General features: G+C 68.0%; 99 protein-coding genes and 5 pseudogenes (2 of these 104 only partly in view). 47 read left to right on the forward strand and 57 right to left on the reverse strand.

The annotated features are described in order from the left end of the window. The 7 genes and pseudogenes from CSEG_RS18790 to CSEG_RS18820 all read right to left on the reverse strand — a co-directional run. Positions 1 to 681: the 5' portion of a protein-glutamate methylesterase/protein-glutamine glutaminase gene (locus CSEG_RS18790; RefSeq protein WP_013080813.1), read on the reverse strand. Its footprint begins 348 nt before the window's first position; the window shows 681 of its 1029 coding nt (coding positions 1-681); the start codon lies at positions 679 to 681; the stop codon falls past the left edge of the window. After that, complete coding sequence (locus tag CSEG_RS18795; protein ID WP_013080814.1) at positions 681 to 1553, reverse strand: CheR family methyltransferase; 873 nt, start codon at positions 1551 to 1553, stop codon at positions 681 to 683. Before CSEG_RS18795 ends, CSEG_RS18790 begins: the two co-directional genes overlap by 1 nt. Further along, positions 1553 to 2020, reverse strand: a complete 468-nt coding sequence (locus CSEG_RS18800) for a chemotaxis protein CheW (RefSeq protein WP_013080815.1) — start codon at positions 2018 to 2020, stop codon at positions 1553 to 1555. Before CSEG_RS18800 ends, CSEG_RS18795 begins: the two co-directional genes overlap by 1 nt. 3 nt (positions 2021 to 2023) lie before the next feature. After that, a complete protein-coding gene (locus CSEG_RS18805; RefSeq protein ID WP_013080816.1) occupies positions 2024 to 4342 on the reverse strand; it encodes a chemotaxis protein CheA in 2319 nt (772 codons plus the stop codon). 66 nt (positions 4343 to 4408) lie between these two features. Further along, positions 4409 to 4774 (reverse strand): response regulator, encoded by a 366-nt coding sequence (locus tag CSEG_RS18810; RefSeq protein WP_013080817.1) that lies wholly within the window; start codon positions 4772 to 4774, stop codon positions 4409 to 4411. Further along, entirely contained in the window at positions 4771 to 5055 is a 285-nt protein-coding gene (locus CSEG_RS18815) for an STAS domain-containing protein (RefSeq protein WP_013080818.1), read from the reverse strand. Before CSEG_RS18815 ends, CSEG_RS18810 begins: the two co-directional genes overlap by 4 nt. Continuing rightward, a pseudogene (locus CSEG_RS18820) lies at positions 5055 to 7072 on the reverse strand (methyl-accepting chemotaxis protein). Before CSEG_RS18820 ends, CSEG_RS18815 begins: the two are co-directional and overlap by 1 nt. A 300-nt stretch (positions 7073 to 7372) precedes the next feature. Between CSEG_RS18820 and CSEG_RS18825 the strand changes: the two are divergent. Continuing rightward, complete coding sequence (locus tag CSEG_RS18825) at positions 7373 to 7684, forward strand: hypothetical protein (RefSeq protein ID WP_013080820.1); 312 nt, start codon at positions 7373 to 7375, stop codon at positions 7682 to 7684. Positions 7685 to 7808: 124 nt separating this feature from the next. On the opposite strand, the gene CSEG_RS18830 is transcribed toward CSEG_RS18825, so the two are convergent. The 5 genes from CSEG_RS18830 to CSEG_RS22930 all read right to left on the reverse strand — a co-directional run bounded on the left by CSEG_RS18830 (position 7809) and on the right by CSEG_RS22930 (position 13674). Continuing rightward, entirely contained in the window at positions 7809 to 9422 is a 1614-nt protein-coding gene (locus CSEG_RS18830) for a globin-coupled sensor protein (RefSeq protein ID WP_013080821.1), read from the reverse strand. Positions 9423 to 9668: 246 nt separating this feature from the next. Then, positions 9669 to 10817 (reverse strand): acyl-CoA dehydrogenase family protein, encoded by a 1149-nt coding sequence (locus tag CSEG_RS18835; protein WP_013080822.1) that lies wholly within the window; start codon positions 10815 to 10817, stop codon positions 9669 to 9671. A 104-nt stretch (positions 10818 to 10921) separates the two neighbouring features. Beyond that, complete coding sequence (locus CSEG_RS18840; protein ID WP_013080823.1) at positions 10922 to 12352, reverse strand: amino acid permease; 1431 nt, start codon at positions 12350 to 12352, stop codon at positions 10922 to 10924. A 66-nt stretch (positions 12353 to 12418) separates the two neighbouring features. Continuing rightward, positions 12419 to 13420: a putative sulfate exporter family transporter gene (locus CSEG_RS18845; RefSeq protein WP_013080824.1), complete on the reverse strand. Its 1002-nt coding sequence runs from the start codon at positions 13418 to 13420 to the stop codon at positions 12419 to 12421. Next, complete coding sequence (locus CSEG_RS22930) at positions 13417 to 13674, reverse strand: DUF6356 family protein (RefSeq protein ID WP_013080825.1); 258 nt, start codon at positions 13672 to 13674, stop codon at positions 13417 to 13419. Before CSEG_RS22930 ends, CSEG_RS18845 begins: the two co-directional genes overlap by 4 nt. 122 nt (positions 13675 to 13796) lie before the next feature. On the opposite strand from CSEG_RS22930, the gene CSEG_RS18855 reads away from it, so the two are divergent. The 3 genes from CSEG_RS18855 (at position 13797) to CSEG_RS18865 (ending at position 16503) form a co-directional block, all read left to right on the forward strand. Next, the gene (locus tag CSEG_RS18855) at positions 13797 to 14264 is read left to right on the forward strand and encodes an Lrp/AsnC family transcriptional regulator (protein WP_013080826.1); all 468 of its coding nucleotides are present in this window, start codon (positions 13797 to 13799) and stop codon (positions 14262 to 14264) included. A 63-nt stretch (positions 14265 to 14327) separates the two neighbouring features. Continuing rightward, a complete protein-coding gene (locus CSEG_RS18860) occupies positions 14328 to 15428 on the forward strand; it encodes a pyridoxal phosphate-dependent aminotransferase (RefSeq protein ID WP_013080827.1) in 1101 nt (366 codons plus the stop codon). Positions 15429 to 15489: 61 nt separating this feature from the next. Next, complete coding sequence (locus CSEG_RS18865) at positions 15490 to 16503, forward strand: cupin-like domain-containing protein (RefSeq protein WP_013080828.1); 1014 nt, start codon at positions 15490 to 15492, stop codon at positions 16501 to 16503. 39 nt (positions 16504 to 16542) lie between these two features. On the opposite strand, the pseudogene CSEG_RS18870 reads toward CSEG_RS18865, so the two are convergent. Further along, positions 16543 to 17174, reverse strand: a pseudogene (locus CSEG_RS18870) (TetR/AcrR family transcriptional regulator). Positions 17175 to 17449: 275 nt separating this feature from the next. On the opposite strand from CSEG_RS18870, the gene CSEG_RS18875 reads away from it, so the two are divergent. Further along, positions 17450 to 18280, forward strand: a complete 831-nt coding sequence (locus CSEG_RS18875; RefSeq protein ID WP_013080830.1) for a UDP-2,3-diacylglucosamine diphosphatase — start codon at positions 17450 to 17452, stop codon at positions 18278 to 18280. Then, positions 18280 to 19371, forward strand: coding sequence for a glycosyltransferase family 4 protein (locus CSEG_RS18880; protein WP_013080831.1), 1092 nt, complete (start codon positions 18280 to 18282; stop codon positions 19369 to 19371). The genes CSEG_RS18875 and CSEG_RS18880 overlap by 1 nt, the downstream gene beginning before the upstream one ends. A 471-nt stretch (positions 19372 to 19842) precedes the next feature. On the opposite strand, the gene CSEG_RS18885 is transcribed toward CSEG_RS18880, so the two are convergent. Then, positions 19843 to 21027: an MFS transporter gene (locus CSEG_RS18885; protein WP_013080832.1), complete on the reverse strand. Its 1185-nt coding sequence runs from the start codon at positions 21025 to 21027 to the stop codon at positions 19843 to 19845. A gap of 136 nt (positions 21028 to 21163) precedes the next feature. On the opposite strand from CSEG_RS18885, the gene CSEG_RS18890 reads away from it, so the two are divergent. Next, positions 21164 to 22078 carry a LysR substrate-binding domain-containing protein gene (locus CSEG_RS18890; protein WP_013080833.1) on the forward strand — a complete coding sequence of 305 codons (915 nt, stop codon included), beginning with the start codon at positions 21164 to 21166 and terminating at the stop codon, positions 22076 to 22078. A gap of 36 nt (positions 22079 to 22114) precedes the next feature. Here CSEG_RS18890 and CSEG_RS18895 read toward each other — a convergent pair whose 3' ends face one another. From CSEG_RS18895 to phnC, 6 genes are all read right to left on the reverse strand, one after another. Further along, complete coding sequence (locus CSEG_RS18895) at positions 22115 to 23428, reverse strand: hemolysin family protein (RefSeq protein ID WP_013080834.1); 1314 nt, start codon at positions 23426 to 23428, stop codon at positions 22115 to 22117. A gap of 234 nt (positions 23429 to 23662) precedes the next feature. Then, positions 23663 to 24706, reverse strand: a complete 1044-nt coding sequence (locus CSEG_RS18900) for a substrate-binding domain-containing protein (protein ID WP_013080835.1) — start codon at positions 24704 to 24706, stop codon at positions 23663 to 23665. 67 nt (positions 24707 to 24773) lie between these two features. After that, on the reverse strand, positions 24774 to 26024 hold the full coding sequence (locus CSEG_RS18905) for an OprO/OprP family phosphate-selective porin (RefSeq protein ID WP_013080836.1): 1251 nt from the start codon (positions 26022 to 26024) through the stop codon (positions 24774 to 24776). Positions 26025 to 26289: 265 nt separating this feature from the next. Beyond that, the gene (gene phnE / locus CSEG_RS18910) at positions 26290 to 27108 is read right to left on the reverse strand and encodes a phosphonate ABC transporter, permease protein PhnE (protein ID WP_013080837.1); all 819 of its coding nucleotides are present in this window, start codon (positions 27106 to 27108) and stop codon (positions 26290 to 26292) included. Between the two features lie 8 nt (positions 27109 to 27116). Further along, on the reverse strand, positions 27117 to 28142 hold the full coding sequence (gene phnD / locus CSEG_RS18915; protein WP_013080838.1) for a phosphate/phosphite/phosphonate ABC transporter substrate-binding protein: 1026 nt from the start codon (positions 28140 to 28142) through the stop codon (positions 27117 to 27119). Continuing rightward, positions 28139 to 28948 carry a phosphonate ABC transporter ATP-binding protein gene (phnC, locus tag CSEG_RS18920; protein ID WP_013080839.1) on the reverse strand — a complete coding sequence of 270 codons (810 nt, stop codon included), beginning with the start codon at positions 28946 to 28948 and terminating at the stop codon, positions 28139 to 28141. Before phnC ends, phnD begins: the two co-directional genes overlap by 4 nt. A gap of 340 nt (positions 28949 to 29288) precedes the next feature. Between phnC and CSEG_RS18925 the strand changes: the two genes are divergently transcribed. The 8 genes from CSEG_RS18925 (at position 29289) to CSEG_RS18960 (ending at position 38169) form a co-directional block, all read left to right on the forward strand. Beyond that, positions 29289 to 30548 carry a type III PLP-dependent enzyme gene (locus CSEG_RS18925; protein ID WP_013080840.1) on the forward strand — a complete coding sequence of 420 codons (1260 nt, stop codon included), beginning with the start codon at positions 29289 to 29291 and terminating at the stop codon, positions 30546 to 30548. 107 nt (positions 30549 to 30655) lie between these two features. Next, a complete protein-coding gene (locus CSEG_RS18930; protein ID WP_013080841.1) occupies positions 30656 to 32389 on the forward strand; it encodes a hypothetical protein in 1734 nt (577 codons plus the stop codon). Positions 32390 to 32494: 105 nt separating this feature from the next. Further along, positions 32495 to 34246, forward strand: a complete 1752-nt coding sequence (locus CSEG_RS18935; protein WP_013080842.1) for a glycosyltransferase family protein — start codon at positions 32495 to 32497, stop codon at positions 34244 to 34246. A gap of 118 nt (positions 34247 to 34364) precedes the next feature. Further along, positions 34365 to 35414 carry a 1,9-bis(guanidino)-5-aza-nonane synthase gene (locus tag CSEG_RS18940; protein WP_013080843.1) on the forward strand — a complete coding sequence of 350 codons (1050 nt, stop codon included), beginning with the start codon at positions 34365 to 34367 and terminating at the stop codon, positions 35412 to 35414. 75 nt (positions 35415 to 35489) lie between these two features. After that, positions 35490 to 36269 carry an acid phosphatase gene (locus CSEG_RS18945; RefSeq protein WP_013080844.1) on the forward strand — a complete coding sequence of 260 codons (780 nt, stop codon included), beginning with the start codon at positions 35490 to 35492 and terminating at the stop codon, positions 36267 to 36269. Positions 36270 to 36323: 54 nt separating this feature from the next. Continuing rightward, a complete protein-coding gene (locus tag CSEG_RS18950) occupies positions 36324 to 36812 on the forward strand; it encodes a Fur family transcriptional regulator (RefSeq protein ID WP_013080845.1) in 489 nt (162 codons plus the stop codon). A 53-nt stretch (positions 36813 to 36865) separates the two neighbouring features. Then, the gene (locus CSEG_RS18955) at positions 36866 to 37066 is read left to right on the forward strand and encodes a hypothetical protein (RefSeq protein WP_013080846.1); all 201 of its coding nucleotides are present in this window, start codon (positions 36866 to 36868) and stop codon (positions 37064 to 37066) included. 155 nt (positions 37067 to 37221) lie between these two features. Further along, positions 37222 to 38169: a thioesterase family protein gene (locus CSEG_RS18960; RefSeq protein ID WP_013080847.1), complete on the forward strand. Its 948-nt coding sequence runs from the start codon at positions 37222 to 37224 to the stop codon at positions 38167 to 38169. 136 nt (positions 38170 to 38305) lie between these two features. On the opposite strand, the gene CSEG_RS18965 is transcribed toward CSEG_RS18960, so the two are convergent. Then, positions 38306 to 39196, reverse strand: a complete 891-nt coding sequence (locus CSEG_RS18965; RefSeq protein WP_013080848.1) for an alpha/beta fold hydrolase — start codon at positions 39194 to 39196, stop codon at positions 38306 to 38308. A 72-nt stretch (positions 39197 to 39268) separates the two neighbouring features. Here CSEG_RS18965 and CSEG_RS18970 point away from each other — a divergent pair, with 72 nt between their 5' ends. Next, positions 39269 to 39703 carry a DUF488 domain-containing protein gene (locus CSEG_RS18970; protein ID WP_013080849.1) on the forward strand — a complete coding sequence of 145 codons (435 nt, stop codon included), beginning with the start codon at positions 39269 to 39271 and terminating at the stop codon, positions 39701 to 39703. Here the strand turns inward: CSEG_RS18970 and CSEG_RS18975 are convergent. After that, on the reverse strand, positions 39700 to 40491 hold the full coding sequence (locus CSEG_RS18975) for an SH3 domain-containing protein (RefSeq protein ID WP_013080850.1): 792 nt from the start codon (positions 40489 to 40491) through the stop codon (positions 39700 to 39702). The two genes, CSEG_RS18970 and CSEG_RS18975, sit on opposite strands and share 4 nt — an antisense overlap. Positions 40492 to 40573: 82 nt before the next feature. Between CSEG_RS18975 and CSEG_RS18980 the strand changes: the two genes are divergently transcribed. Further along, the gene (locus CSEG_RS18980; RefSeq protein ID WP_013080851.1) at positions 40574 to 41434 is read left to right on the forward strand and encodes a crotonase/enoyl-CoA hydratase family protein; all 861 of its coding nucleotides are present in this window, start codon (positions 40574 to 40576) and stop codon (positions 41432 to 41434) included. Between the two features lie 415 nt (positions 41435 to 41849). After that, positions 41850 to 42503 (forward strand): DUF3885 domain-containing protein, encoded by a 654-nt coding sequence (locus CSEG_RS18985; protein WP_013080852.1) that lies wholly within the window; start codon positions 41850 to 41852, stop codon positions 42501 to 42503. 125 nt (positions 42504 to 42628) lie between these two features. Here CSEG_RS18985 and CSEG_RS18990 read toward each other — a convergent pair whose 3' ends face one another. The 5 genes from CSEG_RS18990 to CSEG_RS19010 form a co-directional block, all read right to left on the reverse strand. After that, a complete protein-coding gene (locus CSEG_RS18990; RefSeq protein ID WP_013080853.1) occupies positions 42629 to 44056 on the reverse strand; it encodes an alpha/beta hydrolase in 1428 nt (475 codons plus the stop codon). Positions 44057 to 44185: 129 nt separating this feature from the next. Continuing rightward, positions 44186 to 44941, reverse strand: coding sequence for a MipA/OmpV family protein (locus CSEG_RS18995; protein WP_041538756.1), 756 nt, complete (start codon positions 44939 to 44941; stop codon positions 44186 to 44188). Between the two features lie 113 nt (positions 44942 to 45054). After that, on the reverse strand, positions 45055 to 46287 hold the full coding sequence (locus CSEG_RS19000; protein WP_013080855.1) for a pentapeptide repeat-containing protein: 1233 nt from the start codon (positions 46285 to 46287) through the stop codon (positions 45055 to 45057). A 100-nt stretch (positions 46288 to 46387) separates the two neighbouring features. Continuing rightward, positions 46388 to 47347 (reverse strand): magnesium transporter CorA family protein, encoded by a 960-nt coding sequence (locus CSEG_RS19005; protein ID WP_013080856.1) that lies wholly within the window; start codon positions 47345 to 47347, stop codon positions 46388 to 46390. Positions 47348 to 47474: 127 nt separating this feature from the next. Then, on the reverse strand, positions 47475 to 48179 hold the full coding sequence (locus CSEG_RS19010; RefSeq protein WP_013080857.1) for a CHAP domain-containing protein: 705 nt from the start codon (positions 48177 to 48179) through the stop codon (positions 47475 to 47477). Positions 48180 to 48333: 154 nt separating this feature from the next. Between CSEG_RS19010 and CSEG_RS19015 the strand changes: the two genes are divergently transcribed. Then, complete coding sequence (locus CSEG_RS19015) at positions 48334 to 48705, forward strand: hypothetical protein (RefSeq protein WP_041538376.1); 372 nt, start codon at positions 48334 to 48336, stop codon at positions 48703 to 48705. A gap of 56 nt (positions 48706 to 48761) precedes the next feature. Then, positions 48762 to 49550: a TerC family protein gene (locus CSEG_RS19020; protein ID WP_013080858.1), complete on the forward strand. Its 789-nt coding sequence runs from the start codon at positions 48762 to 48764 to the stop codon at positions 49548 to 49550. Between the two features lie 85 nt (positions 49551 to 49635). On the opposite strand, the gene pstS is transcribed toward CSEG_RS19020, so the two are convergent. Both pstS and CSEG_RS19030 read right to left on the reverse strand, forming a co-directional pair. Further along, positions 49636 to 50655, reverse strand: coding sequence for a phosphate ABC transporter substrate-binding protein PstS (gene pstS / locus CSEG_RS19025; RefSeq protein WP_013080859.1), 1020 nt, complete (start codon positions 50653 to 50655; stop codon positions 49636 to 49638). A 135-nt stretch (positions 50656 to 50790) separates the two neighbouring features. Further along, positions 50791 to 52950 carry a primosomal protein N' gene (locus tag CSEG_RS19030; RefSeq protein WP_013080860.1) on the reverse strand — a complete coding sequence of 720 codons (2160 nt, stop codon included), beginning with the start codon at positions 52948 to 52950 and terminating at the stop codon, positions 50791 to 50793. Between the two features lie 122 nt (positions 52951 to 53072). On the opposite strand from CSEG_RS19030, the gene CSEG_RS19035 reads away from it, so the two are divergent. From CSEG_RS19035 to CSEG_RS19045, 3 genes are all read left to right on the forward strand, one after another. After that, positions 53073 to 53753, forward strand: a complete 681-nt coding sequence (locus CSEG_RS19035) for a DUF484 family protein (RefSeq protein ID WP_013080861.1) — start codon at positions 53073 to 53075, stop codon at positions 53751 to 53753. Further along, positions 53750 to 54679 carry a tyrosine recombinase XerC gene (locus CSEG_RS19040; RefSeq protein WP_013080862.1) on the forward strand — a complete coding sequence of 310 codons (930 nt, stop codon included), beginning with the start codon at positions 53750 to 53752 and terminating at the stop codon, positions 54677 to 54679. Before CSEG_RS19035 ends, CSEG_RS19040 begins: the two co-directional genes overlap by 4 nt. Positions 54680 to 54816: 137 nt before the next feature. Beyond that, on the forward strand, positions 54817 to 56829 hold the full coding sequence (locus CSEG_RS19045) for a methyl-accepting chemotaxis protein (RefSeq protein ID WP_013080863.1): 2013 nt from the start codon (positions 54817 to 54819) through the stop codon (positions 56827 to 56829). 95 nt (positions 56830 to 56924) lie between these two features. Here CSEG_RS19045 and CSEG_RS19050 read toward each other — a convergent pair whose 3' ends face one another. Together CSEG_RS19050 and lpdA are read right to left on the reverse strand one after the other, a co-directional pair. Then, a complete protein-coding gene (locus CSEG_RS19050) occupies positions 56925 to 57224 on the reverse strand; it encodes a hypothetical protein (RefSeq protein WP_013080864.1) in 300 nt (99 codons plus the stop codon). Positions 57225 to 57311: 87 nt separating this feature from the next. After that, positions 57312 to 58712, reverse strand: coding sequence for a dihydrolipoyl dehydrogenase (gene lpdA / locus CSEG_RS19055; protein WP_013080865.1), 1401 nt, complete (start codon positions 58710 to 58712; stop codon positions 57312 to 57314). Between the two features lie 230 nt (positions 58713 to 58942). Between lpdA and CSEG_RS19060 the strand changes: the two genes are divergently transcribed. Further along, positions 58943 to 59647 (forward strand): AcvB/VirJ family lysyl-phosphatidylglycerol hydrolase, encoded by a 705-nt coding sequence (locus CSEG_RS19060; protein ID WP_013080866.1) that lies wholly within the window; start codon positions 58943 to 58945, stop codon positions 59645 to 59647. Here the strand turns inward: CSEG_RS19060 and CSEG_RS19065 are convergent. The 12 genes and pseudogenes from CSEG_RS19065 to CSEG_RS19120 all read right to left on the reverse strand — a co-directional run bounded on the left by CSEG_RS19065 (position 59644) and on the right by CSEG_RS19120 (position 77603). After that, on the reverse strand, positions 59644 to 59988 hold the full coding sequence (locus CSEG_RS19065; protein WP_013080867.1) for a DUF3088 family protein: 345 nt from the start codon (positions 59986 to 59988) through the stop codon (positions 59644 to 59646). The genes CSEG_RS19060 and CSEG_RS19065 overlap by 4 nt on opposite strands. Before the next feature lie 87 nt (positions 59989 to 60075). After that, positions 60076 to 61308 carry a 2-oxoglutarate dehydrogenase complex dihydrolipoyllysine-residue succinyltransferase gene (gene odhB, locus CSEG_RS19070; RefSeq protein ID WP_013080868.1) on the reverse strand — a complete coding sequence of 411 codons (1233 nt, stop codon included), beginning with the start codon at positions 61306 to 61308 and terminating at the stop codon, positions 60076 to 60078. 60 nt (positions 61309 to 61368) lie between these two features. Then, positions 61369 to 64332 carry a 2-oxoglutarate dehydrogenase E1 component gene (locus CSEG_RS19075; protein ID WP_013080869.1) on the reverse strand — a complete coding sequence of 988 codons (2964 nt, stop codon included), beginning with the start codon at positions 64330 to 64332 and terminating at the stop codon, positions 61369 to 61371. 174 nt (positions 64333 to 64506) lie between these two features. After that, positions 64507 to 65391, reverse strand: a complete 885-nt coding sequence (gene sucD, locus CSEG_RS19080) for a succinate--CoA ligase subunit alpha (protein WP_013080870.1) — start codon at positions 65389 to 65391, stop codon at positions 64507 to 64509. After that, positions 65392 to 66591 carry an ADP-forming succinate--CoA ligase subunit beta gene (gene sucC, locus CSEG_RS19085; protein WP_013080871.1) on the reverse strand — a complete coding sequence of 400 codons (1200 nt, stop codon included), beginning with the start codon at positions 66589 to 66591 and terminating at the stop codon, positions 65392 to 65394. It abuts the gene before it with no gap. A gap of 240 nt (positions 66592 to 66831) precedes the next feature. Continuing rightward, positions 66832 to 70194: a glycosyltransferase gene (locus tag CSEG_RS19090; RefSeq protein WP_013080872.1), complete on the reverse strand. Its 3363-nt coding sequence runs from the start codon at positions 70192 to 70194 to the stop codon at positions 66832 to 66834. Between the two features lie 87 nt (positions 70195 to 70281). Continuing rightward, positions 70282 to 71606 (reverse strand): annotated as a pseudogene (locus CSEG_RS19095) (spinster family MFS transporter). Positions 71607 to 71689: 83 nt separating this feature from the next. Then, positions 71690 to 73930 (reverse strand): TonB-dependent receptor, encoded by a 2241-nt coding sequence (locus tag CSEG_RS19100; protein ID WP_013080873.1) that lies wholly within the window; start codon positions 73928 to 73930, stop codon positions 71690 to 71692. Positions 73931 to 74203: 273 nt separating this feature from the next. Then, a complete protein-coding gene (locus CSEG_RS19105; RefSeq protein ID WP_013080874.1) occupies positions 74204 to 74899 on the reverse strand; it encodes a TetR/AcrR family transcriptional regulator in 696 nt (231 codons plus the stop codon). 183 nt (positions 74900 to 75082) lie between these two features. Then, positions 75083 to 76549 (reverse strand): carotenoid oxygenase family protein, encoded by a 1467-nt coding sequence (locus CSEG_RS19110; protein ID WP_013080875.1) that lies wholly within the window; start codon positions 76547 to 76549, stop codon positions 75083 to 75085. A gap of 11 nt (positions 76550 to 76560) precedes the next feature. Then, entirely contained in the window at positions 76561 to 77001 is a 441-nt protein-coding gene (locus tag CSEG_RS19115) for a DUF2141 domain-containing protein (RefSeq protein ID WP_013080876.1), read from the reverse strand. A 41-nt stretch (positions 77002 to 77042) separates the two neighbouring features. After that, on the reverse strand, positions 77043 to 77603 hold the full coding sequence (locus tag CSEG_RS19120; protein WP_013080877.1) for a DUF2306 domain-containing protein: 561 nt from the start codon (positions 77601 to 77603) through the stop codon (positions 77043 to 77045). A gap of 62 nt (positions 77604 to 77665) precedes the next feature. On the opposite strand from CSEG_RS19120, the gene CSEG_RS19125 reads away from it, so the two are divergent. Beyond that, complete coding sequence (locus tag CSEG_RS19125) at positions 77666 to 78493, forward strand: LytTR family DNA-binding domain-containing protein (protein WP_167535142.1); 828 nt, start codon at positions 77666 to 77668, stop codon at positions 78491 to 78493. On the opposite strand, the gene CSEG_RS19130 is transcribed toward CSEG_RS19125, so the two are convergent. The 3 genes from CSEG_RS19130 to CSEG_RS19140 form a co-directional block, all read right to left on the reverse strand. Then, positions 78494 to 79903, reverse strand: a complete 1410-nt coding sequence (locus CSEG_RS19130; RefSeq protein ID WP_013080879.1) for an efflux transporter outer membrane subunit — start codon at positions 79901 to 79903, stop codon at positions 78494 to 78496. Continuing rightward, a complete protein-coding gene (locus CSEG_RS19135) occupies positions 79903 to 83079 on the reverse strand; it encodes an efflux RND transporter permease subunit (RefSeq protein WP_013080880.1) in 3177 nt (1058 codons plus the stop codon). Before CSEG_RS19135 ends, CSEG_RS19130 begins: the two co-directional genes overlap by 1 nt. A 172-nt stretch (positions 83080 to 83251) precedes the next feature. Then, positions 83252 to 84415: an efflux RND transporter periplasmic adaptor subunit gene (locus tag CSEG_RS19140; protein ID WP_013080881.1), complete on the reverse strand. Its 1164-nt coding sequence runs from the start codon at positions 84413 to 84415 to the stop codon at positions 83252 to 83254. A gap of 369 nt (positions 84416 to 84784) precedes the next feature. Between CSEG_RS19140 and CSEG_RS19145 the strand changes: the two genes are divergently transcribed. Continuing rightward, complete coding sequence (locus tag CSEG_RS19145) at positions 84785 to 85417, forward strand: TetR/AcrR family transcriptional regulator (RefSeq protein WP_013080883.1); 633 nt, start codon at positions 84785 to 84787, stop codon at positions 85415 to 85417. Positions 85418 to 85421: 4 nt separating this feature from the next. Here the strand turns inward: CSEG_RS19145 and CSEG_RS19150 are convergent, their stop codons facing one another. Beyond that, positions 85422 to 86171, reverse strand: coding sequence for a helix-turn-helix transcriptional regulator (locus CSEG_RS19150; protein WP_013080884.1), 750 nt, complete (start codon positions 86169 to 86171; stop codon positions 85422 to 85424). Positions 86172 to 86268: 97 nt separating this feature from the next. On the opposite strand from CSEG_RS19150, the gene CSEG_RS19155 reads away from it, so the two are divergent. Together CSEG_RS19155 and CSEG_RS19160 are read left to right on the forward strand one after the other, a co-directional pair. After that, positions 86269 to 87453: an acyl-CoA dehydrogenase family protein gene (locus tag CSEG_RS19155; RefSeq protein ID WP_013080885.1), complete on the forward strand. Its 1185-nt coding sequence runs from the start codon at positions 86269 to 86271 to the stop codon at positions 87451 to 87453. 107 nt (positions 87454 to 87560) lie between these two features. Then, complete coding sequence (locus tag CSEG_RS19160) at positions 87561 to 90032, forward strand: TonB-dependent receptor (protein ID WP_013080886.1); 2472 nt, start codon at positions 87561 to 87563, stop codon at positions 90030 to 90032. Positions 90033 to 90141: 109 nt separating this feature from the next. Here CSEG_RS19160 and modB read toward each other — a convergent pair whose 3' ends face one another. The 3 genes from modB to CSEG_RS19175 all read right to left on the reverse strand — a co-directional run bounded on the left by modB (position 90142) and on the right by CSEG_RS19175 (position 92090). Then, positions 90142 to 90819 carry a molybdate ABC transporter permease subunit gene (gene modB, locus CSEG_RS19165; protein WP_013080887.1) on the reverse strand — a complete coding sequence of 226 codons (678 nt, stop codon included), beginning with the start codon at positions 90817 to 90819 and terminating at the stop codon, positions 90142 to 90144. Positions 90820 to 90821: 2 nt separating this feature from the next. Then, positions 90822 to 91580, reverse strand: a complete 759-nt coding sequence (gene modA, locus CSEG_RS19170; protein WP_013080888.1) for a molybdate ABC transporter substrate-binding protein — start codon at positions 91578 to 91580, stop codon at positions 90822 to 90824. Positions 91581 to 91646: 66 nt separating this feature from the next. After that, on the reverse strand, positions 91647 to 92090 hold the full coding sequence (locus CSEG_RS19175) for a MarR family winged helix-turn-helix transcriptional regulator (RefSeq protein WP_013080889.1): 444 nt from the start codon (positions 92088 to 92090) through the stop codon (positions 91647 to 91649). A 65-nt stretch (positions 92091 to 92155) separates the two neighbouring features. Between CSEG_RS19175 and CSEG_RS19180 the strand changes: the two genes are divergently transcribed. From CSEG_RS19180 to CSEG_RS19190, 3 genes are all read left to right on the forward strand, one after another. Further along, positions 92156 to 92893 carry a DUF899 domain-containing protein gene (locus CSEG_RS19180; RefSeq protein ID WP_013080890.1) on the forward strand — a complete coding sequence of 246 codons (738 nt, stop codon included), beginning with the start codon at positions 92156 to 92158 and terminating at the stop codon, positions 92891 to 92893. Positions 92894 to 92988: 95 nt separating this feature from the next. Further along, the gene (locus CSEG_RS19185) at positions 92989 to 93735 is read left to right on the forward strand and encodes a VOC family protein (RefSeq protein ID WP_013080891.1); all 747 of its coding nucleotides are present in this window, start codon (positions 92989 to 92991) and stop codon (positions 93733 to 93735) included. A 10-nt stretch (positions 93736 to 93745) separates the two neighbouring features. After that, the gene (locus CSEG_RS19190) at positions 93746 to 94378 is read left to right on the forward strand and encodes a glutathione S-transferase family protein (protein WP_013080892.1); all 633 of its coding nucleotides are present in this window, start codon (positions 93746 to 93748) and stop codon (positions 94376 to 94378) included. Here CSEG_RS19190 and mtgA read toward each other — a convergent pair. Next, entirely contained in the window at positions 94375 to 95070 is a 696-nt protein-coding gene (gene mtgA / locus CSEG_RS19195) for a monofunctional biosynthetic peptidoglycan transglycosylase (RefSeq protein ID WP_041538378.1), read from the reverse strand. The genes CSEG_RS19190 and mtgA overlap by 4 nt on opposite strands. Before the next feature lie 93 nt (positions 95071 to 95163). Here mtgA and CSEG_RS19200 point away from each other — a divergent pair, with 93 nt between their 5' ends. Then, entirely contained in the window at positions 95164 to 95826 is a 663-nt protein-coding gene (locus CSEG_RS19200; protein WP_013080894.1) for a nitroreductase, read from the forward strand. Here the strand turns inward: CSEG_RS19200 and CSEG_RS19205 are convergent. Beyond that, a complete protein-coding gene (locus tag CSEG_RS19205) occupies positions 95823 to 96854 on the reverse strand; it encodes a WD40 repeat domain-containing protein (RefSeq protein WP_013080895.1) in 1032 nt (343 codons plus the stop codon). The genes CSEG_RS19200 and CSEG_RS19205 overlap by 4 nt on opposite strands. A gap of 238 nt (positions 96855 to 97092) precedes the next feature. Here CSEG_RS19205 and CSEG_RS19210 point away from each other — a divergent pair, with 238 nt between their 5' ends. Together CSEG_RS19210 and CSEG_RS19215 are read left to right on the forward strand one after the other, a co-directional pair. Beyond that, positions 97093 to 97542, forward strand: a complete 450-nt coding sequence (locus CSEG_RS19210; protein ID WP_013080896.1) for a biopolymer transporter ExbD — start codon at positions 97093 to 97095, stop codon at positions 97540 to 97542. 149 nt (positions 97543 to 97691) lie between these two features. Then, the gene (locus CSEG_RS19215; RefSeq protein ID WP_013080897.1) at positions 97692 to 98552 is read left to right on the forward strand and encodes an EF-hand domain-containing protein; all 861 of its coding nucleotides are present in this window, start codon (positions 97692 to 97694) and stop codon (positions 98550 to 98552) included. A 58-nt stretch (positions 98553 to 98610) separates the two neighbouring features. On the opposite strand, the gene CSEG_RS19220 is transcribed toward CSEG_RS19215, so the two are convergent. Both CSEG_RS19220 and CSEG_RS19225 read right to left on the reverse strand, forming a co-directional pair. Next, positions 98611 to 99714 (reverse strand): CobW family GTP-binding protein, encoded by a 1104-nt coding sequence (locus CSEG_RS19220; RefSeq protein WP_013080898.1) that lies wholly within the window; start codon positions 99712 to 99714, stop codon positions 98611 to 98613. 48 nt (positions 99715 to 99762) lie between these two features. Beyond that, positions 99763 to 100392 (reverse strand): hypothetical protein, encoded by a 630-nt coding sequence (locus CSEG_RS19225; RefSeq protein WP_013080899.1) that lies wholly within the window; start codon positions 100390 to 100392, stop codon positions 99763 to 99765. A gap of 204 nt (positions 100393 to 100596) precedes the next feature. Between CSEG_RS19225 and rplU the strand changes: the two genes are divergently transcribed. The 3 genes from rplU (at position 100597) to CSEG_RS19240 (ending at position 102199) form a co-directional block, all read left to right on the forward strand. Then, positions 100597 to 101172 (forward strand): 50S ribosomal protein L21, encoded by a 576-nt coding sequence (rplU, locus tag CSEG_RS19230; RefSeq protein ID WP_013080900.1) that lies wholly within the window; start codon positions 100597 to 100599, stop codon positions 101170 to 101172. Positions 101173 to 101203: 31 nt separating this feature from the next. Continuing rightward, complete coding sequence (gene rpmA / locus CSEG_RS19235; protein ID WP_010918207.1) at positions 101204 to 101473, forward strand: 50S ribosomal protein L27; 270 nt, start codon at positions 101204 to 101206, stop codon at positions 101471 to 101473. Positions 101474 to 101665: 192 nt separating this feature from the next. After that, on the forward strand, positions 101666 to 102199 hold the full coding sequence (locus CSEG_RS19240; protein WP_013080901.1) for a GNAT family N-acetyltransferase: 534 nt from the start codon (positions 101666 to 101668) through the stop codon (positions 102197 to 102199). Between the two features lie 9 nt (positions 102200 to 102208). Here CSEG_RS19240 and CSEG_RS19245 read toward each other — a convergent pair whose 3' ends face one another. Continuing rightward, the gene (locus tag CSEG_RS19245) at positions 102209 to 103168 is read right to left on the reverse strand and encodes a hypothetical protein (protein WP_013080902.1); all 960 of its coding nucleotides are present in this window, start codon (positions 103166 to 103168) and stop codon (positions 102209 to 102211) included. Between the two features lie 198 nt (positions 103169 to 103366). Here CSEG_RS19245 and obgE point away from each other — a divergent pair, with 198 nt between their 5' ends. From obgE to CSEG_RS19290, 10 genes and pseudogenes are all read left to right on the forward strand, one after another. Continuing rightward, the gene (gene obgE / locus CSEG_RS19250) at positions 103367 to 104431 is read left to right on the forward strand and encodes a GTPase ObgE (RefSeq protein WP_013080903.1); all 1065 of its coding nucleotides are present in this window, start codon (positions 103367 to 103369) and stop codon (positions 104429 to 104431) included. Continuing rightward, entirely contained in the window at positions 104428 to 105558 is a 1131-nt protein-coding gene (proB, locus tag CSEG_RS19255; protein WP_013080904.1) for a glutamate 5-kinase, read from the forward strand. The genes obgE and proB overlap by 4 nt, the downstream gene beginning before the upstream one ends. Positions 105559 to 105582: 24 nt before the next feature. Further along, a complete protein-coding gene (locus CSEG_RS19260; RefSeq protein ID WP_013080905.1) occupies positions 105583 to 107112 on the forward strand; it encodes a UbiD family decarboxylase in 1530 nt (509 codons plus the stop codon). Positions 107113 to 107140: 28 nt separating this feature from the next. After that, the gene (locus CSEG_RS19265; protein WP_013080906.1) at positions 107141 to 107752 is read left to right on the forward strand and encodes a hypothetical protein; all 612 of its coding nucleotides are present in this window, start codon (positions 107141 to 107143) and stop codon (positions 107750 to 107752) included. Positions 107753 to 107792: 40 nt separating this feature from the next. After that, positions 107793 to 109622, forward strand: coding sequence for a M14 family metallopeptidase (locus CSEG_RS19270; protein ID WP_013080907.1), 1830 nt, complete (start codon positions 107793 to 107795; stop codon positions 109620 to 109622). Positions 109623 to 109703: 81 nt separating this feature from the next. Then, the gene (locus CSEG_RS19275) at positions 109704 to 110105 is read left to right on the forward strand and encodes an MAPEG family protein (protein ID WP_013080908.1); all 402 of its coding nucleotides are present in this window, start codon (positions 109704 to 109706) and stop codon (positions 110103 to 110105) included. 79 nt (positions 110106 to 110184) lie between these two features. Further along, positions 110185 to 110271, forward strand: a pseudogene (locus CSEG_RS23820) (hypothetical protein); the annotation flags it as partial. 6 nt (positions 110272 to 110277) lie between these two features. Then, positions 110278 to 111609: a TldD/PmbA family protein gene (locus tag CSEG_RS19280; RefSeq protein ID WP_013080909.1), complete on the forward strand. Its 1332-nt coding sequence runs from the start codon at positions 110278 to 110280 to the stop codon at positions 111607 to 111609. Then, entirely contained in the window at positions 111606 to 112385 is a 780-nt protein-coding gene (locus tag CSEG_RS19285) for a 3'(2'),5'-bisphosphate nucleotidase CysQ (protein WP_013080910.1), read from the forward strand. Before CSEG_RS19280 ends, CSEG_RS19285 begins: the two co-directional genes overlap by 4 nt. Positions 112386 to 112405: 20 nt before the next feature. Then, positions 112406 to 112642, forward strand: a complete 237-nt coding sequence (locus CSEG_RS19290) for a DUF4170 domain-containing protein (RefSeq protein WP_167535143.1) — start codon at positions 112406 to 112408, stop codon at positions 112640 to 112642. A gap of 8 nt (positions 112643 to 112650) precedes the next feature. Here CSEG_RS19290 and CSEG_RS23460 read toward each other — a convergent pair. Beyond that, positions 112651 to 112764, reverse strand: a pseudogene (locus CSEG_RS23460) (hypothetical protein); the annotation flags it as partial. 4 nt (positions 112765 to 112768) lie between these two features. Beyond that, on the reverse strand, positions 112769 to 113002 hold the 3' end of the coding sequence (locus tag CSEG_RS19295) for a tyrosine-protein phosphatase (protein ID WP_013080912.1). The gene runs 432 nt beyond the window's last position; the window shows 234 of its 666 coding nt (coding positions 433-666); its start codon lies off the right edge, out of view; its stop codon occupies positions 112769 to 112771.

Below are 113002 nucleotides of genomic sequence, written 5' to 3' on the forward strand. Positions count from 1 at the left end.
GCCGGGGGCGACATAGACCTTGCCGGGCTCGAGCACCGCGCCGTCGGTCGCTTCGGTCACCTTGGCGCCGCTAGAGCGATCAAGGCGGGCGGCGAAGCTGGCGGTGAAGGTCGCCGGCATGTGCTGGGTGATCACCGTCGGCGGGCAGGTCTCGGGGAACTGCTGCAGGATCGACAGCAGCGCCTCGACCCCGCCGGTCGAAGAACCGATGGCCACCAGGTCGCCCGAAGGCATATAGTCCTTGCGCGGCGCGCGGGCCGGCGCGGCGTCGGCCTTGGTGCGCACCGAGGCGCGCGCCGCGGTCTTCACCTTGGTGACGATCTCGGCCAGCGCCTCCTGGGTGCCGGTCGCATCGGCCGGCTTGCCCACGCAGTCCACCGCGCCCAGTTCCAGGGCCCGCAGCGTCATTTCCGCGCCAGCCTGGGTCAGGGTCGAGACCATGACCACCGGCATCGGCCGCAGGCGCATGATCTTTTCGAGGAACTCGATGCCGTTCATGTTCGGCATCTCGATGTCGAGCGTGACGACGTCCGGGTTGAGCGTCTTGATCATCCCCCGGGCTTCGAAGGGGTCGCCAGCGCCGCCGACGACCTCGATCTCGGGATCACGGTTCAGGGCCGCCGAAATCAGGCTCCGCATCGTTGCGGAGTCATCGACGACGAGTACGCGAATCTTAGCCATTAGCGGCCCACCTTTCTGTAGGCGGTTAGACCGCAGCTTTCGAACGCGGTCACGGAAGCGCCAACGCGCTCGGAGTGGCCGACATAGAGCCGGCCGCCAGGGGCGACGAGCGGCGCGAAGCGGCTCCAGACGCGTTCCTGGGTGGGTTCATCGAAGTAGATCACGACATTCCGACAGAAGATGGCGTCGAACGGACCCTTCATAGGCCACGACGGACCGTTGAGATTTAGTTCCCGGAACGCCACGAGGCTGCGAGCGGCCTCGCAGACGCGCCAGGCGCGGCGATCGCTGGCGTCGCGCTCGAAGAACTGGCTGCGCGTCGCGGCGGGGATGCCTTCCAGCAGGCTCTCGTCGTAGACGGCGGCCCGACCCGTCGCCAGGACGTTGGTGTCGATGTCCGTACCCAGGATCCGGATGTCCAGGTCCGCGGCGTTCGGCCACACCGACAGCACGGTGAAGGCCATCGAGTAGGGCTCCTGGCCCGACGACGAGGCGGCGGACCACAGGCGCAGGCGACGACCGGCGCGCACCTGGTCGGCGATCGGCTCCAGCACGTTGACGCGCAGGTCCTCGAAGTGGTGCGGCTCGCGGAAGAAGCGCGTGACGTTGGTGGTCAGCGCCCGGAGCATCTCCTGGCTCTCGTCGCCGCCCTTATCGCTGGCCACGAAGGCGCAGTAGTCGGCGAACGAACGAAGACCCAGGGCGCGAAGGCGCTTGGCCAGGCGGGAATAGACCAGCGTCGCCTTGCTGTCGGGCAGGCTGATGCCGGCCAGATCATACAGCAGCGCGGCGATGCGCTTGAAATCCTGGTTGGTGAAGGCGAACTCGCCATCGACGATGGCGTCTCGCTCGGAGAGGGCTGCGGCGGTCATCAGGCGGCCATCGCCTCCCGTTCCGGCAGGATCCGATCGAGCGAGATTTCGCTGATCATCCGGCCCTCGATGGAAATAATGCCGCGCACGAAGCTGCGAACCGCGTCGCAGGCGACGTCCGGCGTCGGCTGGATCATGTCGTCGTTGACCGACAGGATGTCGGACACCGCGTCGACCAGCAGGCCGACGGTGCGGTCGCCCGCCTTCACCACGATGAACACGCTGCGGACGGTCGGCTCCAGCACCGGCATGCCCAGGCGGGAGGCCAGGTCCATGATCGGCAGGACCGCGCCGCGCAGATTGATCACGCCGCGCATGTAGCCGGGCGATTGCGGAAGGGTCGTCGCCGGGCTCCAGCCGCGGATTTCGCGGACGGCCATGATGTCGACGCAGTACTCCTGATCGCCCACACGGAAGGAGATGAGTTCTCGGCGGTCAGCGCCGATTGCGGTGGCATGTTCTTCCATGACTTACTCCGCGGCGATGAGGGTGGGTTCGGTGGGACGAGGCGCGCCGCCTTCGCGGCGACGCAGGTTGATCGTCGCGTCGACATCGAGGATCAGGGCCACGCGGCCATCGCCCAGGATCGTCGCGGCGGCGACGCCCTCGACCTGCTGGTAGTTCTGTTCCAGCGACTTGATGACCACCTGGCGCTGGCCGTGGATGGCGTCGGCGACCAGGGCGGCGCGCGAGCCGTCCTCGCCCTCGACCAGCAGCACCACGCCGTCGGTCGGCGGCGGGCTCTGGTCGCGGTAGCCAAGCGTCAGGCCGACGTCGATCAGCGGCACGAAGCTGTCGCGAACGGCCAGCACCGAGCCGACGGGGCCCAGCGGACGGATCTCTTCCGGCTTCGGGCGCAGGCTTTCGACGATGGCGGCCAGCGGCACGACCAGGGTCTCGCCGGCGACGTCGACCACCATGCCGTCCAGGACGGCCAGGGTCAGCGGCAGGCTGAGCGTGAAGGTCGAGCCGTGGCCCGGACGCGAGGTGATCGAGATCCGGCCGCCTAGGGCCTGGACCGAGCGCTTGACCACGTCCATGCCGACGCCACGGCCGGACACGTCGGAGATCTTGTCGGCGGTCGAGAAGCCCGGGAGGAAGATCAGGTTGTCGATTTCCTCGTCGGTCAGCTGCAGGTCGGGCGCGATCAGGCCCTTCTTGACGGCGATCGAGAAGACGCGCTCGCGGTTGATGCCCTTGCCGTCGTCGGAGACCTCGATGACGATCCGGCCGCTGCGGTGCAGCGCGGCCAGGCGAACCATGCCTTCGGGGTTCTTGCCGGCGGCCTTGCGCTCATCGGGGCTTTCCAGCCCGTGGTCGATGGCGTTGCGCAGCATGTGGGTGATCGGTTCGGCCAGACGCTCGATGACCGTCTTGTCGACCTCGGTGTTCTCGCCGTCCATCACCAGGCGAGCCTGCTTGCCCGTCATGTTGGCGACTTCGCGGACCAGGCGCGGCATGCGCTGGAACACCGACTTCACCGGCTGGGCGCGGATGGCCATGACGCTGTCCTGGATCTCGCGCGTCAGCTGTTCCAGCTCGTCGAGGCCCATGGCCAGGTTGGAGGACGGGGCGATGCCATATTCGCCGACGCGCTGCGCCAGCATGGCCTGGTTGATGACCAGCTCGCCGACGAGGTCGATCAGACGGTCGATCCGCTCGGGATCGACACGAATGACGGACTGGCCGGGACCCGGCACTTCGACTTGAGCGGCCTTGGCCGGCGCGGCGGCGGGCGCGGCCGGGGCGGCGGCGGGCGCCGCGGGCTTCGGAGCTTCCGCGACCGGCGCGGGCGCCGGAGGCGGAGCCTCGACGGCGGGTTTGATTTCGACCGGCGCCGGCGCGGGCTCTTCAGCCACGACAGGCTCGGGTTCCGCGGGCGTCTGGACCTCGGCGGCGGAGATTTCGCCCCCGCTGACCAGGGCCGCCAGCTGCTCGACCGTGGCTTCGCCGCGGATGATGTCGAGGTCGCAGTCGCCGTCGACGAATTCGAAGACTTCGCGGATGGCGGTCTCGTCCTCGTCGGTTTCGACGCGGACGTTCCAGGTGACGTAGGCCGCTTCCGGATCCAGGTCGTCCAGGTCCGGCAGGTGACGGTCGTCGAGGGTGGCCTTGATCGGCCCGAGGCGGCTCAGCTCACGCAGCAGCAGGGCCGTCTCGTTGGCCTTGCGATAAAGGTCCGACTTCGGACGGATCGACACCGTCCAGATGTTCTCCGGCGCCAGCTCGGCGTCGGCCGCCTGGGCTTCCACCGTGATGGTCTGGGGCACGAACACGAAGCCGAGGTCGTCGTCTTCCATCGCGTCGTCGTCCGCGGGCGCGGCGGCGGCGGGGGCCGCGGCGGCCTCGACAGGCGCTTCGCCGGCGGGAGCTTCGGCGACCGGGGCCGGCGCGGGGCTGGCGTTCGGGTCGGTCCAATGTTCCAGCTCGGTCGCCATGGCGGCCGAGGCGGCCATGTCGACATCGCCAAGACCGCGAGCGGCGCTGACGTGGTCGGCCAGGATGTCGGACGCGCGCAGCAGGACGGCCGCCAGTTCGATCGTGCTGGGCACGGCGCCCGAGCGCACGGCGTCCAGCAGGGTCTCGAACACGTGGGCGAAGCGCACCAGCGGCTCGAGGCCGAAGGCGCCGGCGCCGCCCTTGATCGAGTGGACGGCGCGGAACACGGCGTTGACCGTCTCGAGGTCGCCGGACCCTTCCTGCATAGCCAGGAGACCGCCTTCGAGGTCGGCGAGAAGCTCCTCGCATTCCTGGAAGAAAGTGACCTTGATGGCCTCTAGCTCGTCCATTTCCCGTACGTCCTAATTCGCGTCTAGCAACGGGTATTCACAATAAGCGGCGGAGTACTCGCCGGATCAGGCGGCGACGCGGCGGATGGCGTCGACCAGCTTTTCCGGATTGAAGGGCTTCACGATCCAGCCCGTCGCGCCGGCCTCGCGGGCCCGCTGCTTCTTGGCCGGGTCGCTTTCGGTGGTCAGGACCAGGATCGGGATGGCGCGGTAGTCGTCATCGACCCGCACCGCCTCGATGAAGCCGAAGCCGTCCAGCTTGGGCATGTTGATGTCGGTGATGATGACATCCGGACGGTGGGCCGAGAGGACCTCGAGCCCATGCTCGCCGTCGACGGCCTCGACCACGTTGAAGCCGGCGCCGGCCAGGGCCATGCGCAGCATGTCCCTCATGGTGCGGGAGTCATCGACCGTAAGAACCGTCTGCGTCACGATTCAGCTCCTTGGAATTCCGCCGACAGGAGCGCCTTTTCAGCGCCGAACAGACGGGTGGTTTCTACGAAGGCCTCGGAAGGCCCCTTGATGGAAAAGGATTGACCGTCATGGTCCCAGGCCTTGCGGGCCGCCAGGAGGACCTGCAGGCACAGACCGCCGAAGCGGCGCACCTGGTCTGCCTCGATCTCGATCGGCGCGCCCCGGCGAGCCAGGAGCGCGGCCTTCAGAGGGACCGCGGCCTTCAGGTCCAGATTTTCAGGCAGCGCAATGGCGGCCATTAGAATTCCTCCCAACCTTCCGTGACGGGGGCTTGAGCGACCGCCGCCGAACCGCTGCTCCGGCCCGGACGGGCGAAGCTGTTCAGACGGGCCTGCTGCTCGGCCACCGGATTGCGCGCCGGAGCGTGCTGCGTCGCGTCGGCCACGGCCGGGCGCGAATAGGACGAGGCGGCCGTACCCACTTGGAAGCGGGCCATCAGGCGAACCAGTTCGGCGGTCTCGCCCTTCAGCGAGTGCGTCGCGGCGGTCGACTGCTCGACCATGGCGGCGTTCTGCTGAGTGACTTGGTCCATCTGGTTCACGGCCGTATTCACTTCGTTCAGACCGGTCGCCTGCTCCGCGGCGGAGGCCGCGATCTCGGTGACCAGGGCGTCGATCTCACCGACCTTCGTGACGATCCGCTGCAGCGCTTCGCCGGTCTGGCCGACCAGGCTGACGCCTTGGCTGACTTGCTGGGTCGACGAGGAAATCAGGGTCTTGATCTCCTTGGCGGCCTCGGCCGAACGTTGCGCCAGGGCGCGGACTTCCTGAGCCACGACAGCGAAGCCGCGACCCGCCTCGCCCGCCCGCGCCGCTTCGACGCCGGCGTTCAGGGCCAGAAGGTTGGTCTGGAAGGCGATCTCGTCGATCACGCCGATGATCTGGCTGATCTGGCCCGAGCTCTTCTCGATCTCCCCCATGGCGGAGACTGCCTGATGCACAACCTGGCCGGAATGCGTCGCTTCGCCACGGGTGGTGGAGACAACGTCAGAAGCCTGGCGGGCGCCCGAGGCCGTGCGACGAACAGTCGCGGTCAGTTGGTCGAGGGCGGCGGCGGTTTCTTCCAGGCTGGCGGCCTGCTGTTCGGTGCGGCGCGACAGGTCGTCGGAGGCGTGGGCGATCTCGTCGGCGCCGGTGCGCAGGCCGTCGGTCGAGGCGGCGATGACCTTCATCGTCTCCTGCAGCGAGCCCATGGCGGCGTTGAAGTCGTCCTTCAGCTTGCGGTAGTCGCCCGGGAAGTCGGCGCTGACGCGGAAGGTCAGGTCGCCCGAGGCCAGCTTCTCCAGGCCCTCGGCCAGGCTGGTGACCACGAGGGCGCTTTCCTGGGCGGCGGCCGTTGCGGCGGCTTCCTTGGCGCGGCGCTCGTCCGCGGTCAGGGCGGCCGACTTCTCCTGTTCGGCGCGCAGCTGCTCAAGGTGCAGCTGGTTGTCGCGGAAGACCTTCAGGGCCGAAACGATGGCGCCGAGTTCGTCGCCGCGCGTCAGCTTCTCAAGGTCGATCTTGTTGTCGCCCTTGGAGAGCTTGTCGGTGGCGCCGGCGATGTCGTTGATCGACTTGCGGGTCGTCATGACGGTCAGGAAGGCCAGGGCGCCGACGGCGGCCAGGGTGACCAGCGACAGGATGATCGTGATGCTCATCGCGGCGGTGGCTTCGGCCTGACGCTTGGCCGTCTCCTTGGCCACGCGCGCGTTGGCGGCGGCGACCACCTGGTCGAGCACGCCCGTCATCTTGGCGTATTGTTCTTCGAACGGGGCGATGAAACCGGCGGCCATGCCGAAGTCGACGCCGATCATACCGCTGACGGTGTCGATGGCGCTGCGGCATTCCTCGAGCGACTTGATCAGCTCGTTGATCTTGGGCTGCTCGTCGGCCGGCAGTTTGCTCTTCAGCGCGATCAAGTCCTTCTTGACCGCGTCGGTCTCGGCCAGGACGGCGGACATCCGAGCGTCGTTCTTGTCGACGTCGATATTGCCGGCCTTGTGGGTCATGACGACGAAGAGTTCGCCGTTGATGTTCGAGATGCGCTTGGAGATCTTCTGGATCTCCATGTTCTGGCGCATGTCGTTTTCGACGACCTGCTTCAGCGCAGCCGACTGGCTCTTCTGAACAATGATGGCTCCGCCGGCCATCAGGGCCAGCATGAGCAGCGCGAAAGCCGGCGCGAAGCCGATCTTGATGATCAACGGCAGATCGACGAGACGAAGTCGTTTCATCGTAGGTCCCCTCCAACCAGCGGCCCGTGCCCACGGGTCGCCAAACTGAGAGGAGATAATCCAGATAGAGTCCTAACAGACTCTGACTTGGTTAAAAGGAATTCGAGATAAATGCGCCTGAAAGCCTCGAAATGGGCGTTTGGTCGCAGCGTCCGCGAGCGCGATTCTAAGGAGTATCGCAACTAGCAAAGGCTCTTGGCCTGATCGCGGCCATGGTTACCTGGAAGTAAATCCCGAATATTCTTACGAGACTTAGAATATATTAACTGCCCTCTGAGAGTCTGCTCCTGCGTCCAGTTGGCGCATCGTCCATGGGACGTGGAAACACTACTAGGAGCAGCGGGATGAAATATCCGATCGCTATTGCCGCGGGAATCGCCGGCAGCTTTTTCGTCGCCCAAGCCGCCACGGCCGCCGGTGGTTTCGAAGACCAAATGGGCCGTTGCCTGCAGCAGTTCGCCAACACTCGCGACGCCGCCCAGGTGATGCTGGAGTGCAACGCCGCTGACGGCAAGCTGTCCGACTGCAAGGTCGTCGATAACAGCGCCGCGGGCAAAGGTTTCGACAAGGCCGCCATGTGCATCGCTGAAAAGCTGCCGATGGGCGCCAAGACCGGCACCGTGAAGGTTCCCTTCCGCTTCCCGGGCGGCGCGTAAGCCTCGCTCACCAAGCTGGAAAAGAAGAACGCCCTCGCCGATTGCTCGGCGAGGGCGTCTTATTGTGCGCTGACTTGAGCGCGAAACGAGCCTGGGCCCATTCCGCGCCAAGCCCTCACTCCCTCTAGAATTCTTCCCACTCTTCCTTCACGGCCACGGCCGCGCCGCCTCGCGATGTCGGCGCGGCGCCGGGACGGCTTGCCGGACGCGGCGCCGCGGCGGCGCGCGGCGCGGGCGCCCGCGGGGCCGGGGACTGGACGACCGGAGCGGCCGAGGCGGCCGAACGGCCCGAGATCGAGAAGGTCGCGACCTGGTTGGCCAGTTCCGCGGTCTGGCTTTTGAGCGAGTGGGTCGCCGCCGTCGTCTGCTCCACCATGGCGGCGTTCTGCTGGGTCACCTGGTCCATCTGGTTGACGGCCGTGTTGACCTCCGAAAGGCCGCGGGCCTGATCGTGGGACGAGGCGGAGATCTGGACGATCAGCTGATCGATCTCGGCGACCTTGCCGACAATGCCCTGCAAGGCCTCGCCGGTCTGTCCCACCAGTCCCACCCCCGCTTCCACCTGCTTGGTGGAGGCGCCGATCAGGGCCTTGATCTCCTTGGCCGCTTCGGCCGAGCGTTGAGCCAGCGCCCGGACTTCCTGGGCGACGACCGCGAAGCCCTTGCCGGCCTCGCCCGCGCGCGCGGCCTCGACGCCGGCGTTCAGCGCCAGCAGGTTGGTCTGGAAGGCGATCTCATCGATCACGCCGATGATATTTCCGATCTCGCGCGAGCTGGTCTCGATCTCGCCCATGGCGGCCACGGCCTGGTCGACGACGGCGCCGGAACGCTCGGCCTCGGCCTTGGCGCCGGCGACCACCTCCTGCGCCTGGTTGGCGCCGTCGGCGGCCCGTCGAACGGTCTGGGTGATCTCGTCCAGCGCCGCGGCGGTCTGCTCCAGGCTGGCGGCCTGCTGCTCGGTGCGCCGCGCGAGATCATCGGCGGCGATGCTGATCTCTTCGGTTCCGGAGCGGATGCCGTCGGTGGCGGCGCTGACACCGCCCATGGCCTGGTCCAGCAGCTCGACCGCGTTGTTGAAGTCGTCCTTCAGCTTCTGGAATTCGGCGGCGGCGTTGATATCGAGCCGAGCCATCAAATCGCCCTTGGCGAGACGATCCAGCGCTTCTCCGAGCGCGGAGACCATCTGCGCCTGGCAGGCCTGGGTCTTTTGCTGCTCGGCTTCAAGTCGCCGGCGCTCGTTGTCGATGGTCTCGAGATAGATCGAGATGGCGAAGTCCATGTCCAGCAGGACGGCCTTCATCAGGGCGCTGAGCGCTTCGCCGGCCTCGGCCACGCCGCCCTTGCTGATAAAGCCCTTGGGCCAGACAGACTCCATGACCGAGCGGATCAGGTGGTCGCTGACCACCGCGTAGCCGCCGATATACCAGCGCGGCTCCAGACCGATGCGGGCGTGGGTCTCGCCGATGGCGCGCACGGCGCGGACATAGTCCTCGCTGAACTCGGCCTGGACGATCCCGTCCCAATGCGCCTGCTGGCGACCGCTGGCGGCCGCCATGTGCTGGTCGTCCTTGAAGAACTTCCGGGTCTCGGGCGTGGCGGAAACCTTAGCGTAGAAGCTCGTCAGCGCAGGCCCGATGGCCTTGCCGATGACCGGCCTCAGAGACCGCAAGGCCGCGCGGGCCTTGTCGTCGATCCCCATAAACGCCACTCGCTCATTAATCGCATGATCGTGGCTCATGGCCGGTATCCATCTGCTGGGTGCAGCGGAAAGGCTCGCGTCGTCGTGCTTAATGAGAGCTTAAGCATACCCGCTGGACGTGCGTCAGCTTGCCACGCTCGCCCCAATCAAACACCCAACGCCATGAGCGGGATGGACCTGCTCGAGGCCAAGGCTGACAGGGCTTTCACCCTCCGCCATGCGGTGTGATGCCGCAGACGAAAGCGCCGCGGGCCTGCGGCAAACCGCCACGCATCCAAAAACGGCTCAGCCGCCCTGCTTGAGCGTTTCCCGCGCCACGATCAGTTGCTGGATCTGGGTCGTGCCCTCGTAGATTCGGAAGATTCGCACGTCGCGATACAGACGCTCGATTCCATAGTCGGCGACATACCCGGCGCCGCCGAAGATCTGCACCGCGCGGTCGGCGACCTTGCCGACCATTTCCGAGGCGAACAGCTTGCTGGCGGCGGCCTCCAGCGTGACCCCAACACCCGCGTCGCGCTTTCGGGCGGTCTCCAGCACGAGAGCCCGCGCGGCCAGGGCCTCGGTCTTGCTGTCGGCGATCATCGCCTGAATGAGCTGGAAGTTGGCGATCGGCTGTCCGAATTGCTTGCGCTCGCTGGCATAGGCCACGCAATCGGCGATCAGGCGCTCGGCCACGCCCACGCAGACCGCGGCGATGTGCAGACGACCCCGATCGAGCACCTGCATGGCGACCTTGAAGCCCTCGCCTTCCGCGCCCAGCCGGTTCTCGACCGGCACGCGGACATTGTCGAAGGTCACGTCGTGGATGTGAGCGCCCTGTTGGCCCATCTTCTTCTCGGGCTTGCTGACCGAGAGACCTGGAAGATCACGGGGCACCAGGAAGGCGGATACGCCGCCTCCGCCCTTCACGTCGGGATTGGTCCGGGCCATCACCGTGAACAGCGAGGCCTTGCCGGCGTTGGTGATGTAGCGCTTGGACCCGTTCAGCACATAGGCGTCGCCGTCCAGCGTGGCGCGCGTCTGCACCGCGCCGCTGTCCGAACCGGCCTCGGGCTCGGTCAAGGCGAAGGAGGTGATCACCTCGCCGGACGCGACGCCCGGCAGCCACTTGGCCTTTTGGGCGTCGTCCCCGAACATCACTAGGCCCTGGCTGCCGATGCCGACATTGGTGCCGAACACGGAGCGGAAAGCGGGCGAGGCGCGGCCCAGCTCGATGGCCACCAGCGCCTCGTCCTCCATGCCGAGGCCCAGGCCGCCGTATTCTTCCGGGATCGACAGACCGAAGAGGCCGAGCGCCTTCATCTCCTCGATGACGTCGGCGGGCACGGCGTCGTCCTCGGCGACCTTGGCCTCGATCGGACGCAGCCGCTCGGCGACGAACCGAGCCACCGTGTCGATCAGCTGCTCGCGGGTCTCCAAATCGAGGGCCATGCGCGTCTCTCCCGTTGCCGGCGCCCTCGCTGGACGCGAGAGCGTGTCAAACATCTGTTTTGACCGAGACTGTAGCGATGGTCCCCGAGAATGGAAGCCTTCCCCTACGCGCCCTTCGCAGCCTTCTCGGCCTGGGCCAGCACGCTCTTGCGAACGCCATAGGCCAGGTAGATCGCGGCGCCGATCAGGTGGGCGTAGAAGAAGTAGACCTGGGTCTTCACCGGCAGGCTGATGAACAGGTAGAGGCAGCCCAGGATGCCGGCGGGCGCCACGACCTGCCAGATCGGCGTGGAGAAGACGCGCGGACGATTGGGCTCGCGCAGGCGCAGCAGGATCACCGACGCGCCGACGGCGATGAAGGCCCACAGCGTGCCGGCGTTGGCCAGTTCGGCGATGTCCTTCAGCGACAGCAGGCCCGACAGCACCGCCGAGAGCGCCCCGGTCAGCAGGGTCATCATCACCGGCGTGCCGGTCTTGGCGTTTACCCGCGACAGCGCGCGGGGCAGCAGGCCATCGCGGGCCATGACGAAGAAGATCCGGCTCTGGCCATACATGAAGGCCAGGATCACCGTCGGCAGGGCGATCACCGCGGCCAGGGCCACCAACTGAGCGATCTTCGGGTGCTGAAGGCTTTCCAGGATGAAGACCAGCGGCGCTTCGCTCTTGGAGAACACCTCGGCGCGCGAGGCGCCGATCGAGACGGCGGCGACGATCATGTAGATCGCCGTGCAGACGGCCATGGAGCCGACGATGCCGATCGTCAGGTCGCGCTTGGGGTTCTTGGTCTCCTCGGCGGCGGTCGAGACCGCGTCGAAACCGTAGAAGGCGAAGAAGATCAGGCTGGCGGCGGCCATCACGCCGATCTTCACCCCGTCGGGGCCCGGGGCCGCGGTGAAGCCGTTCGGCATGAACGGCGTGAAGTGGCTGGCGTCGAAGGCCGGCAGGCACAGGACCACGAAGACGATCAGGGCGGCGATCTTCACCGCCACCAGAAACATGTTGACCACGGCGCTCTCGCGGGTGCCAAGCGCCAGCAGGCCCGCCACCGCCATCGAGATGATGACCGCCGGCAAGTTGATCAGGCCGCCGGCGTGCGGTCCGGCCAGCAGGGCGTCCGGAAAGCCCATGGCCTTGAACAGGCCATGGGCGTGGGCGGACCAGCCCACGGCGACGGCCGCGCAGACCAGGGTGTATTCGAGGATCAGGCTCCAGCCGACGAACCAGGCCACCGGTTCGCCCATGGCGGCGTAGCTGTAGGTGTAGGCGCTCCCCGCCGCCGGCATCATCGTCGAGAGCTCGGCGTAGCAGAGGGCGGCGCAGGCGCAGACCGCGCCGGCGATCAGGAACGACAGGATGACGCCGGGCCCCGCGAGACCGGCGCCGATGCCGGTCAGGGTGTAGATGCCGGTGCCGACGATGGCGCCGACGCCCAGGGCCATCAGGTGCGGCCAGCTCAGGGTCTTTTTCAGTTGATGGCTGTCCGCGTGTCCCGCGGTGATGGTGTCGATGGCCTTTCGGCGCGTCCAGAAGCTCACTTGGGGTCCCTCCGACTCATGGACGCGACCATGGAGTCGGTTTCGTGCTCCGCCAAGCCTTGATCTTTAGAAGAATATTCTCGTCAGCGCGTAGGCCAGCACCGCGACGGCGACGGTGACCGTTCCCAGCATCACCGCCAGACGCGGCTTGACCTGAAGCAGGGCCTTGGGACCGAGCTTGGCCGAGATCGCCCCGACGCCGGCCAGCAACAGGAAGCTGGAGCAGGCCGCCAAGGTCGAGACCAGTGCGGGCGGGATCAGGTTCAGCCCCCGCGCGGCCGCCAGCGCCGCGAAACCGAGCACGAAGGCCGGCGGCGCCTGCAGGCCAGAAACCCGACCGCCTTCGGGGCTACGGGTCAGCATGATCCCGATCAGCACCACCGCCGGGCCCAGCCAGACGATCCGCGCCAGCTTGGCCAGCGCCGCGGTGCTGGCGGTCTCGGGCGACACCGAGGCGCCGGCTCCAGCGACCTGGGCGACGTCGTGGATCGACAGGCCGAAGAACACGCCCGCCTGGTGGGCGGTCAGCCCTAGAGCGTTGGCCAACGGCGGATAGGCCAGCATGGCCACGGTCGAGAGCAGGTTCACGCCGACGATGACGAGAGCCGTCGTGCGCTGATTGGCCGGGCTGGCCGGCGCGGCCTGCGAGGCGGCCAGGGCGGCCGAGGCGCCGCAGATCGAGCAGGCGGCGGCCGCGATCAGGGCTTCGGCGAACGGCAGGCCCAAGGCCAGACCCGCCGCCGCGCCGATGGCGAGGCCGCCCAGGACGACGACGCCGCTGGCCAGGATGGCGGGACCGCCCAAGGCGGCGAACTCGGCCCAGCTGATCTGCGAGCCCATCATGGCGACGCCCAGGCGCAGGCCGGGCTTGGCGAAGATATCGAGACCGGCGCCCAACTGGGCTTGCAGGCCCAGCGCGCCCAGCATCATGCCGAGCACCACGGCGATCAGCGGCGCGGGCGCGTGGAGGCTCTGCGACAGCAGCTTGGCGACGATGGCCAAGGCCAAGCCCGCGGCCAGCCCCGGCGCCAGCTTGCTCGCCCCCAGCCGAAGGGCGGCGACCGTCATCCGCGGACGGTCTCGCCCGCGATCGGGGCGGGGGCGAAATGGGCGTCGGCGCGGGCGCAGCGGTTGGAGAGGCGCTCGTTCAGCTGGCGCACCGTGCGGCTGCCCGTCCGCTCGAAGGCGAACGGCAGAAGACCATGGACGAGGCAGGCCAGACCCGCGGCGATCAGGGTGAAGCCGAAGCTCCAGGCCACGCCCATGTGCTGGCCATAGCTCTCGCCGACCGAACGGGGGTGACGGGTGAAGGACGCCAGCATCGAAACCTCGCGATTTGCCGAGGTTCCCTAGGATGGCGAGGATTCGGGGAAAGGCATTACTGGATTACGCGCCAAACGCGGCGTAGAGAGAATTTCATTCTCGATCAACGCGGAAGGCGGAGATGATTGATCTCGATCATATCGATCGGCGCCTGCTGGCCATCCTGCAGGAGGACGCCACGGTTCCGATCGCCGATCTCGCCGAGCGGGTCGGCCTGACCCAGACGCCGTGCTGGAAGCGGATCAAGCGACTGCAGGACTCCGGCGTGATCACCGCGCGGGTCGCGCTGCTGGACCGCGAGGCCCTGGACCTGCCGCTCACCGTCTTTGTCGCCGTGAAGACCGGCCGCCACGACGAGGAATGGCTGAAACTCTTCGCCGAAGGGGCCAAGGCCCTGCCCGAGGTGGTCGAGTTCTACCGGATGAGCGGCGAGGTCGACTATCTGCTGAAGGTCGTGGTCAAGGACATCGCCGCCTACGACCGCTTCTACAAGCGCCTGATCGCCACCGCGCCGCTCAGCGACGTGTCGTCCAGCTTCGCGATGGAGCAGATCAAGTTCACCACCGCGCTTCCGGTCGCACCGACCTGAGCCTTGTCTTGAGCCTGTCATGGACCGCGCTCTACTAGGCGCGATCTTTTACGGAGACAGCTCATGGATGCGACGCGGCGCGGACTTCTGATCGGTGGCGCGACGCTGGCGCCGAGCCTGGCCCTGGCCGCCGAGACCTCGGTGGATCCGACCGCGCCGCCGGCGATCAAGGCGCATCTGGGCGTCACCGAGAACCCGTTCGGCCCCTCGCCCGCCGCCCGCAAGGCCGCCGCCAAGGCGCTGGCCGAAGCGCCCTATTACGGCTGGGAGCTGGAACCGCCGCTGGTCAAGCTGATCGCCGAGCATGACGGCCTCAAGCCCGAACAGGTCGGCCTGTGCAACGGTTCGCTTGAGGCGCTGTCGCTGCTGTCGACCGCCTTCGCCAAGGCCGGTCCGGTCGTCTCGCCCCAGCCCAGCTACGCCACGCCCCTGCTCTACGCCCAGCGCCAGGGCGCCAGCCTGGAGTGGGTCCAGCTCGGCGCCGACCAGCAGATCGACCTGCAAGCGCTCGCCGAGCGCTCCCGGACCGTGAAGGCGGGCTGCGTCTATGTCTGCAATCCCAACAATCCGACCGGCCTGCTGCTGGACGCCGACGCGCTGCGGGCCTTCTGCGTCGAGGTTTCCAAGACCTGCCCGGTGATCGTCGACGAAGCCTATATCGAGATCAGCCCCGACCCGGTCCGCAACTCGATGATGGACCTGGTCCGCGCCGGCCATGACGTGATCGTCGCCCGCACCTTCTCGAAGGTCTACGGCATGGCGGGCCTTCGCGCCGGGTTCGTCGCCGCCCGCGCCGATCGGGTCCGGACGCTGAAGAGCCTGATCCCGACCCACAAGGGCCGCCCGGGCCTCGCGGCGGCCGCCGCCTGCTATGGCGACCAGGCCTATCTCGCCGGGGCCAAGGCCTATCTCGAAGGCTGTCGCAAGAAGATCTACGCGATCTGCGAGGCCAACGGCCTCAGCTACCTGCCCTCCTACGGCACCTATGTCTTCGTCGACTGCGGTAAGCCGAACCTCGCCTTCCAGAAGACCCTGGCGTCGCTGGGCGTCGAGGTGCGGGTGTTCGACAGCCCGCGCCACCCGACCTGGATCCGCGTCGGCACCGCCAGCCCCGCCGAGCTCGACTACTTCGCCAGCGTGCTGCCGAAGGCCCTGAAGGCGTGATCTAGGCGGCAAGCCGGGAACGCCCTATGGGTCTGACCTCGTATCGGATCAGTGATGTCCCATGGCCATTGTCGAGATGACCTTTGTCGAAAGGGTTGGGGTCGACGCCGACCGCTTCCACGGCGAGATCGTCCCCGCCGGCCAGCCGGTGGTGTTCCGGGGTCTGGTCGCGTCCTGGCCCGCCGTGGCGGCCGCGCGCCAGGGCGACGAGGCCCTGTTCGCCTATCTCGCCCGCTTCGATCGCCAGGAGCCGGTGGGCACGCTGATCGCGCCGCCGGAGGCCGGCGGCCGGTTCTTCTATAGCGACGACCTCTCGGGCTTTAACTTCCAGGGCGGCCGCGCGCGGCTGTCCAAGAGCTTCGACTTCCTGCTGGCCAACCGCGAGGCCGAGCGTCCGGCGACCCTGGCCGCCCAGTCGATCCCGGCCGATACGCACCTGCCCGGCTTCAGCGCCGAGAACGTCTCGCCGCTGCTGGGTCCTGAGGTCGAGCCCCTCCTGTGGCTGGGCAACCAGGTGATCGTCGCCGCCCACCAGGATCCGTACGAGAACCTGGCCTGCGTCGTCGCCGGCCGCCGGCGCTTCACCCTGTTTCCGCCCGAAGCCGTCGCCGACCTCTATATCGGCCCGTTCGAGAAGACTCCCGGCGGACCGCCGATCAGCCTGGTGTCGTTCGACGACCCGGATCTGGAGAAGCACCCGCGCTTCGCCAAGGCCTTGGAGGTCGCTCAGGTCGTCGAGCTGGAGCCCGGCGACGCGCTCTACATCCCCTATCTGTGGTGGCACCACGTGCGCTCGCTGGCGCCGGTGAACCTGCTGACCAATTACTGGTGGTCCAGCGAGCCCGCCGGACGCGGCCAGGCCATGGACGCCTTCCTCCACGCGGTGCTGGCCCTGCGCGCCCTGCCCGCCCATCAGCGCGCGGCGTGGAAGACCGCCTTCGATCACTATGTGTTCGGCGATCCGGAGGCGGCCACGGCGCACCTGCCCGAAAGCGTCCGCGGCATGCTGGGCGAGCTTGGCGAAGAGGACGCCCGGCGGATCCGTCAGGTGCTGGGCCGCAAGCTCAACGGTTGACGGCGGGCCGGCGATCGAGATCGCCCGCGAAGGCCGCCCCTAGTCCGGCCAGAGGTCCTGGATGTCGCCCTTGCGGTTCAGCATATGCGCGTGGCGCGCTTGATCACGGCCAGCAGGCGATCCTTCCGGCCGTCCTTGTCATAGGTCAGGGTCGTGCGGGCCAGGCCCTCCAGCATGAAGCGGGCGAGGTCGCGGCTGGCCTGGAAGCGCGGGCCGGCGCCGGCGTGCAGGATCTTCAGGAAGTGGTCGCCGGCCTGGGCGCGGTCGAACTCGGCCTGGGCTGGCGTCAGAAGGGCCTGAATGGCCGGGTCCGTGCGGCCCGCGGCTTCCAGCTCGGCGAAGGCCTGGAAAGGGACGCTGTGCAACAGGTCCCAATAGCTGTCGATCGCGTGCTCGGTGACGTCCGCGCCCGGCGGCAAGCTGTCGGCGGCGGCGCGGAACAGGGTCGAGCGCTCGGCCTGGATGTGGGCCACGGCCGCCTCGACCAAGGCCTCGCGGGTCGGGAAGTGATAGAGCATCGCCCCGCGCGTCAGGCCCGCGGCGTCGGCGATCGCCGGGTTGGTCGCCGCGTGGTAGCCGATCTCGGCGAACAGGTGCATCGCACAATCCAGAATCCGCGCGCGGGTCTTCTGCGACTTCGGCGTATCCTTGGCGAGGCGGGCGGCGTCCATCGGGGTGATCTAGTGCGGGCGATGCTGCGCCGCAACAGCTAGAGCAAGCCCAGGCCCGCAAAGGCCTAGCTTCCGCGCTCAGATTTTTGACAAATACGCCGAAACTGGTCAATCAGCGGGCTGCCCCAAGGGAAGCCGGCGAACGCCGCCTCGGATCGATCGCCGCCCCCGCTTCATCAAAGCGACATGCAATCAGCTTAATCGCCTGCCGTTGGCCGCCGTCGCGCCGATCCGGGGACGGAGCGATGTTGCGGCCTTTGAACGGGGGTACGACCATGAGCGCCGACGTCGCCGTCCGCCGCTATCGTTCCGTCTTCATCAGCGACCTGCACCTGGGCACGCGAGGGTGCCAGGCCGAGTTGCTGCTGGACTTCATCCGCCACATCGAGTGCGACAAGCTCTATCTGGTCGGCGACATCATCGACGGCTGGAAGCTGCGCAGCGGCTGGTTCTGGCCCCAGGCCCACAACGACGTGGTCCAGAAGATCCTGCGCATGGCGCGCAAGGGCACCGAGGTCATCTACGTGCCCGGCAACCACGATGATCGGGTCCGCGAGTTCTGCGGCGTCCACTTCGGCGGGGTGGTCGTGGCCCGCGACATCATCCACGAGGCGGCCGACGGCAAGCGCTATCTGGTCGTCCACGGCGACGAGTTCGACGGCGTCGTCCAGCACGCCAAGTGGCTCGCCTTCCTCGGGGATTGGTCCTATAGAACCATCCTCATGCTGAACACTCTGGTGAATCGCGCGCGTCGCCGCCTGGGGTTCGGCTACTGGAGTTTTTCGGCCTATCTGAAGGTCAAGGTGAAGAACGCTTTGCAGTTCATCGAGAACTTCGAGGCCGCTGTGGCCGACGAAGCTCGGCGTCGGGGGGTGGACGGCGTGATCTGTGGTCACATCCATAAGGCCGAGATGCGCGACATCGACGGCATCGCCTATGTCAACGACGGCGACTGGGTGGAAAGCTGCACGGCCGTGGCCGAGCACGCCGACGGTCGCCTCGAGATCGTGGAATGGGCCAAGGTGCGCTCTTGGTCGGTGATCGATCGCAGCCGCAAGCTGCCGAGCCCCGTTGACGAGCCGCTGCCGGAGCCCGCCGTCGCCTGATGCGAATACTGCTTGCTACCGATGCCTGGGAACCGCAAGTCAACGGCGTGGTTCGCACCCTGACCCGGGTGGTCGACGAACTGCGCGCCATGGGCCACATCGTCGACGTCGTCAGCCCCGACCAGTTCCCGACCTTCCCGCTGCCGACCTATCCGGAAATCAAGCTCGCCATCGGCGCCTATGAGCCGGTGCAGGAACGCTTCAAGCTGTTCGAGCCCGAGGCGATCCACATCGCCACCGAGGGGCCGATCGGCCTGGCCGCGCGGCGCATCTGCCTGGAGTGGAAGCTGCCGTTCACGACCAGCTACCACACCAAGTTCCCCGAATACGTCTCGGCCCGCCTGCCGCTGCCTTTGGCGGCCGGCTACACCTACATGCGCTGGTTCCACAAGCCGTCGGGCCGCCTGATGGTGGCGACGCCCACCATGCGCGACGAGCTGGCCAAGCACGGCTTCCGCAACCTCTCGCCCTGGTCGCGCGGCGTCGACACCGACATCTTCAAGCCGCGTACGGCCGAGGATCCGGACATCTTCGAGGGCCTGGCCCGTCCGATCTTCCTCAATGTCGGCCGCGTGGCCGTCGAGAAGAACATCGAGGCCTTCGCCAGCCTGGACCTGCCGGGCACCAAGGTCGTGATCGGCGATGGTCCCCAGCGCGAGGAGCTGGCCGAGAAGTACCCCGAGGTGAAGTTCCTGGGCGCCAAGTTCGGCGAGGAGCTGGGCCGCTACTTCGCGGGCGCCGACGTCTTCTGCTTCCCGTCCCTGACCGACACCTTCGGCCTGGTGATCCTGGAGGCCATGGCCGCCGGCGTGCCGGTGGCGGCCTTCTCGGCGCCAGGCCCTGTCGACATCATCCCCGGCTCCAACGCCGGCGTCCTCGCGCCCGGCCAGACCGATGGCCTCAAGGAAGCCTGCCTGGCCTGCCTGGAACTCGACCGGACGGTGGTGCGCAAGTTCGCCGAGAAGTTCTCGTGGCGATCCTGCGCCGAGGAGTTCTTCCGCAACCTGCAGCCCTATCCCGAGCCGGAAAAGACCCGCTTCTGGCGCCGGCTGCGTCGCTTGGCGCGCCTGCGCAAGAAGACGGCGGCGTAAGGTCTATTCACGGTTTCAAGTCGCACGACTTCGCCGCTTCACGCGACTGCTCGCTGAAGGGATGGAAGGGGATGCGGAGCGCCCGGGCGACGCCCGGAGTATGAGTAGTGATTACCGTTTCGACGAAGCTCGAACGCTCCGCGCGGTCGTTATCCGGTGAGCCTTCGACGCGCGGGGTCTTAACCCGCTTCCGAAAGAGGCCCCCGGCGGGCGGGCCAGGGCTGGCGACCCCGGTCCCCGGACCGTCCGGGCGATTTCAGCCCGAACCTAAAGTCCCGCTCGACCACCCCCGACAGCCGTCACGATCGCCGGCCGGACGTCCCTTCCAAGCCATCGGGTAAGGAAGAGTATGAGCGGGGTTTCAACGCGGATGATCCAGCGGCGTGTAAAAGTGAGAAGTCGTTGAAATCGTTCGATTCGACTCCGTCTACGCGGATCATAGAGCGCCGCGAACGCTCTTACTTTCCCTGATCAGCCACGCACGCATGCCTCATTGCCGCCCTTGGAAAGGTCTGTCTTTGGCCAGCGCATCAAGACCAGGAGGCCCAGGCCGGTGGCGGAAGCGGCTGCGCCGGCCAGCGCCACCGCCGGAAACCCCAGCCCGGCGCCGATCACGCCACCGCCTAGCGCCGCGCCGATCGCATTGCCCAAGTTGAACGCGCCGATGTTCACCGCCGAGGCGAGGTTCGGGGCGTCGGACGCGGCCGCCATGACCCGCATCTGCAGCGGCGGCACGAGCGCGAAGCTGGCTACCCCCCACAGGAAGATCAGCACCGCGGCGGCGCCCGCAAACGGCATGGCGAAGGCGAAGGCGACCAGCAGGGCGGTTAGCGACGCCAGGGTCACGATCAGGGTTCCTTCCACCGATCGGTCGGCGAACTTCCCGCCCAGCCAGTTGCCCACCGTCAGCCCGACGCCATAGGTCACCAACATGGCGGTGACGAAGCCGATCGAGGCGTGGGTTTCCTGCTGCAGGATCGGGGTGATGTAGGTGAAGACCGTGAACATGGCGCTGGAGCCGATCACCGTCAGGGCCAGGGCCGCCAGCACAGGACCGCGCCCTAGCACCTTCAATTCGGCCAGGGCGTTCCCGCCCGCCGGCGCGGCGACCTTCGGCAGGGTCAGGCGCAGCGCGATCATGGCCAGTACGCCCAATCCCGCTATGCCCCAGAAGGATACGCGCCAGCCAAGCTGATCTCCGGCCCAGGTCGCCAAAGGCACACCGACCACATTGGCGATGGTCAGGCCCATGAACATGGCCGCCACCGCGCCGGCGCGCTTGTTCTCCGGCACGAGACCCGCCGCGACGATCGCCCCCACGCCGAAGAAGGCGCCGTGGTTTAGCGAGGTGATCAGCCGGGCCGCCAACAGCATGCCGTAGCTGGTCGAGACCGCCGCCAGCAGATTACCGAGGGTGAAAATCGCCATCAGCCCGATCAGCAGAGATCGTCTTGGCGCGCGGCCGGTGGTCAGGGTCATCAGGGGCGCGCCCAGCACGACACCAAAGGCATAGGCGCTGATCAACAACCCCGCGACCGGGATGGAGACGCCCAGGTCTCCGGCGATGACGGGCAGCATGCCCATGGGGGCGAACTCGGTGACGCCGATGCCGAAGGCGCCGACGGCCAGAGCCAGAATGGGAAGGTTCGGTTTCATTGTCGGGCGTTGTCTCAGACGAGCTGCGGATTCAGACGGGCGAACCCGTCCTGGCGATGCTGGCGCACAGATGGACAGGAAGCGGATGCGATGTTAGCCCGACCAAGGGCCAAAGACTTTTGATCTGGACGCAAAGATGCAATCGATCGGCTCGACAGACAGGGCTCGTGAGCTGGAGGTCTTCGTCGCCGCCATTCAGAGCGGCAGCTTTTCGGCGGCAGGTCGAAAGCTGGGCCTGAGCCCCTCGGCGGTCAGCCGAACGATCTATCGGATCGAGGCTCGACTAGGCGTTCGGCTGATCCTGCGGACCACGCGGGTGCTGACCTTGACGGCCGAGGGACAAACCTATCTTGGAGCGGCGCGCCGCATCTTGGCTGACCTGGACGACACCGAGCGGCAGATCGCCGACCAGGGCGCGCCGCGCGGACGCCTGAGGGTGAGCGCGGCCTTGTCGCACGGTCGCCTGTGCATCGTGCCGCTGCTAGGGCGGTTCGCCCAGCTATATCCCCACATCCTCGTCGACATCAGCTTGACGGACGCCATCGCCGATGTCGCCGGCGGGCAGGCGGATGTGGCCATTCGGTTCGGCATCCTGCCCGACAGTCCGCTGACCGCGCGACGCATCGGCGAGACCGGGCGCACTATCGTGGCGTCGCCCGACTATCTGGCCCGCCACGGGACGCCACAGGTTCCCGAAGATCTGCACGACCACAACTGCCTCAATTTCAACTTCCGCCGCGCCGAACCCGTCTGGCCCTTCCGCAAGGACGGGCGCGACTATGCCCTGACGGTCAATGGGAGCATCGAGGCCAACAACGGCGAGACCCTCGCCCAGCTGGCGATCGCGGGAGTCGGGATCACCCGCGTGGGCAACTTCAGCGTCGCCGAGGACTTGGCCGCCGGTCGGCTCGTGCCTGTGCTGGACGCCTTCAATCCCGGCGACGTCGAGCAGATACACGCCGTCTTCGTCGGCGGGGCGAACATGCCGGCGCGGGTGCGCGTCTTCGTCGACTATGTCGCCAGTCGTCTTGCTGAAGGTCGTCTTCGCTGAAGCACGTCTTCGCTGAAGAACGTCCGGTCGCCGCCCCTACCCTTCCGCCTCGCCCTTCTTCCGCTTGGCGGGTTTGACGATGACCTTGTCGATCCGCGAGCTGTCCATGTCGACGATCTCGAGGTCGAAGCCGCCGATGGTCACGTGCTCGCCCTCGGCGGGGATGCGGCCCAGGCGGTCGAGGATCAGGCCGGCCACCGTGTGGTAGCCGCCGTCGGCCTCGAAGTTCTCGCCCAGATGATCGTTCAGTTCCTGGATGTCGAGGCGCGCGTCGATCAGCCAGCTGCCGTCGTCGCGGCGGATGATGCGGGTCTCGTCGTCGTCGTGGTCCTCGGGGAAGTCGCCGGCGATCATCTCCAGAAGGTCGATCGGCGTGATCGCGCCCTGCAGCGAGCCGAACTCGTCGACCACCAGGGCCATGTGCAGGCTGGTCGACTTGAAGACGGCGAGCGCCTTCAGCAGCGACATCGTCTCGGGGATCGCCACCGGCTGCTGGACATGGGCCTTCAGGTCCAGGGGCGCTTCGGCGAGGCAGGCGTCCAGCAGGTCCTTCTTGAGGACCACGCCGATATCGCCGTCGAGGTCGTCCTCGGTGGCGACCAGGATGCGCGAATGGGCGCTGGCGCGGATTTCCTTCAGCACGGTCTCGGGGCTGTCGGCCAGCGACACCCAGAAGAGGTCGCGGCGCGGGGTCATCGCCACGCGGACGGGGCGGTCGCCCAGGCGCAGGACCTCGTTGATCATCGCCCGCTCCTCGGGCTCGATCAGGCCGGCGTCGGCGCCCTCGGCCAGGACGGCTTCCATCTCCTCGGTGGTGACGCTGTTGTTGCGCTCGTCGCGCACGCCCATCAGGCGCAGGACGCCGGCGGTGGAGACGGTCAGCAGGGTCACGAACGGGCGCAGCACCGTGGCCATCACGGCCAGGAACGGCGACATGCGGCGGGCGATGGCGTCGGGGAAGATCAGGGCCAGGCGCTTGGGCACCAGCTCGCCCAGGATCACCGAGACATAGGTCAGGCCCACGACGACGACGCCGGTGGCGATGGCCTCGGAGTACTGGGCCAGCGCCGGCACGCTGTGCTCCAGCCAATGGTCGAGGGCCGCGGCGATGGTCGCCTGGCCGTAGGCGCCGGCGAAGATGCCGATCAGGGTGATGCCGACCTGCACGGCCGACAGGAACCGGGTCGGGTGCTCGGCCATCTCGAGGGCCAGTTTCGCCCCCCTGTCGCCCCGTTCGGCGAACCCTTGGAGGCGGGCCTTGCGGGCCGAGACGACGGCCAGTTCGGACATGGCGAAAACCCCGTTCAACAGAACGAGGAGGAAGACGACGGCGAGCGCGACGAGGATCATGGCCCTTCAGGGTCGGGGACGCGTCGCCGGACGGCGACCGCGGCGCGGGCGCAAGGCGGCCCGGCGAGGGGCACTATACAAAGAAAAACGCCGCGGCCCATAGGACCGCGGCGTCTGTATCGTCTCTAACCGAAAGGGGCCCAGAAACTGTCCGTTTCGGACAGGTTCCGCTTCCAAGCCTTGGAGCTTGGCCGGCGCCGAAACCGGCAGCCACTTTCGGCTGCCAAGCTCCGATTAGGCGGCCGGGCGGCCCATCACGGTCTTGTTGTTCACGATGCCCTTCTGGGCGTCGTGCTGGCCCGGAGGCAGCGGGATCAGGCCGCGGCCTTGCAGGTAGCCGCCACGACCCGTGGCGGCGTCCGAGGTGAACTCCTTCAGGAATTCCTCGAGGCCCGGCGTGACGCCGATGTTGGCCTTCTTGACGTAGATGTAGAGCGAACGCGACAGCGGATAGCTGCCGTCCGAGATCGTCTGGGCCGACGGACGCACGCCGTTGACCGAGGCGCCCTTGATCTTGTCCATGTTCTCTTCGAGGTAGGACCAGCCGAAGACGCCGACCGAGCCCGGGGTCTTGGTCAGGGTGCCGACGATGGCGTTGTCGTTTTCACCGGCGTCGACCCAGCCGTCGTTGCGCAGCGGATCGACCAGGGCCTTGAACTTCTTCTCGTTGTCCGAGCGGATGGCGTCCAGGGTCGGATACTTGCGGGCGCCGGCTTCGATGGCCAGCTCGACGAAGGCGTCGCGGGTGCCCGAGGTCGGCGGCGGGCCGTAGACCTGGATGCGGTTGCCCGGCAGGCCGCCGGCCACGTCGTCCCAGGTCTTGTTCGGGTTGGCGACGAACTGGCCGCCCTTCAGCACTTGCTTGGACAGGCCTTGGTACAGGTGCTCGAGCTTGAAATTGTAGTCGGCGCCGTCCTTGTCGGTGGCGACCACGATGCCGTCGAAGCCGATCTTGATCTGCAGGATGTCCTTGACGCCCTTGGCGGCGCAGGCGTCGAACTCGGACTTCTTCATCGGACGCGAGGCGTTGGCGATGTCGGGGAAGCCTTCGCCCGTGCCGCCGCAGAACAGCTTGATGCCGCCGCCGGTGCCGAGGCTTTCAACCTTCGGAGCCTTCTTGCCGGACTTCTTGGCGAAGTTCTCGGCGGTGCGGGTGGCGAACGGGAACACGGTCGAGGAGCCGGCGGCCCAGACGTAGTCGCGGGCGGCGTGGGCGGGGGCGGCGGCGAGGCCCGACAGGGCCACGGCGGCGGCCGCGCAGGACAGAAGCTTCTTCATGACGAACTCCTAGAGGAGAGGGGAGCGGGCGGACCGCCACGCGGCCCGCCCAGAGAGGTGGCGACGCTTAGAAGTCGAGCTGGGCGCGCAGCTGGAACTGCTTCACGTCGAAGTCCTGGTTGGCGCCGAAGTTGTCGACCTTGCCGTCCGTGTAGTTGGCCTGGAAGCGGACGTAGGACGTCGGGTAGTAGTTCACGCCCAGGGTCCAGCCGGTGTACTCGCCGGCTTGCGACGTCGCCGGCTTCACCCGCAGGGTGTCGTAGGCGTCGGTCGTGTCGGCCAAGTCGTAGCGGACGGCCAGCTCGACGCCGCCGAAGCCGCCGGCCGTGACCGGGTTCAGGATCTTCGGACGCTTGAACTCGCCGGCGGCCGCGTCGTAGTTGCGGGTCTCGCCCGTCGGCCAGAAGCTGACGAAGGCGTAGCCGACCTTGATCGTCGGGTCGTCGCCGGCGGTGCCCGCGCGGGTCACGTCGATGCTCGAATATTCGGCCTGGACCGACAGCGGGCCGTGGACCCAGGCGCCTTCGACGGCGATGGTCTTGTCACGGTTGCCAATGCCGCCGGTCGTGTAGAACGTGGCGTTGCTGTAGGCGGTGTTGGTGCGGCCGGTGTAGGCGAAGGCGCTTTCGTCGCCGCGGTTGCGGTAGCGGTACGAGACCGCCAGGTGCAGCTTGTCGGCGTCGGTGTTCAGCAGCGCGTAGTGGCCGCGGGCGGTGATCGTCAGGCGCTCCTTGGAGTCGGCGCTGGCGTTGTTGACGTCGGTGCTGTTGAGGCTGGCGCCCTGGACGCCCAGCGACATCGAGTAGTTGTAGCCGCTGTACTTGCCGACCACGCCCAGCAGGTAGCTGTCGACGCCGAAGTCGCCGTACGGACCGCGGTCCATGAAGGTGGTGAAGCGGGTCGAGGTCAGGTTCTCGAGGCCGGCGACCTTGACGTTGCCGAACAGGATCGAGACCGGCTCGCTGGGCTTGTATTCGATGACCGCGTCATCCCAGCCCCAGGCGCCGCCGTTCACCGCGCCGCCTTCGACCTTGTAGGCGAAGTAGTTGTTCAGCTTGCCTTCGACGCCGAGGAAGACCTGACGGCCGCGGGCGTTGCTGGTCTTGAAGTCGCCGCCGGGACCGGCGCGCTCGATGTCCTGGTTGACGTAGTCGAACAGGATCCGACCACGGACCTTGAACGCGGTGTCGTCGTTGCTGAACTGCGGAGCGCCGCTCCACTTGTAGCTCATGTCCTGGGCCTGGGCGGTCGCGCCCATGCCGATCGCGAGCGCGACGGCCAGCGCCGAACCGGCGACCAGCGAGGTCTTGATGCTCATTTGAGATTCCCCTTGAAAGGCGCCCCTGTCCTCTCACCCGTCTCGAGGTGGATCAGGTTGACGCCGGGCTTACCGGGGGTCCGTGACGCTTCCGCCACCGATTTGTGACAGCCAGGCGACAAGTGTTTTCAAGGCCTTAAGCTGTGGCGTTACGGCAACAAGGCGCGCCGGGAAATGTCCGTTCACCGACGGCTGGCGGCGATACGAAAACGCCTTCCCCGCCGGCGGGCGGGGAAGGCGCTGAAAAGCGGAATGGTCCGAAGGGCTACAGAAGCCGCGTGCGGATGATCTGCGACAAGAGGTCGATCATCGACACCGCCACGACGATCACGAGGACGATGCAGCCGGTCTGGTCGAACTGGAAGGCGTTGATCGAGTCGAACAGGATCTGGCCGATGCCGCCCGCGCCGATGATGCCCAGCACCGTGGCGGCGCGGCTCGACGATTCGAAGCGGTAGAGGGCGTAGCTGGTCCACAGCGGGGCCACCTGCGGGATCACGCCCCAGACGATCTCCTGCAGCTTGACGGCGCCGGTGGCGCGCACGCCCTCGACCGGGCCCTTGTCGATCGACTCGACGGCTTCGGCGAACAGCTTGGCCAGCACGCCGCCGGTGTTGAACATGATCGACATCACCCCGGCGAACGGGCCGAGGCCCACGGCGGTGATGAAGATCAGCGCCACCACGAGGTCGGGAATCGAGCGGATCAGGTCCAGCACCCGGCGCACCGGCTGCTGGATCCAGACCGGCGCGATGTTGCGCGCGCCCAGAAGACCCAGCGGGATGGCCACGATGATCGCCAGCGCCGTGCCCCACAGCGCCATCTGGATGGTCTGCCACATCTTGCCGATGAACAGCGGCCAATCCATCGACAGGAACAGATCGGGATCCGTGAACGGCTTGAAGAACAGCTTGGCGAAGTTCCCCGTCCGCTCGGTGTCGGTGAACAGCTGCGGGAACTTGTCGATCTCGGCCGGCTTGAAGCTGACGATCAGCAGCAGGATCACCCCGCCCCAGAGCAGGGTGTCGAAGGCCAGGGCCGAGGCCGAGCGCTTGGGCGGCGCCGGTATGGTCGCGTCGCTCATGCTAGGCCTCAGTTCGCGGGCGTCGAGGCGAGGCCGGCCTTGCCCTCGGCGGCGACCCGTTCGGACTTGATCTGGTCCAGCGACGTCTGGGCGGCGGCGATCTTGGCCTGGTCGCCGGCCTCGCGGGCCAGGCCCAGCTGCTCGGTGGCCTCCATCTCGCGCACGACCAGCAGGTGCGAGTCGTCGGCCGGTTTAAAGCCGCCGATGCTCAGCTTCTTCAGATAGCCGCGCTGCTGCGCGGCCTCCGGCGTATCGCCTTGCGCATAGGTCAGGAAGAACTGGCGCAGCTTTTCCTTAATGGCGGGATCGAGGTCCTTGCGCCAGACGATCGGGTCCTCGGGCAGGGTCGGCGATTGCCAGATGACCCGGACCCGGTCGGTGACGCCCTCGCCGCGCGCCTTCGAGAGGCCGATGGCGGTCGAGTTGTTGGTGGCCGCGTCCAGCTTGCCGTTGGCCACGGCGAACAGGTTCGCCTGGTGGTTGGCGCTGATCACGGTCTTGAAGCAGTCCTCGGGCTTCTTGTTGGCCGGGATGAACACGTAGGTCATCGGCGCCAGGGTGCCCGAGGTCGACTTCTTGTCGCCGATGCCGAAGTTCAGCGACTTGTCGCACTTCAGCAGGTCCTGGACCGACTGGATCTTGCTGCCGGCCGGCACGATGATCACCGACTTGTAGCCGTCGGTGCCCGACGGGTCGAAGGTGCGGGCGAAGACCTCGCCGTTCGAGCGGCGCACGGCCTCGAGGCCCGATTGGTTCGAGAACCAGCCCAGGTCGGTCTGCTTGGCGCCCATGGCCACGATCAGCGACGAGTAGTTCGACGAGAAGAACGGCTTCACCTTGAGGCCGGTCTGCTTCTCCATGTCGGCCAGGATGGGCTTCCAGTAGCTCTCCATGTTCTGGGCGGACTCGGTCGACAGGATCGAGAAGGTGATCGTGTCCTTGTCGGCGGGCGTCTGGGGAGCCTTGCCGCACGAAGCGAGCGCCAGGGCCGAAAAGGCTGCGGCGATCACGAGGGCCGAACGACGGTTGATCATTGCGGGGCTCCTTCCCAGAACACGTCCTCGAATTCCGGGCCGTAGATGTCGATGAGTTTTTCGCGGTTCAGGCCGGTCGCCGGGCCGTCATAGACCTTGTGGCCAGCCTTGAGGGCCACGACCCGGTCGCAGTAGCGAAGGGCGTAGTCCACCTGGTGCAGGGTTACGACGACGGTCAAGCCGTCGGTTTGATTCAGGTCACGGAGAATCTCCATGACCTTGCGCGCCGAGACCGGGTCCAGCGAGGCGACCGGCTCGTCGGCCAGGATGATCTTGGCCTTCTGGACGAGCGCGCGGGCGATGGCGCCGCGCTGCTGCTGGCCGCCCGACAGGGTGTTGGCGCGCTGGGCGGCGTAGTCGGCGACGCCGACGCGGGCCAGGGCCGCCATGGCCGCCTCGCGCGTCTCCTTGGGCCACGCGCCGAACAGGCCCCGGAGGACCGGAATGCGCCCCAGCGAGCCCAGCGCGACATTGCTGAACAGGGACAGGCGCCCCACGAGATTGAACTGCTGAGCGATGAAGCCGATGCGGATGCGCGCCTTGCGCACCTCGCTCGAGACCTTGCCCTTGGCCTGGACCGCCCCGCCGAAAGCGGTGATCACGCCCTCGCCCCCATTCTCGCCAGGAGGGTCGATGGTCTGCAGACCGTCGATCGAGCGCAGCAGGGTGGATTTTCCCGAGCCCGACGGCCCGATGAGCGCGATCATCTCGCCCCGAGCCACGTCGAGGGAGACGGCGTCCAGCGCGCGACGAGACCCGAAGGTCTTGGAGGCGGCGCGGATCGAAAGAACAGGGTCCGACGTCATGGTCGGGGCGAATCCTTAACGTGGTTTCATAGCTTGGGAAATGCGTTCACCGGTTTGGGGCAGGTTCGCAATGGATTTGTGACACCCCGAACCCATTATCGCGACCACGACATGCCCCGCCGATCTCCATTTCCAGACTGGGCGGGCGTCCGGCCGGCCAAACCGCCCACTCTTTCCGCCGCCGCGCTCGCGTGGATCAATTCGTCACAAAACGGCGCCGCAAAAGGGTCTTTACATCCCGGATCAATGCCCCTATTTCGCACGGCTCCGGCGGACCCGAAGTCCTCTAAACGCTGCTAACGCCGGCCTGGGTTTAACTTCCAACAGGGGGTTACGTGAATTGCGCACGTACCATTCGCCCCTGGACCTGGTCCGTGAGCGGTCACCGGAACGTCCCGTCGCACTCGTGCGGCCTGACGCGGTTTCCGTAGCTGCGCGCTGGTTCCAGTCCGAATTTAAAGGCGACGTCTTCTACGCGGTGAAGGCCAATCCTTCGCCGTGGGTGATCCGTGAGCTGGCTCAGGCCGGCGTGCGGTCCTTCGACGTCGCGTCGCTGAACGAAGTCGAACTCGTGGCCAACGAGGCCCCGGGCTCGCGCATGGCCTTCATGCACCCGGTCAAGAGCCGGGCGGCGATCGCCGCCGCCTATTTCGACCACGGCGTGAAGACCTTCTCGTTCGACACCCACGAAGAGCTGGCCAAGATCCTGGACGCCACCGGCCAGGCCAAGGACCTGAACCTGATCGTCCGCATGGGCGTGCAGGCCGAAGGCGCGGCCTACAGCCTGTCGGGCAAGTTCGGCGTCGAGAGCCACAATGCTCCGGCCCTGCTGCTGGCCGCGCGTCGCGCCACCCAGGACCTGATGGGCGTGTCGTTCCACGTCGGCAGCCAGTGCATGCGCCCGACGGCGTTCCAGGCGGCGATGGCCCAGGCCTCTCGCGCCCTGGTGCGCGCCGGCGTGCTGGCCGATGTCGTCGACGTCGGCGGCGGCTTCCCGTCGATCTATCCGGGCATGGTCCCGCCGGATCTCTCCGAGTACCTGGCGGCCATCGACCGCGGCTTCGCCGAGATGATGGTCCACGAGACCACCGAGCTCTGGTGCGAGCCAGGCCGCGCCCTGGTGGCCGAGGCCTCGTCGCTGCTGGTCAAGGTCGAGCTGAAGAAGGGCGACGCGCTCTATCTGAACGACGGGTCCTATGGCTCGCTGTTCGACGCCGCGCACATGAAGTGGCCCTTCCCGGTGAAGCTCTTCCGCAAGAACGGCGAAGTCGTGGAAGAAGGCCTGAAGCCCTTCCGCTTCTACGGCCCGACCTGCGACAGCGTCGACCACATGCCCGGCCCGTTCTACCTGCCGGAAAGCGTCGACGAGGGCGACTACATCGAGATCGGCATGCTCGGCGCCTATGGCGTGGCCATGAACACCCGCTTCAACGGCTTTGGCGAAACCGACACCGTCGAGGTGCAGGACGCCCCGATGGCCTCGATGTACGGCCTGGCCAAGCGCTCGATCCCGGTCGTCCGCCAGGAGGCGGAAGAGCGCAAGATCGTCCGCTTCTCGCGTCCCAAGGGCGCGGCCGGCAAGCGCAAGCGCCGTCGCTAGACCGAGGTCGGAAATCCTGCGATCAACGTGAAGGAGGCGGATATCCATCCGCCTCCTTTTTTGTTCGCGCATCGCAGACCCCGAGCGGGCGGCAGACTTCACGGGCCATGACGACACGCTCTTCCGCTCAGAACGATCCGCCAATCTGGATCGTCGCCCTGATCCTGCTCGCCGCCAGCTTCGCGCCCCTGTCCCACGCGCTGTGGGCGGGCCTGGCGCCCATCGACAGCTACAACTCCATCTGGGTCGAGTCCTTCGGCGCGGCCCTGCGCCGAGGCGAGTTTCCGCCGCGCTGGATTCCCGAGGGCTTTCACGGCCTGGGCGGGTCGTCGTTCTATTTCTATCCGCCGCTGTTCTTCTACGTCGCCGCCGGCGTCGATCTGCTGACCGGTGGGCTGCTGAACGCCGAGCAGGTGACGGCCTGGGCGTGCCTGGTGCTGTCGCTCGCCGGAAGCCTTGGCCTCTACGCCTGGATGCGCCCCCATGCGGGGGGGCGCGTGGCGCTGGTCGCCGGCGCGGTCTACGCCGTCGCGCCCTATCACCTGCTGGACGCGGTCTCGCGCGGCTCGCTGGGCGAGCTGGCCGTCTATGCGGTGCTGCCGTTCTTCGCCCTCAGCCTGGAGCGCGCCGCCCGCCACCCCGCCTGGATCCCGCCGCTGGCGCTGAGCCTGGCGGGGATGATCCTGGGCCACATCGCGGTGGCCTTGCCGATCTGCCTGATCGCGGCGCCGATCGCCGCCCTGTGGCTGATCATGAGCGCCGAGCCGATGGCGCGCCTGGCGATCGTGGCGCGCCTGGCCGCGGGCGCGATCCTGGGGGCGGGGCTGGCGATGACCTACCTGCTGCCGGCCCTGGCCCTGCAGGACGCCGCCTCGATGAAGTTCATGTGGGGCCCGCCTCTGTCGGGCGCCGACCCCGCCGCCTGGACGCTGCTGAACGCCAAGCACTGGCCGCCAGCGCCTCTGGCCGGCGCCATGGCCTGGCTGGGTTGGACCTACGGCGCGGCGGCGCTGGGCGTCCTCGCCGTCCTCGGCCGGGCCTCAGGCCCCCGTACGGCGGCCGCGCGGGTGTGGGCCGCGGTCTGCCTGGTCGCCATCGCCGCCTACGCCACGCCGGCCGTCTGGCACGGCCCGCTGGCGCCGATCCTGGGCAAGATGCAGTTCCCGTTCCGCATGCTGGTCATGGTCGAGTTCGCCCTGATCGCCGCCGCCAGCCTGGCGTTCAGCCACCGTCCGCGCCTCGTGGTCCTGTTGGCCGCGGTCGTCGCCGTCAGCGTCTGGGTCCCTGTCAAGCAGACCCTGATCCCGGCGTTCGAGCGCGCCCGCCTCTATCCCGCCGGTCAGGACCCGACGATCGCCCAGCGCATCCGCGTGGGACGCCTGCCGGAAGAGCACCTGCCGGGCGACTTCTTCTTCGATCCGGCGATCCTGGTCGATCGCGTCTATCTGAGCGGCTACGAGCGCCTGCCGCTGGTCCGTCCGCTCGATCCGGCCGCCAAAGTCCTGGCCGCGACCTCCTACCCGGACGGCAGCCTCGCCGTGCGGCTGGACGCCCCGCGCCCGACCCGCGTGGTCGTCCGCCGCTTCTACTTCCCCGCCTGGCGGGCCGATCTCGTCCAGGCCGGCGAGGACCCCGGCGTCGCGATCAGTTCCACCGGCCCGTCGCGCATCCTGACCTTCGCCGCCACGCCCGGCGACCACGTCTATCGTCTGCACATCGTGCGGACCCCGGTCGAGAAGCTGGGCGACGCGATCGCGCTGGCGTCGCTGGCGGCGATCGGCCTGATCGGTTTCGCGACGCGTCAGCGACGTGGGGCGCCAGGCGGCGCACGCCAGAGGTGACTCAACGCGCCGGAGCGCCAAGCCGTGGGATCACTGGACAAATGCCTACGCAGACACGAAAAACGCTCATGCAGGACGCGCTGGCGCCCAAAGTTGAGTGGCTTGATGTCCAAGGTAACGCTTCGCTGGCCAGTGATCGTGCTCATTCTGGCCTTTCAGAGCTTTTGTCTGCTCAGGCATGATCTCGGCCATGGGGCCGGCTATGGACACAGCTACATCTACAACGCCACTTGGCTTCTGGATTTCAACAATACCTTGGCGCAAGGCCACTTCCCGCCGCGCTGGCTGCACGGCGCGTGGACAGGCCTGGGCGCGCCGTCCTTCTATTATTATCCGCCCTTGGCCTTCTACGTGGCGGCCTTTGTGCGCTACGCGTTCGGCACCATCGATTATCCGCTGATCCTCGCCTGGGCCACCTACCTGATGGTGCTTGGCTCGGGCCTTTCCATGTTCGCTTGGCTGCGGACGCGAACGGGGGACGCCTGGGCTCTGATAGGCGCGCTGATCTATGTAGCCGCCCCGTACCATCTGGTTAGCTTCTACGTGCGGGCCGCCATCGGCGAGACCGCCGCCTATATGACCCTGCCCCTCTTTGCGCTGTGCCTAGAGCGCGCCGCGAAGTCGTGGAACTGGGTTCCAGGCTTGGCCCTGTCGGCCGCCGCCCTCGTGATGTCGCACCTGCTGATCGCCATGCTGGTCTTCATCAGCATCGCGCCCGCCTTCGCGGCCTACCTGCTGTTGGACGCGCCCCCCGAGAAGCGCCGCGGGGTTTTCCTTCGTTGCGCCGCCGGCGCCGCGCTAGGGCTGATCCTATCGGCAAGCTATCTGGGCCCCGCGATGCTGATGCAGAAGATGGCGTTGCTGAGGGTCATGTGGGGGAACGACGCCGATCCCTACAAGTGGGCCCTGATGCATCCCGCGATGTGGCCGAGCAAACCCTACTCAACCTCCCTGGCTCTGATGGCGTACGGGCTGGCGGGCGCGGCCCTTGGCGCGATCATCGGTGTGGCGGGCCGCAAAATGACCTCGACGCAACGCGAAGTCCTGGCCTGGAGCATCGGCGTTTTAATCGCCTTCGCTCTCTACGCCATGCCTTGGGTCTGGCGCGGCGTCACCGGGTTGGCGCTGAGCAAGGTGCAGTTCCCGTACCGCCTATTGCTGGGGATGGAATTCGCGGCGATCACCGCCGTCGTTCTGGCTTTCGCGCACGGTCGACGGCGGGTTCCGCTGGCGGCGCTCGTCCTGATCGCCACTATCCCCCTGGGATACGGCCTGGCCCTCCAGAAGCCGGCCATCGACTTCCACCTCGCTCAAGTCGGCGATAGCATCTCGCCCGAGGCTGCATCACATATCGCCTGCCGGCTTGTCCCCGAGGAACACCTGCCCGCCGCATTCGGAGGCGGTCCGCGCTACGCCGCCGACAAGTATTGCATGACGCAATATGACATGCCGCTGGCCGAGGCCGAGAACGACGGCGCCAGGGTGACCGCCGCCAACCTCTTCCCGGACGGCAGCGTCGCCATGGCGGTCGAGGCGACCCGGCCGACCCGCATCGTGCTGCGCAAGCACTATTTCCCTACCTGGGAGATCGGCTTCGTCCAGAAGGGGCCCGATCGGGCCATGGCGACGCAGCCAGCAGGACCCGAGGCGTTGCTGTCGTTCGTCGCCGAGCCGGGCGCGCACACCTATCGAGCGCTCATCGTCCGCTCTTCGCTGGAGAAGGTCTGCGATGCGCTCACCTTGGCGGGGCTTGTCTTCTGCCTGGCCTGGCTAGGCTTGTCGGCGCGCCGTCGTCTGCTGTCCCGATCGGGCCGTGACGACCTTCTGGGCCGACTCCGCGCGTTTATCGGCGCATAAGGACTCGATAATCGTCACAAAGACTCTATATAGCGCCCCCTTCATCCTCTCGCCGGTCGCTCCGTCCCGGCGGGCTCTAGGGTCACGACGGGCGCTCACCTTCAGAGGATCCTCTGTCATGAACGCTCCCGTTCCGAACACGAAGGCCGAACTGCTCCAGAAGGTCGTCGAGCACGTCGACATCACGTCGTACGACGCTCGCCCGATCATCGACTCGATGCGCAAGATGTCGTTCAGCTCGCGCGACACCGCCCGCGCGGCCGACATCTTCAACATGGCCCTGGCCGACAAGGGCTGCTCGACCTGGCTGATCCTGGCCGGTTCGACCTCGGCCGGCGGCTGCATGCACGTCTACCGCGACATGGTGAAGAACGGCATGATCGACGCCGTGGTCGCCACCGGCGCCAGCATCGTCGACATGGACTTCTTCGAGGCCCTCGGCTTCAAGCACTACCAGGCCGCCGGCCCGGTCGACGACAACGTCCTGCGCGACAACTACATCGACCGCATCTACGACACCTATATCGACGAAGAAGAGCTGCAGGCGTGCGACCACACGATCCTGGAGATCTGCAACAAGCTGGAGCCCCGCGGCTATTCCTCGCGCGAGTTCATCTGGGAGATGGGCAAGTGGCTGGCGGAAGGCAACGCCAAGAAGGAAGGCTCGCTGATCCAGACCTGCTACGAGGAAGGCGTGCCGATCTTCTGCCCGGCCTTCGTCGACAGCTCGGCGGGCTTTGGCCTCGTCAAGCACCAGAAGGAAAAGCTGGCCGCCAAGCAGCCCTACCTGATGATCGACGCGGTCGCCGACTTCCGTGAACTGACGGACGTCAAGATCGCGGCCGGCACCACGGGCCTGTTCATGGTCGGCGGCGGCGTTCCCAAGAACTTCGCCCAGGACACCGTCGTCTGCGCCGAGATCCTCGGCGTCGAGGCCGACATGCACAAGTACGCCATCCAGATCACGGTGGCCGACGTGCGCGACGGCGCCTGCTCGTCGTCGACGCTGAAGGAAGCCGCCTCGTGGGGCAAGGTCTCGACCACCTACGAGCAGATGGTGTTCGCCGAAGCCACCACGGTGGTGCCGCTGATCGCCTCGGACGCCTACTGGCGCAAGGCCTGGGAAGGCCGCGAAAAGCCGCGCTGGAACAAGCTGTTCGGCAAGTAAGCTGATCAGCCCCCTTCTTGATTGAATGGGTCTGAAAATGCAGGGTCCCCGGAAGCGATTCCGGGGACCTTTTTCATGCGCGCATCTTGGCTGGTCGGCCTCGCCCTCCTGGCTCTGACGGGCTGCGCCACGCTGAGCGGCGACGCGGGGACCTATCCGCGCTACCTGCCCAAAAGCGCGTTCGACGCTCGCGACCACGTCCCGCCGCCGCCCGCCAAGGGCTCGCCCCAGGCGGAGAAGGATCGCCAGATCTTCCTGACCACCCGCGCCCTGAAGGACACCCCGCGCTGGTCGCTGGCCCAGGCGGACAACGCCGAGGAGAAGATCCTCGACTCCTACGCTTGCGCCCTGGGCTACACGCCAACGCGCGAGACCAACCCCAAGCTGGCGGCGATGATGCTGCGGATGAGCCGCGACGTCCGGTCGGCGGTGTCGGGACCGAAGCTCAAATATATGCGCCCCCGGCCCTATCTCTCAGAGAACGCGCCCATCTGCATCAATCCCAGCTTTGGCTTCCGCTTCTCGCCGGACTATCCCTCCGGCCACGCCACCTGGGGCTGGACGGTCGGCCTGCTGCTGTCGGAAGTCGCCCCCGACCGCGCCAACCCCATCCTGGCCCGCGCCCGCGCCTATGGCGAAAGCCGGGTGATCTGCGGCGTCCACAACGCCAGCAGCGTCCAGGCCGGCAAGCACAACGCCGAGACGCTGTTCGCCGCGCTCTGGAGTTCGGACGCGTTCAAGGCCGACCTGGCGGCCGTCCGGGCCGAGTCCGACGAGGCCCGCGCCAAGGCCAAGCCGCTCGATCCGGCGCGCTGCACGACCGAGGCGAACCTGGTCGGCGCGCCTCTGTTCTAGGCAGGGCGCACGGCCAAGGTTGCGCGGGGGCGTCCGGCCCTCTACCTCTTGGGCATGGCCCACGGCGCTTCCTGCGATCACGACCACCACAACCACGGCGTCGCCGGGGCGGCCCTGACGGCCGAGCTCGAAGCGGCCGAAGCCCGCTGTTCGGCCGCCGACCAGCGGCTGACGGCGCCCCGCCGTCGCGTGCTGGAACTGCTCCTTCAGGCCGGGCAGCCGGTGAAGGCCTACGACCTGATCTCGACCTTCGGCGGTTCGGGGCCGCCGGCCAAGCCGCCGACCGTCTATCGCGCCCTCGACTTCCTGGAGAAGCAGGGCTTCGCCCACCGGATCGAGAGCCTCAACGCCTATGTCGCCTGCCGCAAGGAGGCCGACGGCCACGCCGCCGCCTTCCTGATCTGCGACTGCTGCGGGGCGACGCGCGAGATCGAGCCCAAGGCCAGCGCCGAGATCATCGCCGCTGGCGCCTCGGCGGGCTACGTTCTGACCGGCGTGACGATCGAGGCCCACGGCCTCTGCGCCGCCTGCAAGGACGCCTGAGCGGAACAACCCCGCCCGCCTCCGGTTCTCTTTGGGTCACCTGGAGAACACGCATGGCCAAGCCATCCAACACCGACGGCCGCGAGGCCAACGACGCCGAACCGCTGGGCGACTTCACCGCCCTGGGCGGCGAGAAGAGCGTCAAGAAGACCGGCGAGAAGTCGCGCGAAAGCGCGGGGCCGGATGGTCCGGACGGCGCGGCGATCGGCGACACCTTCAAGAAGCCGACCAGCCCCGGCAAGCTCAAGGCCTGAACGTTCCCAGTCCGCCAGACAGGCTCTAGCCAAGCTCGTCCCAGCCGCTAGACTCGAACGGCTGTTCACCGCTGCTTGAGACCCGCCATGACGACCGCAGAGCCGCTTCCTGGCGTCGAGATCTGGCCCATTCTTGCCCACCAAGGAACCGCGCCATGACGGCCGCCGAGGGTCTTCCCGGCGTCGAGATCTGGCGTGGAGGGGTGAATACCTGGGACTGCGACGAGATGGGGCACATGAATGTGCGCCACTACGTCGTCCGCGCCCAGGAGGGCCTGATCGGCCTGGCGGCGGAGTTGGGCCTGCCCAACGCCTTCTCGCCTCACGCCAACGCCACCCTCCTGGTCAAGGAGCACCACATCCGCTTCCTGCGCGAGGCCCACGCCGGCGCGCCCCTGACCATGTTGGGCGGGGTGATCGAGATGGGCGAGACCGAGGCGCGGCTGCTGCAGCTCTTGATCCATCCGGCCTCGGGCGAGCTGGCGGCGACGTTCCAGACCACCGTCATCCACGCCACCCCGCGCGAGGGCCAGCCTTTCCCCTGGCCCAGGATCGCCCGGGAGCGCGCCGAGGCGCTGAAGGTCGAGGTTCCGGAGAAGGCGCGGGCGCGCAGCCTGGACCTGTCGCCGTTCACACCCACCGCCAGCCTGGCCCGCGCCGACGCCCTGAAGCTCTCGCGCATCGGCCTGGGCGGCCTGCTGCCCACCGATTGCGACGTGTACGGACGAATGCGCGCCGAGCAGTTCATCGGGCGGGTTTCGGACGGCATCGGCGCCTTCATCCACCCGTTCCGCGACCTCGTCGTCGACCACGCCGAGCAGAAGCCCCAGCGCATGGGCGGGGCCGTCCTGGAATACCGGATCGCCTACTTGGCCTGGCCCCGGATCGGCGACCGGATCGACATCCGCTCGGGCCTCGTCGGAACCGACGCGCGCACCATGCGGGTCGTCCACTGGATGCTCGACCCGACCACGGGCGAGCCTTGGGGAACCTCCGAGGCCGTCGCCATCACCTTCGACCTGGACGCGCGCAAGGTGGTGCCGGTCAGCGACGCTGCCCGCGCGGCGCTGGCGGCTTTCGAAGTGGCGGGGCTGGCGCTCTAGCGCCCCCTCCGTCTCGTCGCTTCGCGCCGATCCACCTTCCCCGCTACGCGAGGGAGGATGACGGCCTCCTCCTCACCCGTGAAACGGGGGAGGTGGCGCGAGGCATGGTCGCGTGACGGAGGGGGCGCTTTGAAGCCTACCCCGTCGCCATCTCGAACAGCGCGTCGCGCGCGAGGTCTGGGCGCTCCATCGGCAGGAAGTGGCTGGTCCCCGGCAGAGTCTCGATCCGCACGTCGCGTCCCCGGCGCGCGAAGCCTGGACCCGCGTGGCAGGTCGAGTGCTTCTCGGCCTTGAGGATCCTCACCGGCGCCCGGGCCTGTCGCGCCGCCCGCCAGGGATCATGCGCCTGGGCGGCGTAGTTCGAGGCCTCCCAGGCCGGCGCGCAGGCCAGCTCGACCTTGCCGTCAGCGCGCTCATTGAAACCGCCAGCCACATAGTCGGCCAGCATGGTCTCGGGCCAGGTCTTGAAGGCGCCGCGGCCCTTGTAGGCGTCGAAGGCGGCCTGGCGGTCCTCGAACACCGCCCGGCGGCGCAGGGCCGCCTGGACCATGGGCATGCGCTTCCACATCCGCCCCGAGGTCCAGGGCGCCTTGGCGTACAGCATGGCCAGCCAGGGCATGATGACGGGATCCATCAGGACGAGGCCCTTGACCCGCTCCGGCCGCTCGGCGGCGGTCAGCAGGCTGACGGTCCCGCCCATCGAATGGCCGGCCAGCACCACCGGCGGGCCGTCCAGGAAATCAAGCACGGCGATCAGGTCGTCGCGCAGGTCGCGCCACGAACGCCGCCCGTCCGGATTGGCCGGCAAGGTCGTCTCGCCATGTCCGCGCTGGTCGATCGCCAGGATGCGCAGGCTGGCCGCCAGGGGCGACAGCAGCGTTCGGTAAGTCTGAGCGTTGAAACCGTTGGCGTGGACGAAGACGATGTCGATCGGGCGGTCCGTCGGACCAAACTCCAGGCCCGCGATCTCGCCGCCGCCAATCGGCATGGCGCGCTTGCGAGGTTCGCGAAAGACGGCCGCGTCCATCGGCGGGCTCCTGTGGTCGACGGAGGACTAAGGTAGGCTCGCGATCGGCGCGCGTCCATGGAGAGGCAAGCGATGAACAGACTGGCGACCATCGGCTACGAGACCGACACCCAAGGCGGCCTTATCCAGCGCCTCAAGGCCGCGGACGTGGAGCTTGTCGTCGACGTCCGCGCCGTGGCCAGCTCGCGCAAGGCCGGCTTCTCCAAGACCCTGCTGGGAAACAGCCTGAAAGCCGAGGGCGTCGACTACCTGCACCTGCGGGCGCTGGGCACGCCCAAGCCGGGCCGCGACGCGGCGCGGGCAGGCCGGACCGACGAGATGCGGCGGATCTTCGACGCGCACCTCGAGGCGCCGGAGGCGCAGCTGGCCCTCGCCCAGGCCACCGACTTGGCCAAGGAGAAGCGGATCGCCCTGCTCTGCTACGAGGACGATCCCAACTGCTGCCACCGCCAGATCGTCGCCAACCACATCCGCGCGACGCTGAAGTGCGAGGTCGTGAACCTCTAGGCCTGGGTCAGCCGCCACTCGCCGCGCGCGTCCCGGCAGGCGCTGTAACGCTGGCTGGAGGTCCCCTGACCGCCGCCGGACATCGAGGCGTCGATGACGCGGCAGCTGGCCACGGCCTGCCCGGCGGGCCGCACCAGAGAGGCGGCCGCATAGCCGACAGCCTCGCCGCCGCGCCCCACCAGCACCCAACCGCCGGCCGGAGCCAGGCCCAGCGCGTCGAAGCTCTCGCCCGCCGCCAGCTTGCCGATCGTCGCGGTCCGGGTCGACGGGCCCGCGCGCAGGTTGGTCGAACCGGCGGCGACATAGGCGCCGCCGGCCGCTTCGTAGCTGGGCAGGGTTTGGACGCCCGAGGCGAAACGCAGGTTGCGGCTGTCCACCGGCGGCCCATAGCTGGACGACAGCACGCTGACCCGGCCCGAGTGGCCGGTGCGCTTGTTGTACCAGGTCTGGGCGACGCCTGTTTCCAGGGCCTTCTTCGTCGCCTGCTCTGCGAGGGCCGCGTCGGTCGACTGCATGCGGCAGCCGATATACGAGCCCGCCGCGGCTCCAGCCGCCGCGCCTAGCAGCGTGCCCAGGGTCTTTTCGTTCTTGGCCAGGTTGCGGCCCAGGAGGGCGCCGGCCGCCGCGCCGATCAGCGCGCCGCCCTCCTGCTTATTGCCCGAGCCGTCGCAGGAAAAGAGGCCGCCCAGCGGCCTGGACTGGGCGAGCGCCGGAGCCGGGGCCGCCGCCAAGCTGGACGCCACCAGCACGGCGGTCGCCAGAGCCAGGGGGATCTTGCGCGCTTTCATCTCATCGCCTCTTCCGTCAGGTCATCGTTGTCGCGGCCCGCCGGCGGGCCGATAGTCTCGGCCAGCAAAAAGGGAGGTCGGCATGGGCAGCCACGATCAGGTCGAATATAGCTGTTTCAAGGTCGAGATCGAAGACGGCGTCGCGCACATCCAGCTCAAGCGCCCCGAGGCCATGAACACCATGACCCGGCCGTTCTGGAACGAGCTGCCAGCCATCGTCCGCGACATCGACGACAACGCCCGCGCCCGCTGCATCGTCATCTCCTCCACCGGCAAGCACTTCAGCGCCGGCATGGATCTTTCGGTGTTCACCGACGACGAGGGCGTCACCGCCCGCCAGGACGCCGACCGCTGGGTGGCGGCCGAGAGCTTCCGCCGCTTCGTCCATCACCTGCAGGAGACCTTCAGCTGCCTGGACAAGGCGCGCATGCCGGTGATCGTCGCCATCCAGGGCGGCTGCATCGGCGGGGCCGTCGACTTCGTCAGCGCCTGCGACATCCGCTACGCCAGCGCCGACGCCTTCTTCCAGATCCAGGAGATCAACATCGGCATGACCGCCGACGTCGGCACCTTTCCGCGCCTGTGCAAGCTGATCCCCGAGGGCTGGGTGCGCGAGCTGGCCTATGCCGGCCGTCGCCTGCCGGCCGCGCGGGCGCGCGAGATCGGCCTGGTCAACGAGGTGTTCGACACCCACGAGGCCCTGGTCGACCACGCGCTCTCCACCGCCCGCGAGATCGCCGGCAAGTCGCCCCTGGCCGTCGCCGGCAGCAAGGTGATGATCAACTACGCCCGCGACCACTCGATCGCCGACGCCCTCGACTACATCGCCACCTGGCAGACGGGCATGTTCTCCGGCCCCCACATGGCCGAGGCCTTCACCGCCAAGGCCCAGAAGCGCGAGCCGGTCTATCCGGACCTGCTGCCGCTGAAGAAGACGATGTGAGGGGGATTGGGAAACCCTCTCCCAGCGGGAGAGGGCGGGGCCCGCCGCGAAGCGGTGGGAGGGTGAGGGGTTTCAGGGCTGACCGGAGTTTGCCGGGACCGAGCCGTGCGCGGCCGCCAACGTCCAGCCGTCAGCCAATTACCGCTCTAGCCGCCCCCTCATAGATACGCTGAAGTTCCTTCTCCCCGGAGAAGGAACCATCCTTACATCTTACGGCGAGACGATCGCAGGGCTGATCAGGTCACTCAAGGACCGCCCTCTGGGCGACCGCGCCGCGGCGACGCGCAGCGTCGTCCTTGACTGACCTGATCAGCCCTGCACGCTACAGCCTCCAAGAGATGTAAGGTTCGCACCGACCTCGGAAGGTCGGCTTTCGACCCTAGTCGGACGTTCGCGCCCCCTGGTAGAGAGGAGCATGGACGTTTTCGACATCGGCCCCGGGTGGCTTGCCCGCTATCAAGGCTCCGAGTTTCGCCTGAGGTTTGAGCTTGGCGGCGAGATTTATTGGCAAGTTACGCATGTCGTGCCGAGGTTCATACAAGCCTTGGAGCGCTCTCGTGATCTGGCCGACAATGTCTTCGGCCACGAGCGTGCGATAGCGATTGTCGGATCTTGGAAGCTATCAAAAAGGGAGCTCTTCCGAAGGAGGAGAGAGCGCGGCGCCACTGGGCACAGCTTGTTGGAGAAGATGGGTTTCGCCGACGCCCGGCTACTACGCGAATGGCGCGAGAAGCCAGCATGGTTCGACGCGGATGACCCGAGCGATGGCGTTGCTTTTGACTGGAAAGCCTACGACATCACCGACTTGAAGGAGATGCGGGATACGCTTCTCTGGGCGTCCAACGCTTTCGAGATCGGCATAGAGCCCAAAGCGCCCGTCGCGATCTACCTGCTCAATCCCGTAAGCAACATTGTCATGCATGTTTACGACGATCGAGGCGTAGACATCATGAGCCTATCGCCTGAACCCTTGATGGCGCTCTATCGCGATTTCGATCAGTGGATTTTGGATTACGATCGGCCTCGCATCCTGGAGGCCTTCGGCCATTCAAGTTCGGACGTCGCATAACCACCCTTCTCAGTCCTTCGGAACGTCCGCTCCAAGGTCACTCTGCGGCGACGGCGAAACCCTCACCCTCCCATCGCTGCGCGATGGGCCCCGCCCTCTCCCGCCGGGAGAGGGGTTCAGCCACGTCAGCCAGCGTAGGCGAACGCCATCGGCGTATCCGCCGCCGGCAGACAGCTGCGGTCCACGGCCTTGGTCGGGTCCTGGAAGAAGCCGCGGATCATCTTGCGCACGCAGGGGCTGGCGCGCGAGACGCCGTGGGTGGCGTTGGTGACGATCACGACCTGCGAGCCCTGGTAGCCCTTCGACGCCGCCTTGGTCAGTTCGGGCGGGCAGCCGGGGTCGATCTCGGCGGCCAGGAACAGGGTCGGGATGGCGGTCTTGACCGGCTGCTGCTCGGCCTTGGAGATCGGGCCCACGTCGATGGCGGCGCAGACGTCGTGGATGCGCTGCATCGAGACGACCATCAGGCGGGCGACCGGGTCCTTCTCGGTCCCATCGGCCACGGCGGCGCGGGCCTCGAACGGGATCTCCTCCTTGCACAGGTGGGTCATGAACTGGCCCTCGCTGTAGTAATCGCGGCTCTCGACGAATTCCTGCACCGGCGAGACGTCGCCCTGGATGATCTTCCAGAGGTCGCGCGGCAGCACGCCGGCGGTGAAGTAGCTGGCGTCCATCAGATAGCCGCCCAGGTCGTCGGCCGTGTAGGTCTTGCCGTTGAGGGTCTGGGGCCCGGCCAACCAGCGCTCGGCGACGGCGGCGAGCTTGGCCTTCAGGTCTGGATAGCGTTGGGCGCATTCGGCCACGACCGCGCACTTGGCCATGACGATGTCGATCGAGGTCGAGACCATGGCCGGGCCGCCGACGGTCCAGTCGGCTTCCGGAGGCCAGGGCGAGTCCTGCACCACCGCTCGCACGCCCTGGGCCGCGTGGGTCTGGATCGCCGCCTCGATGCGCGTGCCGTACGAACCGCCGAACAGGTCGATCAGCGGCAGCTTCAGGACCTGGCGCAGGTCCTGGACGTCCTTGGCCACCTCGACGGCGTTGTAGCGCGACAGGTTCACGCCCTGGGCCTGGAAGGCTTTCAGGCAGGCGACGATGCCGTTCTTGTCTTTATCGGAAGGAGGCCCGGCGTCGGTCAGGTTGGTCCCGGGGCAATCCAGGTTCGGGTTCGACTGGCCGCCGCCGCGCTGGTCGATGAAGATCCAGTCCTGGTCGATGGCGACGAACTCGCGCGAGCCCTTGCTCTTGAGCATCCGAGGCAGGTTTCCGAGGGCCGAGCCGCCCGGACCGCCGTGCAGATAGACCACCGGCGGCAGGCCGGGCTTGGGCGCCGAGGCCTTGACGATGGCGACCGCCACGCTGATCCGGCGGCTCTTGGGATCGCCCCGCGTCTCGTCGACGATCAGGTTCCCGCACTGGACCTTGAGATCCACGCCCTTGTAGTCGCCGACGCAGGCCGTGGGCTTGAACTGAGGCGCGGCGGCATGGGCCGCGCCGCCAAGGCCGATGAGGGCGAGCACGCCGGCGGCGGCGATCCAGGACAAGCGCGGCATCGAAAAGCTCCTGCGGTTCGAAGCGCATCAACACCGAGGTCGAGGCGCGCCGCAAGGCTTGGTTTGCGGGTCTTCTTCGCCGGAGCGCGTTCGAGCGGTTTAACCGCCCACACTTGAACCGAACGCGCTCTAGAAGCGGTAGGCGACCGAGACGAACGCCGCCGGCTGGGTCGGGTCCACGACGATCGGGCTGTTCTTGGCGTCGCCGCGCAGGCTGCTCACCGCGCCCGTCGCGCCCAAGGTGACCTTGTCGTTCAGCCGGTAGCTGGCGGTGAGCGAGGCGGAGACGTCCTTGAGGCCGCCGCCGGGGCGATAGACGGCCAGGCCCGACGCGGCCGCCTGGCGCGCGTCGATCCCGAAATAGGCTCGGTTATAGGCGCCGTCCGCCCAGGTCGCCGAGACGCTGGGGATCACGGTCAGGCGCGGGGCCGCCCGGACCGGCATGGCGAGGCTTGCATCGACCAGGGTCCCGTCGACGTCGCCGGTCAGCGCCCGGGTCGCGCTCAGCCCGGCCACGAGCCGGCCAAGCCGGGCGTCGGCGAAGATCCGCGCGCCCGCGCCGCCCGACAGCCGTCCCACGCCCACCGGCGCGTCGCGGCGCCGGTAGCCCGGCACATAGGTCACGGCCGCGCCGACGCTGACGGCCTGGCCCTGCAGCAGGGTCGCGCCGACGCCTTTGCGCGTGTTCACGAAGTAGCGGCCGTATGTGAGATCCAGCACCGGAAACGGGACCAGCCGATAGTCGTCGGCGCCCTGATAGGCCGGCGCATAGACGCCCGCCACGCCGACGACAGCGCGATTCTGGTCACGCTCCTGGGCGAGCGCCGGCGCGGCCAAGCCGGCGATCAGGCAGGACAGGGCGGCGGTCGTGACGGCGCGGATCATGATCGAGTGGCTCCGGTTGCGAGCGGCCTCCGCCGCCAGGGGCAGAATGACCACGTCCGTTGGCGGGATCATGTCAGGACGATCCCTGAAGCCTTTACGCGCGAGACGCGGTTTCAGACGCCGAAGATCGCCGGCAATTCGGCGCCGCGCAGATCGGTCCCGTCCAGCTTGGCGCGCGTGAGGTCGGCTTCGAGGAGACGGACGCGAGGCGCGCTGGCGCCGCGCAGGTCCGCGCCGCGCAGCACCGCACGGGTCAGGTCGGTGCGTAGGACCCGGTCCTCGGCGATCTTCAGCGGGCCGAGCTTGGCGTTCGTGAGATCGGCCCGGGCGAGTTGGGCCCCCATCAGCCGCGCGCCTCGCAGATCGGCGCCGCGCAGCTTGGTCCCGCGCAGGTCCGCGCCCACCAGATTGGCGGCCTGCAGTTGCGCGCCTTCCAGGTCCATGCCGAAGAACACGGCCTCGGGCGCGACCAGCCCGCTGAGGCGTCGGTTCTTCAACCGCTTCAGCGGCCGGAAGTCGACGCCGCGCGCCTGGGCCGCCTTGCCCTCCGCGCCGTGCGACCGGCAGAAGAGCTCATGCGCCTCGACCACCTCGTTCAGCGGGAGGTCGTCGATATAGATGATCGGCGGCGGGGCGCGCAGCACCTCGGTCAGGTCGGCCGCGGTCAGGTCCGCGCCGCTGATGTCGGCGCCCACCATCACGGCCCGCCGCAGCGACGCCTTGGTCATGTCGGCGCTTTGCAGATTGGCGCCGGAGAGGTCCGCGCCGTCGAGGCAGGCGTTTGACAGCTTGGCGCCCTGCAGGCTGACGTTGGAAAGGTCCGCGTCGGTGAAGTCGGCCTTGCGGGCGAAGGCGCCCGACATCTGGGCCCCGCTGAGGTTGGCCCCCTGCAGCAGCGCGTAGTCCAGCTCGCCCGGGCGCTTGGTGTGATCGAGAATCCGCAGGCCCTTGCTGTCGTCCTGCACGGCGGTGATCCCCTCGCGCAGGTCGCAGCCGGAGAGGTCGGCCCCGCTCAGATTGGAGCCGCGCAGGCACGCGCCGCGCATGTCGGCGCGCGACAGGTTGGCCTCGCGCAGGTCGGCGTCGCGCAGGTCGGCCCCATACAGCGTGGCGCGGATCAGCCGAACGCCGCGCAGCGACGCGCCACCCAGCAAGGCGCCGGTGAGGTCGGCCTCGGACAGCTCGGCCCCGTCCAGCTCGTAATTGTTCAGGTTGACGTAGGACAGCACGGCGCGCCGACCGGCCGGCAATCCCTTCAGAAAGCGGGCGTGCGCCTCCACCGCCTCGCGCACCACGGAGGGATGAAGACTGCGGATCAGGCTGGGTCGGGAAGATGCGGGTCGCATCGTATCGGGGGGTGTCGCGTTTCGGAGATCGTTGAAATCCGAACATGCTCCCGGCAGCCTTAAGGCAAGGTTCAGAACCGCGACGAAAAGTCGCGTTTATCTACAGCCAGCCCTTGCGCTTGAACCACAGGAACGAGGCGGTGGCGGCCAAGACCATCAGGGCGAGGGCCATCGGATAGCCCTCGATCCAGCGCAACTCGGGCATGTGCTCGAAGTTCATGCCGTAGATCCCCGCGATCAGGGTTGGCGGCAGGAAGATCACCGAGAACACCGAGAACATCTTGAAGATCGAATTCTGCTCGATGTTGATCAGACCCAGGGCCGCGTCGAGCAGGAAGGTGATGTTCCCGGCCAGATAGCTGGAATGGTCGGTGATGGACTGCACGTCGCGTTGCAGCGACTTGAGGTGATCGCGCAGGTCGCGTTCGCCGTCGAACTGCTCGGCGAGGGCGGCGAAGCTGAGCAGGCGCGCCAGACTGACCAGGCTGTCCCGGGCCTTGGAATTGGTGTTCTGCGCGCGGCCCAGGCTCTTTAGAATGTCCTCGAACTCCGCGCCCCGCGGGCGGCGGAAAATGGTCCGCGACTGCACCTCGACCTCGGCCGCCTGCCGCTCGAGGATATCGGCGGTGCGGTCGATGATGGCGTCGAGCAGGCCCAGGAAGGTCTGGGGACCGTTGGGGCAGAGGCTGGGCTGGCGCTCGGCCTGGGCGGCGAACACCGCGAACGAGCGCGGCTCGACGTAGCGGATCGTGATCAGGCGCGCGCCCGTCAGGACGAAGGTCACCGGGGCGGCGGTCGGCAGATCGCCGTCGGCGTTGACCAGAACCGTGGCGGTCATGAACGTGCCGCCGTCCTCCTGGTAGAGGCGCGAGGAGGCCTCGATCTCGGACATCTCCTCGCGAGTGGGCAGCAGCAGGCCGATCGACTGCTCGACAGCGACTTCCTCGGCGCGGGTGGGGTTGACCAGCTCGATCCAGACGGCGTCGGCGGGCACGCGCCAGTCGGGAGACAGGCCGCCCGCCTCGAAACCCGGAGCGCCGTGACGAAGGATTCTCAGCATGGACGCCGCCCTTCAAGCCCGTCTTGCGGACAGGCTTGCCCCCTGGAGAACGCGGCCTGGCGCCAAGGTCACGCGGACCCCGGCCAGACGCGTCGCGGGTCGGGTTTGCCCCGGCCCGCGTTCCAGGTCAACGCGGCGCGTTTTGCTTGTTGGCGTCGGTGGTCGACGAAGAGCCGCCACCGGTGGCGGCCTCGATCAGAGCGGCGATACGATCGGTCGAGTCGGCGGCCTGGCTGATGATGTCCAGCGGCGAAGCGCGGACCGACGAAGCCACCTGGTTGGCGGCCTGCTTGGCGGCCGACACGACGGCGTTCTGGGCCATGGCGATCTTGCTGGTCGCCATGGCGATCTTCATCGCCTGGGCGTCCTGATAGATGAAGCCGTTGGTCGGATAGACCGTGTTGCCGAGGTCGCGGATCGGATCGTACCAGACCTTGACCTGGCTCCAGTCGCCATTGGCCGAGACGTCGACGACGGTGACGTCTTTTTCGATCTGGCCGCGGTCGCCCTCGATGACGGACCAGTTGGCGTGGGTCACTTGGATGACGCGGTCGGTGAGCACCTGGCTCACGAAGGCGACGTGGCCCAGGTTCATCCGGGCGGTCGGCTTGAAGGTCAGGACCGAGCCGATCTTCGGCACGGAGCCGGTTTCGTACTTGCCCGCGGCTTGCGACCACCAGGTGCGGGCGTCGCCGAAAATCTGGATGCCCGACATCAGGCGCGCGAACGGAACGCACTGCCAATAGCCGTCGGCGGTCGCGGCCGCCGGCGCCAGGCTGATCATGGCGGCAGCGGCCAGGGAACCCAGAAGGGTCCTCGTCCGTTTCGTCATGCTGTGGGTACTCCCCCGCGTTACTGGGTTAAGGGATAACCTTCCCATGGACGTGTGAAAAGAGTCTTTATGTCGCAGATGTCATCCGAAAGCGGAGCCATTTGACGCGGAGGCGCTAAGATTCAGGGCCCCGACACCCTCGCCCCGCTTCGACATGATCGACCGCATCGCCAGCTTCGCGGGACATGACGAAAATCAAGATCGCGGGAAGAATACCGACGTCATCTCAGGCGATATTGAAGGCCGCACCTCTGCTCCTCTTGGCCGCGGCCTTACGCCCCCTCGAGACCTGAAAGGCCTCGAAGTCATCTCATCGCCACGCGGCTTGATCTTGAAGACTTCAAATGAAGGCGAGGTCCGAAAACAGTCCAAAAAGCGGACGCTGGCGAGCGAAAAAACCACGTTGATCAAGGTATGGGCGCCGCTGCGCGACGGCGCGGGAGGAGCGCGGCGAATCGTTGGCGCTCACCCCGCAGCTTTTATGCGCTTCGCCCTCGACAAGAACGACGTTCGCTCCCATCTCTGAGGGCTTACGGTTTCGCGCGGGGAGGCGCGGAGCCCAGACATCCTCAGCGGGGACTGATGAACGAAATACTTAGCCTGCTCGCCGACCCAGCCGCCTGGGCCGCGCTGGTGACGCTTGTCGTCATGGAGGTCGTCCTCGGGATCGACAACCTCGTCTTCATCTCGATCCTGTCCAACAAGCTACCGCCCGAGCACCGCCAGCGCGTCCGCCGGATCGGCATCTCCCTGGCGCTGATCATGCGCCTAGTCCTCCTGTCCACGATCGCCTTCATCGTCGGCCTGACCGCGCCGGTGTTCGACCTGGGCGTCACTGGCCCCGTCGGATCGCACGGAGAGCCGGGCTTCGAGACCGCCTTCTCGTGGCGAGACCTGATCCTGATCGCCGGCGGCGCCTTCCTGATCTGGAAGGCCACCAAGGAGATCCACCACACGGTGGACCCGGACAAGAGCGACGACGTGCTCGAGAAGGACAAGGCCACCGTCGTCATCTCCAACGTCGGTTCGGCGATCTTCCAGATCATCCTGCTGGACCTGGTGTTCTCGATCGACTCGATCCTGACCGCCGTCGGCATGACCGACCACCTGCCGATCATGGTCGCGGCCGTGATCATCGCCGTCACGGTGATGCTGCTGGCCGCCGACCCGCTGGCCAACTTCATCAACAACAATCCGACGGTGGTGATGCTGGCGCTGGGCTTCCTGCTGATGATCGGCACCGTGCTGATCGCCGAGGGCTTCGGCGCCCACGTGCCGAAGGGCTACATCTATACGGCCATGGCCTTCTCGGCCGGCGTCGAGGGCCTGAACATGATGGCCCGAAAGCGCGAGGCCAAGAAAAGCGGATAGGCGAAACAGAGCGCCATAAGGAAGGCCCCCGGGGAGACAATCCCCGGGGGCCTTTTTGTTTTCACGACCGCGAAAGTCGCCGCGCCTACTTCCACTTCGCCTGCACGGCGGCCTTCACCGAGGCGGGCACCGGGGCGTAGCCCAAGGTCGTGATGTCGGCGTCGCCGTGGTTGTAGCCCCAGGTGAAGAAGTCGCGGACGCGCTTGGCGCGGTCCGGATCGGCGTCGTCGCGCAGGAGGCCATAGCTGACCAGCACCAGCGGCCAGGTCGACTTGCCCGGCTGATCCAGGGTCTGGACGCCGAAGCCCTTGGTGGCCGTCCACGGCGCCGAGGCGGCGAACGCCGAGAAGGCGGCCGGCGAGGGCGTGACGAAGGTCCCGTCGTGGTTCTTCAGCGAAACGAGGTCCAGCTTGTGGTCGAGGGCGTAGGCGTATTCGACATAGCTGATCGTGCCCATGGTGCCGGACATGATGTCGCTGATGCCGGCGTTGCCCTTGCCGCCCAGGCCGATCGGCCAGTTGACGGTCTCGCCCGCGCCGGGGCCGGCTTTCCATTCCGGGCTCACGGACGAAAGATAGCTGGTCAGCAGCAGGGTCATGCTGGCCGGATCGGTGCGTCGCGCCACGGTGATCGGCCAGTCGGGCAGGTCGACGCCCGGGTTCAGCGCCTTCAGCGCCGGGTCGTTCCAGGTGGTGATCTTGCCCAGGAAGATCGCGGCCAGGGCGGGGCCGTCCAGCTTCAGCTTGCCGCTCTCGAGGCCCGGCACATTGGTCACCAGGACGGTGCCGCTGATGACGAACGGGAACTGCGAAAGGCCCTTGGTCTTCAGGTCGGCGTCGGAGATCGGCATGGCGGTCACGCCGAAGTCGGCGGCCTTGGCTTCGATCTGGCTGATCCCGAACGCGGAGTTTTGGCCCTGATAGGCGATGGGCTCGCCGCCGGCCTTCTGGTAGTCGGCGATCCAAGCCTTGAACAGCGGCGCCTGGATCGAACCTCCCGAGCCCGACAAGGGCGCGCCGGGCTGGGGCGCGGCGGATTGGGCGGCGGCGGAGCCCGCCACGGCCAAACCGATCACGAACGCCACCGATATACCGAGCGACTTCATCTGTATTCCTCCTGATCGAAGGGCATGGCCCTTCTTCGCGGCGCGTTCCTCGCGCCGTCGGCGAGCACAGATGGAGGAGCGTGGGAGAACACGGAATGTGACCCGTGGACGCAGTGAAGCTTCCGGATCGGATCCTCAGAGGAAGCTGTAGGGGTCGACGTCGATGACCACCCGGACCGAGTTCGGGATCTTGGTCCGGGCCCGCCAGGCGGCCATGAAACCTTGAAGATCGACATTACGCTCGGCCCGGACCAGGAACCGCTTGCGGCGGCGGCCACGCACCAGCGACAGCGGCGCATCGGCGGGACCGAACACCTCGACGCCCTCGGCGTTGGGGATCACCGCCGCCAGCGCCTCGACATAGGCCTCCAGCGCCGCGGCGTCCGGCCCCGAGGCGATCAGCGCCGCCAGCCGCCCGAACGGCGGCAGGCCCGCCTCCTGGCGCATGGCCATCTCGGCCTCGACGAAGGCGTCGCGATCCTGGGCCGCCAAGGCCTGCATCACCGCGTGGTCGGGCGCGTAGGTCTGCAACAAGGCGCGGCCGGGCTTTTCGTGGCGCCCCGCGCGGCCCGCCGCCTGAGCCAGCAGCTGGAAGGTCCGCTCTCCGGCGCGCAGGTCGCCGCCGCGCAGCGAGAGGTCGGCGTCGACCACGCCCACCAGGGTCAGGTTCGGAAAGTTGTGGCCCTTGGCGGCGGCCTGGGTGGCGACCAGGATATCGATCTCCCCCGCCGCCATGCTGGCGACCAGGGTCCTGGCGGCCTCGGCGTCCATCACCGTATCCGAAGAGAACACCGCCACCCGCGCGTCGGGAAAGATATGCCGCGCCTCCTCCTCGACCCGCTCGACGCCGGGGCCGATCGAGACCAGCGAGTCCTTGGCCCCGCAGTGCGGACAAGCCTCGGGCTTCTTCATCGAAAAGCCGGTCAGGTGGCAGACCAGACGCCCGGTGTAGCGGTGCTCGACCAGCCAGCTGTCGGTGTCGGGCGACTTCATCTTCTCGCCGCAGGCCCGGCAGAGAACGAGCGGGGCGTAGCCGCGCCGGTTCAGGAACAGCATCGCCTGCTCGCCGCGCTGCAGGGTCACGGCCATGGCCTTGATCAGCGGCGGCGACAGCCAGCGACCGGGCTCCGGCGGCGTCTGGCGCATGTCGATCAGGTCGATGTCGGGCAGTTGCGCCGCCCCGTGCCGCGCCGACAGCCGCAGCCAGCGATAGCGCCCGGTCTGGGCGTTGTAGAGGCTCTCCAGCGACGGCGTCGCCGAGGCCAGCAGGACGCTGGCCCCCTCGATCTTGGCGCGAGCCACGGCCAGGTCTCGGGCCTGGTAGATGAAGCCCTCCTCCTGCTTGAACGAGCCGTCGTGCTCCTCGTCGACGACAAGCAGGCGCAGCTTGCGGTAGGGCAGGAACAGCGCCGAGCGCGCGCCGACGACGATGCGGGCGTCGCCGTTGGCGACGGCCTCCCACACCTGGCGCCGGCGCGGCGGCGAGACGCCCGAGTGCCACTCGGCCGGAACCGCGCCGAACCGCTGCTCGAAGCGGGCCATCACGGCTTGAGTCAGGGCGATCTCGGGCAGCAGCACCAGGACCTGGGCCTCGGGGTCCTTCAGCGCCTCCGCCACGGCCTCCAGATAGACCTCGGTCTTGCCCGAGCCCGTCACCCCGTCCAGCAGGGCGGCCTGGAAGCCGCCGGCGTCCAGCATCGCCTTGAGCACCTCGACGCAGGCGGCCTGGCCGGGATTGAGCGCACGCGGCGGCAGGGAAAGGTCAGGTTGCGGCAGACCGCGCTGGGGCTCGACGAAGTCGGCCGCCAGCGCGCCCTCGTCGACCAGACCCTTCACGACGCCGGCCGAAACGCCAGCAGCAGAGGCCAGGGCCGAGCTGGACAGCTTCGTCCCCTCGGCGGCGGCCAGAACCTTCAGCCGCGCCGGCGTCATCCGGGCGGGCTGGACGCCGGTCAGGACCAGCACCTTGTCGGGCTTGGGCGGCGGATGGCGCAGGCCGCGCAAGGCCATGGCCAGGGGCCAGCCGGGGACATCGACCGAATAGCGCGCCGCCCAGTCGACGAAGGTCAGCACGCCGGGCGGCAGGGGCGGATCGTCGACCTTGCCCTGAACCGCCTTCAGCGGCCGGTTGCCGCCGGTCCCATCGCGCAAAGCCGTCACCACGCCCCGGATCACGCGCGGCCCCAGGGGCACGGCGACATGATCGCCGACCTTGAGATCCAGCCCCTCGGGCTCGGCGTAGTCGAAGGCCTCCGGCAGGGGCATCGGCAGCAGGACGGAAGCGATACGCGGCATGGCCAGACGCTTCTGCCGCGAAACGCTCCCCAGGTCGAGAGCGCCAAGCTCACGCTCATCAAGACCCCGTTAACCGTCTTCAGGCTTCATCGACCCGTCACTTCACGAACCTCGGGGCATCCATGAGCGACGCGACTCGCGCGGCCAAGAAGACGACGGTCGACGCCGACAGCGTCCGGGCGTTCCTGCGCACGGCGCCCGACTTCCTGCGCCAGGATGACACCCTGCTGGGGGAGCTGGGCCTAAAGATCGACGCCAGCAACATCCTCGACTTCGGCCCGGCCGCCCTGGCCAAGGTGGCCGCCGCCCACAAGCGCGAGGCCCTGGCTCGCCAGGCGATCGAGGCCAACGCCCGCGCCAACTACTCCGCCCAGGCCCAGACCCACGCGGCGGTCATCGACATGCTCGACGCCCGCAACCACTCCGACCTCGCCCGCCGGGTGGACGAGCTGTCGGTGCTGCGCTTTGGCCTCGCCGCCGGGGTCATCGCCCTGGAGGGGCCGCTGCGCGTGCCCGCCGGCTGGCGCGCCCTGGCCGAGGGACAAGCCGACATGCTGGTCGGCGACGCGCCGATCGCCCGCATGGGCTTCTTCGCCCCCGCCCTGCCGCTGTTCGGCGACAAGGCCGAGCTGATCCGCAGCATGGCCCTGGTGCGCATGGCCATCTGGGAGCCGCGCCGCGAGGCCGTGCTGGCCTTCGGCTCGACCGATCCCGAGGCCTTCATGCCCGACATGGGCACCGAGCTGGTCAACTTCCTGGGCCGGGTGGTCGAGCGCACGGCCGAGCGCTGGCCGGTCCTATGACCTCAAGCGTCAGGACTGGGCGCCAGGCTCTCGCCGCCTGGCTGGACCACCTGACGCTGGAGCGCCGGGCCTCGCCGCGCACGGTGCGGGCCTATGGCGACAACGTCCTGGCCTATCTGAATTTCCTGGAGAACCATCGCGGCGAGGCGCTGAGCGTCGCGGCCCTGGGCGAGATCTCGGCCGCGGATCTGCGCGGCTATCTGGCCTTCCGCCGCCAGGGCGAGAACGCCCTGGCCCCACGCTCGATCTCGCAGGCCCTGTCCTCGATCCGCGCCTTCCACCGCTATGTCGACCAGCGGCATGGCGTGGCCAACGCCGCGATTGGCCTGGTGCGGGGCCCGCGCCTGAAGATCGGCCTGCCCCGCCCCGTCTCGGAAGACCAGGCCCGCGACCTGATTTTCGAGGCCTCGGGCGACACCGAGCGCGAGCCCTGGGAGACCGCCCGAGACGAGGCGGTTCTGACCCTGCTGTGGGGCTGCGGCTTGCGGATATCGGAAGCACTGTCCCTGACCTGGAGCGACGTCCCGCTGGGGGCGGCGCTGCGCATCACCGGCAAGGGCGGCAAGACCCGCATCGCGCCGGTGCTGGACGCCGTGCGCGAGGCCGTGGCCGTCTATGCCGACGAGCTGCCGTTCGTGCTGGGCCCCGACGAGCCGCTGTTCCGGGCCAAGCGCGGCGGCCCCCTGTCCCCGCGTCACGTCCAGGCGCTGGTCCAGACACTGCGAGGACGGCTGGGTCTGTCGGACCGGGTGACGCCGCACGCCTTCCGCCACGCCTTCGCCACGCACCTGCTCGGCGCGGGCGCGGACCTGAGGACGATCCAGGAGCTGCTCGGCCACGCCTCGCTGTCGACCACCCAGCGCTACACGCAGGTCGACGCGGCGGGCCTGCTCGCCGCCTATCAAGCCGCGCATCCCAAGGCCTGACGCTGCGACACGTGCGACCGAGTGTCGCGCTAAGCCCTTGAGAAGCCGATATTAACCGCGATTTTACGGCCAGCCGAGCTTCTGGAAGCAAGTTATGCGCGCTCCGTCTTCCGGCTGCGCAGCCGCGAGAGGCCATCATGAAGTTCGACGACCTGAAGATTTCGACGAAAGTCGCCCTGCCCGCCGTGATCCTGACGTTGGTCGCCCTCGCGATCGTCGGGCTGGGCGCTTGGGAAGCAAACAGGATCGAAAGCGATCTGAGGCTCCTGGCGGAGCATCGCGGGCCGACTGAGCTGGCGTCCTCTCGCTTCAACCGCCGGATTCAGGCGATCGGCTACGCCGCCTACCGAACGGTGGCCTATGACGGCCTGTCGGCCGACGCGCAGCAGGCCAGCGGCGAGATCGACAAGAACTACAAGGACGCCAAGGACCTGCTGGCTGAAATCAAGAAGCTTGAGCCCTCCTCGAGCAAAAAGGTCGCCGATTTCTCGGCGCGGCTGGAGAAGGTCTACACCAACGCGCGCCAAGGCGCGGACCTTGGCCTCCAGAACGTCGATGAAGCCGCGATCATGGTGATGGCGGTGATCGACCCGGATATCGCCGCGCTGACCAAGGACGTCAGCGACTTCACCAACGGCCACAACAAAGAGACTATGGCGATGGTCGCCGCGGCCTCGAAGGCGGCCGCGGCCGGCACGACCTTCTCGATCCTGTTCGGCGTGATCGCCGCCGGCGCGGCCCTGGTCCTGGCCCTGTGGATCGGCTCGCGCAAGATCGCCGCCCCGCTGATCGCCACCGCCAAGACCATGGAAATCCTGGCCAATGGCTCGGTCGAAGTGGACGTCAAGGGCGCGGACCGCAAGGACGAGGTCGGCGCCATGGCCCGCTCGGTCCAGGTGTTCAAGGACAACGCCGTGGCCCTGCGTACCGCCGAGGCCGCCCAGGCCCGCGCCAACGCCGAAGCCGAGGCCGAGCGCCGTCGCAATCAGGAAATGGCCGAAGCCGCCGCCCAAGAGCAGGCCAAGGTCATGGAGATCATCGCCGAAGGCCTGAACCGCCTGGCCGAGGGCGACCTGACCTATCGCCTCGATCAAGAGATCCCCGAGAGCTACAAGCGCCTGCAGAGCGACTTCAACGGCGCCATCGTGCAGTTGGAAGAGACGATGCGCACCATCGTCCACGCCGCCGGCAGCATCGGCGCGGGCTCGGACGAGATCGCCTCGGCCTCCGACGACCTGTCGCGCCGCACCGAACAGCAGGCCGCCAGCCTGGAAGAAACCGCCGCCGCCCTGGACGAGATCACGGCCACCGTGCGCCGCTCGTCGGCCGGCGCCATGGAAGCCGCCAAGGTCGTGGGCTCGACCCGCGGCGACGCCGAACGCTCCAGCGTGGTCGTCCGCAACGCCGTCGAGGCCATGAACGAGATCGAGAAGTCGTCGCAGGAGATCAGCCAGATCATCGGCGTGATCGACGAGATCGCCTTCCAGACCAACCTTCTGGCCCTGAACGCCGGCGTCGAAGCCGCGCGGGCGGGTGAAGCGGGCCGCGGCTTCGCGGTCGTCGCCCAGGAAGTGCGGGCCCTGGCCCAGCGCTCGGCCGATGCGGCCAAGGAGATCAAGACCCTGATCTCGACCTCGAGCCAGCAAGTGAACCAAGGCGTGAGCATGGTCGGCCAGACCGGCGAGGCCCTGCAAGCCATCGTCTCGAAGGTCGGCGAGATCGACGCCCTGGTCGGCGAGATCGCCTCCTCGGGCCAGGAGCAGGCCACCGGCCTCAACCAGGTCAACGCCGCCGTCAACCAGATGGACCAGACCGTCCAGCAGAACGCCGCCATGGTCGAGCAATCGACCGCCGCCGCTCACTCGCTGAAGGGCGAGGCCGGCAACCTGCTGAAGATGATCGGCCGCTTCCGCGTCGGCGGCGCCGCGGTCGCCGCCCCGACCTCCAGCGCGAGCTCGGCCCGCGCGGCCACGCGTCCGGCGCCGGCCGCCCCGCGCTACACGCCGCCTCCGATGAAGGGCCCTGCGCCGGCTTCGGCCAGCAGCCGTCCGGGCCTCAACCCGGTGGCGGCCGCCCAGGCCAAGGTCGCCAGCTTCGCCAAGAGCTCGGCCGCGCCGGCCGCCTCGGCCGAAGACTGGGAAGAATTCTAAGCTCCAGTAGCGTATCGCCCCGCTCACGCGGCGGGGCGTCTCCTCCCCTAAGCGACTTGGCCCCGTCTCGTCTGAGGCGGGGCTTTTTCCTGGGCTCAGCGGCGCGGAGGGCTCTGGACGATCGGCGTGCGAACCGGACAGCCGTCGACCATCCGCATGACGGCGCGCTCGCCGATCGCCGTCGGCATACGGCTCAGGGGCTTCACGGTCTCGTCCCCGGCCTTGCGAGCCAAGGTGGCGCGCTGGCGGCATTCAAAGGGTGAGCGCTGGCCCTTCATGCGCGGGGCCTGAACGAACGGAACCGCCGCGGGAGCGGGAGGCCCAGCCGGCGACGGCGCGGCGGTCACGGGCGGCGTCTGCAGAGCGGCGGCCAGCAGGAGCGTGGACAAGAACATGGCGGGGCTCCGGTGTAGGAACCCCGCCATGCTACGTCCGATTGCGCGGACTTGAAGATTAACTTTGAGACAGGAAACGCAGGCCGTTTAGGCCTGCATCGTCCAGCCCTCGACGCCCATGGCCGCCTGACGGATCGCTTCCGACCGGGTGGGGTGCGGGTGGCAGGTGCGGGCGATGTCTTCCGAGGCGCCGCCGAACTCCATGGCCACGCAGACTTCGGCGATCATGTCGCCGACGTTCGGACCCACGGCGTGAGCGCCCAGGATACGATCGGTCTTGGCGTCGGCCAGGATCTTCACGAAGCCGTCGGTCTCGTGGTTGATCTTGGCGCGGCTGTTGGCCAGGAACGGGAACTTGCCGACCTTGTAGGCGACGCCCGCGGCCTTCAGATCGTCCTCGGTCTGGCCGACCGTGGCGACTTCGGGGCTGGTGTAGACGACGCCCGGGATGATCCCGTAGTTCACGTGACCGGCCTTGCCCGCGATCATCTCGATGCAGGCCACGCCTTCGTCCTCGGCCTTGTGGGCCAGCATCGGACCCGAGGTCACGTCGCCGATCACCCACACGCCGGCGACGCCGGTCTTGAAGTGGTCGTTGGCGATCATGCCGCGCTTGTCCGGCGTAATGCCGACCGTCTCGAGGCCCAGGCCTTGGGTGTACGGACGGCGGCCGATGGCGACCAGCACGTAGTCGGCCTCGATCGTCTGGGCGTCGCCGCCGGCGACGGGCTCGAAGCCGAGCTTCACGCCCTTGGCCGAGGCCGTCGCGCCAGTGACCTTGGCGCCCAGCTGGAACTTGAAGCCCTGCTTGGTCAGGATCTTCTGGAAGGCGTTGGCCACCTCGGTGTCCGTGCCCGGCAGGATGCGGTCGAGATATTCGACGACCGTGACTTCCGCGCCCAGGCGCTTCCAGACCGAGCCCAGCTCCAGGCCGATCACGCCGGCGCCGACGACCACGAGGTGCTTGGGCACTTCCGGCAGCGACAGGGCGCCGGTCGAGTCGACGACGCGCTTGTTGTCGATCGTCACGCCCGGCAGCGGGGTCGGCTCCGAGCCGGTGGCGATCACGATGTTCTTGGTCTCGAGGGTGGCTTCCGAACCGTCCTCGGCCTTGACCACGACCTTGCCGGCGCCGTCGATGCGGCCCCAGCCCTTCACGTAGTCGACCTTGTTCTTCTTCATCAGGAACTCGACGCCCTTGGTCAGGGCTTCGACGCTCTCGGCCTTCTGGGCCATCATCTGCGGCAGGTTCAGCTTCGGCTTGACCTCGATGCCCAGCTTGGCGAATTCGGGACCCGTGGCGGAGGCGTACATTTCCGAGGCGTGCAGAAGCGCCTTCGAGGGCATGCAGCCGACGTTCAGGCAGGTGCCGCCCAGCTTGCCGCGACCTTCGACGATCGCGGTCTTCAGGCCCAGCTGGCCCGCGCGGATCGCCGCGTTGTAGCCACCAGGACCGCCACCGATGATGACGACGTCGTACTGAGCCATGGGTCTATCGCCTTCAGGACGCGCCGAGATCGGCGCCGGACAAGATATGGGGCCTCGCCGGCCGTTTTGTCAGACCTTTGGAGGCGCGTGTTCCTTAGAACCAGAGTGTTAAAAACGGAACCACCTTTCGTCGTCCGCGGCCTTGAAACAAAAGGAAAATGGGCGAGCCGAGCCTCCTCATGACGAGGATAGCCACAAGCTTGACATTGAGACGCCTGAAGAGCGCCACCATGCGGTGTCGTCATGAGGGCATGAAGCTGCGCCCCCTTCTGTTCGCGGCCCTGGCCGCCGTCGCCCTCGCCGGGGTTCTGGCCAAACCCGCGCCCGCCTGGACCGGCCCCATCGCCGTGCCCAGCGACCGGGCCGGCGACAGCTTGGCGGTGCTCTATTCCGGCGACGGCGGCTGGGGACCGCTGGACCAGCAGGTGGCTCGCCGCCTGGCCGACAACGGCGTGCCGACGATCGGCGTCAATTCCCTGGCTTATTTCCGCGCCGATCGGACGGCGGACGGCGTCGCGGCCGATCTCGCCGCCAGCGTCCGCGCCTACGAACGTCAATGGCGCCGCGGCAAGGTTGTCCTGATCGGCTATTCGTTCGGGGCCGACGCCCTGCCGGCGATCATTCCGCGCCTGCCGGCCGACGTGCGCGCCCAGGTCAGCCACGTGGTCCTGATCGGGCCAGGCCCGGCCGGCGACCTTCGCTTCCACCCGGCGAGTTGGCTGAACCTGGCGCCGCGCGATTCCTTCCCCGCCGCCCCGGCGATCACGGCGCTGAAGGATGTGAGGATCACCTGTGTCTATGGCGACAAGGAACATCACGACATCTGCCCGGACCTCCCGGACGACGTGGTCGCCAAGGTGCGCCTGCCTGGCGGCCACCACTTCAACGGCGACTACGCCGCTCTGGGCGAGGCGGTGCTGCGGGCCAGCCGCTAGAGCGGCGCGGCCAGGCCGTGCTTGGCCGCGAGATAGCGGGTGATCGGCCGGGCGTCCGTCAGGAACGACAGGCCGTTGGCCGATTGGATCTCGCCGTGCGGACCCGCGTCCGGCGCGACCTGGGCCAGGATCAGGGTGGGGGCGTTCTGGTGATCTTCGCCCAGCCGCTCGACCAGGACCGCGCGAGGCCGAACGTAGTCGACGCGGACGATCTCCAGCGTCTCGCGTAGCTGCGGATAGGTCGCCAGATAGCCTTCCATCATCGCGCAGTCGGGACAGAAGCGCTGGACGCCGTCCTTCTCGAAATGCGGCTTCAGCAGATAGAGCGTGTCCTTGGCCATCGCGGCGTACCCCAGAAATGCGAACGGCCCCGACGTAGGACGCCGGGGCCGCGATTGCAAAGACGCCTTGAAGGCCTCTCGTGAAGCTTAGAGCTCCAGCAGCAGGCGCTGCGGGTCTTCGATGGCTTCCTTGACCTTCACCAGGAAGGTCACGGCGCCGGCGCCGTCGACGACGCGGTGGTCGTACGACAGGGCCAGATACATCATCGGGCGAATCTCGATCTTGCCGTTCACGACCATCGGACGTTCCTTGATGGCGTGCATGCCCAGGATGCCCGACTGCGGCGCGTTCAGGATCGGGGTCGACATCAGCGAACCGTAGATGCCGCCGTTGGTGATCGTGAAGGTGCCGCCCTGCATGTCCTCGATGCCCAGCTGGCCGGTGCGGGCGCGCTTGCCCAGGTCGCCGATCGTCTTTTCGATCTGCGCCAGGTTCAGCACGTCGGCGTCACGGACGACCGGAACCACCAGGCCCTTGTCGGTGCCGACGGCGACGCCGATGTCGTAGTGGTTCTTGTAGATGATGTCCTGGCCGTCGATCTCGGCGTTGACGTCCGGGATCGCCTTCAGCGCGGCCACGACGGCCTTGGTGAAGAACGACATGAAGCCCAGCTTCACGCCGTGCTGCTTTTCGAAGACGTCCTTGTACTGGGCGCGCAGGGCCATCACGGCGCTCATGTCGACCTCGTTGAAGGTCGTCAGCATGGCGGCGGTGTTCTGGGCTTCCTTCAGGCGACGGGCGATCGTCTGACGCAGGCGCGTCATCTTCACGCGTTCCTCGCGCTCGTGCAGGGCGCGCGGCGCGGCCGGAGCGGCGGCCGGGGCCGGAGCCGCGGCGCGGGCTTCCAGAGCGGCCAGGGCGTCGCCCTTGGTCACGCGGCCGTCCTTGCCGGTGCCCGCGACCTTCGACAGGTCGAGGCCGGTTTCGGCGGCGATGCGGGCCGGAGCCGGGCTGACCGGCGCGGCGGCCGGAGCAGCGGCGGCCGGGGCCGGAGCGGGAGCGAGAGCCGGGGCGGCGGCCGGAGCCGGCGCGGGCTTGGGCGCTTCGGCGGCCTTGGGAGCGGCCGGAGCGGCGGTCGCGGCGCCGCCTTCGGTCACCACGCCCAGGACCGTGCCCGGAACGACGGTCGCGCCTTCGGCGGCGCCGATGGCCGACAGCACGCCGTCGGCGGGCGAGGCCACTTCAAGCGAAACCTTGTCGGTTTCCAGCTCGACGAGGATTTCGTCCTTCTTCACGGCCTCCCCGGCCTTCTTGGTCCAGCGGGCGACCGTCGCTTCCGTGACGGATTCGCCGAGGGCGGGGGTCATGATGTCGGCCATGGGGCTTTCCGATGTCTCTCTTGTTTGGTCCGGCGGGGTTTTAGCGGAGAACCTTCGCCCTTAGGCGAAGGCCTCGTTGAGGAAGGTCTCGAGCTCTTTCAGGTGGCGGCTCATCAGGCCCGCGGCCGTCGAGGCCGAGGCCGGACGACCGACATAGCGCGCGCGCTTGGCCTTGATGTCCAGCTTGTCCAGGGTCAGTTCCAGCCAAGGATCGACGAAGGTCCAGCCGCCCATGTTCTTGGGCTCTTCCTGGCACCAGACCAGGTCGGCGTTCTTGAAGCGCGAGAGCACATTCATCAGCGACTTCATCGGCCACGGATAGAACTGCTCCAGGCGCAGCAGATAGACGTCGTCGCGGCCCGTCTTGGCGCGATGGTCGACCAGGTCGAAGTAGACCTTGCCCGAGCAGACGATGACGCGCTTGATCTGATCGTCGCTCTTCAGCGTGATCCCGCCGACGTCGCAACCGGCCTCGGCGCCGTCCACCATCACGCGGTGGAAGCTGGAGCCCTCGGCGAAGTCCGCCAGGTTCGAGACAGCGCGCTTGTGGCGCAGCAGGCTCTTGGGCGACATCACGATCAGCGGCTTGCGGAACTCGCGCTTCATCTGGCGACGAAGGGCGTGGAAGTAGTTCGCCGGCGTGGTGCAGTTCAGCACCTGCATGTTGTCTTCCGCGCACGACTGCAGGAAGCGCTCGAGGCGCGCCGAGCTGTGCTCGGGGCCCTGGCCTTCGTAGCCGTGCGGCAGCAGCATCACGAGGCCGCTCATCCGCAGCCACTTGCGCTCGCCCGAGCTGATGAACTGGTCGATCACGACCTGGGCGCCGTTCACGAAGTCGCCGAACTGGCCTTCCCACAGGGTCAGGGTGTTCGGATCGGCCAGCGAGAAGCCGTATTCGAAGCCCAGCACCGCCTCTTCCGACAGGGCCGAGTCGATCACCTCATAGTGCGCCTGGCCCGGACGGATGTTGTTCAGCGGCGTGTAGTGCTCTTCGGTCTTCTGGTCGATGATGTCCGAGTGGCGCTGGGTGAAGGTGCCGCGCACCGAGTCCTGGCCCGACAGGCGGACCGGATAGCCCTCGTCGAGCAGGGTGGCGAAGGCCAGGTGCTCGGCCGCGCCCCAGTCGATACCCTCGCCCTTCTCGAACGCGTCGCGGCGGTTCTCGATGGCGCGGCGCACGGTCTTGTGGGCGTCGATCCGCTCCGGGATCGTGGTGATCAGACGGCCCAGCTCGGTCAGGCGGGTCTTCGGGAAGGCGGTCTTGCCGCGACGGTCTTCGTCGCCCGGCAGGGTCAGGCCGGCCCACTTGCCGTCCAGCCAGTCGGCCTTGTTGGGCTTGTAGCTCTTGCCGGCGTCGAATTCCTTGTCGAGGAACTGCTCGAACTCCGAGACCCAGCCATCGACCTCGGCCTGGGTGCAGACGCCCTCGCCGACCAGGCGGCTGGCGTAGAGCTCGCGGGTCGGCGGGTGACCCTTGATCTTCGCGTACATCAGCGGCGACGTCATGGTCGGATCGTCGCCTTCGTTGTGACCGAAGCGACGGTAGCAGAACATGTCGATGACCACGTCCTTGCCGAACTTCTGCCGGTACTCGGTCGAGACCTTCGAGGCGAAGACGACGGCTTCGGGATCGTCGCCGTTCACGTGGAAGATCGGGGCCTCGACCATCAGGGCGACGTCGGACGGGTACGGCGAGCTGCGCGAGTAGCGCGGACTGGTCGTGAAGCCGATCTGGTTGTTGACGATGAAGTGGATGGTGCCGCCCGTGCGGTAGCCCTTCAGGCCCGACAGGGTGAAGCACTCGGCCACCACGCCCTGGCCGGCGAAGGCGGCGTCGCCGTGCAGCAGCAGCGGCAGGACGTGGCCGCGGCCGGCGTCCGGCTGCTCGCGCAGGGTGAAGGCCTGCTTGGCGCGGGCCTTGCCGATCACGACCGGGTTGACGATTTCCAGGTGCGACGGGTTGGCGGTGAGCGACAGGTGGACCTTGTTGTCGTCGAACTCACGGTCCGACGAGGCGCCCATGTGGTACTTCACGTCGCCCGAGCCCTCGACGTCCGAGGGGACCGACGAGCCGCCTTGGAATTCGTGGAAGATGACGTGGTAGGGCTTGCCCATCACGGCGGCCAGAACGTTCAGGCGGCCGCGGTGCGGCATGCCCAGGACGATGTCCTTCACGCCCAGCGCGCCGCCGCGCTTGATGATCTGCTCCATGGCCGGGACCATGGCTTCACCGCCGTCCAGGCCGAAGCGCTTGGTGCCAGGGAAGCGCTTGTGCAGGAACTTCTCGAAGCCCTCGGCCTCGATCAGCTTCTTCAGGATGGCGACCTTGCCTTCCTTGGTGAAGGTGATTTCCTTGTCGCGGCCTTCGATGCGCTCCTGCAGCCAGGCCTTCTCGGCCGGGTCGGAGATGTGCATGTACTGCACGCCGACATTGCCGCAGTAGGTGCGGCGCAGGATGTCGAGGATCTCGCGGATCGAGGCGGTCTCGAGACCCAGGACGTAGTCGAGGAAGATCGGGCGGTCGTAGTCGGCGTCGGCGAAGCCGTAGGTGGCCGGATCCAGTTCCGGGGCCGGCTTCGGCGGCTCCAGGCCCAGCGGGTCGAGATTGGCGGCGAGGTGGCCGCGCATCCGGTAGGCCCGGATCATCATGATGGCGCGCAGGCTGTCCAGCGTGGCGGCGCGGACGGCTTCGGCGGAGGCGCCGGGGGCCTTGCCCTCGACGGCCTTGGCGATCTTGGCTTCGACGGCGGGAGCGACGGTGGCCCATTGGCCGTCCAGGGCCGACAGCCAGTCCGGACGGACGGTCGGGACCTTCTTGGGCGTCCAGGCCGGATCCTGGGCCGCGCGCTTCACCTGGTCGGCCTGCTCCTGCAGGCTGGCGAAGAAGGCGTTCCACGAGGGCTCGACCGATGAGGGGTTCTCCGCCCACTGGGCGTAGAGGTCCTCAACGAACGCCGCGTTGGCGCCGTAGAGGAAGCTGGTCTCGGTCAAGACCTGGTTGATGATGCCTGCGTCGTCCGCCATCGTTGTCGCCTTAGATCCGCTTGCTCACGGGAGCGCTATCGCAAGCCCGTAAATATAGTCTCTCAATCGCCCGGGCGCCCGTCGCTTGGCGGGGCCCAGGTGATTTTTTCGGATCGTCGACTGGCGGTCGCAAAAAACCTGGGCCCCGCACGAGGCGGGGTTTCGGTGTTCTAGTTAGCCTTTGAGCACTTCAAGCAGGGTCTCGCCCAGCTTGGCCGGCGAAGGCGAAACGCGGATGCCCGCGTCTTCCATCGCCGCGATCTTGTCCTCGGCGCCGCCCTTGCCGCCCGAAACGATCGCGCCCGCGTGGCCCATGTGACGGCCAGGAGGAGCCGTACGACCGGCGATGAAGCCGACCATCGGCTTCTTGCGGCCGCGCTTGGCTTCGTCCTTCAGGAACTGCGCCGCTTCTTCTTCGGCCGAGCCGCCGATTTCGCCGATCATGACGATCGACTTGGTGGCTTCGTCGGCCAGGAACATTTCCAGGACGTCGATGAACTCGGTGCCCTTGACGGGGTCGCCGCCGATGCCGACAGCCGTGGTTTGGCCCAGGCCCGCGTTGGTGGTCTGGAACACGGCTTCGTAGGTCAGGGTGCCCGAGCGCGACACGACGCCGACCGAGCCCTTCGAGAAGATCGAGCCCGGCATGATGCCGATCTTGCACTCGCCGGGCGTCAGGACGCCGGGGCAGTTCGGGCCGATCAGGCGCGAACGCGAGCCTTGCAGGGCCTTCTTGACCTTGACCATGTCCAGCACCGGGATGCCCTCGGTGATGCAGACGATCAGCGGGATCTCGGCCTCGATGGCTTCCAGGATCGAGTCGGCCGCGAAGGGCGGCGGGACGTAGATCACCGAGGCGTCGGCGCCGGTGGCTTCCTTGGCTTCGATGACGGTGTCGAACACCGGCAGGCCGATGTGCGTTTGACCGCCCTTACCCGGGGTGACGCCGCCGACCATCTTGGTGCCGTAGGCGATGGCCTGCTCGGAGTGGAACGTGCCTTGAGCGCCGGTGATGCCCTGGCAGATGACCTTGGTGTGCGAACCGATCAGAACCGACATTTAGCGGGCGCCCTTCACAGCGGCGACGATCTTCTCGGCGCCGTCAGACAGATCGTTGGCGGCGATGACGTTCAGGCCGCTTTCCGAGATGATTTTCTTGCCGAGCTCGACGTTGGTGCCTTCCAGACGGACGACCAGCGGAACCTTCAGGCCGACTTCCTTCACGGCGGCGATGACGCCTTCCGCGATGATGTCGCAGCGCATGATGCCGCCGAAGATGTTGACCAGGATGCCCTTCACGGCCGGATCGGCGGTGATGATCTTGAAGGCCGCGGTGACCTTCTCCTTGCTGGCGCCGCCGCCGACATCGAGGAAGTTGGCCGGCTCAGCGCCGTACAGCTTGATGATGTCCATGGTGGCCATGGCCAGGCCCGCGCCGTTGACCATGCAGCCGATTTCGCCGTCGAGGGCGATGTAGGCCAGGTCGTACTTCGAGGCTTCGATTTCCTTGGGGTCTTCTTCGCTCTCGTCGCGCAGCGCCTTGATGTCCGGGTGACGGAACAGGCTGTTGCCGTCGAACGACAGCTTGGCGTCCAGGACGCGCAGGTGATCATCCGCGGTCACGATCAGCGGGTTGATCTCCAGCATGGCCATGTCCTTGGCCATGAACGCCGTATAGAGCTGGGTCAGCAGCGAGGCGGCTTCCTTGGCCAGACCGCCGGTCAGGCCCAGAGCCTTGGCCAGGGCGCGCTGGTGGGTCGGCCACACGCCCGTCGCCGGGTCGATGGTGAAGGTGTGGATCTTCTCGGGCGTCGAGTGAGCGACGTCCTCGATGTCCATGCCGCCTTCGGTCGAGGCGACGACCGAGACCTTGCTCGAGGCGCGGTCGACGAGAAGCGACAGGTAGAATTCCTTGGCGATCGCCGCGCCTTCCTCGATGTAGAGGCGGTTGACCTGCTTGCCCTTGGGGCCCGTCTGGTGGGTCACCAGCACGCGGCCGAGCATTTCGGCGGCGTTGGTCTTGACCTCTTCGACCGACTTGACGACGCGCACGCCGCCCTTGGCGTCGGGGCCGAGGCCCTCGAACTTGCCCTTGCCGCGGCCGCCGGCGTGGATCTGGCTCTTCACGACGAAGACCGGCCCGCCCAGCTTTTCAGCGGCGGCGGCGGCTTCATCGGGCGTGAAGGCGGCGAAGCCGCGCGGCACGGGGGCGCCGAACTCGGCGAGTACGGCTTTGGCTTGATGTTCGTGGATGTTCATGAGGGCCCGGTCTCGACGACGGCTTTCTGAAATGTGGCGGGGTTATAGGAGCGCTATTTCGCAGGCGCAACCGCGTGTGGACGATAAGGTGAAGGCTTGCGCGCTTATCGCCCCCAATGAGAGGTCATCGCGCATCCCCTGCCCTGGCCCGGCAAGAGAAAGCCTTGACGTTGCGGAACTGTTACCGGTCACACCCTTTTCCCGCGATGACAACGCTTTCCATCCGCCGGACGCATGGGATCATGCGTCCGAGGCGACCGATACGGTGGCCCGTCGCTCCAGCTTGCCCCAGCCGACGCGACCGCCGCGGACGGCCATGAACACCGACTTGACCACGACGTAGTACATCAGCTGGCGGTAGCCGAACCGCTGAACGGGCAGGAACGGCAGGTCGGCCCACGGCGCGCGTTTCTCCAGCGCCATGCCCAGCGCGCCGGCCGCCAGGTCCACCGCGATGAAGATCGCCCAGTAGGCCAGGCCCAGCAGCATGTCGTCGGGTCGCCACTCAACCGGGTGAGCCACGGCGCCGTAGAGGCCGCTGATCAAGCTCCAGATGACCGCCAGGTCCACCAGGGGCGCCGCCACGGCCAGGATGATCTGGAACAGCCAGATCTGCGGCAGGGCGACGAAGCCCAGCACCGGCGTCTTGCGGCTGAACATCGCCTGGCGGTGCTTCCACACGCACTGCAACGTGCCGAACGACCAGCGGAAGCGCTGCTTGAGCAGGCCGCCGACGGTGTCCGGGGCCTCGGTGTAGGCGCGGGCCTCGGGATCGAAGGCGACCTTCCAGCCCGCGCGCTGACAGGCGATCGTCAGGTCCTGGTCCTCGGCCAGGGTGTCTGACGGATAGCCGCCCAAGGCGTCGAGCACGCTCTTGCGCCAGGCCCCGACCGCGCCGGGCACCACGGTGACGGCGCCGAGCGCCGAAAGCGCCCGGCGCTCCAGGTTCTGGGCGGTGACGTACTCCAAGGCCTGCCAGCGGGTGACGATGTTGACGCGATTGCCGACGATGGCGTTGCCGGCCACCGCGCCGATGTCCGGGTCCTGGAACCAGCGCGCCAGCCGGCCGATGGTCTCGCGCGGGAACAGGGTGTCGGCGTCCAGCGCCACCACATACTCGCCCTTGGCCACGGCGAGGCCGCGGTTGACGGCCCGCGCCTTGCCGCCGTTCTCGAACGACAGCAGCGTGACGCGCGGATCATCGGCGAAGTGCTTGCGCACCTCGTCGGCCGTCCCGTCCTTGGAGCCGTCGTCGAGGACCAGCACCTCGAGGGTCTTCCAGTCCGACTCCAGGATCCGCGCGATCGAGGCGGCGATCACCTTCTCTTCGTTGAAGCAAGGGATCAGCACGCTGACCAGCGGACCGGTCTCGGGATCGAGATCGACCGGCGCCTCGTGCGTCCAGTAGCGGTGGACCAGCGCCAGGCTGGCCAGGAACACCAGGCGCGCCACGCCCAGGAAGATAGCCATGATGAAGAGCGCGGCCATGCAGGCCTGGGTCCAGCGGAAGAAGTCGAAGCCCAGGCGGTCGATCGCCAGGTCCAGCGCCGTGCGCGACGTGGGCGGCATCACCTGCTCGGGCGTCATGCCGGCCAGCTCGCCAATGGTGACGAGCTTGTAGCCGCGCGCCCGGATCGCGTCGATCAGGCCGGGTAGCGCCGCCACCGTGTGGCTGCGGTCGCCCCCGGCGTCGTGCAGCAGCACCACCTGCCCTGGCCGGTCCCCCGGGTTGTCCAGGCGGTCCAGCGTGCGGTCGATGATCTGCTGGGGGGTGGGCTTTTGCCAGTCGTCGGGGTCGATCCGGAGGCCGACGGTCATGTAGCCCAGGGTCTGGGCGATCACCAGCGGCGCGACCTCGTGTGGGGTCGAGGGTTCGGCGTCACCGAAGTACGGCGGCCGGAACAGGCGCATCGAACGGCCCGTCAGCACCTCGAACAGGCGCTGGGTGGCGTTCAGCTCGACCTGCACCTGCGGCAGCGGCGTCTCGCCGATATTGGGGTGGGTCCAGCTATGACCGCCGACATCGTGACCCTCGGCGACCTCGCGCTGCACGATGTCCGGCCGCCGCTGCATGTTCTGGCCGATCACGAAGAAGGTGGCGGGAGCGTGCTTGGCCTTGAGGATGTCGAGGATCTTCGGCGTCCAGCGCGGATCGGGGCCGTCGTCGAAGGTCAGGGCGACCATGCCCTTCCGCTGGCCATAGCGTTCGATGACGTAGGAGCTGGGAATGACGTCGTAGGTCTCGTTGGAGATCAGACCGGTGGACGGGTCGAGCTGCAGGCTGCGCTTGCCCGGCGTCGGCAGGGCCGCGACCCGAAGAACTTCGCCGCCGCCGTCGAAATCGACGCCCTGACCGTTGGCCAGGATCGTCAGGCCCGAGGCGGAGACTTGGCCGTACGGCTTGCCCAGCAACGACCAGACGCCCGGATCCTCCATGCCCATCCGCCAGAGGGCGTAGCCGCGCGGCTTCCAGGGGTCGGTGACCTTGACCTCGTTGAACAGAGTGACAGCGTCCGTGAACCAGACGACGTGGTCGTCGCCGTTGTCGTCGGTGTACGCGTAGGTCGGATTGAGTACGTCCTGGTCCATCCGGATCGCCGCGCCGGCGTCCTGGGCGTTGCGCATCGCCTCGTGGAACGTCGCCGGCGCGCCGGACGCCGGGCGGCCTTGCTTGTCCAGCGTCCAGTCGTAACCGTAGGCGGCCAGCGCCAGCACCGTGTGCGCCGGGTCAAGCTCGGAGAAGCGCTTGGCCAGCTCGGCCTGGTACCAGTCTTGTCCGGCGTTGGGACCAGGGTTTCCCCCGGCGTAGTGCTGGTCGTAGGCCATCAGCACGACGGTGTCGGAGGCCTCCGCAAGGCGTTTGAGCGGCCACCCTTGCGCGTCGTAGGGCGCCGCGACCCAGACCTCGCGCCCGGCGGGCTGGAAAGCCGCGCGGGCCTCGGCCAGGAACTTGGGATAGGCGGCCAGGCCCTTGTCCGACAGCGCCTCGAAGTCGAAGACATAGCCGCCGAAGCCGCGCTGGGCGGCAAGGTCCTTGAGATTGGCGATCAGCTTGGCGCGCGCCTTGGGATCGCTCAGCAGGGCGTCGCCTCGCGGACCGTCGAAGGCGGCGTTGGCGGAGTTGTGCACCAGGGGCAGCACGGCCGGGTGGTTGGGCGCGTTGGCGATCCGCGCGGCGCCTTCCGGATCGTCGGTCACGACGATGTCGCCACCGGCCCCCTTGATCGCCACCCACTGCGGCGAGACGACGTCCAGCTTGTCGATATTGCGGCGCAGGGACTCGCGGCTGTCCTGGTCCCAATCGACATAGAAGCCGACCGACAGCGGCCGCGTGCCGGCGTCGCTGGAGGCGGCCTTGGGACGCGGGACGCGCCGCCACGAGGTGACCGGCTTGGTCCTGCGCGGCGTCTCCTGGTGCAGGGCGGTCAGGACGCGCGGGTCCTTCAGCGGCGCATCGGGCAGGCGCGGCGCGAAGGCCAGGGTCGCGACGAAGCCCGCCACCATGGCGGCGATCAGCGAGATGACGATCCCGAGGACCAGCTTGGCCCGGCGTTCACGCTTGCCCGTCGGGTCGTGAAAGATAGGACGGTCTTCGGGGGTCATTCAGCGCGCTCGCGATTTGTCGCGGCTTTGATACCCGATCTTGACCGAAGCGTGGCGGTGGCGGCGGTGCGGCTTACGGCCGCCCCCTTAGTCGACCCAATCGCGGTCCAGGCGGCGCGAGGCCAGGAAGAACAGCAGCGCGGCCAGCAGATAGAAGCCCATGCCGGTATAGATCGCCCAGCGCAGGGACTCCGCGCCGAAGACGGGCTTGAGCACGTCCGAGACCTTGCCGAAGTAGTAGAGGCCGACGGCGATGCCCAGCAGGTTGTTGATCAGCAGGAACAGGGCCGAGGCGGTCGTGCGCATCGGCGCCGGCGCCAGGTGCTGGACGGCCGCCGTGATGGGCCCCAGCCAGGTCAGGTTCAGGCCCGTCGGGATCAGGAAGATGACGAAGGCGACGGCCAGGGCCGCCTGGGGACCAAGACCACCGACCAGGACGCCGCTGTTCATCGCCAACAGGAAGCAGGGCACCGAGATCAGGAAGGCCACGGCGGGCGTCAGCGGGTAGCCGGCCTTGGACTTGGCCCCCAGCTTGTCGGCCATCACGCCGCCCAGCCAGATGCCGACCACGCCGCCCAGGAAGGCGATGCCGGAATAGTACCAGGCCGTCTGCGACAGGGTCAGGCCCAGGCTGCGCATGAAGAACGACGGCAGCCAGGCCGCGACGCCATAGCCGCAGACCGACGAGGACGCCGCGCCCAGCGAGAGAAGCCAGAAGCTGGGCTTGGCGGCCAGCAGGCGCGCCACCTGCCCCAGCGGAGCGGCCGGCGCCGGCGGCGGCGCGACTTGGCCGGGCGCGCGATCAGCGCCGCCGCGCGGCGGATCCCGCACGACCAGGCGGAACACCGGCGCCAGCAGCACGCCCAGCAGACCCACCACGATGAAGGCCGTACGCCAGCCGTAGTGGACCGCCAGCAGGCCGCCGACCAGCGTGCCCGCCGCCGTGCCCAACGGAATACCGAACGCGTAGGCCGCCAGGGCGCGGGCGCGCTGATGCTTGGGGAAATAGTCGGAGATCAACGAATAGGCCGGCGCGACGCCGCCCGCCTCGCCGATGCCCACGCCCATGCGGGCCAAGAACAGGTGGCTGAAACTTCCGACCACGCCGCAGAGGGCCGTGAAGCCGCTCCACAGGGTCAGGGCCGCGGTCATGATCCAAACGCGGCTGAAGCGGTCGGCGAGCCACGCGATCGGGATGGCCAGAGGGTCGTGTAGAGCAGCGCGAAGGCCAGGCCGCCCATCAGGCCGAACTGGGCGTCGGTCAGGCCGAACTCGTCCTTGATCGGCTTGGCCAGGATGCCGAGGATCTGCCGGTCCAGGAAATTGAAGGTGTAGGCCAGCACCAGCATGGCCAGGACGACGTAGCGATAGCCGGACGCTTTCACCGGCGCCGCGTTCTCATTGTCGCTCATCGATCGCCCCACCTTACGCCACGGGTTACATAAAAATCGGGCGGAGCTTGTTGCAGCAAGCCCCGCCCCAGCCTTCGCCTAGATCAGAACGCGACCTCGATCGAGCCCGCGACGGTGCGCGGCGGTCCGTAGAAGCCGATCACCGAGTTGTTGTAGGTGGCGCCGGCGAAGTTGTAGCCGCCCGTGCGATAGCGCTCGTTGGTCAGGTTCTTGCCGGTCAGGGCCAGCTTGTACTTGCCGCCCGGCGCGGTCCAGATCGCCGTCAGGTCCACCAGGGTGAAGGCCTTCTGGTCCAGGGCCGGCAGGGGCTGCTCGAACTGCTGGTACTTGTCGCGATAGCTGACCATCGGCGTGATCGCCAGATCCCCGCCCGCCAGCTCGCCGCGCCAGGTCAGGCTGACATTGCCCGTCCACTTGGGGGTGTTCTGGAAGCCGTAGAGGTCGGCGACGTTGATCACCTGGCCGGTCGCCAGGGTCTGCGACGGGTTCAGCGGGTTGGGGGCGCCAGCCGGCACGAAGCGGCTGAAGGTGTCGTACTTGGCGTGGATGTAGCCCACGGCGACATTGGCCGTCAGGCTCGGGGCGAGCTTGGCGCTGGCCTCGAACTCGCCGCCGTAGAGGGTGGAGGCGCCGGCGTTGTCGACCGAGCTGGCGATGCCCGACGGCACCACGACCTGCGTCGTGACCTGCTGGTCGGTGTACTTCGACAGGAAGATCGCCGACGAGAACGACACCCGCCGCTCCAGGGCGAAGCCCTTCAGGCCCGCTTCGTAGGTCTTCACGACCTCGGGCTTGTAGCCGTTGACCGTTTGCGGGGTGATGAAGGCGTCGCCGCGCATGTCCCAGCCGCCCGACTTGTAGCCCTTGGAGAACGAGGCGTAGGTCGTCAGGTCGTCGGACAGCTCGTACGAGACCGAGACGCGCGGGGTGAACTGCTCGAAGGTCTTGTCGGCGCTGTAGTTGGTGCGCGTCTGCAGGATCGGACGCGGGGTCCCGCCCTGATAGGGCGAGGGCGTCGCGCCGAGATAGAACAGGCGGAACACGTTGGCGCGCTTGGCGTCGCGCGTGGCGCGGGCCCCCAGCGAGACCTTCAGCCGGTCCGTCAGGTTGGCGCTGAAGTCGAAGAAGGCCGCGAAGCTCTGGGTGCTGACCTTGCCGCCGTCGGCGATCGAGACGCCGAGGTTGCCGGCGATGGTGTCGAACTCGCCCGAGGCCTGGCTGTTCATGTAGTAGAGGCCAAAGACCCCCTGGACGTTCTCGTCGGCGTAGACCGCCTGCAGTTCCTGCGAGAACGATCGGTCGTCATAGGTGGCCGGAATGTCGAGCGTCGGGGCCGGCGTGCCGTCGAAGTCGATCAGGGTGTCGGTGTGACCGCGGCGATTGGCGGTGATCGACTTCAGCGTGACCTTGTCGGTGACGTTCCACTGGCCAGTCAGCGACAGACCCTTGGTCATGACGTGGTTCTTGTCGCCAAGGCCGGCTTGCGTGTCATAGACGTCCAGCACCTGATAGCCGCCCGTCAGCGACGGAAGCTCGCGGTGACCGTGGCGGGGGTTGGAATCGTCCGTGACGTGGTCGTAGGCCAGGCGGAAGAACAGGTCCTCGGTCGGCTTGTATTCGGCGCTCAGGCGATAGGCCTGGACGTCCTTGTCGTAGTGCTCGGCGCCCGTGGTCAGGTTCTTGCCGTAGCCGTCGCGCTTGTAGAGAGCGTACGCGCCGCCCACCGACAAGCCGCCGCCGATCGGCGTCTGGCCCGAGACCAGCAGGTCGGTCTGGTTGTAGCTGCCGTAGGTGGCCTTGACCTTGGCGCCGGCCTCGTCGCCGAGGCGCTTGGTGACGTACTTGATCGCGCCGCCGATGGTGTTGCGGCCGTACAGCGTGCCCTGCGGGCCGCGCAGCACTTCGATGCGCTCGATGTCGAAGATGTCGAGCACCGCGCCCTGCGGGCGATAGATGTAGACGTCGTCGACATAGAGGCCGACGCCGGGCTCGTAGCCCCACAGCGGATCCTGCTGGCCGACGCCCCGGATGTAGCTGATCAAGGTCGAGTTCGAGCCGCGCGCGGTCTGCACCGTGATGTTGGGGGTGGTCTGCTGCAGGACGGTGATGTCGGTCCCGCCGGCGCGCTCCAGCCTGTCGGCCGAGAAAGCCGAGACGGCGACCGGCACGTCCTTGAGATTCTCTTCGCGCCGACGGGCGGTGACCACCACCTGTTCGACGCCGACGCTGTCGTCGGCGGCCGGAGCCTGCTGCGCCGAAGCGCCGCCCGCGATGGCGCTGAACGCCGCGCCGGCCAGCAATGCGGCCTTCCACATCGAAGTCATGGGTTTCCCTCCCTCGTTTCCGCCCGTCCCGACCGGTCCGTCTTCGCGGGCGCTGGTTCGGGAGTTTCGCCATTTCATCGAACAGCGAATTGCGGACACCATCGCCCGAACCGGCGGCGCGCGCCAGCCCATTTTTCATCAAGTGATGAAAATGATGCTCCCCCGCGATGCGGGGGAGCTGTCGCGGAGCGACTGGGGGCTAGCTGGAGGTCGGCCGAGCTCGCCCCCTCCGGCCCTCTGGGCCACCTCCCCCGCAACGCGGGGAAGGAGAGACTACGCGCCGGCCTTGGCGATCACCGCCTCGAATCCGGCGGCGCAGTAGGCGAACAGCCGCGCCCGCACGGCCTCCAGATCGCTGGAATGGCATTCGCCTTCCGACAGCGAGTCGATGCGACCGGTCTCCGACAGGGCCAGCATCATCGAGCCGGTCAGGAACTGATAGCACCAATAGAGGTCGCGATACGCCGCCTGGGGCCGGACGGTCTTCAGCGTCTCGACCAGGCGGTGAACAACCGGATCGAAGAAGCGGGTCATGGTCTCGCCGCCCCAGGCCGGCGTGTTGTTCACCTGGGCCACCAGCGCGAAGTAGCTCTTCCAGCCGGGTCCGCCGTCCTGCGAGATGCGCAGCAGCGGATCGATGAAGGCCTCGATCACGCCCTCGACGGTCATCGCGCCGCCATGGTCCGCCAGATAGGCGTCCATCGAGGCCTCGCGAGCCTGGTTCAGGATCTCGGCCCGGCGCAGGAACACCGCGTCGAACAGCTCGCGCTTGGCGCCGAAGTAGTAGTGGATCAGCGCCGTGTCGACGCCCGCCTCGGCCGCCACCTGCCGGGTCGTGACGCCATAGAAGCCGTGACGCGCGAACAGGCCCTCGGCCGCGTCGAGGATCGTCTCCTTCAGGTCCAGGCCCTTGGCCTTGGACGGACGGCCCCGCCCGCCGGGGCGGGTCGGAGGCTTGGCTGCGGTCATGAGGAAAGGCCCGCCTTGTTGCGCTCCGTCCTCGGATAGGCGCAACCCGACGGGCCTGGCAAGGACCCGCGTTCTCTCAGGCCTGGAGACCGTCTGGTTTAGATGGTCCAGCTAAACCAGATGAACAGGCCCCATCTCCCTGCTTTCAGAGCGCGTCGGGCGGTTCAACCGCTCACACTGAACCTACGCGCTCTGCACGAAGACGCCGTGGAAGGTCACGGGCAGGGCGACGGGCGCGCGCCAGGCGGCGATCGGGCCCTTGTCCACGTGACGGGCGTCGAGGACGTGCAGCTCGGTGGCCTTGGCGTCCAGATTGAGCGTCGTGCCCACGATCCAGCCGTCCAGTTCCTGGCTGGAGCCGGGGCGCGGGACGAAGACCATCTCTTCGACCAGGTGACGCGGGCCAAAGTTGAAGGCCTGATCGCGGTCGCGCTTCCAGTCGCGCACCGCCACGCTCTGGAACAGAGGTCGCTCGGGCTGCTCGTTGGTGAGGTGGACGGAGTACTGGCGCGCCTCGCCGGCGAAACGCGCGTCGCCGCGCGGGAACTCGGCCGAGACCGTTTCCTGGGTCATGTCGGCGCGACCGTTCGCGCGCAGGGTGATCAGGGTCCGGCGAGGCGGAACGGCGCGAACATGTCGGCCTTGCAGAAAGAGGCCGGCGTTCTGGGCCGTGCCCGACGCGTCGTCGTTGATGCAGGCGTCGAAGCGGATGGTCCCGTCGCGCTCCTCCCAGGCATCGCCCAGGTGGAAGAAGAAGAACGGCGGCAGCTCGAACACGCGGCGCTTGGACAGGTCGTCCTTGTCGATCACCAGGACCTGGGTCCCCAGCTCCGGCTTCCAGACCATGGCGGTGGAGATCGGCATCCGGAAGCGGTCGACCACCCACGGCTGCAGCAGGATCACCAGATGGCGCGCGGTGGCCGTGAAATCGTGCATGTAGCTGGCGCGCGGCAGCTCGATCATCTCGGCCTTCTGCAAGGCGCCGTCCGCAGCGAGCTTCCAGACGATGGCGTGACGGCCCGAGAGGCCAAGGTTCCAGATCGTCCCGTCCGGCTGGACGCGTGGGTGAGCCAGGAACGGCATGCCCTTCAGGTCCGGACGCAGGGTCTTGAAGCCGCGCGTCTCCAGGGTGGCCGGATCGAGCGCCGTCGGCGAGCCGCCCTCCCACAGCGCCCAGAGCTCTCCACCGGCCATGATCACCGAGGTGTTGGCGGCGTTGGCGTCGTCGGGGCCCGTCAGGCGCGCGGCGGGGCCCGGAGCGGTGCCGTAGCCGGGCGTGATCACGGCGTCGGCGGCGGTGTCGTTGCGACGCTTGACCGTATCGACGAAGCGGGCGGCCATGCGCGCCTGCCCGTCGGCGATCTGGAACTTGCGGACCATGCCGTCGCCGTCGAACCAGTGGCCGACCGAGCCGCCGGGTCGGCGGAACTTGGCCGGGCCGTTGCGGAACAGCGTGCCCTTGAGCTCGGCCGGGGCGCGGCCGTGCAGCCGGGTCATGGCGGTCGGCGCGAGGTCGCTCTCGACATCGACCAGGCCCAGGGTCCAGTCCCCAGCCTTGGCGTTGGCGGCGGCGGCCCACACCGCCTCGGGGGTCAGCAGGGCGGCCCCGCCCGCCAGGGCCGCGCCGCGCAGGATGTCGCGTCGGTTCATGGCGCCCTCCCCTATTTCAGGTGCAGCGTCTGGGCGTTGGCGCCGGCCTTCACCTCGAAGGCGGCGTCGTCGAAGGTCGGCGGGCCCATCTGACCCATGGCGTCGCGCGAGAAGCCGTAGGGCTCGGTCGGCAGGCCGAAAGGGTTCTTGCTCATCTTGCCGTCGCCATCGACGTCCTGGAACACGCGGACGGCGTAGGTCCCGGTCGGCAGCGCCGGGATCTTGGCGCTGGGTTCGGAGTCCGAGGCCGGGGCCATGGCGACCCGCACCGCCTTGCCGGCGGCCCAGCCCTGGGCGCTGTCATAGACGGCGATCATCACCTTGCCCGACTTGGTCGCGAGACCTGGGAAGGACAGGGTCAGGTCGCCGAGCGCCTCCTGGGCGCGGGCGGCCGGGGCGGCGGCCAGGACGGCCAAGGCGAGGCCGGCGAGCAGGGTCTTGGAGAGGGTCATGTCGAAGCTCCTAGTTTTCGATGGGTTGGGAAAGGACCGGCTCAGCCCAGGAACAGGGCCCAGAGCAGGCGACCCGGGATGAAGGCGAACAGGCCGGCCAGCAGCAGGCCGCCGACGAACATGCCGGTCATGGCCTTGCGGTGCGTCGCGACCTTGCCGCGCTTGATCGCGTAGACCGCGCCGGGCAGGCCCACGATCGTCCAGCCGGACAGCAGGTGGATGAAGCTGAAGTGGCCGTGGTTCAGCTGGCGGATGAACAGCGAGCTGACGGCGGTGACGCCCATGGCGATCACCCAGGTCCAGCCCAGCGCCTTGTGCAGGCCCGTCCCCTTCACCCGCATCATCAGGGCGACGCCGATCAGGAGCGCGGTCACGGCGGCGGTCAGGTGGATCTTGATGGCCAGCGGCTGGGCCGCCAGCAGGGACAGGTCCGGCGCATGAGGATGGACGCCGCGCTCGACCAGGAACGCGCCCATGCCGCCGAACATCCTGGGCGCGGCCACCACGACGATCAGGACCGCCAGCGCCACGCCCAGGATCGCGTTCCTCAGGGCGTCGTCGCCCAGCACAAGGCGACCGATTGACTTGGCCTTCGCATCCATCTTCCTTCACTCCCGGTTCGAGCGGGGCGACCGATCGCCTCGCCGTCGACGTCGGTGTTGGAGTGGGCGGCCTCGTGTCTCAATCGTCTTTGCGCCAATCGCCGCCCTCGCTTCGTGAGCGGCTGGGCGACGCCATTCACGCTTCGCGAACGGCGCTCTTCGGACCCGAGGCGTTGCGCGGCTATCTGGTGTCAGGCGCCGCCGGCGTGTTCCTGGCGTTGATCGGCGCGATGGGCTCCGGCGATGTGCCTATTCTGATGCGGCTCGCCTATTGGGTCGGGCTTTGCCTGGCCGGCGCGGTCGTCGGCACGGGCGTCACTCAGTTGATCGGTCGCGAGGGGCGCGCCGACAACCACCCGTGGCTCTACGGCGTGATGACCGTCGTCCTGATCACTCTGCCGTTCACGGGCGTGGTTTGGTTCGTCAGTGAGATGCTGTTCGTGCGTGGCCTGAGGGTGGAAGCCCTGCCGCGCTACCTGCTACCGGTGCTGATCGTGACCACGGCCATGACCGCGCTCAACTTCTTGGTCCAGCGTCGGCCGCTCGAGACCCACGCCGCGCCCAAGGGCGCGCCCGCGCCCCGCTTCCTCGACCGCCTGCCGCCCAAGCTGCGCGGCGGCGAGCTGCACGCGGTCGAGGCCGAGGATCACTATCTGCGCCTGCACACCTCGCGCGGCCAGGACCTGATCCTGATGCGCCTGTCGGACGCCATCGCCGAGCTGGAAGGCATCGAGGGCGCCCAGACCCACCGCTCGTGGTGGGTGGCCAAGGCGGCGGTCGAGGACGCCCGGCGCGGCGACGGCCGGGCGATCCTCTCCCTGAAAGGCGGCGTCGAGGCGCCGGTCAGCCGCGCCTACGCCAAGGCGCTACGCGAGGCGGGCTGGTTCTGATCAGCTGGTCCAGCCGCCGCCCAGCGCCTTGTAGATCGCCACGACGTCGGTGTTGACGCCGGTCTCGGCGACCGTGAGAGCGTCCTCGGCGGCCAGCAGGGTGCGCTCGGCGTCCAGCAGCACGAGGAAGTCGATGCCGCCCTCGCGGTACTGGATGCGGGCCAACTCGGCCGCGCGGCGCGAGGCCGCCGCCTGGTCGGCCAAGCTCTTCAGCTGGGCCTGCTGCTGGCGGTAGGCGACCAGGGCGTTCTCCAGGTCCTCCAGCGCCAGGAGCACGGCCCTGTCATAGGCCGCCAACGCCGCGTCGTCCCGAGCCCGCGCCGCGCGCAGGCGGGCGTGGGCGCTGCCGAGGTCGAGGGCCGGCCAGCTGACCGTCGGCGCCACGGACCACGCCTGGCTGGCGCTGTTTCCGAAGCCCGTCGAGGTCCCCGACAGGAAGCCGACGAAGCCGGTCACCGAGACGCGCGGGAAGAGATCGGCCGTGGCCACCCCGACCTGGGCGGTGGACGCCGCCAGGCGACGCTCGGCCGCCTGGACGTCGGGACGGCGGCGCAGGAACTGACCCGCCTCGCCGATCGGCAGCGCGGCGACCAGGGGACGCGTGTCGGCCTCTCGGGCGACCAGCAGCGCGTCGAGCGCGCCGGGACGCTGGCCGGTCAGCACCGCCAGGCGATAGTTGGCGCGGGTCGCCGCCGTGATCAGGCTTGGGATCGCGGCCTCGGTGGCGTTCAGGCGCGCCTGGGCCGAGGCGACGTCGATCGGGCTGCCCGCCCCGGCGTCGAACCGCACCTTGGTCAGGCGGAGCGTTTCGCGCTGGGTCGCGAGGTTGCGGTTGGCGACCTTGAGCCGCTCCTGGGCGCCGCGCAGCTCCAGATAGTTGCGGGCCACCTCGGCGGCGACGGTGACCTGGGCGTCGCGCAGGTCGGCCTGGGCCGCGCCGGCTTCCGCCCCCGCCGCCTCCACGCCCCGACGGACGCGGCCGAACAGGTCAATCTCCCAGCGGGCGTCGAAGCCGGCCTGGTAGGTCTGGCTCTCGATCCGGTCGGTGGTGAGACCGGGCTGCTGCTGCTTGCTCTTGGTGTAGGTCCCGTCGGCCGTGACGTGGGGCAGCACGTCCAGCTTCTGCTCGGTGAACAGGGCGCGGGCCTCGGCGACGCGAGCCAGGGCGATCCTCAGGTCGAGGTTCGCGCTCAGCGCCTGGCCGACCAGCTGGTCGAGCACGGGGTCGCCGAACGCCTTCCACCACGCCGCTTCCGGATTGGCGGCGGTGAAGACGGCCGGGTCGGCGTTCTGGAAGGCCGCCGGCGGGGTCGCCGGCGCCCTGTAGTTCGGACCGACCGCGCAGGCGGCGGCCGTCAGGGCGACGCCGGCGATCAGCGCGGCGCGCAGGGTGGGCTTGAAGACAGACATCAGTGCGCCTCCGCGGGCGAAGTCAGCTCCGTCTTCGCCACGGCCTTGCGGGCCGTGAAGCGACGGATGACGTAGTAGAAGATCGGGGTCAGGATCAGGCCGAAGACCGTCACGCCCAGCATGCCGGAGAACACCGCCACGCCCATGGCGCGGCGCATCTCCGCCCCGGCCCCGTGCGACACCACCAGGGGATAGACCCCCATGATGAAGGCGATCGAGGTCATCAGGATCGGCCGCAGGCGCAGGCGGCAGGCCTCCAGGACCGCCTGGAGCGGGCTGTCGCCGTGCTCCTCGCGCTCCTTGGCGAACTCCACGATCAGGATGGCGTTTTTACACGCCAGCCCCACCAGCACGATCAGGCCGATCTGGGTGAAGATGTTGTTGTCGCCCTTGCTGATCCACACGCCGGCCAGGGCCGACAGCAGGGTCATCGGGACGATCAGGATGACGACCAGCGGCAGGCTCCAGCTCTCGTACTGGGCGACCAGCACCAGGAAGGCCAGCAGCACGCAGAGCGGGAAGATGAAGATCGCCGTGTTGCCCGCCAGGATCTGCTGGTAGGTCAGCTCGGTCCACTCGTAGCCCATGCCGTTGGGCAGCTCCTTCTTGGCGAGATCCTCAAGCGCCTTCTGGGCCTGGCCGGTCGAGTAGCCGGGCGCGGGGCCGCCGTTGATCTCGGCGGTCAGCATGCCGTTGTAGTGGCTCTCGCGGTCGGGACCGGTGGTCTCGTGGAAGCTGACGAAGGCGCCCAGCGGGATCATCTGGCCGTCGCCGTTGCGGGTCTGCAGGCGCAGCATCTGCTCGGGCTGCAGGCGGAAGCGCTGGTCGGCCTGCACGTTGACCTCGTAGGTCCGCCCGAAGCGGTTGAAGTCGTTGACGTACAGCGAGCCCAGATAGACCTGCATCGTCTCGAAGAGGTCGGTCAGGGACACGCCCTGGGCCCTCGCCTTCTCACGGTCGATGTCGGCCTGGATCTTCGGAACGCTGACCTGGTAGCTGGAGAAGATCCCCGCCAGGGCCGGGTCCTGCCGCGCCTTGTCCATCAGGTTCTGGGTGGCTTTGTTCAGCTCGTCCGGACCCAGGCCCGCCTTGTCGACGATCTGCATCCGGAACCCGCCGATGGTGCCCAAGCCCTGAACGGACGGGGGCGGGAAGACGGCGATCTGGGCGTCGGGGATCGAGGCGAACTTCTGGTTCAGAGCCGCCACGATGGCGCCGGCCTGCTTGTCCTTTTCGCGACGGTCCTTGAAGTCGGTGAGCGTGTAGAACACCGCGCCGGAGTTGGGGCTGTTGATCAGGCCGTTCACCGACAGACCCGGGAAGGCCACCGAGCTCTTCACGCCCGGGATACCCTTGGAGATCTCGCCCATCTGGCGGATCACCGCTTCGGTGCGGTCCAGCGAGGCGGCGTCGGGCAGCTGCACGACGGCGACCACGTAGGCCTTGTCCTGCTGCGGCACGAAGCCGGTCGGGGTCTTGGAGAACGCAAAGACCGTCAGGGCCAGCAGCACGCCATAGACCACGAGACCCGCGGTCGAGCGGCCCAGGGTCTTGGCCACGCCGTTGACATAGCCGTTGGAAGCCCGGGCGAAGAAACGGTTGAACGGGTTGAACAACCAGCCCAGCGCCCGGTCGATCAGTTTCTGGAAGCGGTCCTTGGGCGCGTCATGCGACTTCAGGAGCACCGCGGCCAGGGCCGGCGACAGGGTCAGGGAGTTGATGGCCGAGATCACCGTCGAGATGGCGATGGTCAGGGCGAACTGACGGTAGAACTGGCCCGACAGACCACTGATGAACGCGGTCGGGATGAACACCGCGCACAGCACGAGGGCCGTCGAGATGATCGGTCCGGTGACCTCGCCCATGGCCTTTCGCGTCGCCGCGGCGGGCTCCAGGCCGTTGGTGATGTTCCGCTCGACGTTCTCGACCACCACGATGGCGTCGTCGACGACGATGCCGATGGCGAGAACCAGGCCGAACAGGGTGAGCGCGTTCAGACCGAAGCCCAGCATCAGCATGACGGCGAAGGTGCCGATCAGCGAGACGGGCACGGCGATCAGCGGGATCACCGAGGCGCGCCAGCCCTGCAGGAAGATCACCACCACGATGACGACCAGGATGATCGCCTCGATCAGGGTGTGGACCACCGAGTCGATGCTCTCCTGCACGAAGGCCGTGGTGTCGTAGATGATCTCGTAGTCGACGCCTTCGGGGAACTCCTTCTTGAGCTCCTTCATGGTCTTCTTGACCTCGGCCGCCATCTGCAGGGCGTTGGAGCCGGGGCGCTGGAAGATCGGCATGGCGACGGCCGACTTGTTGTCGAGCAAGCTGCGCAGGGCGTAGTTGTTGGCGCCCAGTTCCACGCGGGCGACGTCGCCCAGGCGGGTGATCTGGCCGTCCTCGCCCGAGCGGATGATGACGTTCCGGAACTGCTCCTCGTCGGTCAGGCGGCCGGGGGCGTTGATCGACAGCTGGAAGTCGGCGCCGGAGCCGGCGTTGGGCGGCGCGCCCAGCTGGCCGGCGGCCACCTGGACGTTCTGCTCGCGCAGGGCGCGGACCACGTCGCCGGCGGTCATCGACAGGGCGGCCAGCTTTTCGGGATCCAGCCAGACGCGCATCGAATACGCGCCCGCGCCGAAGGTCTGCACGTCGCCGACGCCGTCGATGCGCTTCAGCCGATCGCGCACGTTCAGCTGCGCGTAGTTGCTGAGGTACAGCATGTCGTAGCGGTTGTTCGGCGAGATCATGTGCACGACCAGGGTCAGGTCGGGCGAGGCCTTGTCGGTGGTCACGCCGATCCGCTGCACCTCCTGGGGCAGCTTGGGCAGGGCCTGGGCGACGCGGTTCTGGACCTGCACCTGGGCCTTATCGAGGTCGGTGCCGAGCGCGAAGGTGACGGTCAGCACCATCGCCCCATCGGCGGCCGACTGGGACGACTGGTAGATCATCCCCTCGACGCCGTTGATCGCTTGCTCGAGCGGCGCGGCGACGGTCTGGCCGATGACGGACGGGTTGGCGCCCGGATAGGCCGCGCGCACGACCACGGTCGGCGGCACCACTTCCGGGTACTCGCTGATCGGCAGCTGCGGCAGCGAGACCAGGCCGGCGATGAAGATGATGATCGAGAGCACGGCCGCGAAGCGCGGTCGGTTCACGAAGAACTTTGAAAAGGACATGCGGGTCGTCCTGGAGCTCCGGGGAGGAGACGTGTTTGGCGACCCCTCCGCCCTGAGGGGGAGGGGTAAGGGTGGGGGTGATCACCGTGGAGGAAGGCGAACCCCGCGCGTGGCTGTCAGCGCGGAGATCACCCCCATCCCAGCCCTTCCCCAACACGGGGAAGGCGAGATCTCAGTTCTGGCGGATCGGGCTTTCGACCTGGGCCAGTTGATCCAGGTCGACCTTGTCGGTCTTGACCTTGATCGGCGCGACGGTGTCGCCCGGCTTGACCTTCTGCAGGCCGCCGACGATCACCCGGTCGCCGGGCTTCAGGCCCGAGCGGATGATGCGCAGGTTGCCCGCCAGCGGGCCGATCTCGACCGGGCGGTACTCGGCCTTGTTGGCGCTGTTGACCACCACCACGAAGCGCTTGCCCAGATCGGTCGCGATGGCGCGGTCGGGCGCCAGGGCGACGGTCTGGCTCTCGGCGCTGACCAGGCGGATGCGGGCGAACAGGCCCGGCGTGAAGCGGCCGTCGGCGTTGGCGAAGATCGCCCGGCCGGCGATGGTGCCGCTCCTGGCGTCCATGGCGTTGTCGATGAAGGCCAGCTTGCCGACGTGCGGATAACCCTCTTCGGTCATCAGGCCCATATAGACCGGCCCGCCCTTGCCGCGTTCGGCCGAGGCGTACTTGAGGAAGGTCTGCTCGTCGGCGTTGAACTCGGCGTAGATCGGGGTGTCGGACACCACGGTCGTGAGCAGCGACGACTGGGTGACCAGGTTGCCACGCGTGATGATGGCCTTGGAGATCCGGCCGTCGATTGGCGAGGTCACCCGCGTCCATTCCAGGTTCAGGCGAGCGGTCTGCAGGGCGGCCTGGGCGGCGGAGAGGTTGGCCTGGGCCGCGCGCTCCTCGGAGGCCAGGCGATCGAATTCGCTCTGGGCCAGGGCGTTCTGCTCGATCAGGCGACGACCGCGTTCGCGGTTGACCACCGCCAGGTCCAGCTGGGCCTTGGCGCGGGCCACCTCGGCGGCGGTGCGGTCGGCCTCGGCCTTGTAGGGGCGCGGGTCGATCTGGAAGAGCACCTGGCCCTTGTGGACGCGCGCGCCCTCGGTGAACTGGGCGCCGTCGATATAGCCGGAGACGCGCGGGCGGATCTCGACGGTGTCGATCGGCTCGAGGCGGCCGGTGAAGTCGTCCCACTGGCGCAGGGACTTGAAGGCGACGTCGGTGACGGTGACCTGGGCGGGCGGCGGCGCGGCGGCGGCGTCCTGCTTGGCTTGGGCCGAGCAGGCGGCCAGCACGGCGACGGCGGCGAGGCCGGCGAAGGACGTGATGACGGGTTGGAGACGCATGGGGAGGAACCTGTCGAACGGAAAATCGGGAGGGGGCGGACTATTCGAAGACGGGGCGTCGCGGCGTGCGACGGGTGGACTGGCCAAGGGAGCGGGCCGTCGTCCAGTTCGCGACGCCTTCGGACCTGGCCTTGAAGAAGCTCAGGAAAACCTTGGACTTCGCCGCTTGGGGCGCGGTGACGTAAACGTTTGTTTGCGGGGGCATTGGCGCGCGCTCCAGAGGGGGTTAAGGATGAAATGTCGCAGGGTCTGTTACTTGACCCGGGCGACCCGAAGGACGATTTAGGATGTGACGAGACCGTTCGGTATCATCGCTTAGGGCGAGAGATACTGACCGGTAACTCGCACGTCAAGGAGAGGCCTGCCAAAATGGCGACAAGAAATTCTGGGGACGGGGCTTTGGGCGATAAGGAGGCAGGCGCTTGCGCGCCGACGTCCAAACGTCCGGCGCGTGACCGGATCTTCGAGACCGCCCGCGAGCTGTTCTATCAGCACGGCATTCGCGCCGTGGGCGTCGAGACGATCGCCGCCGAGGCCGACGCCACGAAGATGACGCTCTATCGGAACTTCCCGTCCAAGGACGAACTGGTGGCCGAGGTCCTGCGCGAGCAGGAGCGGGAATACTGGGCCTGGTGGGAAAGCGTCACCGCCGTCTGTTGCACCGACCCGCGCGCCCAGCTCGAGGCGATCTTCGACGCCTTCGAGACCAAGGCCTGCAACAAGGACGTCCACGGCTGCCCGCTGTCCAACGCGGCCATCGAGCTGCATGAGGAAGGTCACCCGGCCCAGGTCGTCTCGGTGAACTACAAGAAGGAGCTGCACCGGCGGCTCACGGACCTGGCGCGCCGCGCCGGGGCCAAGGACGACGATCTGGCCGACGCCCTGATGTTGCTGATGGAAGGCTCCTACATCGCCCGCGTCACCCTCGGCGCCGATGGCCCGTCACGCGCCGTGGCCCGCTCGGCCCGGGCGCTGATCCGCTACCACCTGGACGGATGCTGAGCCGCTAGACGGCGCCCCCGCCGATATAGCCCAGGCCCGTCGCCCGATGGATCGCCTGGGCGCGGCCGGCGACGCGAAGCTTCAGGGCCGCGTTCTGGACGTGGAAGCGGACCGTCGGGCCCGCTATGCCGATGATCTGGGCGATGTCGGCGTCGGTCTTGCCGGCCGCCGCCCACTTCAGGCACTGGATCTCGCGCTTGGTCAGCCGCACCGGCGGGGCGTCGTCGTCCTGGCCGTCGCGATAGGCCGAGACGAGGCGTAGCGCCGCGCCGTGCAGTTCGTCGGCCCTCGCGGCATAGAGGGCCGGGACATTCTCGACCGAATTCGCCGCGGCCCACACCACCGCCCCGATCACGCCGCCGGTCAGGTATGCCGGCGCGATGATCGCCGACCGGACGCCAAACGACTCCGCCGCATCCGCGACCTCGATCGTCTCCAGTCGCGGCATCGGCCGCCAGCTGGCGAAGCGGCCCTGGTGATAGAAGAACGGTTCGGCCGTATAGCGGGCGGCCAGGATGAACGGGGCCCGCAAGGCGAAGGCCCGATCGCGCCAGTAGCGCAGCGCGCTGTCCAGCCACTCGAAGGTCGTCTCGGCCAGCGGCTTGCCGTCGACGCCCAGCATCGGCTCGGGGCTGGAGATGTCGGCGCTGGCGGCGACATAGGGCAGGCCCATCTCGCGACCCAGCGCGGCCACGCGTTCGGCCAGCGCCGTGACCCGCGCCAGACGCCCCTTGTCGTCCGTCCCGTTGGCCATTGAGCTCGCCCGCTCTCCCTATCGGTTCCGATAGCTTGCGCGCCCCCGCCGCCCCTTCGCAAGTTTCCCCGACGACGCCGAACGAGGGAGCACGCGCGTGGATTTGGAACTGTCGGCGGCCGATCTGGCCTTCCGCGACGAGGTGCGCGCCTTCCTGGACGCCAGGCTGACGCCGGCGCTGCGAGAGGCGGGCCGCCGCATGACCAGCGTCTTCTGCGACAAGGCCCACAGCCTGGCCTGGCAGAGGATTCTGCATGAAAAAGGCTGGGCCGCGCCGACCTGGCCGGTCGAGCATGGCGGCCCTGGCTGGAGCGATATCCAGCGCCACGTCTTCTTCGCCGAATGCGCCCGCGCCGGCGCCCCCAACCTCGCCCCCATGGGCCTGCGCATGGTCGCGCCGGCCATCATGGCGTTCGGGACCTCCGAGCAGAAGGCCCGCTACCTGCCGCGCATCCTGTCGGGTCAGGACTACTGGTGCCAGGGCTATTCCGAGCCGGGGGCGGGCTCGGACCTTGCCTCCCTGCAGATGCGCGCCGTGGCGGACGGCGACGACTACGTGCTGAACGGCTCGAAGATCTGGACCACCCACGCCCACTGGGCGACCCACATGTTCTGCCTGGTCCGCACGTCGACCGAGGGCAAGCCGCAGGCGGGCGTCACCTTCCTGCTGATCGAGATGGATCGGCCGGGGATCCGCGTCGACCCGATCGTCACCCTGGCCGGCGAGCACGAGGTCAACCAGGTGTTCTTCGACGACGTCCGGACGCCGAAGACCGACCGCCTGGGCGGGGAGAACCAGGGCTGGACCGTCGCCAAGCACCTGCTGGAGTTCGAGCGGGGCGGCGGCTACGCGGCCGGGCTCCACGCCGGGCTCGAACGGCTGCGGGACATGGCGCGCGCCGAGGCGGTGATCGACGATCCCCACCACCGCCGCCGCCTCGCCGAAGCCGAGATCGGAGCGCTGGCCATCGACATCACCGAGCGTCGGGTGCTGAGCGCCCTGGCGACCGGCGGCAAGCCGGGGCCCGCCTCGTCTATCCTCAAGACCCAAGGCTCGGAGCAACTGCAGCGCCTCGACGAGCTGGCCGTCGACACGCTCGCCGCCTACGCCGCGCCCCATCAGCCCAAGGCCCGCGAGGCCGGCTCCAACGAGCTTCCCGTCGGCCCGACCCACGGCCTGACCGCCATGGCCCGCTACCTGAACAATCGCGCCGCGTCGATCTATGGCGGCTCCAACGAGATCCAGCGCGACATCATCGCCAAGCTGGTCCTGGGGCTCTGAGATCCCGCCCCTATCATTTCCGATAGCTTGTTACGCGAATAGCCCGACCGCACGCTGCCTCCAGAGCGCGCGCCCAATGCAGGCGCGGCCAAAGGGAGGTAAGACGGATGCCAGGACCCACGCGCCTGACCTTGAGCCTGAGCGTGTCGGCGCTCGCCCTGCTGCTGGCGGTCCCCGCCATGGCCCAGACGGAGAGGGCCCAGACGGAGAGGGCCCAGACTCAGGGCGCCCCGCAGAAGCCCGAAGAGAGCCTGACGATCGACACCCTGGTGGTGACGGCCCAGCGGCGCGAGGAGACCGCCAACAGCGTCGGCATGCCGATCCAGGCCTTCAGCGGCGAGGCGCTGCAGCAGCTGCGGGTCACCGACCCCAAGGACCTGACCTCCGTCGCGCCCAGCTTCACGGTCAGCCAGAGCTATCAGGGCGTACCGACCTATACGCTGCGCGGCATCGGCTTCAACACCATCAACCTCTCGGCCACCTCGACGGTGGGCACCTACTGGGACGAGGTCGCCTACGCCTATCCGTTCATGAACACCGGCCCGGTTTTCGACCTCGAGCGGGTCGAGGTGCTGAAAGGCCCGCAGGGCACGCTTTATGGCCGCAACACCACCGCCGGCCTGATCGACTTCGTGACCAACAAGCCGACCGAGGCGTTCGAGGGCTCGCTCACCGCCGAGACGGGAAACTACAAGACCTACAATCTCGAAGGCTTCGTCAGCGGCGGTCTGGGCGATCGCGTCCAGGGCCGCGCCGCCTTCCGCATGGAGAACAGCGACAAGGGCTGGCAGGTCAGCAACAGCCGGGGCGAGCGCCTGGGCAAGGTCGATCGCGACGGCTGGCGCCTGTCCTTGGCCATGCAGCCGACGGACACGGTCGAGGTCGACGTGTCGTACTCGGGCTGGCGAAACAAGTCCGACACCGTGGCCGCGCAGGGCGTCGGCTTCACGCCCGCCACCGCCGCCAGCCCGTTCAACGCGCCGGGCCTGGTCAACTACATCGCCACCCACGCGCCGACCAAGGCCCGCCAGGCCGACTGGGCCCCGCTGTCCACCCGTGGCGTCGACATCGGCGGGGGTCAGGGGATCAGCGACCCGCTGCGCGAGAACGACCAGTTCCACGCCGGAAAGCTGAAGGTCGCCTGGAACCTCAGCGACGATGTCACCCTGGTCTCGCTGTCCAGCTTCAACCGCCTGAGCCGCAAGGCCGTGTTCGACTGGAGCGGCGCGCCCTACGAGGTGCTGATCCAGAAGGCGCACGGCGACATCAAGTCGGCCGCCGAGGAGCTGCATCTGGAGGGCCGCACGGACAAAGGTTCCTGGCTGGTCGGGGCCTATGTGGCGCGCGACAAGATCTATGACAGCAACCGCACCCTGCTGGGGCAGAACGCCAATGTCGGCACGATCCGCTATGTCGGCTCGACCCTCTTGGCCTCGCCCTTCAACAGCTTCGGCTACACCCCCCTGCAGATGAGCCAGGCGTTCCGCACCTATGAGGACGTCGGCAATATCGAGACCAAGACCTGGAGCCTGTTCGCCAACGCCGATCACGCCCTGACCGACAGTCTGAAGCTGACGCTGGGCGTCCGCTACAGCCAGGACCGCCAGGACTATGTCGGCTGCTCGCGCGACGTCGGTGGGTCGATGCTGCCCAACGTCAATGTCGTGAACCGCGCGCTGTTCTTCGCGACCTACGGCTTGGTGGCGCCGATCGCCCAGGGCGGCTGCAACACCTTCGATCCGGCGACCAAGAGCTTCGGCTTCGTGAAGTCCAAGCTGGACGAGGACAACATCGCCTGGCGCGCGGCCTTGGACTGGCAGGCGGCGCAGGACGTGCTGATCTTCGGCTCGATCTCGCGCGGCGCCAAGGCCGGCGCGACGCCGATCAACGCCGCCAACATCTCGACCCAGAACGCGCCCGCGACGCAGGAAATGCTGACGGCCTACGAGGTCGGCGTGAAGGCGGGGCTGTTCCAGCGGCGGGTGCAGGCCAATGTCAGCGCCTTCTATTACGACTACACCGACAAGCAGCTGTCGGTGTACTTCGCCGACCCGATCTACACGGCCCTCTCACGCCTGGCCAACGTGCCCAACGGCGAGGCCTACGGCGTCGACGGCGACATCACCTGGCGCGCCTCGCGGTCGCTGACCTTCATCGCCTCGGCGACCCTGCTGCACACCGAGGTCAAGGGTTACACCGGCATCAACGCGGCCGGACAACCGCAGGATTTCGACGGCCGGCCCTTTCTCTACAGCCCGAAGTTCCAAGGCGGCCTGACGGCCCTGTTCAAGCAGCCCATCGGCGATGGCCTGGAGCTGAACGCCGCCCTGAACGGTCGCTGGCAGGACAAGTCCTACGCCGACCTGGAGGGCAACCCGCTGTTCGTGATCGACGGCTATGGCCTTGTGAACGCCAGCATCGGCATCGGCGCGCCGGCCAAGGGCTGGGAGCTGTCGATCTGGGGCCGCAACATCACCGACGCGTATTACTGGAGCGCCGTCAGCAGCAACGCCAACGTGGTGGTCCGTTTCCCGGGCAAACCCACGACCTACGGCGCGTCGCTGACCTGGACGTTCTAGGCCCGTCGATGATGACGCGCCGGCGTGATGGCCGCCGGGGCGTCCGACCCTCCCCGCCATCATGATCTCGGTGACCTGGAGCGCGGCGTTCCCACGCCGCGCTCCCTTCTTATTCGGATCGCGCGCGCAGCAGGACCTTCGAGCGCCGCTCAAGGGCCAGCAGCGCCATCAGCACCGCGAAGGCGAAGACCAGCAGCATCAGCGACAGGCGATGGGCTTCTCCCCACTCCAGCCCCTCGACCAGCCGGTAGATCTCGGTCGAGAGCACGGTGGTCTCGCCGGGAATGTTCCCGCCTAGCATCATCACCACCCCGAACTCGCCGACCGTGTGGGCGAAGGTCAGGATGGCCGCGGCGACGTATCCCGGCAGGGCCAGCGGCAGAGCCACCCTCCAGAAGGTCTGCCAGCGCGACGCGCCAAGGCAGGCGGCCGCCTCCAGCGGCTCGTCGCCAATCCCCAGGAAGGCGTTGCGCAGCGGCTGCACGGCGAACGGCAGGGAATAGATCAGCGAGCCGATGACAAGACCCTCGAAGGTGAAGGCCAGGGTCCGCACGCCGAAGGGCTGCAGCAGCGCCATCAGCGGACTCTTCGGGCCCAGCGCGATCAGCAGATAGAAGCCCAGCACCGTGGGCGGCAGCACGATCGGCAGGGCGACCAGGGCGGTGATCGGCGTCCTCAGGCTCGAACGCCCGCGCGCCAGCCACCAGGACAGCGGGGTGGCCAGGACCAGCAGCAAGATCGTGGTGATCCCCGCCAGCTTGGCCGTCAGCCACAGGACCTCGGCCATGCTCAGCGGACCTCGTAGCCGTAGCGTCTGATGATCGCCTTGGCCTCGCCGCCCTTCAGGAAGGCCAGGAACGCCTTGGCCGCGTCGCTGTTGTGGCCGGTCTTCAGCAGCACCGCCTGCTGCCCGATCGGCGCGTGATCCGTGGACGGAACAAGCCAGCGCGAGCCGCCCTTCTCGTCGATCACCTGCGACAGCGCCACGAAGCCCAGTTCGGCGGCGCCGGTCTGGACGTACTGGAAGGTCTGGGTGATCGAGGACCCGGTGACGATCTTCGGCTTCAGAGCGTCGTAGAGCTTCAGCCTGATCAGGGTCTCGACCGCCGCCTGGCCGTAGGGCGCGGCCTTCGGATCGGCGATCGCCAGCTTGTCGAAGCCGCCCTTGGCGAGCACCGCGCCTTTCGGATCGACAAGCCCGGGGGTCTTGCTGAACAGCACCAGCCGCCCCGTGGCGTAGGTGAAGCGCGAGCCGGGAACCGCCAAGCCCTCGGCCTCGGCCTTCTGGGGCCGCTCGACGTCGGCCGACAGGAAGACCTCGTACGGCGCGCCATTGGCGATCTGGGTGTAGAACTGGCCGGACGAGCCGAAGCTCAAGGTGGCGGCGTGGCCTGTCCTGGCCTTGAAACGCGCGGCGATCTCGCGGGCGGCCTCGGTGAAGTTGGCGGCGACGGCGACCTTGGTCTCGCCCGCGAGAGCCACGCCGCCTAGCGTCAGCGACAGGGCGCCAGCCAGGGCGGCGATCAGCATCGGACGACGGGCGATCATCGGGTGGTCCTGGGTCTGGCGCGGCGGTCGGCAGCCAGACTACATAACGATGATGCTCGCGGCGGACTAGGCCAGCGCCCTTAGCCCATGGCGCAGGGTCTCGGCCCCACCGCCCAGGTCATCGTCCAGCTTGCCGTGCTCGCGGGTCCAGATCGGCAGGGCCTGAGCGAGCAAGGCGCGGCCGTCGGGGGTGAGGCTCAGCACCCGGGCGCGGCGGTCCTTGGGGTCAGGCGCGATCGTCAGCAGGCCGCGCCGCTCCAGCGGCTTCAGCGCGGCGGTCAGGGTCGTTCGGTCCATGGCCAAGAGGTTGGCGACGCCGCCCATGCCGGCGGGCTCGGGACGGTTCAACGACATCAGGAGCGAGAACTGGCCGTTGGTCAGGCCTAGCGGCCGCAGGGCCTCGTCGAAGCGCCGCGCCAGGGCCCGGGCGGCCCGCTGGACGTGCAGGCACAGGCAGGTGTCGCGGACGTGGATCGTCGTTTCGAAGGGAATCACGACCGGCTTTGACATGATCCTTTTATGTTGATATCAACGTTATTAGTCAAGGGAAAACAGCTCAGTTTACGGAGGACGTGATGTCGCACGCCGTGGTCTCCCGCGAGGAATGGCTGGACGCGCGCCGCGCCCTGCTGGTCAAGGAAAAGGCCCATACCCGCGCCCGCGACGCCTTGAACGCCGAGCGCATGGCCCTGCCCTGGGTGAAGCTGGACAAGACCTACGTCTTCGACACCGAAGGCGGCCGCAAGACGCTGGACGACCTGTTCGACGGCCGCAGCCAGCTGCTCGTCTACCACTTCATGCTGGGCCCAGATTGGGACGCGGGCTGCGAGGGCTGCTCGTTCATGGCCGACCATTTCGACGGGACCCTGCCGCACCTGAACCACCACGACGTGACCCTGGTCGCCGTGTCCCGCGCGTCCCTAGGGAAGATCCAGGCCTACAAGCGCCGCATGGGTTGGAAGTTTCCGTGGGCGTCGTCGCACGGCGGCGACTTCAACCGCGACTTCCACGTCTCGTTCACGCCCGAAGAGCTGGCCGGCGAGACGATCAACTACAACTTCACCGACCTGCCGTCCGGTCAGGGCCACGACGAGCTGCCGGGCCTGTCGGTCTTCCATCGCGACGCCGAGGGCCAGGTGTTCCACACCTATTCGACCTACGCCCGCGGTCTGGAAGAGGCGCTGGCGACCCTGATGCTGCTCGACCGCGCGCCGCTGGGCCGCAACGAGGACGAGACGATGAACTTCATCCGCCGTCATGACGAGTACGAGGAGGCTCCGCCCAAGTCCGCCTGCTGCGCGGGCGCCGCCTGACGCCCGAACGCATGATCCGTTCCTGGAACGTCTTCGTCGACGCCGTGCCTGCGGCCGGCCTTTCAACGCCCTCACCACCGCCCGAGGAAATTCACATGGCTAGCGACTTCGTCTGGTTCGAACTGGTCACGCCGGACGCCAAGGCGGCGGAAGCCTTCTACACGGTGGTCGTCGGCTGGACGACCGAGGCCTCCTCCGGTCCCGCCGGCCCCTACACGATCTTCAAGGCCGGCGAGTTCCCTGTCGGCGGCATGCTGGAGATGAAGGACGTCCCGGCGGGCTGGCTGGGCTATCTCGGCGTCGATGACGTCGACGCCTTCGCCAAGAAGGTCGAGGCCGCCGGCGGCGCGATCTGCAAGCCGCCGGAGGACATTCCGGGCGTCGGCCGCTTCGCGGTCGTCGCCGACCCGCAAGGGGCGATGTTCGTCCTGTTCCACGGCGACACCAACGACGCCCCGCCGCGACCCGCGCCGATGTCGCCAGGATCGCTGGGTTGGTCGGAGCTGCACGCGGCCGACTGGGAGAAGCTCTTCGACGTCTACGCGCCCCTGTTCGGCTGGGTGAAGCACGACACCGTGCCGATGGGCGAGATGGGGGTCTACCAGACCTTCGGCCCGCCGGCGGCGGCGATCGGCGGCATGTTCAACACCTACGCGCCCGCTCCCAGCCCCTACTGGCTCTACTATTTTTGCGTGGACGGCATCGACTCGGCCTTGGAGCGCGTGAAGGCGGCGGGCGGACAGATTCTGACCGGCCCTCACCCGGTGCCGGGCGGCGCCTGGGTTTTGAACGCGCAAGATCCGCAAGGCGGCCTGTTCGCCCTGGTCGGCCAACGTGGCTGATACGGCGCCGATGATCACCGTCTTCGGCGAAGGTCGCGGCTTCCGCGTCGTCTGGCTGCTGGAGGAGATGCGGCTGCCCTATCGGCTCCGGGACGTCGACATGCTGGCCGGGGTCGAGAACGACCCCGAGTTCCTGGCGATCAATCCCGGCGGGTTCATCCCCGCGATCCGGGACGGGGATGTCACCATGGTCGAGTCGATCGCGATCATGGAGTACCTGCTGGGCCGCTACGGGCCCTCGCCGCTGGCGCCGGACCCCCAAGACGCGACCTTCCCCGCCTACCAGCAGTTCCTGCATCTCGGCGAGGCGGGGCTGGCGGCCTCGGTCTTCTTCCTCACGGGCGCCCGACACTTCGCCCCCGAGACCGACCGCGACAACTGGACCGTTCGCCAGGCCATGCATGTGTTCACCAGCCGCTTGGGCCTCGTGATCCGCCGCCTCGCCGAGGCGCCCTACATGGCGGGCGAAGTCTTCACCGCAGCGGACATCTCCGTGGGCTACGCGCTGGAGATGGCGCGCAAGAACATCGACTTCGCGCTCGGCGAGGCCGAGCAGGCCTATCTTGGCCGGCTGCGCCAGCGCGACGGCTATAGGAGAGCGCTCGACGCCTGCCCCGCCACGCGCGGGTGGTGGGCCAGCTAGCCCACGCAGTCGGCGAGGCCGTCGCGGCGCACCGCCCCCGAGGCCTTGCCGATCTTCTGGGTGCGCTTGGCGACGTACTTGCCCGGCTTGATCACGCGCCACTTCAGCGGGCTGGGCAGGATCGCCGCCAGGCGCGAGGCCTGGGCCTGGGTCAGCTTGTCGGCGCCGACACCGAAATAGCGGCGCGAGGCCGCCTCCGCGCCATAGATGCCGGGCCCGAACTCGATGGAGTTCAGATAGACCTCCATGATCCGCTTCTTGCCCCAGCCGATCTCGATCAGCACCGTGAACCAGGCTTCCAGGCCTTTTCGGACATAGGAGCGGCCCGGCCACAGGAAGACGTTCTTGGCGGTCTGCTGGCTGATCGTCGAGCCGCCGCGGATCTTCTTGCCGGCCTCGTTGTTGGCGTAGGCCTTTTGCAACGCGTTGAAGTCGAAGCCATGGTGCTCGCAGAACCGGGCGTCCTCGGCGGCGATCAGGGCGCGCGGCAAGGCCGGCGCGACCTCGTCGATCGGCCGCCAGCGGTGGTCCAGCCCCTTCCCCTCGACGGCGCGAATGACCATCAGCGGCGTCACCGGGGGCGGGACGAAGCGGAACAGAATCACCGCCACGATCGGCCCGGCGACCAGAACGATGAACAGAGCCAAGGCGATGTTACGCAGAAGCCGCCGCAAGGAACGCCCCCAAAAGATCGAACAGACTTGTCTTTACGCTGCGGCGGGATGCTAGCCACACCTGAAGCCGCTGTCGCGGGCATAGCGGCGAGAAGATTAAGGGAGCCTTCGATGGACGTGATCGACGCCGTCAACCGCCGCATGTCGGTGCGCGCCTTCAAGCCGGACCCCGTCGACGCCGCCCTGGTGCGCGAGCTTCTGGAGGCCGCCGCTCGCGCGCCCTCCGGCGGCAATCTCCAGCCCTGGCGAGTCCAGGTCGTGGCGGGCGCGCCGCTGAAGGCGCTGACCGACGCCATGCTGACGCGCGTGGCTTCGCCCGACCCGACCGAATACGACGTCTATCCCGCCAACCTGTGGGAGCCGCTGCGCAGCCGCCGCTTCCAGGTGGGCGAGGACATGTACGGGGCGCTGGGCATCCCGCGCGAGGACAAGATGGCCCGCCTGCAATGGTTCGCCATCAACGGGCAGGGCTTCGGCGCGCCGGCGCAGCTGTTCTTCTCGATCGATCGCCGCTGCGGCCCGCCGCAATGGAGCGACGTCGGCATGTTCATGCAGACCTTCATGCTGCTGGCGGTCGAGCGCGGCCTCGACACCTGCCCGCAGGAGTTCTGGTCGCACTACAACAAGCTGGTCGACGAACATGTCGGCCTGCCGGAGGGCCACATGCTGTTCTCCGGCATGGCCCTCGGCTATCGCGACGAAGCCGCCCCGGTGAACAACTTCCGTTCGCGCCGCGCCCCGTTCGAGGAGTGGGGCGAGCTGAAGGGGTTCTAGCCCGCGAACTGACGCGGGCCGCTGATGTCGGGGATTTCGAGCACCCCGGCTTCGCCGCTCTCGTCGCCCCAAGCCATGAACTTGCCGTCGGCGCTGACGGCCAGGGCGCTGATCGGGGCGCCCTTCTCGGCCTTCAGGGTCTCGATCCGGCCGTTGCGCATGTGAGCGGCCCAGATCTTGCCGTTGTCCTGGGCGGCCAGGCAGACGGGGTGGGCGTCGATGCCCGCCACCCGCACGACCATCGAATCGCGCGAGAAGCCGATCTCGGCCGCTTCCTTGCCCATCGGACCGCTGGCGCCGGCGAACGGCCAGATGACCGCGCCGTTGGCGCCGGCGGTGACCAAGAGGGCGCCCTTGTCGAAGAAGGCCAGGCTCTTGATCTTGGCCGGGTAGCCGCCCATCCGCATGTCCTTGCCGTCCGACAAGCGCCAGCCGTGCAGCTGGTTCTCCTGCATCGACGAGATCAGGAACTTGCCGTCCGGGCTGAAGGCCACGGCGATGTGGCTGCCGGCCCACTTCAGAAGCTGCGGCTTCTGGTCGGCGATCCGCGCGTACCAGAGGTAGGCCCCGCCATAGGTGGCCGAGGCCAGGCGGCGGCCCTTGGGCTCGAAGGCCAGGCCCGACACCGTCTTCTCGTGCGCGAAGGTCCGCGCGAAGGCCGGATCGGCGGCGTCGCGAACGTGGACTTCCTTGCCGGCCGTAAAGGCGATCAGGCCCGAGGCGGCGCTGGTCGCCACGTGCTCGATCCACTTGTTCTTCACCTCGGCCAGGACGGTCGCGGCCACCTCGCCGTTCTCGATTCGGGTCCAGACCACGCGGCCGTCGTCGCCGCCGGTGACGATTCCCGCGCCACTGGGATGGGCGGCGGCGGCCAGGACGGCGCCGCCCAGCGGACCGCCGTGGGCTTCCACGGTGACGAAGCCGTCCTGCGTCTGCAGGCGGACGGTGCCGTCGCCGAGGGCAAAGGCGGCGCGGCCGGAACGGTCGAAAAGGGCCTCTGTGACGAAGGCGTCGAAGGAAAAGATCATGCGCCGGACTTAATGCGCCGAGGCCTCCACGGCCAGACTCTTTCAAGCCGATGCGTTTCCAGGCGCGTTTCTCGCCAGGCGCCCGTTCGAACGGCGTTCGGCGAAAAGTCGAAAAAAGGGGCTTGCTATTGCGCCGCGTCGTCTGGCTTTACTTCCGCGCCCGTCTACGCCAGACGTGGCGCGGTAATGACATTTCAGGCGTGCGCGGAGCGCGCGGCCTTCTGGGAGACAGTCAGGCATGGCGGCTAAACTTGCTGGCGGCGGCGGCGGCCGTTATTCGCTGGGCCAGAATTCCGAAATCAACGTCACGCCCTTCGTGGACATTCTGTTGGTGCTGCTGATCATCTTCATGGTCGCCGTGCCGATGGCCGTGACCTCCATCAAGATCGATCTGCCGCCGGCTTCGCCGCCGCCGCCGAACGCTCCGAAGCCCAAGGAGCCGGTCTTCATCTCGATCCAGAAGTCGGGCGCGATCTTCATCGCCGACCGTCAGACCAGCCTGGACGGCCTGGAAGCTGACCTGTCGTCGAAGTTCGCCGCCAACGGCCAAGCCGGCCCGAAGGACGACCAGCGCGTCATGATCCGCGCCGACGCCGACGTCATGTACGCCGACTTCATGGGCGTGCTGAACCAGCTGCAGACCGCCGGTTGGTACAAGGTCGGCCTGATCAACGAAGACATCCACTAAGGATCGTCCTCGGCGACAGCCAAGAGATCAAAACCCCGTTGGCCCCGGCCAGCGGGGTTTTCTTTTGAGGTCCATCCGCCCGGACCACAACCTTGGCTTGATTCTTGCTTGTCCCGATCGCCGAGCAGTACCGGCCTCGGGAGAGCATTATGACTTCAATCGCCAGCGGCGGCCTGACCCAGCAGCTGTATCATCGCGTGTTCGACCATCTCGACGCCGACAAAAGCGACGGCCTGTCTCTCGACGAACTGAAATCCGTCGGCGGCGAGAAGCGGGACTACGCCTCGGCGTTCAAGACGCTCGACGCCGACGCGGACGGAAAAATCAGCCGGGCGGAAATGACCGGGTCTTCCGTCGCCCTGTCGAATGACACGCTGTCGGCGCTGGTCGAGGCCCAGACCGAGCCGACGCCACGAACCGCGCTTCCGGCCAATAAGGCCACGCTAGGCTTGCTTGACGGCGCCCGATCCGAGCAGGAGACGCAGGACATCAGCGCTCTGTTCGCCCGCGCGGACGTGGACGGCGACGGCGAGCTCTCGGACGCCGAGTGGAGCGCCGAAAAGGCCATGCGTCGGGCTTCGAACCTGGATTCAGGGACGATATCCGGCGCGATATTCATCGCCGTTGACGCCGACGGAGATGGATTGACCAGCACGGACGAGGTGCGGGCCGCGCGGGCGACGCCCCTGCCCCTGAGCGCGGTCGCGTCGGCCCCGCCAATCGACGTCATCGACATCGACCCGTCGATCGCGAGCGACGCGGCCAACGCCCCTGGCGATGCGGCGCAACAGAGCGCCGAGCAGGTCCAAGCCGATTGGGCCGAGCGGACGTCGGGAGGCGAGGGAACCTACAAGATCCTCGATCGCGAGCTCGCCGCCTACCGTTCGGCCGCCCAGATCGATTTCAGCGGCGTCACCATGACCGACACGCTGAGCACGCGCCTGATCAGCCAGATTCTCGCGGGCCTCGAGACCAAGACCGAAGGCTGGACGACGCCGGTCTCGGCGTAATCAGGTCGTCCGTCGTGATCTCGGCCCGCGCCGGATCTCGACGGACACCGGCGCCGTCTTAAGCCGCCGTCGCCTCGAAGCCGGCGCGCAGCTCGGCCTCGTCGAGGTCGCGGCCGATGAAGACCATGCGGCTGTAGCGCTTGTCCTTGTCGGTCCACTCGCGCTGGAAGTCGCCCTCCAGGATCATGTGCACCGCCTGGAAGACGAGACGCTTGTTCTCGCCCTTCACGTCGATGATGCCCTTGGCGCGCAGGATGTCGGGGCCGCGCTTGGCCAGCAGGTCGTTGAGCCAGGCGGTGATCTTCTGGCCGTCGACCGGCTTGTCCAGGGTCAGGGAAACGCCCTTCACGCCATCGTCGTGGATGTCGCTGGCGTGGTCATGATGGTGATGATGGTCATGACCGCAGTGCTCGTCGTGCACATGGTCATGATCGTGGTGATGGTGGTGGTCGTGGCCGCAGTGCTCGTCGTGCACGTGGCCCGGTTCGCCGTGGGCGGGATTGAGGAAGTCCGGCTCCAGCTCGGTGATCCGGTCCAGGTCGAAGCTGTGTTTGCCCAGGATCGCTTCCAGCGGAACGTTCGAACGCTGGGCGCGGTGGATCGGGGCCAGCGGGTTGATCCGGCGGATGCGGGCCTCGACGTGGCGCAGGTCGTCCTCGGAGACGAGATCGGTCTTGTTCAGCACGATCTGGTCGGCGAAGGCGATCTGCTCGACGGCCTCCTTGCTGTCCGACAGGCGCAGCAAGATGTGCTTGGCGTCGACGACGGCCGTCACCGAGTCGAGCGCCGTACGCGCCTTGACGTCCTCGTCGACGAAGAAGGTCTGGGCCACCGGGCCGGGATCGGCCAGGCCCGTGGTCTCGACGATGATGGCGTCGAAGCCGCCCTTGCGCTTCATCAGGCCTTGCAGAACCCGGATCAGGTCGCCGCGCACGGTGCAGCAGACGCAGCCGTTGTTCATCTCGAACACTTCCTCGTCCGCGCCGACGACCAGGTCGTTGTCGATGCCGACCTCGCCGAACTCGTTGACGATCACGGCGTAGCGCTTGCCGTGCTCTTCGGTGAGGATGCGATTGAGCAGGGTGGTCTTGCCGGCGCCGAGATAGCCGGTCAGCACGGTGACGGGGATCTTGCCGGAGGCGGCGGAGGAAGCTTGGGTCATGGAGCGCTATTTAGGCGCTCGCCCCGCCAAACAAAAGCCGGGGAGGCCCTACAGTTCGAGGAACGCGACCCCGAGGCCCATGGCGACGAGGGCGACGCCCAGGATCGTGGACTCGTAGCGGGCGATCCGCTCCAGCCCGAGGCGCTTGACGCCAGCCAGGCTCAGGGTCGTGAACAGCAGCATGCCGGCGGCGGTCGCGGCCATCAGAACGGCGCTCAACGCCATGAAGCCGGTCCAACCGTGCTTCACGCCCGCCAGATAGATCGGCAGGAACGCCTCGCACGGCGACAGGGTCAGCAGCACCACCAAGGCGATGATCGCGGCCCGGTCGGAAGCATAGCGCCGGGTCTTGATGTCGCCCTCGCCATGATCGTGCCGACCGCGCCATAGATAGAAGAGTCCCAGCGCGCCCATCAGCGCCCCGACCACCCAGCCGAACACCGCGCCCATGTGCGGCTGCACGGCGAGGCCCGCGCCAACCAGGACGACGCCCAGCAGGATGGTGAAAGCCACGTGTCCCAGGCCCGCCAGAGCCGTGACGCTCAAGGTCTTGCCCGCAGACCAGTGCTGGCCGCGCCCCACAAGGACGAAGGGCAGCCAATGGGTCGGCAGCGCCGCGTGCAGGAAGGCGACGGCGAAGCCGGTGGCGGCGATGGGGGCGAGAAGCGATGGGTTCACGGGAAAGGCCTATAGCGTGTTATAAAGTAACACACCAGGGGGTAATCGAGAACTTCTCGCATTTGGCGGATTCTGGGCCGGATTCCCGCGACGCCGCCGTTGACTCTCAGCCTCGCCGCTGTATAAGTCGCGCCCTCTTCGCCCGCCGGGTTTCCGAGCGGGCGTTCCCTATTTTGCGAACGCACGTTTTTAAGGCGCTAACCTATGTACGCGGTGATCAAAACCGGCGGCAAGCAGTACCGGGTTCAAGCCGGCGACCTGCTGGTGGTCGAAAAGCTCGAAGGTGAACCCGGCGCTGCCGTGGCCTTTGGCGAAGTCCTGATGCTTGGCGAAGGCGAGGCCGTGACGGTCGGCGCCCCCACCGTGGACGGCGCTGTCGTCTCCGGCACCCTGATCGAAACCCGCAAGGGTGAGAAGGTGAAGATCTTCAAGAAGATCCGCCGTCAGGGCTACCGCCGCACCCGCGGTCACCGCCAGCTGGAATCGGTCGTGCGCGTCACGTCCGTCGCCGGCGCCGGCAAGGAAGCCAAGTGGGAAGGGTCGATCGACCTGACCCCGAAGGTCATCCTGGACGCCCGCGCTCGCGGCCTCGGCGACGCCGCCGTGCCGTTCACGGTTCCGGCCGCTGTCGAGGCGACCCCGGTCGTGAAGAAGGCGTCGAAGGCCAGCCCGAAGGTTGAAGCCGCCGTCGTCGAACACGCCGATCCGGTCGCCGAAGCCCCGAAGAAGAAGGCCGCCCCTAAGAAGGCCGCCGCCAAGACGGAGGAAGGCGAAGCCTAAGGGCGACGCCTTCTAAAGGTAGGAGAGCAAGATGGCTCACAAGAAATCAGGCGGCTCGTCCAGCAACGGTCGCGACTCAGAGTCGAAGCGCCTTGGCGTGAAGAAGTTCGGCGGCGAGAAGGTTCTCGCCGGCAACATCCTCGTGCGTCAGCGCGGCACCAAGTTCTACCCGGGTTCGGGCGTGGGCATTGGCAAGGATCACACCCTCTTCGCGCTCGTGCAGGGCGCGGTGGGCTTCGTGACCAAGAAGCACAATCGCACCTACGTGACCGTGACCCCGGCCGCTCAGCCGGCCGAGTAAGCACGAACCAGAGTTTCTTCGGATCGTGCTTCTCCTTCAGAAGACGATCCGGACAGACGATCTCTAGCGGGGAGTCCGGAACGCCGGGCTCCCCGCTTTTGTTTTGTCTCGTCGCCATCCGCAACAAGCTTCGCCATGGCGGCGTCACGGTCCCGAAAGAAAAGAGGACCGGAGGAACTCTGGGAGGCGCCGATGTGCGTCATCGAAGAAAGACCCGTCATCGAAACCCAGCGGCTGACGCTGCGCGCCCCGGCCAAGGCCGATGTCGAGCGCGTGGCGGCCTTCTGCGTCGATCACGAGGTGGCGCGCATGACCACGCGCATGCCCTCGCCCTACACTCGCGGTCACGCCGAGGACTTCGTGGCCCGTTGCGGAACCCAGGATCGGTCGCGCGACAACACCTTCGCCATCGAGCTGGCGGACGAGGGGCTGATCGGGGTCGTGGGTCTATTCACCAATCCGAACGGTCCGGTCGAGCTCGGCTACTGGATCGGCCGGCCCTACTGGGGCCGCGGCTACGCGACCGAGGCGACCAAGGGGGCCTTAGACTGGGCGCGCGGCGTCTGGAACAAGCGCTATGTGACGGCCGGCCACTTCGCCGACAACGACGCCTCGGGGCGGGTGCTGGTGAAGGCGGGGTTCCTCTACACCGGCGTCGTCGAGCACAAGCCGTCGATCGCGCGCGGCGCCGTGGCGGCCACGCGGATGATGGTCTGGCTGGCCTAGGCGCGGGCTCTAGGCCGCGCGGTGCGTGTGGATCACCTTCTGCGGGCCTTCGCGGAAGCGCTTCTCGGCGGTGATGATCCGCTCGCACAGGGCGTCCAGGTCGCTCAGCAGCGAATAAGTGGCGTAGATGGGGATTTCCATCATCGCCACCTGAGCGCGCGGCATGAACTCGGTGTACTTCTTCCACGACGGATGGCTGTCGCGGGCGTTCAGGGCGCGCTGACCCAGCGGGTTCCAAAGGTCCAGGTCGACCAGTTCATCCCGGCACTGCTTCATCACCGGCAGGGCGATGTAGAGGAACAGGAAGGTCGGGGTCGCGGCCTTGGCGAACTGCGGCTGCACCTGAAGGTGCCAGATGCGATAGGCCTCGAAGAAGCCCGACTTGCGGACCGGGTCCGGCGGCAGCCAGGAGGCGTTCTCGTTGATCAGCTCGTTGGCGGTCGCGGATCGCTTGACCAGTTCGTCGGCGCTGGCGCCGGGCGGCATGGTCTTGGACAGCGCCACGACCGGGATGGCCAGCTTCTTGGCGACGTCGGTATAGGCGACCTGCTTGCCGGCCATCGGCGTCCACTGGCCGAACGACGGCGCGCCCGGCGTGCTGGCGCGCTTGGTCGCGGCGGCCTTGTGCAGCAGAAGCTGCTCCTCGCGCTGCTGTTCGGCGCGCAGGCGATCGAATTCTTCTTCGTGGGCCGCCTGCTCCTCGGCCGTCATCCAACGGGCGCGGCCAGGGCCATAGGTCCGCTCGTAGCGGTTCAGCAGAACGAGGGTGTGATCGGTCGAGGGGCGCTGCCCGACTTCGCCGAGAAACGTCTTGAAGTCGCGCCACTGCGGCGCGACGCCGGTGCCCCGCCCGATCAGGATGTTACGATGGACGGAGGCCTCAGCGCTGTACTTGCGATGGATGTCCTGCGTCGAAAGCTCGACCAGATCCTTCGCCAGAATGTCGTCGACTTCTACTTCGGTCGCCAAGGTCAGCCTCCCGTTCCGCCGGCGAGAAACACCGCGGTTCGCTAGCCATGACTCTTTGTCGCATAACGTGTTTTAACATTTCGTCACGACGCCGGACGCCCGTCACGCCCTTCTTGGGGTTAACGACCGTGGCCAAGCGTCACGTTGAAAACGGGGTTTTGGCTCGACGCGCGGGACGCCTTGGGACAAAAGGACCGCATGAAATTCTTGGACCAATGCAAGATCTACATCCGCTCCGGTAACGGCGGCGGCGGGTCGGTGTCGTTCCGCCGCGAGAAGTACATCGAGTACGGCGGCCCGGACGGCGGCGACGGCGGTCGCGGCGGCGACGTGTGGATCGAGGCCGTCGAAGGCCTCAACACCCTGATCGACTACCGCTACCAGCAGCACTTCAAGGCCGGCACGGGCGTGCACGGCATGGGCCGCGCCCGCCACGGCGCCGCCGGCGATGACGTGGTGCTGAAGGTCCCCGTCGGCACCGAGGTGCTGGAGGAGGACAAGGAGACCCTGATCGCCGACCTCGACCACGCGGGGATGCGCATCCTGTTGGCCAAGGGCGGCAATGGCGGCTGGGGCAACCTGCACTTCAAGGGCCCGGTCAACCAGGCGCCGAAATACGCCAATCCCGGCCAGGAGGGCGAGGAGCGCTGGATCTGGCTGCGGCTGAAGCTGATCGCCGATGTCGGCCTGGTTGGCCTGCCCAACGCCGGCAAGTCGACCTTCCTGGCCGCGGCCAGCGCCGCCAAGCCCAAGATCGCCGACTATCCGTTCACCACCCTGACCCCGAACCTGGGCGTCGTGGACCTGTCCAGCAGCGAGCGCTTCGTGCTGGCCGACATCCCCGGCCTGATCGAGGGCGCCAGCGAAGGCGCGGGCCTGGGCACGCGGTTCCTGGGTCACGTCGAGCGCTCGGCCACCCTGATCCACCTGATCGACGCCACCCAGGACGACGTCGCCGGCGCTTACGAGACCATCCGGGGCGAGCTGGAAGCCTATGGCGACGAGCTGGCCGACAAGGCCGAGATCCTGGCCCTGAACAAGATCGACGCCCTCGACGAGGAGACCCTCGCCGAGAAGATCGCCGAGGTCGAAGCCGTGGCCGGCGTCAAGCCGCGCTTGGTGTCCGGCGTATCGGGCCAGGGCGTGAAGGAGCTCCTGCGCGCGGCCTATCGCCAGGTTCGCATCCGTCGCGGCGACCTCGAGGAAGAGATCGCCGAGGACGAGGACCACGTCGACGAGACCCCTGGAGGCTGGACGCCGTGAGCCACGCCGCCGAGGCGTATCGCAGCGCCCGCCGCATCGTCTTCAAGGTCGGCTCGGCCCTGCTGGTCGACGACGCGACCGGCGCGGCTGACCGCGCCTGGCTGGAAGCGTTCTGCGCCGACGCCGCTGCTCTACGCGCGGACGGCAAACAGGTGCTGGTGGTCTCGTCGGGCGCCGTGGCGCTCGGTCGTCGACGCCTGGGCCTAACCGGCCGCAAGGCCACCTTGCCGGAAAAGCAGGCCGCGGCCGCCGCCGGCCAGTCGCTGCTGATGCGCGCCTGGGAGGAAGCCTTCGAGCCGCATGGTCTCGGCGTCGCCCAGATCCTGCTGACCCGCGACGACACCGAGACCCGCCGCCGCTGGCTGAACGCCCGCGCCACGACCGAGACGCTGATGGGCCTGGGCGTCGTGCCGGTGGTCAACGAGAACGACACCGTCGTCACCGAGGAAATCCGCTACGGCGACAACGACCGCCTGGCCGCGCGCGTGGCCCAGATGGCGGGCGCGGACCTCCTGGTGCTGCTGTCGGACATCGACGGCCTCTACACCGCCGACCCGCGCAAGAACCCCAAGGCCCAGCACATCCCGCACGTGAGCGAGATCACGGCCGAGATCGCCGGCATGGCCGACGGCGCCAACGCCGCCGCTGGCGTCGGCACCGGCGGCATGGCCACCAAGATCGCCGCCGCCCGCATCGCCCGCGCCGCCGGCTGCGCCACCCTGATCACGCTGGGCTCGCGCCCGCGCCCGCTGGCCGCCATCGCCGCCGGCGAGAAGGCGACCCTGATCGAGGCCGGCGCCAGTCCGGCCGCCGCCTACAAGGCCTGGATCGCCGGCTCGCTGGCGCCGCAAGGCTGGGTCACGGTCGACGCCGGCGCGGCCAAGGCGCTGGAGGCGGGCAAGAGCCTGCTGTCAGCCGGCGTCCGCGCCATCGAGGGTCCGTTCGAGAAGGGCGACGCCGTCCGCGTCCGCGACGAGACCGGCCGCGAGGTCGCGCGCGGCATCGTCCGCTACGACAGCGCCGACGCCCAGCGCATCGCCGGCCTGCGCTCCGACGCCATCGAGGCCGAACTCGGTTTCACGGAGGGCCCGATGATCCACGCCGACGACCTGGCCGTAGCCCACTAGACGTTTCCAGTCACGAGCATCCCCATGGCCTACCGATCCCTCCGCGAGTTTATCGACGTTCTGGAGGCCAAGGGCGAGCTGGTCCGGGTCAAGGAACCCGTGTCCAGCGTGCTGGAGATGACCGAGATCCAGACTCGCCTGCTAGCGACCGGCGGCCCGGCGGTGCTGTTCGAGCATGTGCTGCTGCCCGACGGCTCGCGCTCGGAGATGCCGGCCCTCGCCAACCTGTTCGGCACCGTCAAGCGCGTGGCCATGGGCGTCACCCTGGGCGGCGAGCCCCGCGAGACGGCGGGCGAGCTGCGCGAGGTCGGCGAGCTGCTGGCCTTCCTGCGCCAGCCCCAACCGCCCAAGGGGATCAAGGACGCCCTCGACATGCTGCCCCTGGCCAAGACGGTCATGAGCATGCGCCCCGGCACGGTGAAGAAGGCGCCCGTGCAGGAGGTCGTCCTGACCGGCGACCAGATCGACCTGACGAAGCTCCCCGTCCAGACCTGCTGGCCGGGCGAGCCGGCGCCGCTGATCACCTGGCCGCTGGTCGTGACCAAGGGCCCCGGCAAGGACCGCGAGGACGACTTCAACCTCGGCATCTACCGGATGCAGGTCCTGTCGAAGGACAAGTGCGTCATGCGCTGGCTGGCCCATCGCGGCGGCGCCCAGCACTATGCTCGCCACAAGAAGGCGGGCGCCAAGGAGCCCCTGCCCGCCTGCGCCGTCCTGGGCGCGGATCCGGGCACCATCCTGGCCGCCGTGACGCCGGTGCCAGACACCCTGTCGGAGTACCAGTTCGCCGGCCTGCTGCGCGGGGCCAAGGTCGATCTCGTCCCGGCCAAGACCGTGCCGCTGATGGTTCCCGCCCACGCCGAGATCGTCATCGAGGGCCACGTCCTGCTGGACGAGTTCGCCGACGAGGGCCCCTACGGCGACCACACCGGCTACTACAACAGCGTCGAGAAGTTCCCGGTCTTCCAGGTGACGGCGATCACCATGCGCAAGGACCCGATCTACCTGACCACCTTCACGGGCCGGCCGCCGGACGAGCCCTCGGTGCTGGGCGAGGCGCTGAACGAGGTGTTCATTCCCCTCATCCGCCAGCAGTTCCCCGAGATCGTCGACTTCTGGCTGCCGCCCGAGGGCTGCAGCTACCGCATCGCCGTGGTGTCGATGAAGAAGGCCTATCCGGGCCATGCCAAGCGCGTGATGCTGGGCGTCTGGAGCTATCTGCGCCAGTTCATGTACACCAAGTGGGTGATCGTCGTGGACCACGACATCAACGCCCGCGACTGGAAGGACGTGATGTGGGCGATCAGCACCAAGATGGACCCGGCGCGGGACATCACGGTGATCGAGCACACCCCGATCGACTATCTGGACTTCGCTTCCCCCGAGAGCGGCCTTGGCTCCAAGATCGGCCTCGACGCCACCGACAAGTGGCCGCCCGAGACCAAGCGCGAATGGGGCGAGGAGATCCGCATGGACCAGGCCGTGGTGGACGCCGTCAGCGAGAAGTGGGCGCGGCTGGGCTTGCCCGGCGACGGGACGCCGATCTGGAAGTGATCTGAGTCGGTCGAGCGGGGGGGCTTCCGTGGACGCATTCGAGTTCTTCTTCAGTTTCTATGGTCTGCTGCTGGGCTTCTCGGTGGCCGAACTGGTCGGCGGCTTCGCCCGGACGCTGCATGAGCGGCGCGCGGTGCGATTCGGGTTGCTGACGCCGCTGCTGGCGCTGTTCGTGGCCATCGACATCGCCAGTTTCTGGAACCAAGCCTGGGTGATCTTCCGCCCGGCGCCCTACAGCTACGCCCTGCTGATCCTGGGCCTGGTGGTCGCCAGCATCTTCTACGTGGCCGCCACGCAGGTCTTTCCGCGCGAGCTCAAGGAAGGCGACAACCTCGACGACCACTTCTGGTCCAATCGCAAGCTCGTGCTGTTGAGCGTGATGACGGCCAACCTCATCGTCGCGCTGTTCTTCGTGTTCCTGTTGAACCTGAACGGCGAATTCGCCCGTCTGAAGCTGGGCCTCGCGTTCTGGATCGGCACGCCCTTGTTCCTGATCCTCACCACCGTCGCGGCGCTGGCGCGATCCCGCTGGCTCGTCACCGCTATCCTGGCGGTCCTCGTGCTCTATCAGAGCTGGCATGTCGTCCGTTCGGCCGCCTTAATGGTCAGCCGCGGCGGCTGGTCTCTGATCGGCGGCTGAGCCCTTGCCTTCTCACCTCAGAGGCGCGACGACGTCGGCCATGCGCCATTCGTTCCTGATCGCCTCCGCATTGCTTGCCTTCGGAGCCCCCGCCATGTCGCAGACACCCGCCAGCAAGGCGCCTTGGGACCAGCCTTTCCTGCCGCCGGCCCCGCATTGGCAGGGCGCCAGCCAGGCGCTGATCCGCGACAAGGCCGATCCGTGGGTGACCCCGTTCGAGGCCGACGCCGAGCACGACTTCTCGCCGACCTACGCCGACACCCGCGCCTGGTTCGACCGCCTGGACAAGGCGTCCAAGCTGATCCGCGTCGAGGACTTCGGCGTCTCGCCGCAGGGCCGCGCGATCTTCGCGGTGATCGCGTCGAAGGACGGCGACAAGCTTGATCCAAAGAAGCCGCTGCTGCTGGTCCAGTGCGGCATCCACCCCGGCGAGATCGACGGCAAGGACGCCGGCATGATGCTGCTGCGGGACATGGCGTTTCACGGCAAGGACGGTCTGCTGGACAAGGTGAACCTGGTCCTGATCCCGATCCTGTCGGTCGACGGCCACGAGCGGTCGGGACCCTACTCCCGCCCCAACCAGCGCGGGCCGCGCATCCAGGGCTGGCGCAACACCGCGACCAACCAGAACCTGAACCGCGACTTCATGAAGCTGGACCAGCCGGAGATGCGGGCGCTCAAGCGCCTGCAGGCCAAGTACAAGGCCGATCTCTATGTCGACGTCCACGTCACCGACGGCATGGACTACCAGTACGACGTCACCTACGGCTTCAACGGCGAGAACGGCGTCTGGAACCGCTCGCCGGCCATCGCCAAATGGCTGGACGGGGTGCTCAAGCCCGTCATGAACAAGAGCCTGGAGGCCGAGGGCCACATCCCGGGCGAACTGGTGTTCGGCGTCGACGAGCACAATCCCAAGGCCGGCTTCTCGGACGGGGGCCTGGGCGAGCGCTTCTCGAACGGCTGGGGCGCGGCGGCCCACGTCCCGACCATCCTGATCGAGAATCATAGCCTGAAACCCCACGCCCAGCGCGTGCTCGGGACCTATGTGTTCATCGAGACGGCCCTGAAGCTGCTGGCCGACAAGGGCGGCGACCTGCGGACGGCGATCGCCGCCGACAGCGCCCTGCGCCCGGCCGAGATCCCGGCCAATTTCGTGTCCGACGACAAGCCCGCCTACACGCGCGCCTTCAAGGGCATCAAGTACGCGTACTACGACAGCCCCGCCTCGGGCCGGAAGGAAGTGCGCTGGCTGGGCGAGGCCGATCCGGAGATCTGGAACGTCCCCTTCTATGGCTCCAAGCCCTCGCTGACGCTGAAGCGCCCGGCCGCCTACTATGTGCCCAGCTACCGCGCCGACCTCATCGAGCGCCTGAAGCTGCACGGCGTGACCGTGGAGACCTTGCCCGCCGACAAGACCGTCAAGGTCGAGATGATCCGCCTGGTCGATCCCAAGATCGCCACGCGCGCCAACGAAGGCCACGTGCAGATCAGCGTCGAGAAGGTCACGACCGAGACCCGCGACTGGGTCTTCCCCAAGGGCTCGGTCCGCGTGCCGACCGACCAGCCGCTGGGCGACCTCGTCGTCCTGCTGCTGGAGCCGCAGTCCAGCGAAAGCGTCTTCGCCTGGGGCATGGTCCCCGAGGTGCTGAGCCGCGTCGAATATATCGAGCCCTACGCCATCGCTCCATTGGCCGAGAAGATGCTGGCCGCGGATCCGAAGCTGAAGGCCGAGTTCGAGGCCAAGCTGGCGGCCGAGCCCAAGTTCGCCGCCGATCCCGACGCGCGCCTGGCCTGGTTCTACAAGCGCACGCCGTTCTACGACGACCACCACCTGCTGTATCCGATCGCTCGCGAGATCGCGCAGTAGCGTTGGGTTGCCGTTCCTGGGCGAAAGGTCTCATATGACCGGCCGCTCGGGGGCGGGCGGCGTCATAGGGTTTGTAGAGTCATGGACACGATCGTTTCCGGCCACGCGGCCGCCCTCTGGGCCGGCCTGCACCTCTTCCTTCTGCTGATCCTGTCGGTGCTGGTCGTTCGTCTGCGCCAGAAGCACAAGGTGGCCCTGGGCGACGAGGGCATCCCCGAGCTGGCGCGCGCCATCCGCGCCTTCGGCAACGCCACCGAATACGTGCCGACGGGCGTCGCGGCCCTGGCCGTGCTGGCCGTCGCCGGCGCTTCGGCCCTGACCATCCACGTCGTCGGCTTCCTGCTGTTCGCCGGCCGCGTGACCCACGCCATCGGCCTTTCCAACAGCGGCGGCGTCTCGATCCCCCGCGCGGCGGGCATGATCGCCACCTGGCTGGCCTACATCTTCGCCGGCGTGGCGCTGCTGATCTCGGCGATCGCCTAACCTTCTTCCTCCCATTAGGGGGAGGTGGATCGCCGCGGATACGCGGCGAGACGGGAGGGGGTCGCGAAGCGTCGATAGCCCCCTCCACCGCCGTTCGGCGGTCCCCCTCCCCCAGAGGAGGAGGAAGGGTGAAACGCTTGCCCCGGCCCGTCCGCGTCGTCCATAAGACCGCATGGACGAAAACCTGTTGCATGACGTGGTCGCCGCCGCGCGCAAAGCCGGGGCCGACGCGGCCGAGGCTGTCTTCGCCGAGCGCCAGTCGCTCTCCGTCAGCGTCCGCCTGGGCGAGTTGGAAGAGGTCGAGCGCGAGGAGGCCCGGGACCTGGGCCTGCGCGTCTTCATCGGCCAGCGCAGCGCCACGGTCTCCGGCTCGGACGTCTCCGCCGAAGCCCGCGCCAAGCTGGTCGAGCGCGCCGTGGCCATGGCCCGTTTGGCGCCCGAGGATCCCTACGCCAGCCTCGCGCCGGCCGATCGCCTGGCTCGCGCGCCCTATCCCGAACTCGACCTCGTCGACCCTTACGAGCCGACGGCGGAGACCCTGGAGACCCAGGCCCGCACGGCGGAGGAGCATGCTCGCGCCGTCAAGGGCGTGACCAATTCCGACGGCGGCTCGGCGGCCTGGTCCTCGTCGCGCTGGGCGTTCGTCACCAGCGAAGGCTTCCACGCCAGCCACGCGGCCACCGGCCACTCGGTCTCGGCCTCGGCGATCGCCGGCGAGGGCGCGGGCATGGAGCGCGGCGGTGAAGGCCGCTCGACCCGGCATTTCGGCGACCTGCCCGCCGCCGGCGATATCGGCATGGAGGCCGGCCGCCAGGCGGTGGTGCGGCTGGACCCACGCAAGATCGCCTCGACCACCGCCCCTGTGATCTTCGAGAACCGTCTGGCCATGAGCCTGATCGGCCCGCTGCTGGGCGCGATCTCGGGTCCGTCCATCGCGCGCGGCACCTCGTTCCTGAAGGACAGGCTAGGGCAGCAGATCTTCGCGCGCGGCGTCCATCTGCTGGAGGACCCGCACCGCGTGCGCGGCCTCGGCTCGGCGCCGTTCGACGACGAGGGCGTGGCGACGGAAGCGCGCGCCCTGATCGACGATGGCGTGCTGACCACCTGGCTGCTGAACACCAGCTCGGCCAAGCAGCTGGGCCTCGTCACCACCGGTCACGCCTCCCGGGGGCTCGCTGGCCCCTCCGGCGTCTCGACCCACAACCTGACCCTCCAGCCGGGCGAGAAGGACATCAAGAGTCTGATGAAGGACGCCGGGACCGGCCTCGTCGTCACCTCGATGTTCGGCCCCTCGCTGAACGGCAACACCGGCGACTGGTCGGTCGGCTGCTCCGGCTACTGGTTCGAGAACGGCGAGAGCACCGGGCCGGTCACCGAGATCACCGTGGCCGGCAACTTGATCGACATCTACGCCCGCCTCGTGCCCGGCTCGGACCTCGAACTGCGCGGCGCCAGCAACAGCCCCTCGTTGCTGGTCGACGCCCTGGCGATCGCAGGCAAATGAACGACCTGGACCTGATCCTGGAAGCCGCTCAGCAGGCGGGGGAGCTGGCGCTCACCGCGCGCGAGAGCGGCCTGAAGATCTGGTCCAAGCCCGGCGGCTCGCCCGTCACCGACGCCGACCTCGCCGTCGACACCCTGTTGAAACTGGAGCTCAAGTCGGCGCGGCCCGACTATGGCTGGCTGTCGGAGGAGACCGCCGACGACCCGACGCGCCTGGCCACGCGCCGCCAGTTCGTCGTCGACCCGATCGATGGCACCGTGGCCTTCATGAAGAACAAGCCGTGGTTCGCGGTCTCGATCGCCATCGTCGAGGACGGCCAGCCGATCGCCGGCGTGGTCCACGCCCCGGCCCTCTCCGAGACCTACGCCGCCACGCTGGAAGGCCCCGCCACCCTGAACGGCGCCCCGATCGCGCCCAGCGCCACCGACCAGCTGCTTGGCGCGGCGATGCTGGGCGACGCCAAGATGTTCGCGCACCCGGCCTGGCACGAGCCGTGGCCGGAGATGCGGATCGAAAGCCGCAACTCGATCGCCTACCGCATGTGCCTGGTGGCCTCGGGCGCTTTCGACGCGGCGGTGGCCCTATCCCCCAAGAGCGAATGGGACCTCGCCGCCGCCGACCTGATCGTCCGCCGCGCCGGCGCCACGCTCAGCGATCACAAAGGCCACGCTTTCGCCTATAATCGCCCCGTTCCGCTGGTTCCGAGCCTAGTTTGCGCCAATCAGGCGCTAGCGCCATTGATCCTTAACCGCGTCGGGCATATCGAGCTGCCATAAAACCAATTCCTCGCAGGAACTTGCTCCAAATGCCCGATAAGCAGCTTCTTCATATCGTCATCGGCGGTGAACTGAAGGACGTCGCCGGCATCGAATTCCGCGACCTGTCTAAGGTCGAGTTCGTCGGCGCCTATCCGAACTACGACGAGGCCCACAAGGCCTGGAAGGCCAAGGCCCAGGCCACGGTCGACAACGCTCACGCCCGCTACTTCATCATCCACGCCCACAAGCTGCTGGATCCGAGCAGCGAGGGCTAGCTCCCGAAAATCCTCCCCCTAGCGGGGGAGGTGTCGGCGAAGCCGACGGAGGGGGAAGAGGCCGGCGAGCCCGCGCTCCCCCTCCGGCCTTCGGCCGCCTCCCCCACAGGGGGAGGATTTGACGGATCACTCCCGCCGCAAGATCTTGTCCGTCAGCACCTTGCCCAGCATCCCGGCGCGGAAGGTCTTCTTCATCGCGACCGGATCGTAATCCTCGCTCTCGACCCACTCGCTGAAGGTCTGGCCCTTGGGCTCCCCGCGCTCCAGGTACTGCTCGAACACGTAGTCCAGCACGCCGGTGTTGCCGTGCTTGATGTGCAGGTAGCGCGGGCCCAGCTGCTTCATCGCCTCGCGGATCGG

Source organism: Caulobacter segnis ATCC 21756, from assembly GCF_000092285.1.
GTDB lineage: Bacteria > Pseudomonadota > Alphaproteobacteria > Caulobacterales > Caulobacteraceae > Caulobacter > Caulobacter segnis.

What these genes read in the sequence shown, in the direction of transcription:
- CSEG_RS19220 (WP_013080898.1), bottom strand. Translation starts at nt 99,714, where the DNA reads ATGACCCAAGCTTCCTCCGCCGCCTCCGGCAAGATCCCCGTCACCGTG.
- sucC (WP_013080871.1), bottom strand. Translation starts at nt 66,591, where the DNA reads ATGAACATCCACGAACATCAAGCCAAAGCCGTACTCGCCGAGTTCGGC.
- CSEG_RS19120 (WP_013080877.1), bottom strand. Translation starts at nt 77,603, where the DNA reads ATGGATGCGAAGGCCAAGTCAATCGGTCGCCTTGTGCTGGGCGACGAC.
- CSEG_RS18980 (WP_013080851.1), top strand. Translation starts at nt 40,574, where the DNA reads ATGGGCAGCCACGATCAGGTCGAATATAGCTGTTTCAAGGTCGAGATC.
- CSEG_RS18940 (WP_013080843.1), top strand. Translation starts at nt 34,365, where the DNA reads ATGAACGCTCCCGTTCCGAACACGAAGGCCGAACTGCTCCAGAAGGTC.
- CSEG_RS19090 (WP_013080872.1), bottom strand. Translation starts at nt 70,194, where the DNA reads ATGACCCCCGAAGACCGTCCTATCTTTCACGACCCGACGGGCAAGCGT.
- CSEG_RS19040 (WP_013080862.1), top strand. Translation starts at nt 53,750, where the DNA reads ATGACCTCAAGCGTCAGGACTGGGCGCCAGGCTCTCGCCGCCTGGCTG.
- CSEG_RS19035 (WP_013080861.1), top strand. Translation starts at nt 53,073, where the DNA reads ATGAGCGACGCGACTCGCGCGGCCAAGAAGACGACGGTCGACGCCGAC.
- CSEG_RS18995 (WP_041538756.1), bottom strand. Translation starts at nt 44,941, where the DNA reads ATGATCCGCGCCGTCACGACCGCCGCCCTGTCCTGCCTGATCGCCGGC.
- CSEG_RS18895 (WP_013080834.1), bottom strand. Translation starts at nt 23,428, where the DNA reads ATGATCCTCGTCGCGCTCGCCGTCGTCTTCCTCCTCGTTCTGTTGAAC.
- rpmA (WP_010918207.1), top strand. Translation starts at nt 101,204, where the DNA reads ATGGCTCACAAGAAATCAGGCGGCTCGTCCAGCAACGGTCGCGACTCA.
- CSEG_RS19015 (WP_041538376.1), top strand. Translation starts at nt 48,334, where the DNA reads ATGATCGACCGCATCGCCAGCTTCGCGGGACATGACGAAAATCAAGAT.
- CSEG_RS19260 (WP_013080905.1), top strand. Translation starts at nt 105,583, where the DNA reads ATGGCCTACCGATCCCTCCGCGAGTTTATCGACGTTCTGGAGGCCAAG.
- CSEG_RS18970 (WP_013080849.1), top strand. Translation starts at nt 39,269, where the DNA reads ATGAACAGACTGGCGACCATCGGCTACGAGACCGACACCCAAGGCGGC.
- phnC (WP_013080839.1), bottom strand. Translation starts at nt 28,948, where the DNA reads ATGACGTCGGACCCTGTTCTTTCGATCCGCGCCGCCTCCAAGACCTTC.
- CSEG_RS18885 (WP_013080832.1), bottom strand. Translation starts at nt 21,027, where the DNA reads ATGAAACCGAACCTTCCCATTCTGGCTCTGGCCGTCGGCGCCTTCGGC.
- CSEG_RS18815 (WP_013080818.1), bottom strand. Translation starts at nt 5,055, where the DNA reads ATGGCCGCCATTGCGCTGCCTGAAAATCTGGACCTGAAGGCCGCGGTC.
- CSEG_RS18960 (WP_013080847.1), top strand. Translation starts at nt 37,222, where the DNA reads ATGACGGCCGCCGAGGGTCTTCCCGGCGTCGAGATCTGGCGTGGAGGG.
- CSEG_RS22930 (WP_013080825.1), bottom strand. Translation starts at nt 13,674, where the DNA reads ATGCTGGCGTCCTTCACCCGTCACCCCCGTTCGGTCGGCGAGAGCTAT.
- CSEG_RS19020 (WP_013080858.1), top strand. Translation starts at nt 48,762, where the DNA reads ATGAACGAAATACTTAGCCTGCTCGCCGACCCAGCCGCCTGGGCCGCG.
- CSEG_RS18955 (WP_013080846.1), top strand. Translation starts at nt 36,866, where the DNA reads ATGGCCAAGCCATCCAACACCGACGGCCGCGAGGCCAACGACGCCGAA.
- CSEG_RS19175 (WP_013080889.1), bottom strand. Translation starts at nt 92,090, where the DNA reads ATGTCAAAGCCGGTCGTGATTCCCTTCGAAACGACGATCCACGTCCGC.
- CSEG_RS18875 (WP_013080830.1), top strand. Translation starts at nt 17,450, where the DNA reads ATGAGCGCCGACGTCGCCGTCCGCCGCTATCGTTCCGTCTTCATCAGC.
- CSEG_RS19185 (WP_013080891.1), top strand. Translation starts at nt 92,989, where the DNA reads ATGGCTAGCGACTTCGTCTGGTTCGAACTGGTCACGCCGGACGCCAAG.
- CSEG_RS18865 (WP_013080828.1), top strand. Translation starts at nt 15,490, where the DNA reads ATGGCCATTGTCGAGATGACCTTTGTCGAAAGGGTTGGGGTCGACGCC.
- CSEG_RS19275 (WP_013080908.1), top strand. Translation starts at nt 109,704, where the DNA reads ATGGACACGATCGTTTCCGGCCACGCGGCCGCCCTCTGGGCCGGCCTG.
- CSEG_RS18835 (WP_013080822.1), bottom strand. Translation starts at nt 10,817, where the DNA reads ATGGCCCTCGATTTGGAGACCCGCGAGCAGCTGATCGACACGGTGGCT.
- CSEG_RS19240 (WP_013080901.1), top strand. Translation starts at nt 101,666, where the DNA reads ATGTGCGTCATCGAAGAAAGACCCGTCATCGAAACCCAGCGGCTGACG.
- CSEG_RS19000 (WP_013080855.1), bottom strand. Translation starts at nt 46,287, where the DNA reads ATGCGACCCGCATCTTCCCGACCCAGCCTGATCCGCAGTCTTCATCCC.
- CSEG_RS19005 (WP_013080856.1), bottom strand. Translation starts at nt 47,347, where the DNA reads ATGCTGAGAATCCTTCGTCACGGCGCTCCGGGTTTCGAGGCGGGCGGC.
- pstS (WP_013080859.1), bottom strand. Translation starts at nt 50,655, where the DNA reads ATGAAGTCGCTCGGTATATCGGTGGCGTTCGTGATCGGTTTGGCCGTG.
- CSEG_RS18905 (WP_013080836.1), bottom strand. Translation starts at nt 26,024, where the DNA reads ATGAGCATCAAGACCTCGCTGGTCGCCGGTTCGGCGCTGGCCGTCGCG.
- CSEG_RS19045 (WP_013080863.1), top strand. Translation starts at nt 54,817, where the DNA reads ATGAAGTTCGACGACCTGAAGATTTCGACGAAAGTCGCCCTGCCCGCC.
- CSEG_RS19145 (WP_013080883.1), top strand. Translation starts at nt 84,785, where the DNA reads ATGGCGACAAGAAATTCTGGGGACGGGGCTTTGGGCGATAAGGAGGCA.
- CSEG_RS19200 (WP_013080894.1), top strand. Translation starts at nt 95,164, where the DNA reads ATGGACGTGATCGACGCCGTCAACCGCCGCATGTCGGTGCGCGCCTTC.
- CSEG_RS19115 (WP_013080876.1), bottom strand. Translation starts at nt 77,001, where the DNA reads ATGACCCTCTCCAAGACCCTGCTCGCCGGCCTCGCCTTGGCCGTCCTG.
- CSEG_RS19140 (WP_013080881.1), bottom strand. Translation starts at nt 84,415, where the DNA reads ATGCGTCTCCAACCCGTCATCACGTCCTTCGCCGGCCTCGCCGCCGTC.
- CSEG_RS19280 (WP_013080909.1), top strand. Translation starts at nt 110,278, where the DNA reads ATGGACGAAAACCTGTTGCATGACGTGGTCGCCGCCGCGCGCAAAGCC.
- CSEG_RS18935 (WP_013080842.1), top strand. Translation starts at nt 32,495, where the DNA reads ATGTCCAAGGTAACGCTTCGCTGGCCAGTGATCGTGCTCATTCTGGCC.
- obgE (WP_013080903.1), top strand. Translation starts at nt 103,367, where the DNA reads ATGAAATTCTTGGACCAATGCAAGATCTACATCCGCTCCGGTAACGGC.
- CSEG_RS18825 (WP_013080820.1), top strand. Translation starts at nt 7,373, where the DNA reads ATGAAATATCCGATCGCTATTGCCGCGGGAATCGCCGGCAGCTTTTTC.
- CSEG_RS18855 (WP_013080826.1), top strand. Translation starts at nt 13,797, where the DNA reads ATGATTGATCTCGATCATATCGATCGGCGCCTGCTGGCCATCCTGCAG.
- CSEG_RS19160 (WP_013080886.1), top strand. Translation starts at nt 87,561, where the DNA reads ATGCCAGGACCCACGCGCCTGACCTTGAGCCTGAGCGTGTCGGCGCTC.
- CSEG_RS19210 (WP_013080896.1), top strand. Translation starts at nt 97,093, where the DNA reads ATGGCGGCTAAACTTGCTGGCGGCGGCGGCGGCCGTTATTCGCTGGGC.
- phnD (WP_013080838.1), bottom strand. Translation starts at nt 28,142, where the DNA reads ATGATCAACCGTCGTTCGGCCCTCGTGATCGCCGCAGCCTTTTCGGCC.
- CSEG_RS18900 (WP_013080835.1), bottom strand. Translation starts at nt 24,706, where the DNA reads ATGAAGAAGCTTCTGTCCTGCGCGGCCGCCGCCGTGGCCCTGTCGGGC.
- CSEG_RS19105 (WP_013080874.1), bottom strand. Translation starts at nt 74,899, where the DNA reads ATGACCGCAGCCAAGCCTCCGACCCGCCCCGGCGGGCGGGGCCGTCCG.
- sucD (WP_013080870.1), bottom strand. Translation starts at nt 65,391, where the DNA reads ATGTCGGTTCTGATCGGTTCGCACACCAAGGTCATCTGCCAGGGCATC.
- CSEG_RS19065 (WP_013080867.1), bottom strand. Translation starts at nt 59,988, where the DNA reads ATGGCCAAGGACACGCTCTATCTGCTGAAGCCGCATTTCGAGAAGGAC.
- lpdA (WP_013080865.1), bottom strand. Translation starts at nt 58,712, where the DNA reads ATGGCTCAGTACGACGTCGTCATCATCGGTGGCGGTCCTGGTGGCTAC.
- CSEG_RS19150 (WP_013080884.1), bottom strand. Translation starts at nt 86,171, where the DNA reads ATGGCCAACGGGACGGACGACAAGGGGCGTCTGGCGCGGGTCACGGCG.
- CSEG_RS19130 (WP_013080879.1), bottom strand. Translation starts at nt 79,903, where the DNA reads ATGTCTGTCTTCAAGCCCACCCTGCGCGCCGCGCTGATCGCCGGCGTC.
- CSEG_RS18950 (WP_013080845.1), top strand. Translation starts at nt 36,324, where the DNA reads ATGGCCCACGGCGCTTCCTGCGATCACGACCACCACAACCACGGCGTC.
- modB (WP_013080887.1), bottom strand. Translation starts at nt 90,819, where the DNA reads ATGGCCGAGGTCCTGTGGCTGACGGCCAAGCTGGCGGGGATCACCACG.
- phnE (WP_013080837.1), bottom strand. Translation starts at nt 27,108, where the DNA reads ATGAGCGACGCGACCATACCGGCGCCGCCCAAGCGCTCGGCCTCGGCC.
- CSEG_RS18795 (WP_013080814.1), bottom strand. Translation starts at nt 1,553, where the DNA reads ATGACCGCCGCAGCCCTCTCCGAGCGAGACGCCATCGTCGATGGCGAG.
- CSEG_RS18830 (WP_013080821.1), bottom strand. Translation starts at nt 9,422, where the DNA reads ATGAGCCACGATCATGCGATTAATGAGCGAGTGGCGTTTATGGGGATC.
- CSEG_RS19110 (WP_013080875.1), bottom strand. Translation starts at nt 76,549, where the DNA reads ATGAACCGACGCGACATCCTGCGCGGCGCGGCCCTGGCGGGCGGGGCC.
- CSEG_RS19285 (WP_013080910.1), top strand. Translation starts at nt 111,606, where the DNA reads ATGAACGACCTGGACCTGATCCTGGAAGCCGCTCAGCAGGCGGGGGAG.
- CSEG_RS18860 (WP_013080827.1), top strand. Translation starts at nt 14,328, where the DNA reads ATGGATGCGACGCGGCGCGGACTTCTGATCGGTGGCGCGACGCTGGCG.
- CSEG_RS19135 (WP_013080880.1), bottom strand. Translation starts at nt 83,079, where the DNA reads ATGTCCTTTTCAAAGTTCTTCGTGAACCGACCGCGCTTCGCGGCCGTG.
- CSEG_RS19180 (WP_013080890.1), top strand. Translation starts at nt 92,156, where the DNA reads ATGTCGCACGCCGTGGTCTCCCGCGAGGAATGGCTGGACGCGCGCCGC.
- CSEG_RS19100 (WP_013080873.1), bottom strand. Translation starts at nt 73,930, where the DNA reads ATGACTTCGATGTGGAAGGCCGCATTGCTGGCCGGCGCGGCGTTCAGC.
- CSEG_RS18845 (WP_013080824.1), bottom strand. Translation starts at nt 13,420, where the DNA reads ATGACGGTCGCCGCCCTTCGGCTGGGGGCGAGCAAGCTGGCGCCGGGG.
- odhB (WP_013080868.1), bottom strand. Translation starts at nt 61,308, where the DNA reads ATGGCCGACATCATGACCCCCGCCCTCGGCGAATCCGTCACGGAAGCG.
- modA (WP_013080888.1), bottom strand. Translation starts at nt 91,580, where the DNA reads ATGATCGCCCGTCGTCCGATGCTGATCGCCGCCCTGGCTGGCGCCCTG.
- CSEG_RS18930 (WP_013080841.1), top strand. Translation starts at nt 30,656, where the DNA reads ATGACGACACGCTCTTCCGCTCAGAACGATCCGCCAATCTGGATCGTC.
- CSEG_RS19010 (WP_013080857.1), bottom strand. Translation starts at nt 48,179, where the DNA reads ATGACGAAACGGACGAGGACCCTTCTGGGTTCCCTGGCCGCTGCCGCC.
- CSEG_RS18890 (WP_013080833.1), top strand. Translation starts at nt 21,164, where the DNA reads ATGCAATCGATCGGCTCGACAGACAGGGCTCGTGAGCTGGAGGTCTTC.
- CSEG_RS18965 (WP_013080848.1), bottom strand. Translation starts at nt 39,196, where the DNA reads ATGGACGCGGCCGTCTTTCGCGAACCTCGCAAGCGCGCCATGCCGATT.
- rplU (WP_013080900.1), top strand. Translation starts at nt 100,597, where the DNA reads ATGTACGCGGTGATCAAAACCGGCGGCAAGCAGTACCGGGTTCAAGCC.
- CSEG_RS18945 (WP_013080844.1), top strand. Translation starts at nt 35,490, where the DNA reads ATGCGCGCATCTTGGCTGGTCGGCCTCGCCCTCCTGGCTCTGACGGGC.
- CSEG_RS18985 (WP_013080852.1), top strand. Translation starts at nt 41,850, where the DNA reads ATGGACGTTTTCGACATCGGCCCCGGGTGGCTTGCCCGCTATCAAGGC.
- CSEG_RS19060 (WP_013080866.1), top strand. Translation starts at nt 58,943, where the DNA reads ATGCGGTGTCGTCATGAGGGCATGAAGCTGCGCCCCCTTCTGTTCGCG.
- CSEG_RS19030 (WP_013080860.1), bottom strand. Translation starts at nt 52,950, where the DNA reads ATGCCGCGTATCGCTTCCGTCCTGCTGCCGATGCCCCTGCCGGAGGCC.
- CSEG_RS18805 (WP_013080816.1), bottom strand. Translation starts at nt 4,342, where the DNA reads ATGGACGAGCTAGAGGCCATCAAGGTCACTTTCTTCCAGGAATGCGAG.
- CSEG_RS18880 (WP_013080831.1), top strand. Translation starts at nt 18,280, where the DNA reads ATGCGAATACTGCTTGCTACCGATGCCTGGGAACCGCAAGTCAACGGC.
- CSEG_RS18800 (WP_013080815.1), bottom strand. Translation starts at nt 2,020, where the DNA reads ATGGAAGAACATGCCACCGCAATCGGCGCTGACCGCCGAGAACTCATC.
- CSEG_RS19270 (WP_013080907.1), top strand. Translation starts at nt 107,793, where the DNA reads ATGCGCCATTCGTTCCTGATCGCCTCCGCATTGCTTGCCTTCGGAGCC.
- CSEG_RS18975 (WP_013080850.1), bottom strand. Translation starts at nt 40,491, where the DNA reads ATGAAAGCGCGCAAGATCCCCCTGGCTCTGGCGACCGCCGTGCTGGTG.
- CSEG_RS19050 (WP_013080864.1), bottom strand. Translation starts at nt 57,224, where the DNA reads ATGTTCTTGTCCACGCTCCTGCTGGCCGCCGCTCTGCAGACGCCGCCC.
- CSEG_RS19075 (WP_013080869.1), bottom strand. Translation starts at nt 64,332, where the DNA reads ATGGCGGACGACGCAGGCATCATCAACCAGGTCTTGACCGAGACCAGC.
- CSEG_RS18990 (WP_013080853.1), bottom strand. Translation starts at nt 44,056, where the DNA reads ATGCCGCGCTTGTCCTGGATCGCCGCCGCCGGCGTGCTCGCCCTCATC.
- CSEG_RS19205 (WP_013080895.1), bottom strand. Translation starts at nt 96,854, where the DNA reads ATGATCTTTTCCTTCGACGCCTTCGTCACAGAGGCCCTTTTCGACCGT.
- CSEG_RS19190 (WP_013080892.1), top strand. Translation starts at nt 93,746, where the DNA reads ATGATCACCGTCTTCGGCGAAGGTCGCGGCTTCCGCGTCGTCTGGCTG.
- CSEG_RS19215 (WP_013080897.1), top strand. Translation starts at nt 97,692, where the DNA reads ATGACTTCAATCGCCAGCGGCGGCCTGACCCAGCAGCTGTATCATCGC.